Annotated in this window: 92 protein-coding genes, 2 tRNA genes, 1 other RNA gene and 2 pseudogenes (2 of these 97 only partly in view); 17 read left to right on the top strand and 80 right to left on the bottom strand. The window is 56.2% G+C overall.

Annotated elements, in window-relative coordinates:
• The 39 genes from IPJ12_04850 to IPJ12_05040 all read right to left on the bottom strand — a co-directional run.
• Positions 1-128 carry the 5' portion of a tetratricopeptide repeat protein gene (locus tag IPJ12_04850; protein ID MBK7646497.1) on the bottom strand. It extends 955 nt beyond the left edge of the window, so 128 of the gene's 1,083 nt are visible here — the first part of the coding sequence; it begins with the start codon at positions 126-128; the stop codon falls past the left edge of the window.
• 1 nt (position 129) lies between these two features.
• Positions 130-957: an AAA family ATPase gene (locus IPJ12_04855; GenBank protein ID MBK7646498.1), complete on the bottom strand. Its 828-nt coding sequence runs from the start codon at positions 955-957 to the stop codon at positions 130-132.
• Between the two features lie 22 nt (positions 958-979).
• Positions 980-2,710: a pilus (MSHA type) biogenesis protein MshL gene (gene mshL / locus IPJ12_04860; protein ID MBK7646499.1), complete on the bottom strand. Its 1,731-nt coding sequence runs from the start codon at positions 2,708-2,710 to the stop codon at positions 980-982.
• The gene (locus tag IPJ12_04865; protein ID MBK7646500.1) at positions 2,707-3,102 is read right to left on the bottom strand and encodes an MSHA biogenesis protein MshK; all 396 of its coding nucleotides are present in this window, start codon (positions 3,100-3,102) and stop codon (positions 2,707-2,709) included. Before IPJ12_04865 ends, mshL begins: the two co-directional genes overlap by 4 nt.
• Positions 3,087-3,767, bottom strand: coding sequence for a hypothetical protein (locus IPJ12_04870; protein MBK7646501.1), 681 nt, complete (start codon positions 3,765-3,767; stop codon positions 3,087-3,089). Before IPJ12_04870 ends, IPJ12_04865 begins: the two co-directional genes overlap by 16 nt.
• Entirely contained in the window at positions 3,764-4,423 is a 660-nt protein-coding gene (locus IPJ12_04875) for a PilN domain-containing protein (GenBank protein MBK7646502.1), read from the bottom strand. Before IPJ12_04875 ends, IPJ12_04870 begins: the two co-directional genes overlap by 4 nt.
• Positions 4,420-5,307 carry an agglutinin biogenesis protein MshI gene (locus IPJ12_04880; GenBank protein ID MBK7646503.1) on the bottom strand — a complete coding sequence of 296 codons (888 nt, stop codon included), beginning with the start codon at positions 5,305-5,307 and terminating at the stop codon, positions 4,420-4,422. The genes IPJ12_04875 and IPJ12_04880 overlap by 4 nt, the downstream gene beginning before the upstream one ends.
• Before the next feature lie 109 nt (positions 5,308-5,416).
• Positions 5,417-8,347 (bottom strand): hypothetical protein, encoded by a 2,931-nt coding sequence (locus tag IPJ12_04885; GenBank protein MBK7646504.1) that lies wholly within the window; start codon positions 8,345-8,347, stop codon positions 5,417-5,419.
• Positions 8,348-8,410: 63 nt separating this feature from the next.
• On the bottom strand, positions 8,411-8,899 hold the full coding sequence (locus tag IPJ12_04890; protein ID MBK7646505.1) for a hypothetical protein: 489 nt from the start codon (positions 8,897-8,899) through the stop codon (positions 8,411-8,413).
• A complete protein-coding gene (locus tag IPJ12_04895) occupies positions 8,896-9,717 on the bottom strand; it encodes a type II secretion system protein (GenBank protein MBK7646506.1) in 822 nt (273 codons plus the stop codon). Before IPJ12_04895 ends, IPJ12_04890 begins: the two co-directional genes overlap by 4 nt.
• Complete coding sequence (locus IPJ12_04900; GenBank protein MBK7646507.1) at positions 9,701-10,285, bottom strand: type II secretion system protein; 585 nt, start codon at positions 10,283-10,285, stop codon at positions 9,701-9,703. Before IPJ12_04900 ends, IPJ12_04895 begins: the two co-directional genes overlap by 17 nt.
• The gene (locus tag IPJ12_04905; protein MBK7646508.1) at positions 10,275-10,712 is read right to left on the bottom strand and encodes a type II secretion system protein; all 438 of its coding nucleotides are present in this window, start codon (positions 10,710-10,712) and stop codon (positions 10,275-10,277) included. Before IPJ12_04905 ends, IPJ12_04900 begins: the two co-directional genes overlap by 11 nt.
• Positions 10,713-10,878: 166 nt before the next feature.
• Positions 10,879-11,337, bottom strand: coding sequence for a type II secretion system protein (locus IPJ12_04910; GenBank protein MBK7646509.1), 459 nt, complete (start codon positions 11,335-11,337; stop codon positions 10,879-10,881).
• Between the two features lie 23 nt (positions 11,338-11,360).
• Entirely contained in the window at positions 11,361-11,966 is a 606-nt protein-coding gene (locus tag IPJ12_04915; GenBank protein MBK7646510.1) for a prepilin-type N-terminal cleavage/methylation domain-containing protein, read from the bottom strand.
• 24 nt (positions 11,967-11,990) lie between these two features.
• Positions 11,991-12,416: a hypothetical protein gene (locus IPJ12_04920; protein MBK7646511.1), complete on the bottom strand. Its 426-nt coding sequence runs from the start codon at positions 12,414-12,416 to the stop codon at positions 11,991-11,993.
• Positions 12,417-12,423: 7 nt separating this feature from the next.
• Positions 12,424-13,650, bottom strand: coding sequence for a type II secretion system F family protein (locus IPJ12_04925; protein MBK7646512.1), 1,227 nt, complete (start codon positions 13,648-13,650; stop codon positions 12,424-12,426).
• A gap of 6 nt (positions 13,651-13,656) precedes the next feature.
• Positions 13,657-15,366: a Flp pilus assembly complex ATPase component TadA gene (tadA, locus tag IPJ12_04930; GenBank protein MBK7646513.1), complete on the bottom strand. Its 1,710-nt coding sequence runs from the start codon at positions 15,364-15,366 to the stop codon at positions 13,657-13,659.
• 128 nt (positions 15,367-15,494) lie between these two features.
• On the bottom strand, positions 15,495-16,766 hold the full coding sequence (locus tag IPJ12_04935; protein MBK7646514.1) for a DEAD/DEAH box helicase: 1,272 nt from the start codon (positions 16,764-16,766) through the stop codon (positions 15,495-15,497).
• 165 nt (positions 16,767-16,931) lie between these two features.
• A complete protein-coding gene (locus IPJ12_04940; protein MBK7646515.1) occupies positions 16,932-18,113 on the bottom strand; it encodes an O-succinylhomoserine sulfhydrylase in 1,182 nt (393 codons plus the stop codon).
• Positions 18,113-19,651: an amidophosphoribosyltransferase gene (gene purF, locus IPJ12_04945; GenBank protein MBK7646516.1), complete on the bottom strand. Its 1,539-nt coding sequence runs from the start codon at positions 19,649-19,651 to the stop codon at positions 18,113-18,115. The genes IPJ12_04940 and purF overlap by 1 nt, the downstream gene beginning before the upstream one ends.
• A gap of 14 nt (positions 19,652-19,665) precedes the next feature.
• Complete coding sequence (locus tag IPJ12_04950) at positions 19,666-20,157, bottom strand: CvpA family protein (GenBank protein MBK7646517.1); 492 nt, start codon at positions 20,155-20,157, stop codon at positions 19,666-19,668.
• Positions 20,154-20,927 carry an SPOR domain-containing protein gene (locus IPJ12_04955; GenBank protein MBK7646518.1) on the bottom strand — a complete coding sequence of 258 codons (774 nt, stop codon included), beginning with the start codon at positions 20,925-20,927 and terminating at the stop codon, positions 20,154-20,156. The genes IPJ12_04950 and IPJ12_04955 overlap by 4 nt, the downstream gene beginning before the upstream one ends.
• 2 nt (positions 20,928-20,929) lie before the next feature.
• The gene (gene folC / locus IPJ12_04960) at positions 20,930-22,240 is read right to left on the bottom strand and encodes a bifunctional tetrahydrofolate synthase/dihydrofolate synthase (protein MBK7646519.1); all 1,311 of its coding nucleotides are present in this window, start codon (positions 22,238-22,240) and stop codon (positions 20,930-20,932) included.
• Positions 22,237-23,106: an acetyl-CoA carboxylase carboxyltransferase subunit beta gene (locus IPJ12_04965; GenBank protein MBK7646520.1), complete on the bottom strand. Its 870-nt coding sequence runs from the start codon at positions 23,104-23,106 to the stop codon at positions 22,237-22,239. Before IPJ12_04965 ends, folC begins: the two co-directional genes overlap by 4 nt.
• Positions 23,103-23,909: a tryptophan synthase subunit alpha gene (locus IPJ12_04970; protein ID MBK7646521.1), complete on the bottom strand. Its 807-nt coding sequence runs from the start codon at positions 23,907-23,909 to the stop codon at positions 23,103-23,105. Before IPJ12_04970 ends, IPJ12_04965 begins: the two co-directional genes overlap by 4 nt.
• Complete coding sequence (gene trpB, locus IPJ12_04975; protein MBK7646522.1) at positions 23,909-25,108, bottom strand: tryptophan synthase subunit beta; 1,200 nt, start codon at positions 25,106-25,108, stop codon at positions 23,909-23,911. Before trpB ends, IPJ12_04970 begins: the two co-directional genes overlap by 1 nt.
• Positions 25,095-25,721: a phosphoribosylanthranilate isomerase gene (locus tag IPJ12_04980; protein ID MBK7646523.1), complete on the bottom strand. Its 627-nt coding sequence runs from the start codon at positions 25,719-25,721 to the stop codon at positions 25,095-25,097. Before IPJ12_04980 ends, trpB begins: the two co-directional genes overlap by 14 nt.
• 82 nt (positions 25,722-25,803) lie before the next feature.
• Positions 25,804-26,592 carry a tRNA pseudouridine(38-40) synthase TruA gene (truA, locus tag IPJ12_04985; GenBank protein MBK7646524.1) on the bottom strand — a complete coding sequence of 263 codons (789 nt, stop codon included), beginning with the start codon at positions 26,590-26,592 and terminating at the stop codon, positions 25,804-25,806.
• A complete protein-coding gene (locus tag IPJ12_04990; GenBank protein MBK7646525.1) occupies positions 26,589-27,182 on the bottom strand; it encodes a hypothetical protein in 594 nt (197 codons plus the stop codon). Before IPJ12_04990 ends, truA begins: the two co-directional genes overlap by 4 nt.
• A 62-nt stretch (positions 27,183-27,244) precedes the next feature.
• The gene (locus IPJ12_04995; GenBank protein MBK7646526.1) at positions 27,245-29,626 is read right to left on the bottom strand and encodes a hypothetical protein; all 2,382 of its coding nucleotides are present in this window, start codon (positions 29,624-29,626) and stop codon (positions 27,245-27,247) included.
• A gap of 905 nt (positions 29,627-30,531) precedes the next feature.
• Positions 30,532-31,665, bottom strand: a complete 1,134-nt coding sequence (gene asd, locus IPJ12_05000) for an aspartate-semialdehyde dehydrogenase (protein MBK7646527.1) — start codon at positions 31,663-31,665, stop codon at positions 30,532-30,534.
• 33 nt (positions 31,666-31,698) lie between these two features.
• On the bottom strand, positions 31,699-32,751 hold the full coding sequence (gene leuB, locus IPJ12_05005; protein ID MBK7646528.1) for a 3-isopropylmalate dehydrogenase: 1,053 nt from the start codon (positions 32,749-32,751) through the stop codon (positions 31,699-31,701).
• 12 nt (positions 32,752-32,763) lie between these two features.
• A complete protein-coding gene (gene leuD / locus IPJ12_05010) occupies positions 32,764-33,402 on the bottom strand; it encodes a 3-isopropylmalate dehydratase small subunit (GenBank protein ID MBK7646529.1) in 639 nt (212 codons plus the stop codon).
• Positions 33,403-33,618: an entericidin EcnAB gene (locus tag IPJ12_05015; protein ID MBK7646530.1), complete on the bottom strand. Its 216-nt coding sequence runs from the start codon at positions 33,616-33,618 to the stop codon at positions 33,403-33,405. It abuts the gene before it with no gap.
• 15 nt (positions 33,619-33,633) lie between these two features.
• Positions 33,634-35,040 (bottom strand): 3-isopropylmalate dehydratase large subunit, encoded by a 1,407-nt coding sequence (gene leuC / locus IPJ12_05020; GenBank protein MBK7646531.1) that lies wholly within the window; start codon positions 35,038-35,040, stop codon positions 33,634-33,636.
• 63 nt (positions 35,041-35,103) lie between these two features.
• Positions 35,104-36,258 carry an MFS transporter gene (locus IPJ12_05025; GenBank protein MBK7646532.1) on the bottom strand — a complete coding sequence of 385 codons (1,155 nt, stop codon included), beginning with the start codon at positions 36,256-36,258 and terminating at the stop codon, positions 35,104-35,106.
• A gap of 41 nt (positions 36,259-36,299) precedes the next feature.
• Complete coding sequence (locus IPJ12_05030; protein ID MBK7646533.1) at positions 36,300-36,566, bottom strand: YdcH family protein; 267 nt, start codon at positions 36,564-36,566, stop codon at positions 36,300-36,302.
• A gap of 54 nt (positions 36,567-36,620) precedes the next feature.
• Positions 36,621-37,721, bottom strand: coding sequence for a chorismate synthase (gene aroC, locus IPJ12_05035; GenBank protein MBK7646534.1), 1,101 nt, complete (start codon positions 37,719-37,721; stop codon positions 36,621-36,623).
• Between the two features lie 190 nt (positions 37,722-37,911).
• Positions 37,912-38,364, bottom strand: a complete 453-nt coding sequence (locus tag IPJ12_05040) for a CBS domain-containing protein (protein ID MBK7646535.1) — start codon at positions 38,362-38,364, stop codon at positions 37,912-37,914.
• A 267-nt stretch (positions 38,365-38,631) separates the two neighbouring features.
• On the opposite strand from IPJ12_05040, the gene IPJ12_05045 reads away from it, so the two are divergent.
• Positions 38,632-38,937 carry a transcriptional regulator gene (locus IPJ12_05045; GenBank protein ID MBK7646536.1) on the top strand — a complete coding sequence of 102 codons (306 nt, stop codon included), beginning with the start codon at positions 38,632-38,634 and terminating at the stop codon, positions 38,935-38,937.
• 38 nt (positions 38,938-38,975) lie between these two features.
• Here IPJ12_05045 and IPJ12_05050 read toward each other — a convergent pair whose 3' ends face one another.
• The gene (locus tag IPJ12_05050; GenBank protein MBK7646537.1) at positions 38,976-39,812 is read right to left on the bottom strand and encodes a radical SAM protein; all 837 of its coding nucleotides are present in this window, start codon (positions 39,810-39,812) and stop codon (positions 38,976-38,978) included.
• Positions 39,813-39,856: 44 nt separating this feature from the next.
• On the opposite strand from IPJ12_05050, the gene queD reads away from it, so the two are divergent.
• From queD to IPJ12_05065, 3 genes are all read left to right on the top strand, one after another.
• Complete coding sequence (queD, locus tag IPJ12_05055) at positions 39,857-40,309, top strand: 6-carboxytetrahydropterin synthase QueD (GenBank protein MBK7646538.1); 453 nt, start codon at positions 39,857-39,859, stop codon at positions 40,307-40,309.
• 135 nt (positions 40,310-40,444) lie between these two features.
• Complete coding sequence (locus IPJ12_05060) at positions 40,445-41,593, top strand: patatin-like phospholipase family protein (GenBank protein ID MBK7646539.1); 1,149 nt, start codon at positions 40,445-40,447, stop codon at positions 41,591-41,593.
• A 310-nt stretch (positions 41,594-41,903) separates the two neighbouring features.
• Positions 41,904-43,049 (top strand): tyrosine-type recombinase/integrase, encoded by a 1,146-nt coding sequence (locus IPJ12_05065; protein MBK7646540.1) that lies wholly within the window; start codon positions 41,904-41,906, stop codon positions 43,047-43,049.
• A 115-nt stretch (positions 43,050-43,164) separates the two neighbouring features.
• Here the strand turns inward: IPJ12_05065 and tnpB are convergent, their stop codons facing one another.
• Positions 43,165-44,130, bottom strand: a complete 966-nt coding sequence (gene tnpB, locus IPJ12_05070; GenBank protein MBK7646541.1) for an IS66 family insertion sequence element accessory protein TnpB — start codon at positions 44,128-44,130, stop codon at positions 43,165-43,167.
• Here tnpB and IPJ12_05075 point away from each other — a divergent pair.
• The 4 genes and pseudogenes from IPJ12_05075 (at position 44,117) to IPJ12_05090 (ending at position 46,955) form a co-directional block, all read left to right on the top strand.
• The gene (locus tag IPJ12_05075) at positions 44,117-44,389 is read left to right on the top strand and encodes a hypothetical protein (protein ID MBK7646542.1); all 273 of its coding nucleotides are present in this window, start codon (positions 44,117-44,119) and stop codon (positions 44,387-44,389) included. The genes tnpB and IPJ12_05075 overlap by 14 nt on opposite strands.
• A gap of 413 nt (positions 44,390-44,802) precedes the next feature.
• On the top strand, positions 44,803-45,846 hold the full coding sequence (locus tag IPJ12_05080) for an RES family NAD+ phosphorylase (GenBank protein ID MBK7646543.1): 1,044 nt from the start codon (positions 44,803-44,805) through the stop codon (positions 45,844-45,846).
• Between the two features lie 191 nt (positions 45,847-46,037).
• Positions 46,038-46,352 carry a DUF805 domain-containing protein gene (locus IPJ12_05085; protein MBK7646544.1) on the top strand — a complete coding sequence of 105 codons (315 nt, stop codon included), beginning with the start codon at positions 46,038-46,040 and terminating at the stop codon, positions 46,350-46,352.
• A pseudogene (locus IPJ12_05090) lies at positions 46,349-46,955 on the top strand (thermonuclease family protein). Before IPJ12_05085 ends, IPJ12_05090 begins: the two are co-directional and overlap by 4 nt.
• Before the next feature lie 267 nt (positions 46,956-47,222).
• Here IPJ12_05090 and IPJ12_05095 read toward each other — a convergent pair.
• A tRNA-Ser gene (locus IPJ12_05095) sits at positions 47,223-47,310 on the bottom strand.
• A 127-nt stretch (positions 47,311-47,437) separates the two neighbouring features.
• Between IPJ12_05095 and IPJ12_05100 the strand changes: the two genes are divergently transcribed.
• Positions 47,438-48,130, top strand: coding sequence for a Bax inhibitor-1/YccA family protein (locus tag IPJ12_05100; protein ID MBK7646545.1), 693 nt, complete (start codon positions 47,438-47,440; stop codon positions 48,128-48,130).
• Positions 48,131-48,198: 68 nt separating this feature from the next.
• Here IPJ12_05100 and rlmD read toward each other — a convergent pair whose 3' ends face one another.
• On the bottom strand, positions 48,199-49,497 hold the full coding sequence (rlmD, locus tag IPJ12_05105) for a 23S rRNA (uracil(1939)-C(5))-methyltransferase RlmD (protein MBK7646546.1): 1,299 nt from the start codon (positions 49,495-49,497) through the stop codon (positions 48,199-48,201).
• Positions 49,498-49,547: 50 nt separating this feature from the next.
• Here rlmD and IPJ12_05110 point away from each other — a divergent pair, with 50 nt between their 5' ends.
• Together IPJ12_05110 and IPJ12_05115 are read left to right on the top strand one after the other, a co-directional pair.
• Positions 49,548-50,024 (top strand): hypothetical protein, encoded by a 477-nt coding sequence (locus IPJ12_05110; GenBank protein MBK7646547.1) that lies wholly within the window; start codon positions 49,548-49,550, stop codon positions 50,022-50,024.
• Between the two features lie 134 nt (positions 50,025-50,158).
• Positions 50,159-50,494, top strand: coding sequence for a hypothetical protein (locus tag IPJ12_05115; protein ID MBK7646548.1), 336 nt, complete (start codon positions 50,159-50,161; stop codon positions 50,492-50,494).
• A 74-nt stretch (positions 50,495-50,568) separates the two neighbouring features.
• Here IPJ12_05115 and IPJ12_05120 read toward each other — a convergent pair whose 3' ends face one another.
• The 6 genes from IPJ12_05120 to IPJ12_05145 form a co-directional block, all read right to left on the bottom strand.
• A complete protein-coding gene (locus tag IPJ12_05120; GenBank protein MBK7646549.1) occupies positions 50,569-51,333 on the bottom strand; it encodes an MBL fold metallo-hydrolase in 765 nt (254 codons plus the stop codon).
• A complete protein-coding gene (gene bamC / locus IPJ12_05125) occupies positions 51,333-52,460 on the bottom strand; it encodes an outer membrane protein assembly factor BamC (GenBank protein MBK7646550.1) in 1,128 nt (375 codons plus the stop codon). Before bamC ends, IPJ12_05120 begins: the two co-directional genes overlap by 1 nt.
• A 15-nt stretch (positions 52,461-52,475) precedes the next feature.
• The gene (locus IPJ12_05130; protein ID MBK7646551.1) at positions 52,476-53,354 is read right to left on the bottom strand and encodes a 4-hydroxy-tetrahydrodipicolinate synthase; all 879 of its coding nucleotides are present in this window, start codon (positions 53,352-53,354) and stop codon (positions 52,476-52,478) included.
• Positions 53,355-53,438: 84 nt separating this feature from the next.
• Complete coding sequence (gene tilS / locus IPJ12_05135; protein ID MBK7646552.1) at positions 53,439-54,404, bottom strand: tRNA lysidine(34) synthetase TilS; 966 nt, start codon at positions 54,402-54,404, stop codon at positions 53,439-53,441.
• Positions 54,373-55,341, bottom strand: coding sequence for an acetyl-CoA carboxylase carboxyltransferase subunit alpha (locus IPJ12_05140; protein MBK7646553.1), 969 nt, complete (start codon positions 55,339-55,341; stop codon positions 54,373-54,375). Before IPJ12_05140 ends, tilS begins: the two co-directional genes overlap by 32 nt.
• Positions 55,342-55,399: 58 nt before the next feature.
• Positions 55,400-56,017 carry a DNA-3-methyladenine glycosylase 2 family protein gene (locus IPJ12_05145; protein ID MBK7646554.1) on the bottom strand — a complete coding sequence of 206 codons (618 nt, stop codon included), beginning with the start codon at positions 56,015-56,017 and terminating at the stop codon, positions 55,400-55,402.
• Between the two features lie 125 nt (positions 56,018-56,142).
• Between IPJ12_05145 and IPJ12_05150 the strand changes: the two genes are divergently transcribed.
• Positions 56,143-57,321, top strand: a complete 1,179-nt coding sequence (locus tag IPJ12_05150; protein ID MBK7646555.1) for an HDOD domain-containing protein — start codon at positions 56,143-56,145, stop codon at positions 57,319-57,321.
• Here IPJ12_05150 and IPJ12_05155 read toward each other — a convergent pair.
• Entirely contained in the window at positions 57,318-57,962 is a 645-nt protein-coding gene (locus tag IPJ12_05155; protein ID MBK7646556.1) for an MBL fold metallo-hydrolase, read from the bottom strand. The genes IPJ12_05150 and IPJ12_05155 overlap by 4 nt on opposite strands.
• Before the next feature lie 118 nt (positions 57,963-58,080).
• On the opposite strand from IPJ12_05155, the gene IPJ12_05160 reads away from it, so the two are divergent.
• Positions 58,081-58,938 (top strand): HDOD domain-containing protein, encoded by an 858-nt coding sequence (locus IPJ12_05160; GenBank protein MBK7646557.1) that lies wholly within the window; start codon positions 58,081-58,083, stop codon positions 58,936-58,938.
• 198 nt (positions 58,939-59,136) lie between these two features.
• On the opposite strand, the gene IPJ12_05165 is transcribed toward IPJ12_05160, so the two are convergent.
• Both IPJ12_05165 and IPJ12_05170 read right to left on the bottom strand, forming a co-directional pair.
• Complete coding sequence (locus tag IPJ12_05165; protein ID MBK7646558.1) at positions 59,137-61,077, bottom strand: ATP-binding cassette domain-containing protein; 1,941 nt, start codon at positions 61,075-61,077, stop codon at positions 59,137-59,139.
• Between the two features lie 73 nt (positions 61,078-61,150).
• On the bottom strand, positions 61,151-63,193 hold the full coding sequence (locus tag IPJ12_05170; protein MBK7646559.1) for a methyl-accepting chemotaxis protein: 2,043 nt from the start codon (positions 63,191-63,193) through the stop codon (positions 61,151-61,153).
• 83 nt (positions 63,194-63,276) lie between these two features.
• On the opposite strand from IPJ12_05170, the gene IPJ12_05175 reads away from it, so the two are divergent.
• From IPJ12_05175 to IPJ12_05185, 3 genes are all read left to right on the top strand, one after another.
• Positions 63,277-63,351, top strand: a tRNA-Arg gene (locus IPJ12_05175).
• A 23-nt stretch (positions 63,352-63,374) separates the two neighbouring features.
• Complete coding sequence (locus IPJ12_05180; GenBank protein MBK7646560.1) at positions 63,375-64,151, top strand: spermidine synthase; 777 nt, start codon at positions 63,375-63,377, stop codon at positions 64,149-64,151.
• A gap of 138 nt (positions 64,152-64,289) precedes the next feature.
• Positions 64,290-64,559: a hypothetical protein gene (locus IPJ12_05185; protein ID MBK7646561.1), complete on the top strand. Its 270-nt coding sequence runs from the start codon at positions 64,290-64,292 to the stop codon at positions 64,557-64,559.
• Positions 64,560-64,679: 120 nt separating this feature from the next.
• Here IPJ12_05185 and IPJ12_05190 read toward each other — a convergent pair whose 3' ends face one another.
• The 27 genes and pseudogenes from IPJ12_05190 to IPJ12_05320 all read right to left on the bottom strand — a co-directional run bounded on the left by IPJ12_05190 (position 64,680) and on the right by IPJ12_05320 (position 96,136).
• Entirely contained in the window at positions 64,680-65,345 is a 666-nt protein-coding gene (locus tag IPJ12_05190; protein ID MBK7646562.1) for a response regulator transcription factor, read from the bottom strand.
• Positions 65,346-65,358: 13 nt separating this feature from the next.
• Positions 65,359-67,287 carry a type IV pili methyl-accepting chemotaxis transducer N-terminal domain-containing protein gene (locus IPJ12_05195; GenBank protein MBK7646563.1) on the bottom strand — a complete coding sequence of 643 codons (1,929 nt, stop codon included), beginning with the start codon at positions 67,285-67,287 and terminating at the stop codon, positions 65,359-65,361.
• A gap of 286 nt (positions 67,288-67,573) precedes the next feature.
• Positions 67,574-69,313 carry an ABC transporter ATP-binding protein gene (locus IPJ12_05200; GenBank protein MBK7646564.1) on the bottom strand — a complete coding sequence of 580 codons (1,740 nt, stop codon included), beginning with the start codon at positions 69,311-69,313 and terminating at the stop codon, positions 67,574-67,576.
• A 15-nt stretch (positions 69,314-69,328) separates the two neighbouring features.
• Complete coding sequence (locus IPJ12_05205) at positions 69,329-70,342, bottom strand: ABC transporter permease (protein MBK7646565.1); 1,014 nt, start codon at positions 70,340-70,342, stop codon at positions 69,329-69,331.
• Between the two features lie 105 nt (positions 70,343-70,447).
• Entirely contained in the window at positions 70,448-71,839 is a 1,392-nt protein-coding gene (locus tag IPJ12_05210) for an ABC transporter substrate-binding protein (protein ID MBK7646566.1), read from the bottom strand.
• A gap of 44 nt (positions 71,840-71,883) precedes the next feature.
• Positions 71,884-73,110 carry an ABC transporter substrate-binding protein gene (locus tag IPJ12_05215; protein MBK7646567.1) on the bottom strand — a complete coding sequence of 409 codons (1,227 nt, stop codon included), beginning with the start codon at positions 73,108-73,110 and terminating at the stop codon, positions 71,884-71,886.
• 321 nt (positions 73,111-73,431) lie between these two features.
• The gene (locus IPJ12_05220) at positions 73,432-74,007 is read right to left on the bottom strand and encodes an ANTAR domain-containing protein (protein ID MBK7646568.1); all 576 of its coding nucleotides are present in this window, start codon (positions 74,005-74,007) and stop codon (positions 73,432-73,434) included.
• Between the two features lie 17 nt (positions 74,008-74,024).
• Positions 74,025-74,396 (bottom strand): CbiX/SirB N-terminal domain-containing protein, encoded by a 372-nt coding sequence (locus IPJ12_05225; protein ID MBK7646569.1) that lies wholly within the window; start codon positions 74,394-74,396, stop codon positions 74,025-74,027.
• 59 nt (positions 74,397-74,455) lie between these two features.
• On the bottom strand, positions 74,456-75,610 hold the full coding sequence (locus IPJ12_05230; protein ID MBK7646570.1) for an MFS transporter: 1,155 nt from the start codon (positions 75,608-75,610) through the stop codon (positions 74,456-74,458).
• A 100-nt stretch (positions 75,611-75,710) separates the two neighbouring features.
• Positions 75,711-77,399, bottom strand: a complete 1,689-nt coding sequence (locus IPJ12_05235; protein ID MBK7646571.1) for a bifunctional protein-serine/threonine kinase/phosphatase — start codon at positions 77,397-77,399, stop codon at positions 75,711-75,713.
• Positions 77,400-77,470: 71 nt separating this feature from the next.
• The gene (locus tag IPJ12_05240) at positions 77,471-78,685 is read right to left on the bottom strand and encodes a NarK/NasA family nitrate transporter (protein MBK7646572.1); all 1,215 of its coding nucleotides are present in this window, start codon (positions 78,683-78,685) and stop codon (positions 77,471-77,473) included.
• A gap of 403 nt (positions 78,686-79,088) precedes the next feature.
• On the bottom strand, positions 79,089-80,819 hold the full coding sequence (locus IPJ12_05245; protein MBK7646573.1) for a bifunctional protein-serine/threonine kinase/phosphatase: 1,731 nt from the start codon (positions 80,817-80,819) through the stop codon (positions 79,089-79,091).
• Between the two features lie 73 nt (positions 80,820-80,892).
• On the bottom strand, positions 80,893-81,705 hold the full coding sequence (locus tag IPJ12_05250; GenBank protein MBK7646574.1) for a formate/nitrite transporter family protein: 813 nt from the start codon (positions 81,703-81,705) through the stop codon (positions 80,893-80,895).
• 41 nt (positions 81,706-81,746) lie between these two features.
• On the bottom strand, positions 81,747-82,058 hold the full coding sequence (gene nirD / locus IPJ12_05255; protein ID MBK7646575.1) for a nitrite reductase small subunit NirD: 312 nt from the start codon (positions 82,056-82,058) through the stop codon (positions 81,747-81,749).
• Positions 82,059-82,081: 23 nt separating this feature from the next.
• Positions 82,082-84,526: an NAD(P)/FAD-dependent oxidoreductase gene (locus IPJ12_05260; GenBank protein ID MBK7646576.1), complete on the bottom strand. Its 2,445-nt coding sequence runs from the start codon at positions 84,524-84,526 to the stop codon at positions 82,082-82,084.
• A gap of 226 nt (positions 84,527-84,752) precedes the next feature.
• Positions 84,753-85,742 carry a DNA-binding protein YbiB gene (gene ybiB / locus IPJ12_05265; protein ID MBK7646577.1) on the bottom strand — a complete coding sequence of 330 codons (990 nt, stop codon included), beginning with the start codon at positions 85,740-85,742 and terminating at the stop codon, positions 84,753-84,755.
• Positions 85,743-85,762: 20 nt separating this feature from the next.
• The gene (locus IPJ12_05270; protein MBK7646578.1) at positions 85,763-88,486 is read right to left on the bottom strand and encodes a molybdopterin-dependent oxidoreductase; all 2,724 of its coding nucleotides are present in this window, start codon (positions 88,484-88,486) and stop codon (positions 85,763-85,765) included.
• Between the two features lie 127 nt (positions 88,487-88,613).
• Entirely contained in the window at positions 88,614-89,048 is a 435-nt protein-coding gene (locus IPJ12_05275; GenBank protein MBK7646579.1) for a ClpXP protease specificity-enhancing factor, read from the bottom strand.
• Positions 89,049-89,050: 2 nt separating this feature from the next.
• The gene (locus IPJ12_05280) at positions 89,051-89,647 is read right to left on the bottom strand and encodes a glutathione S-transferase N-terminal domain-containing protein (protein MBK7646580.1); all 597 of its coding nucleotides are present in this window, start codon (positions 89,645-89,647) and stop codon (positions 89,051-89,053) included.
• An 83-nt stretch (positions 89,648-89,730) separates the two neighbouring features.
• Positions 89,731-90,450 (bottom strand): cytochrome c1, encoded by a 720-nt coding sequence (locus IPJ12_05285; GenBank protein ID MBK7646581.1) that lies wholly within the window; start codon positions 90,448-90,450, stop codon positions 89,731-89,733.
• A gap of 13 nt (positions 90,451-90,463) precedes the next feature.
• Positions 90,464-91,765 (bottom strand): cytochrome bc complex cytochrome b subunit, encoded by a 1,302-nt coding sequence (locus tag IPJ12_05290; GenBank protein ID MBK7646582.1) that lies wholly within the window; start codon positions 91,763-91,765, stop codon positions 90,464-90,466.
• A 3-nt stretch (positions 91,766-91,768) separates the two neighbouring features.
• Positions 91,769-92,368, bottom strand: coding sequence for a ubiquinol-cytochrome c reductase iron-sulfur subunit (gene petA, locus IPJ12_05295; GenBank protein ID MBK7646583.1), 600 nt, complete (start codon positions 92,366-92,368; stop codon positions 91,769-91,771).
• Between the two features lie 83 nt (positions 92,369-92,451).
• Positions 92,452-93,051, bottom strand: a complete 600-nt coding sequence (recR, locus tag IPJ12_05300; protein MBK7646584.1) for a recombination protein RecR — start codon at positions 93,049-93,051, stop codon at positions 92,452-92,454.
• 3 nt (positions 93,052-93,054) lie between these two features.
• Positions 93,055-93,378 (bottom strand): YbaB/EbfC family nucleoid-associated protein, encoded by a 324-nt coding sequence (locus IPJ12_05305; protein MBK7646585.1) that lies wholly within the window; start codon positions 93,376-93,378, stop codon positions 93,055-93,057.
• Positions 93,379-93,391: 13 nt separating this feature from the next.
• Positions 93,392-94,996, bottom strand: a complete 1,605-nt coding sequence (gene dnaX, locus IPJ12_05310; GenBank protein ID MBK7646586.1) for a DNA polymerase III subunit gamma/tau — start codon at positions 94,994-94,996, stop codon at positions 93,392-93,394.
• A gap of 27 nt (positions 94,997-95,023) precedes the next feature.
• An RNA gene (gene ffs, locus IPJ12_05315) (signal recognition particle sRNA small type) lies at positions 95,024-95,122 on the bottom strand.
• 102 nt (positions 95,123-95,224) lie between these two features.
• A pseudogene (locus IPJ12_05320) lies at positions 95,225-96,136 on the bottom strand (IS66 family transposase).
• A gap of 151 nt (positions 96,137-96,287) precedes the next feature.
• On the opposite strand from IPJ12_05320, the gene IPJ12_05325 reads away from it, so the two are divergent.
• Positions 96,288-96,662, top strand: coding sequence for a transposase (locus tag IPJ12_05325; protein ID MBK7646587.1), 375 nt, complete (start codon positions 96,288-96,290; stop codon positions 96,660-96,662).
• A gap of 23 nt (positions 96,663-96,685) precedes the next feature.
• Here the strand turns inward: IPJ12_05325 and IPJ12_05330 are convergent, their stop codons facing one another.
• A protein-coding gene (locus tag IPJ12_05330) for an IS66 family transposase (protein MBK7646588.1) crosses the window boundary here: on the bottom strand, positions 96,686-97,925 show its 3' portion. It continues 29 nt past the right edge of the window; the window shows 1,240 of its 1,269 coding nt (coding positions 30-1,269); its start codon lies off the right edge, out of view; its stop codon occupies positions 96,686-96,688.

Here is a 97,925-nt window from a genome sequence, read left to right on the forward strand (position 1 = left end):
TTGCGCGGCCAGCCAGCGCCCGACGATACCGATGGCAATGAACGGATTTCCCGCTGCAGATTCTGCCGCGCCGGATCGTCCGGGCGCTTGGCCTCGATGTTGCGCAGCATGTCGTTGATCAGACTCATTTCACCACCATCCGGCCGCAGCCGCGCCTTCGGTATCGGCCGCCGCCTGGCGTACATTGGCCGGACGCACCGAGTGCTTGCCCTCGCCATAAACGGCGAGCAGCGATTTATGGGCCAGGATATTCAATAGACGCGGCGTGCCGCGACTGGCACGGTGCAGGCAACGCACCGCGCGCGGACCAAAAACCACTTCGCCGCGATAGCCTGCCACCCGCAAGCGGTGCGCCAGGTAATTGGCGATCTCTTCCCGGGCCAAGCCGGCGAGCCGGTAGTGAAATGCGATACGCTGCAGCAACTGGCGAACGGAGGGATCGGCCAGCTTGCGATCGAGTTCGGGCTGACCGAAAAGCACAATCTGCAGCAGCTTGCGTTTTTCAGTTTCCAGATTGGACAGGAGACGCAAGGACTCCAGCGTTTCCAGCGGCATGGCCTGCGCCTCGTCGATGCAGACAACCACCTGCCGGTCCGCCGCAGCATGCGCCAGCAGCGCCCGATTGACGCTTTGCAACAAGTGATAGTCATCGCTGTCGCTACTGACCTCGACCCCCAGCTCTTCTGCCAGCGCCAGCAGCAAGGTACGTGGCGCCAGATAAGGATTGGGCAGGTAAGCGGAAATACTGCCGTCGGGCAGCGCCTGCAGTAGTCGGCGGCAAAGCAGCGTTTTGCCGGTGCCTACTTCGCCGGTAATCTTGATGAAACCCTCGCCGCTGTTGAGAGCGACCAGCAGGGTGTTAAGCGCCTCCTGATGGCTACGCGTGATGACCGTGTAACTGGTATCTGGCGTAATGCCAAAGGGTAGTTCGGTCAAACCGAAGTGATCTAGATACAACGCTACCAGCCCCTACTAACGTTCATTGCCATTCGAGATGGCGTTCCTGTCGCGGGTCGAGCGACTGGAGACGTTCCTGGACTTGCGGGGATGCGTCACGCCATGAATTTTCATCGCGGATGACTGTTGAACGCATCAAGATGACCAGTTCGCGTTTCTTGTTGGATACGCTCTTCTGGCCAAACAGCGCACCGAGTCCAGGCACGCCGCTGATTCCCGGCAAGCCGTAACGGCTAGTGTTCTGCTCCTGGCTCATCAGGCCGCCGATGGCGACAATGCTGCCATCCTGAACGCGGACGATGCTGTCGGTTTCGTTGATGCTGCTTGATGCAAGCGGCAGCGTGAATGTGCCGAGATCGCCAAGATTGACGTTCTTGGTTTTTTCCTCAACCACGCTGACCGAGGGATGCACATGCAGGATGATGTTTCCGTCTTCATCGATCTGCGGGGTGACATCGAGCGCGATACCCGAGAAAAAGGGCTGCAAGGTGATATTCGGCGTCACCACATTGCCGCTGGCGCTGGTCGTCGTATTGGTGCTGATGCCAGTTACAAAGAAATCGTCGGTGCCGACCTTGAGTACCGCCTTCTGATTGTTGGTTGTCGCGATGCGCGGGCTGGACAGCACCTGCACGTCGCCCTGTCCCTCAAGGAAGGACAATAGCGCAGCGAAGTTCTGGGACTGGAAGGCCAGGCCAAAAAAGCCGCGGCCGGCCGTGGAGGTTCCGAGACTGCCATTCGCCCCCGGGTTGGCGGTCACCGACGTCCCCGCAGATATCCCGGTTGCAGCACCGGCCAGTGTCGCCGAGCCGCTCAAGGCGGCCCCTGGCGCCAGCATACCCAGCGCAAACTTGCCATTGAGCAAGCCACCAAATTTGCTCCAGTTGATACCCGTCTGGTAAGAGTCGTTGAGCGACACCTCGATGATCTTTGCTTCGAGCATGACCTGGCGTTCCACCACCAGTTGCGTTGCCTTCAGATATTCACTGACCGCCCGCAACTCGACGGGCGATGCCTTGACCAGCACCACCCCGGAGCCGGCATTGACGATGACGTTGCGGCCCTCAAGATTGCCCACAATCGAGTTCAGCGCCGACGTCAGATCTTTCCAGAAATCGTAATCCGAAGTGGTCTGCACGCGTGCGCTGTCATTGCCTCGCTGCGGCTGCCCGCTCGTCGTTCCGCCTGACGTGCCGGTTTGCGTCGTCGTGGTACCCGTGGCTGGTGTTGAAACGCTCGGCGAACTGCCGGTCACCCGCATTTCGCTCATCCCCTGCCGGCGATTGGCCAGATAATTGATCTTGAAAATTCGCGTCTGAATGGTATTCGGCTGGACGTAAATCCGGGTACCCTGCATCCGGTACTCATAACCATAGACTTCGCGCAGCGTATCCAAAGCCTCGCGCACTGTTGTGTTCTTCAGATTCAGGCTCACCGTGCCGGCCAGCTCCTGTGGAAACAGCATGCTGTAAGGCGTACCGGAAACCAGCGCATTCAACACCTGAGTCACCGGCGCATTGTTCACAGCCAGGTTGAAACGTGGCTCCGGCTTTGCAGCTACGGGCTGATCTAGTTGCAAAGGTGGCACCATCGCCTGCCCAATCACATCGCCAGCTGGCCGGTTCGCCTTGCTGGCTGCTGCATCACCCAGTTCCTTGCCGGCCTGATCGAAAGCATCCCCACGACGCGCATGCTGATTGCTGCAAGCGGTGAGCACCAGTGCCGACAGTGCGATCATCAATATCTTGCTCATGGCAGACCCTTCACTTGCCCGGACTTCCTCGTCTTTCGAGGTTTGGGCGTATCAATCATTTGTTTTTCAACATCGGGTGTCAGGTAGAGATGCGTCACCCCATCAGTTCCCTGCAAAACGGCTTCGCGTTCATTCAGGCGCACCAGTGTCGCCCCGTCAACATGGCCGCCCAAAGCGACTGTCTTGCCACCGATCACCGCCACCGGCCGCCCTCCCTGACGCATCAGCACCGACTGCAAACGTAAAGGCCCAGCGCCCTCGCTCCCCGGGCGAGCATCCGCTACCGGTGACAGCCAGGCTGCTGGCGGGCGTGTCGGATCTGCCGTCTGGGCTTGCGCCGCAGCAGCGATGAAAAGCATGGCAAGCATGATCAGCCTCATAAGGTCAGCCATGACTTGTCCGGACTCAAGGTATAGACGGTCAGCGTCATTTCAGCCCGTGGGTAATCAATCACGCGATAGTTCAAAGGGCCCCACAGTAATCGTTGCGGCAACTTTTCCAGTTGGTTCAGATAGGCCTGCAGCTGACCATAGTTGCCCTCCAGGCGGATTTCAACACCATGCCGATAGAGGTCAAAGCTGCGCTCAAGCGGCTTGCTGTCGCCCTCCTTGGCCGCCTCCTTTTCACGCAAGACACTTTGCGGCGGCATCGTCTTCAGGCTCACCAGGCGCAAGCCGGTTTGCCGAGCTAGCAGTCGCTCCAGCAAGCCGTTCATATCCTCTGGCCGCACCAGTGCACTACCAAACTGCCTAAGCTGCTCATCCAGCTTGTTACGTTCACCACTCAGCGCTTCCAGCTCGGACTTCTTGCCGGCATCCGGATCAATTCTCAATTGCTGCTGGAGATTTTCGACCTGCCCCTGCAAGCCGGCCAGCGACGCACTCTCCGTTGAAATCGTGTTCCGTAGCCCCTTTGCCAAGGTCCATTGGGGATCGACAAACAGGGCATTCCCGATCAGTAATGGGCCAAGGACCAAGCCCAAAGCCACCAGCACGCGCTCGCGCTGCGTCAGTGCCGCATAGCGGTTGGCCAGTTGTGCCCATGACAGGGAGCTCATCGTGGCTTCTCCTGTGTGGAAAGTAATTCGGTACGCAGCGCAAATTCAGTGTAGCGTCCCGGCGCCCTGGGAGTAGCCACTGCGGCAGCCTCCGGACGCCGCTCGTCGCCTGGCTCTACGCCGGTCATGTCGAGTGCCGCAAAGCGGCGACCGGCAAAAGCCGGTTCGTCATTGAGCTTGTTGATATATGCGGGCAATATCGACGGATCAGTCAAGCGACCATGTATCTCGATGTTTTTCTCGGCAAAACGAAATCCAGTCAGCCAGACACCGTCAACCACCTGTCGGGAAAATCCCTGCAACAATCCGGAATAAGCATTGCCGTGCGCCACATCACCCTGGGCGATCAGACTCAGCACTTCCTGGCGCTGCGTGACCGCCTGGCGGGCTGATGCTATCTGGTTGTCCAGTGCTGGATCTCCCTGACGCGCCCCGAGTGTCTGCCCCAACGACTGGATCTGTTGCTGCGCAGCCAAAACCTGGCTCTTGATGTCAGCTTCACTGACCTTGAGACTGCTGGCCTGCATGGACCCAAATATCGCCATGATACCGAGCAGCAAAAGCCCTGCCGCTGCAGCACCGAGCACAATCGGCAAAGCCAGCCAATCGAATCGTGGCCGCAAGGCTGGCAAAATCAGGTTGATCTGCTGGCTCATGCGTCCAACCTCAACGCTGCGCCGATCGCCAGCAGACTCTGCGCCTGCCGTTCAGCCGAGCGCAATTCGGGCAAGGCAGCAAAATCGAGCACCGTGGCCAGATCGGCTGCCTGTACCGGCAAATAGAGGTTCTGGGCGAGCGCGGCAGCCGTTCCGGTGCAATCAAATTCAGATGCTATCAACAGGCGCGACACTGAAATGAAACCGTACTGACGATCAAAGTTATCCAGCGTACGCTGAAGCTCCAGCGCCAAGCGCTCCAGCATTTGCCCGCGCCGCTCGTCGTCCGCTTGCGCCAGTGCACCTGAGGCAATTTCAATTCGGCGCGATAAATAAAGTTCGCCGCGATACGTGATGGTCAACAACCCATCACCCTGGGTCAAGGCAAGAAAGGCAAGACCACGATTGGCTTCCTCAAAAAGCGCGGCGACATTGCGCACAGCCATTTCGGGAATATCAATCGCTTCCAGCGGCACTTTCTTTTCGTGAAAGAGCGCCATGCGCTCGCCGATCACCGTCGCCGGCGCGACCACAGCAAAGACATTGGCCTGTCGGGCGCCTTCAGTCGGAATATCGGCAATGGCTATTGCCGCACCATCCACCGGAAAATCCACGACGTCCTTCAGGCGCCAGCGCAAAGCCTGCACGCGCTCATCAGGCGGCACGGCAGGCGCCTCAAGCTGAACCAGCCGGTATTCGCTCTCATCGAGCAGGGCCGCGCAGCGGTAGCGCTTCAGACCTCGGCTCTGACCGAGACGGGAGAGTGCATCGGCTTCATTTTTCTCGACGCGAAAGGAGTCGCAAAGGCGAATTTCAGGGCGCTTGCCTTCAGCATGGATGACATGAGCAAGATCGATGCGGTCGCCATGCCTGACGATAGCCATCCACCCTGCCTCAAACTTCACCCCAAAATTCGGCCACATTGTCCCTACACCTTAAGCTTTTTCAGAAGGATAGCCAGCAACGCATTATTTTTCAATGGTTTTTTCAAATTCAATAGTTTTCACGAAAATAGATTACTGGCGATCGTGGACCGCAGGAACCGAAGCAGGCACGAGCCGTCGGGGCCGACAAGGTCAGCCAGGTGTTTGCGCCGCGCAGGATGCTTCCCGTCACATCAACCAGACCGGCATTGCCAGCGCCCGGTGCAGAAAGGCTCAGGCGCGGCAAGCCGGCCACGATAGGCGACGCCAGCGTGGCCGTGGTCTTGGTCTTGAGTGCGTTGGTCAGGCCGCCATTGGCATTGGTCGGGATGGTCAGGGCCGTACAGCTATCGGCGGTGTTGGTCGTCCAGCCATTCGCGCTCCAGTATTGGGTCTTTGCGGGCACAGAAAGTGGCAAAAATTCACTGCCGTAGGCGTTGCTCAACCAGAGGCGGCCACTGCGCAGGGTGGTCGTTCCCTCCACCGTTGCCGCAGGGGCTGTGCGCAAAGAGGTGACATTGTCAGCGTCGTTTGCCCGAACCCGAACGACCGTTGGCACGGTACCAGCCGAAGTAAAGGCATAAGCCGGTGTGGTTGATGCGGCAACCCCGCGCAGATAAGCCGAGGCTGGAATGACATTCGTAGTCACAACGAATGCCCCCGGGCCGGGATTGGCGATGGTATCGCCGGAGTCTCGCGCGGTCAGGGTTGTTGCCTTGGCAAAGATACTACCCGAGCCATGGTAATTTTGCGTCGTCACTCCGCTTGCATTGCGCGCACTCACGATGACACTGAACGGTTGGCCGGAATAGGTAAATGCACCGGTCGCACAAGCCTGGGTTACAGCCACATCAAAGTGATCCGGCACAAATCGACCGAAATAATTGCTCGCCGCCGTATTGCCGAACTTGCACCCCACCTTGCCGGCGCCATCGGCGCTATTGGAAAAATCATTGGGTGGCGTGTTGACGCAGACCGTATCAGAACCATCCTGATAGGCACTGGTGTAATTTGAGTCGAATACCCCTTGGGCCTTGAAACGAAAATAGCCAACCTCACTATAGGTAAAGGCCGCGCCGCTGGCGCCGTTGCCTGTGGCAGCACTGGCCGCTGTCGAAAAGGCTCCCGCCAGGCTACCGATCTGAACCGGCATGCCGATCCACTCAATCAGTGTTGGCGCCACTCCCGGGGTGCCGTCATAACCCGGCGTAGCTGTATCCGCCGTAATCGAAAAATTGCCCCCCGCCTTGATCAACGGAGTGGCAGAAATACTGACACCGGTGGCGTCCGCATTGGCATCGGGAGACGAGATCGTGCTAAAAGCGGCCGGGCGTATGGCAAAGCGGTCATTCGAGCAAAGCGCCCCATTGCTCTGGTTAAATCGGACCCACACATTTTGGTAGGCTTTGGTGTTCTGCCCCGCTGGCACCGTATAACTGGTGGCCGTCGCCGGGCGCCCGGCGGTGAAAGTCACGGTTTGTGCCGTAACGCCGCTGACTGCAACAGGCGAGCTTGTCGGGCAGCGATCGGCCCCTACCGCCGTGGCACTGCTGCTCACCAGATCAACACTCACCGGATTACCCACGCCACTATTGAAGGCTGTATCAACGGTCTTCGGTGATCCTTTTAGCGCCACCAGATCAAAACTCATCGCTTGGCCGGCCACCTTGGTGTAGAGACGATTGCTGGTTGCCCCGCAGCGCGCAGGAGCGCCTGTCAGGTTACTGCAGGCATCGAGATCCGACGCGAAGCAACCCGCGTTTGGCAACGTAAAAGTACAGTTTGCGCTGCTGCCATTCCAGCATTTGACGCCTTTCAGCGGTATGGCGCTCAGATTGGTGGCGTCGAGTGTGATCGTTCCGCCTGGAGCCAGAGGCTGTGCCGTCAGGGTTGCCTGCGGCGTTCCCGAAGCAATCGAAAAATCGGCGGATGGCGTCCACGTTGCCCCCCCACCGCCGCTGGTTATCAGTGTGCCGGAAAAGGAGGCATTCAACTCACTACCCGCCGGGCAAGGAATTTTGTTCGATGTACAACCCAGCACCTTGACGTCCATCGGACACAAATTGGCACCGGCCGTGTATTGCAACTCAAGGTGGTCGTAGGCCGGGACAGCCGTCGATCCGATCACAAAATCATAGGCGAAGGTATAGGTCCCCGTAGCGGTGAACTGGTATTCGATGGCGACACCAGTGTCCCGATAGGTATTGGTGACCGTGTTCGCCAAGCTATTCGCATTTGAGATGGAGCACGGATAGGCAGACGGGGGTTGCCAGAAATCGCTCCAGTCGTCCGTACAGTAATTTGAAAAGCCTGTACCAGTACGTTCACGGAAAGACTCAACGACCGAGACCCCGGCCGGCACACTCGTGGTGGACGGGCACGTCGTACCCACTGGTGGCGGATAGGTGCCCACCATACGGTGACCATTGGAGTCGACGAAAGTAACGCCACACCCTTGGTCACTCCCTCCCAAATAAGTATCCACAACGTGGTAGAAGCGTACCGGATTGGCTGAACTGACCGGATAGCCAGCAGGGATGGTCAAAGTAACCGTCATCGTCACAAAGTCGTAAGGACGAAGATAGCTGTACACCACTGACACCTGCGGCCCACCTGTAATGCCATAGGAACCGACTGTCGTTTGAGTATCACCATCGGACATATTGCCCGCAGGTGTCGGTGCAGAAATACTGCCTGTGCTGTAAGCAGTGGTCGATGTAAAGTACTGGCTGGAGGGTCCGTAGATCTTGTTATTTGCCCGCAAAAAAATTCCGTTATCGAGGTCGACATTGGGTGGAGTAACCCCGGGGTTATAAACCTGCCCGGCCGTAGTCCCGTTGGCATTCCGACGAATCACCTGCATCTTCGACGTATCGTCGATGTAAATTTTCAGGCCATTCGTGGTTGACGAGCCACCGCTCGGATTAAGAATTACCGTTACAGCAAATGTCGGCGTGCTTGCAAACAGGGCGAAAAATCCCATCCACAACGTTACAGCCATCCAATACTCAGGAAAACGCCTCATATTCAATCGTCCCCACTTAATCGCTCACAAACGACAGACTCAACAATCATAGGGCGCACTTGTTATCGCGCTGTCTCGACACTTTTCAACGGTCACAGCCACCTCGCGCTCTATTCCTGGTGCTTTGACCTCTGTGGCAATGGCCTTCGACATAATCCGGTAGATGCGAATCTGCCGGGTAGCTTCGGTGTAATCGGAACTGCTGCACGTCACCGTGACCGTATGACCGGGAAGCGCAGGCGTACCGCTCACGCAGTTCGGTAGCGAAGACACCGAAGCATTTGGATCGAGCTGGAACATGCCCCATTCCGCTCCGGCGCGTGCTGCCTGATAAGCCCGGGCGCCGCCGATGTCAGCGGCCAGATTAACGTGCGATGTCGAGACAACACTGGCAATCACGGCGGCCAGCACGGCCATCAACAGCAACAGGAAGACGCCGGTAATGATCGAAACACCACGCTGCCGGAATCCAGGATGATTGCGCGAATGCTGCGGTCTACCGGAAAAAACGGGCGAATTTGAAATCATGGTGTATTCAGTATGGCGACCTGATGAAGCAACTCGACCGTCTCGCCATTCTTGCTGAGTGACAGGCGCAAGACGGCCAGCCCGTTACGCTGCAAAACTGCGGGCGTGTAGGAAAACGAGCAGTTGCTGACATTCTCGGCCAGTACGGAAACGCTGCCGCCAAGTGCCGCGAAGTTTTGCGGCTGGATCGGCTTGAATCCATATCCGGTGCGTCGAAGCAATTGCGTCCCCGAGCATTCGTAGGTCACCGGCGCACCCACTATCTGGAAGCGATTGTTCGGCGAGGCGAGCGGAAACTGCGTACCCGTCGACGTGAAACTCAACGTACTCAAACCAACGCCTGCGGTTGCCGCACGGCTGCTAGTCCCGTCATAAACATCAGAGCCGGACTGCCCAAGGTTGAATATAACCAGTTGATCACCGGCCAGTACCGTCACGGCAGGGCCGAGCACATCAAAGCTGTTGTCCCCGCTGCTACTGAAATCCAGCACGTTGCCGGTACCGGTGGCGCTGAGTTCCGCGCGGTAACGGCCGGCATCGTGAATGGGCACGAATTCGAGCAAACCTGCGGATGCATTTCGGACACTGTTGGGCAAAGCCGACTGCAGATCGCGGGCGATCCGGCGCAAGGCCGTGTCGGCAGCATCAGACAACTCGGCACGGTTGCCGACATCAATGTAGGCGTTGATCTGATTGCGCCCGAAGATAGCCACCATCGATACAACAATCCCGGTGATCACAATCGAAATGATCATCTCGACCAGCGTGAATCCACGGTCAACCGGAAAAATCGCGGAAAAATCAATATCGCGGCGCATAGCGGAAACGGTATCCCGTCAAAGCAAATGAATCACGGCCGGCACAAAATGCCGTAGGCGTAACGGACCGGCAAACAGTCACGGTAATAGCCAGAACGGCATCGCTGGTCAAACCAAAACTTGCGCCCGTCTCGACAATTGCAACTTCGGCTCGATAACCGGCAATGGCACCACCGCCGGCAGGATCGGAAACATTTTCGGAAACGAAGCCGCCATAATCCCGAACATTGTCATAAAACTCGCCCGTCCCCCCGCTACCGTTTCTAGTCTCGGTATTCGGCGTTGGGGCGCTGCTGTTTTGCGGATTGCTGGCACAGCCGGCGTAGGACAGCGCCGTCGAGGCATTGGCGTCGTCAAGGTCACACCAGGTAAAAGGCTGGTGCTCAATTTCATTGAGCAAAGACTCGGCAATCGCCACGAACTGCTTGGTGACCATCGGATCAGCACTGGCCCTGATTGCCGGGTTCATCACCGAAACCAGACCGATCACACCAACGCTGACGATAACGATGAACATGATCTGTTCAATCAGCGTAATGCCACGCTGGTAGAGCGAACTAATGAACATAGCCTGTTTCCGCTTCGACCGTGATTGCCAACGAAGCAGGAAGGCCTGAAACGTTGATCGTCGAACCACTCCCCGGACGTCCGGCTGCATCGAAAATAATGCCCGTCGGCAAGGTGGCGAAGGTCGCATTACCTGTTGCCGCAACTACCAAGGCGTCGGTATCTGGCCCTGCCAGCACATTGCCGGTGGTGCAATCCGCGGCGCCATTGACGTCCGAGATTCGAAAAGAGACCCGCGCAGGAGGCATCGAAAAATAGGCGCAAACCGTACGCCGACTGGCGACGGCAGACTTTTGTGCGTAGCGTAATCCAGCCACAACGCTGTCACGAAAACCACGGTCATCGAAGCCGGAGTTTCCGCTCCACCGAGGAAGGATATTTACGGCCAAAATTCCGATAATCACAATCGTCACCACCAGCTCGATCATTGTGAAACCGCGCGAATTCCCCCGTAATGGCAAGAACCCGCCTCGTGGCGGGTTCTTGATCTGGCTTAGGGTAGCGCAGGAATATTTCGCCTTACTCACGTATTCGAAATCACCAAGCTAACTACAACCAATTCCCCCCAACCAAACAGGAGGAGATATTTCATTCTTAACCGCCGCAATTGGCAGCAATAACTGCCGCTGTGCTTACGACACCTGTGGCACCGGTATAAGTCACTGCGCAAGCTGCGGGGCTACCCGTTTGCGTGACGGTACATACGCCAGCATTACATGCAAATGCGAAACCGTCTATGGACTGCATGGCTACCTGAATGCCGGTAGCGGTTGCCGCTGGGATGCCTGTTCCAGCTGCAACATCAACTGCCTGAACTGCTCCAGTCAGACCCATATTCACGGTTGTAGCGGTCGTACTACCGGTGGCGACATACCTTGACTGCGCCAACACAACAGCAGAACGCAAACCACCAGCCATACCGTTCATGGCGGCCATACGCGCATCAGTCGCCACGTTGATGAAACGCGGCAAAGCCGTCGCCGCCAAAATACCGAGAATCACGATAACGACGATCAGTTCGATCAGCGTAAAACCTTTTTGCATAGCCTTCATAGCCAACTCCTTAAATTAAAAAATCAACATCCATCTGTGGATAACCCGCTGATCGTTGCTGCCTGATTGGCCGCCGGCGGGGGGGTATAGGTAAAGAAACAGGTTGCAGGCGTTGTCGCACCAATCACACCAAACTTGGCCACGCCGGCGTTCACCGTGTAGGTATAACCTTCAGCCTGCAAATCAGCAGCCGTCGGGTTGAAGACACCGGTCAGACCGGCCATTGAAAGAATCCCGGCCGTTCCTACGCCCGTCACCGCGGGATAGGCATAAACCATATTGACCAGCCCGCTCTCAGTACAGACCGTACCGGCCGGCCCGGTAATGTTGTCAGCAGTGCCGCCACCGGCACAAACTGCCGTATCGGCGATACCGGCACGGGAAAAAGCCGTGGCATGAACCAGTGCGGATGCCGCGGAAACGCTGCCCCGTGCCGCCTGCAACTTGGCAATGCGCGCGTCGCGCTGCAAATTGACAAAACGCGGCAAGGCGACAGCAGCCAGAATCCCGAGAATGATGATGACCACGATCAGCTCAATCAATGTAAAGCCGAGCTGCCCTCGTCTGTCGAAAATGGATTTTTTGTTCATATCTTCAATATCGGCTGAGAATTTTAATACTTTAGACATATTAAGCCTCCATCTCAAGTTTTATTATTGCTGGTCCTCAAGACGCAGCAGGCCAACGCCCGCCACGACCGCTTTCTGGCTATCCACATTGACGTCGCGACTCAGCCTGAATCTTGCCCGATGCCCGTCCCGAAACCGGTAAACCAGTTCCTTGGCGCCGCGTTCAAAATACCAGACCGACTTCTCAGCGGGCACACCGTCCACTTCGCCCAGATAGTTTGCCGGGCGATTTGCCACCCAGTCGATCGGATTTTCACTCCTGGGCAACTCGCCGCCAAACGTCTCGCGATGCGCCACGACCTCAATCAAACCCATGCGAATCGCCGCCACATCGGCCTGCAACCCAGCCTCATCCAGTTCGCTCCGCGCCCCGTCCAATGCCCGTAACAGCACCAGCGCCAGAATGCTGATCAGAATGACAACAACAGCAAATTCGTAGTAGCGCCGCATGGCCGCATCATCGCTTGATGGCGACCTTGCCAAGATCCCACATGGGCAGGAAGATACCCAAGGCCAGTATCAGCACCAGCACGCCTAGGCAGACGATCAGGATGGGTTCGATTTGCTGACCCAGCGTCTTCAATTCGTACTCCACTTCGCGTTGATACATCTGGCCGACCTCTTCCAGCATGTCGTCCAACGCGCCTGATTCCTCGCCCACCGAAATCATCTGCAGCACGACCGGCGAGAAAAATCCGGAAGCAATGGCGGAGCGCACCACGCTTTCACCACGCTCGACGGTATCGCGCATACCCTCGATCTTGGCGGCGATATAGCTGTTATCGACGGTTTGTGACGAGTTGGTCAGCGCCTGCATGACCGGCACGCCGCTGCGCATACCCAGCGCAAAGCTGCGGGCAAAGCGGGCCATGGCGGCCTTGCGAACGATTTTTCCGGCAATCGGAAAACGCAGCAACATGGACTCCCATTGCATGCGCCCGGCCGCCGTGCCCACCCAGGCACGGAATGCAAAGACCGCTACGACAATACCAACCAGCATGGCCGGCCACCACGCCACCATGAAATTCGAGAAGCCGAGCAGAATTCTCGTCATCAGCGGCAACTCTGCGCCAAAGCCTTGAAACACCTTGGCAAAGGCCGGAATGACGAACAGGTTAACCACCACGATGGCCGCCCCCATGGCCATCACCACGAACGACGGGTAGCGCAAGGCTGACTTGACCTGCTCCCGCATGAAGCGCTCGAATTCAAGGTGATCGAACAGACGCAGGAATATCTCGTCAAGCAGGCCGGTGGCTTCGCCAACCCGGACCATGGAAATGTAGAAGGGATTGAAAATTTTGGGATGTCGCGCCAGCGAAACCGACAACTCGCGCCCCGCCTCCAGGCTCTCGCGAACGTCGCGGATCACCTCTTTCATCGCCGGATTGGTGGCCGACTCTTGCAGGCCACTCAGGGCACGCATGATCGGCACGCCAGCCTTGAGCAAGGTATGAATCTGCCGTGAAAAGAGCAGGATATCAACGTGTTCGACCTTCGGTTTGAAGAAACTCAGGCCGCCATCGTCGCCGGACTTTGGCCGTGCTGACGTCTCGGTGATCGAAATGGGCGTAATGCCACGGCCGAACAGCACATCGGCGACGCCGCCTGACGATGCGCCTTCTAGCACGCCCTCGATCAGCTTGCCGCCACCATCACGTCCCTTGTAAGCAAAGTTGGCCACGCCCGCTTATTCCTCGAACTGGTTGCTGACCCGCATGGCCTCGCTCACCGTCGTTTTGCCGGACAAGACAAGTCGCACCGCATCGCGCCGCAAGGTTTCACCGGCCATCTGCTGGCGGGCGGTACGCATGAACTCACCGGGGTCGTCATGGTTGATCGCCTCGACCACCGAATCGCTCATTTCGAGGAATTCGTAAACCCCGGTTCGCCCTTGATAACCGGTATTGGCGCAATGGGCGCAACCACGACCATGGTGGAAGGCGTGCTTGTCGACCTGGTCACCCAGTTCGTAACGTAGCCATTCGTGCTCGTTGGGCGTCAGCGTGTAGGCATCGCGGCAATTGCCACAGATCACCCGAACCAGACGCTGGGCAATGACCATATGAACAGACAATGCAACCATGTAGCGCGGTACGCCCATGTCGAGAAGGCGGATTGGCGTCGAGACAGCATCGTTGGTATGCAGCGTCGATAGCACCAGGTGGCCGGTCATGGCGGCGCGCATGCCGATCTCTGCGGTTTCCTGGTCGCGCATTTCACCGATCAGCACGATGTCCGGATCCTGACGCAGCACCGTACGAAGGACGCGTGAAAAAGAGAGGTCGATCTTTTCGTGAACCTGCACCTGATTCAGACCACCGAGCCGGTATTCAACCGGATCTTCGACGGTAATGACCTTCTTTTCGGGACTGTTCAGTTCGTTCAGCGCGGCGTAGAGCGTGGTCGTCTTGCCGGAGCCGGTCGGGCCGGTCACCAGCACCATGCCGCTCGGCCGCTTGAGGGCGTGGCGGAAGCGTTCGAGGACGCGTTCGGGCATGCCGATCCGGTCCAGTTCGAGCAAGCCGGTATTCTGGTTCAACAGACGCATGACCACGGATTCGCCAAACTGCGTCGGCAACGTGGATATACGAACGTCCACCGGGTTGCCACGCACCTTGATGTTGAAACGACCATCCTGCGGCAGGCGCTTTTCGGAAATGTCGAGGCCGGACATCAACTTGAGGCGCAGGGCCACGGCCGACGAAATCTTGGCGTCGGCCTCGGTCTGGATGTGCAGCACGCCGTCAATCCGGAAGCGAATGCGCAGGGCTTTTTCCTGCGGTTCGAAATGGATGTCGGACGCACGCAAACGCATTGCTTCCTCAAACACCGTCTGCAGTAACTTGACGACCGGTGCATCCTCGGCGCCGGGGTTCAGTCCGAGCAAGTCACCAAACTCGATCGGCGTATCGCCGAGTTCGGCCGTCAACTCCTTGGCCAGGCCCGTAATCTGTTCGCCACGGTGATAAACACGATCGACGGTGGCCAGCAACTGGCTTTCGGTCACCACGGCAAGATCGATTTCGCGGCGAACCAGACGGGTAATTTCGTCGTAAGCCTGCAAGTCGGTTGGATCAGCCATACCGATTTGCAAGCGACCATCCGGCAACTGATCAAGCACCAGTGCGCGGAAACGACGTGCCGGAGACTCGGGCAGCAGTTTGATCAGATCGGGCTTGGGGGTGAAACTATTGAGGTCAACAAAGGGAATCCGCAACTGCCGAGCCAAGGCCTGTGAGATACCCGCCTCGGTAACGTAGCCGCTCTCGACAAAAACCCGCCCGAGTTTGCGTCCGGTACGTTTTTGCTCATCGAGGGCAATTTTCAGTTGTTCCTCGGTTAGCAGACCCTGCTGGATCAGCAGGTCGCCGAGGCGGACTTTTTGCGGGGGGGGCATCCCGACCTCCAAAACACCTTAAGAAACTGCGTTAACAATATGAAGTAACGGCTTAAGTTTCCACAGTAGACGTTTTTTGATGCCCCGACAAGCCGCGACACCGCGGCCCATCGGTAAACTGCCGAAAATCAGCGGTGGCGACTACCCGTACGGTGTTGCTGCGGTCCACCCGGTTTTTGGCCGGCTTTGGGCGTTTGCGGACGCCCTTGCTGCGGCTTGCGCGGGCCACGCGGCGGTTGAACCGGGCGCGGCGCCGCATGGGCAGATTGCTCGAAACCGGGGATGACGATCCGGTCCAGGGTGCGCTTGATCAGCTTTTCGATATCTTTCAGTTCGCCCCGTTCGTCGTGGCAAACCAGCGAAATTGCCTCGCCTTCCATGCCGGCGCGACCCGTACGGCCGATTCGGTGAACGTAATCTTCGGCAATATTGGGCAGTTCGTAGTTGATGACGTAGGGCAGCGCATCGATATCAATGCCGCGCGCCGCGATATCGGTGGCCACCAGCGCAACCAGTTTGCCCTCCTTGAAGTCTGTCAAAGCACGCGTCCGGGCGCCCTGCGACTTGTCGCCGTGAATGGCGGCAGACTTGATGCCAGCCTTGTCCAGCGTCTTGGCCAGCGCATCGGCACCATGCTTGGTCCGGGCAAAAACCAGCACCTGATGCCAGCCACGCGTTTGGAACAGGTGGCAAAGCAGTTCCTTTTTCTTTTCGCGGTCGGTTTCGATGATGCGCTGAGTCACCGTCTCGGCGGCGGTGTTGCGTGCCGCGACGTCGACCGAGGCCGGATTGTTCAGCAAGCCAGCGGCCAGTTCACGGATATCCGGCGAGAAGGTGGCTGAGAACATCAGGTTCTGGCGCTGCTTGGGCAGCAAGGCAATGATCTTGCGAATGTCGCGGATGAAACCCATGTCCAGCATCCGGTCAGCTTCATCGAGGACGAAAATCTCGACTTTGGACAGGTCGACCGTGCGTTGCTGCACGTGATCGAGCAGGCGACCCGGCGTCGCCACCAGAACATCGACGCCACGGCGCAGATTGGCGATCTGCGGGTTGATGCCGACACCGCCAAAAACCGCCAGCGAGGTGACCGGCAGGTGCTTGCCGTAAGTGCGGACGCTTTCCTCGACCTGGATGGCCAGTTCACGGGTCGGCGTCAGAACCAGCACGCGCGGCGTTTTGGAGACGCGCGCCAGGCGTTCGCCGCTGAACAGGCGATGCAGGATGGGCAACGTAAAACCAGCGGTCTTGCCGGTGCCGGTCTGGGCCGTAGCCATCAGGTCACGGCCAGTCATCACAGCCGGAATGGCTTGTTGCTGGATGGGGGTCGGCGTGTCGTAGCCTTGATCGGCAACGGCGCGCAGGAGTTCGGCCTTGAGGCCGAGATCGGAAAAATGCATGGAAATCCTTGAATAAAGCCTGACCAGAGCGGCCAGGGAGCGACGAGACAGCGAGGGTCAGGAGAAACCGGATTTCGATTTCGGGCATTTTTTCCGGTTGACCGTGGAAATGCCCTGATCCGGCAGTTGCGCCCCCTCGCTGGCGGCGCGTGAAAATTCAGACGATCAGATCTGGCTCAGACCCCGTTCGAGGTCGGCCTGAAGATCCTCTACTGCTTCAAGGCCGACAGCGATGCGCAGCAGCCCTTCGTTAATGCCGGCCGCAGCCCGGGCTTCCGGGGAAATGCGGCCATGCGTGGTGGAGGCAGGATGGGTGATGGTGGTCTTCGTGTCGCCAAGATTGGCGGTAATGGACAGCAAGTGGCAATTATCGACCACCTGCCAGGCTTGCTCGCGCCCGCCCTTGACTTCAAAGGCAACGATGGCACCGCCGGATTTCTGCTGGGTCTTGGCCAACTCATGTTGCGGGTGTGACGGCAGGCCCGGATAGAAAACACGCGCCACTTTCGGGTGTGCCTCCAACCATGCTGCCAATCGAGCCGCCCCCGCTGATTGAGCGTCGACACGCAACTTCAACGTTTCCAGCCCCTTGAGCAATACCCAGGCATTGAAGGCAGACAGGGTAGGACCGGCGGTACGCAAATACTTGAAAACCTCTTCAGTCAGCGCCTTGGCGCCGCAAACCGCTCCGCCCAGCACGCGGCCTTGTCCATCGAGAAACTTGGTCGCGGAATGAATCACCAGATCAGCCCCCATTTCCAGCGGGCGCTGCAGGATGGGCGAACAAAAGCAGTTATCGACGGCGACCAGAATACCGTTGGCCTGGGCAATGGCGACAAGGGCCCGAATATCGGCAATTTCCGTTAACGGATTAGACGGTGTTTCCAGGAAGAACATCTTCGTTTCCGGCCGAATGGCAGCTTCCCACGCAGCAGGATCGGTATGCGACACAAAGGTGGTGGTAATGCCGGTGCGCGACAGAATATTGGAAAACAAATTGACCGTGGCACCGAACAGGCTGTTCGAAGCCACAATATGATCGCCCTGCTTCAGGTGAGCCAATATCGCGGCCATGATCGCCGACATGCCGCTGGCTGTGGCAACGCAGTCCTCGGCGCCTTCCAGCGCGGCGAGGCGTTCCTCGAACATGGTCACGGTCGGGTTTGAAAAACGGGCGTAAACGTTCCCTTCTTCTTCACCGGAGAAGCGCCTCGCTGCCTGCGCTGCACTCTTGAAGACGAAGCTGGAGGTGAGGTACAGCGCTTCGGAATGCTCGCCAAACTGACTGCGTTCCTGGCCGGCCCGCACCGCCAGGGTTTCCGGACGATATTTTTGCGACTCAGCCATCAGTCTTGCCCATCCGTAGCCAGTTGCAAAACAAGCTGCTGAGAAGCCTTGCCGTCACCATCATCATCACTCTTGGACGCTTTACCAGAGCGCTTGCCCTCAACGGCATCAAGATAATAGTCATCAATGTCGCCAGTGATATAGCAGCCGTCAAAGCAAGATGCGTCAAACAGCGTCAAATCCTCGCGCAGCGAAGTGACCGATTCCTTCAACGCCTCAATATCCTGATAAACCAGTGCATCAGCGCCAATTTCGGCAGCAATCTCGTCACCGGTGCGGCCGGTGGCGATCAGTTCGGCCCGGGTCGGCATGTCGATGCCGTAGACATTGGGAAAACGCACCGGCGGCGCGGCAGAAGCGAAATAGACCTTGACCGCCCCGGCGGCGCGGGCCATATCGACAATCTCGCGACTCGTGGTACCTCGGACGATGGAATCATCGACCAGCAGCACACGTTTGCCCTTGAATTCCTGGCCGACGGTATTGAGTTTCTGGCGCACCGACTTCCGGCGCATGGCCTGGCCGGGCATGATGAAAGTCCGGCCGACATAGCGGTTTTTGACGAAGCCTTCGCGGAACGGGATACCCAAAACCTGCGCCAGTTGCATGGCCGACGGGCGACTGGAGTCCGGGATGGGAATGACGACGTCAATCTCTTCCACCGGGATGAACTTCTTGACCTTCTCGGCCAGCTTTTCACCCATGGCCAGACGGGACTCATAGACGGATACGCCGTCAATCACCGAGTCCGGACGAGCCAGATAGACATATTCAAAAATGCAAGGCGCGAACATTGGTTGCTGTGCGCACTGGCGGCTATGGAACTGGTAGTTGAAATCGATGAAAACAGCTTCGCCGGGCTCGATATCACGAACCATCTTGAAGCCCAGCGTATCGAGGGCGACGGATTCGGAGGAAACCAGATACTCCATGCCTTCCGGCGTTTCGTTCTGGCCATAGACCAGCGGACGAATGCCGTGCGGATCGCGAAAAGCAAGCAGGCCATAGCCGGCGATCAATACCACGACGGCGTAGGCACCGCGACAGCGACGATGCACACCACCAACTGCCTGGAAAATGGCATCGACATCGAGTTCGTAGCCATGCGCGGCTGATTGCAGTTCGTGTGCCAAGACATTCAGCAGCACTTCCGAATCAGAGTTGGTATTGATATGCCGACGGTCAAGACGGAACATCTCGCCCTTCAACTGCTCGGCATTGGTCAGATTCCCGTTGTGGCCAAGGACGAGACCAAACGGCGAATTGACGTAAAACGGCTGCGCCTCGGCAAAATTGTAGGCGGACCCGGCAGTCGGGTAGCGCACATGACCGATCCCGCAGTTACCGGGCAAGGCGCGCATGTTGCGGGTGCGAAAGACGTCACGCACCAGTCCCGGCCCCTTGTGCAGATGGAAGGTATTACCCTCGGCCGTTGCAATACCTGCCGCATCCTGGCCACGGTGCTGGAGCACCATCAGACCATCGTAAAGCAGCTGATTGACTGGTGTTGTCGCCATTACACCCAAAATCCCGCACATAACTTTTTTCCCGCCTAACTAAATCGAATTCGTTTTGCCAAATCGTCCGGCAACCATGACTTGGTGGCGAGAACGATTGTTTCAAGGGGAGCTGCCAACGTGGCGTTCCGCCACCATGGCTGCGTCGGCGCAGAAGTCATGCCGCCCAGACCGACCAGGACCATACACACCAGCACACCGCGAACCAGCCCGAAAATCATGCCAAGAATGCGATCCGATATGGACAAGCCCAAGGCCTTGACCATGCTGCGCACAACCATACTCAACAAAGACATCGTAATCAGCACACCGACAAAAATCGCCACACACCCTGCCAACGTACGCAAAGCCGGATCAGACAATCCAGTAAATACCGCCCGCCCGACCGGCGTACCGAACTCCACAGCAGCGAAGATCGCTGCTATCCAGGCCAGCAATGCGATGACTTCGCCAACCACGCCGCGCCAAAGTCCCAACAATAGCGAGATGCCGACAATACCGATAACAGCGTAGTCAAAACCGGTCATGGTTTGGCCGATACCACCCCGGAAACACCAACCCGCTTCATCTTCTCAAGCGCCTTGTCGGCAGCTTCACGATTGGCGAAAGGTCCGGCTCGAACGCGCGTCTTCTTGCCCTGCGGTGTATTCAGCGGTTCAGTGAAGGTCTTGATACCCTGCTCGCTGAGTTTGGCCTTCAGTGTCTTGACGTTCGCCTCATTGGAGAAGGCGCCAATCAAAATCAGATATTCCCCGCCCTTTGCGGCCGGCTTTGCCTCAGCAGCTTGCCCTGCCAGAATAGCTGCAGCACGCTTTGCATCATCAGCACTGGGCTTTTCAGCAGCCTTTTCCGAAGGTTTCACGACAGGTTTTGCAACCGGATTTTCAGGCGCTTTTTCCTGAGTCTTTTCGGGCTTGGTTACTGATTTTTGGTCGACTTTTTCGGCATGCTTGTCGTCAGCGCTTCCGTCCTTGACTGCCCCCAGAATCCTGGCTGTCGGTTTGACAAGCGGCTCTGCAAGCGGTTTGGCCGCAGCTTCGGCTGGCAATTTATTCTGCAGCAAAGCCTCTGCCGGCTTTTCAGCGCTCCGCTCTACTGGCGCTCCAGCAAATTTTGGGGCAAAGGGCTTTTCGTCCTGGCCGGGAATACGAATTTCAACATCCTGCACCGTCTGGCGTGGCTCGTGATCCATCACCATGGGCAGTACTACTGCGACCACGGAAACAAAGAAAACGGCCCCCACCAGGCGGCGGCGGGCACGTTTTTTTAGGGGCAACTGGGCGTCGTTGTCGTCCATGACTAGGGCTTTTTCCGAAGCGCTTCAAGCGCACCGGCTACCGTATAGAAGGAACCAAAGGCCAAGATTCTATCACTTTCAGCCGCCCGTCCCTTGGCTGCTTGCATTGCCTCGGCAGGAGAAGCGTGTTTGACGATCTCGCCCCCCAGCCCTGAATCGCGAATGATTCCGGCCAGATCTTCGGCCGAAGTGCCACGAATTCCAGCAAGCGTCGCCACATGCCAATAGTCGACTTTGTCTTTCAGCGGCGCCAGCGCACCAACAATATCCTTGTCGTTCAACATGCCGACGACAGCAAAAGTCCTGTCGAAAAAGCCCATGCTCGACAGATTATCGGCCAGCACCCGAATCGCTTGCGGATTGTGACCAACATCAAGAACGATAGCCGGCTTGCCCGGCACCACCTGGAAACGTCCTGGCAACTCCGTTTCTATCATCCCGGGGCGTATCGCCTGCATGGTCACCGGCAACTTGTTTCCCAGTACTTCGAGAGCTGCCAGCGCGACGGCGGCATTGTAAAGTTGGGTCGGGCCACGCAGTCCTGGATACGCCAAGGCGCGCTTGATTACCTGCGGGCCGGAGCGACACCACCAGCGCCATTGCAGGCGGTTTTCATTGGTTTCAGCACTCGGCCGCTCGAAACCAAAATCGCGACCGATCAGGCGCAGGTCGGCCCCGATTGCCGCGGCGTGATCGAGCAGCGTTTGCGGTGGATTCGGGTCAGCGCACAGCGCCGGCTTGTCAGCGCGGAAAATACCCGCTTTCTCGAAACCAATACTGTCGCGATCCGGACCAAGCCAGTCAGTGTGATCGAGCGCCACCGTGGTCACAATGGAGACATCGGGTTCGTAGGCATTGACTGCATCCAGCCGCCCGCCCAGGCCCACCTCAAGAATCGCGGCCTCGACACCGGCTTCAGCAAAAACCTCCCATGCCGCCAGCGTGCCGAACTCAAAATAGGTGAGCGCAATGTCGCCAGCTTTTTGCCGCGCCGCTTCGACCCGGGCAAAAGCGGCACACAAGACCTCATCGCCTGCAGATACGCCGTTCAAGCGAACGCGTTCGTTATATGCCATGAGATGCGGCGAGGTGTAGCAGCCAACCTTGTAGCCGGCCCGGTCGATGATATTTTCCAGATAGGCACAGGTCGAACCTTTGCCATTGGTGCCACCGACAATAACAACTGGGCAATGTTGAGTCTGCCCGAGCACGTTCTTAACCAGGCGAATCCGGTCAAGGCCCAGCTCGATACCGGCTTGCCCTTTAGGGTGTAAGCCTTCGAGATGAGCCAGCCAATCTTCCAGCGTCTTCAAGCGATTGCCGGCAATTTTTGCAACAGAGCGAGAACCCGTGCTACCTGGTCGCGCAGTTCGCGACGATCGACGATCATGTCGATCGCCCCTTTTTCCATGATGAACTCGGAACGCTGGAAGCCTTCCGGCAAGGTTTCACGAACGGTTTGTTCGATTACGCGCGGACCGGCAAAGCCAATCAAGGCCTTGGGCTCGGCAATCACCACATCCCCGACGAAAGCAAATGAAGCCGAAACGCCTCCCATCGTCGGGTCGGTCAGAATGGAAATGAAAGGCTGGCCAGCTGCCGAGAGCTTGGTCAAGGCCGCCGTTGTCTTGGCCATCTGCATCAGCGAAAAAAGGCCTTCCTGCATGCGAGCGCCACCAGAGGCGGTGATACAGATAAAAGGCATTTTGTGCTCAACAGCGGTCTGTACGCCGCGCACAAAGCGTTCGCCCAGTACCGAACCCATCGAGCCGCCCATGAATTCAAACTCAAAAGCAGCTGCAACGACCGGCATGTTCTTGATGGCGCCCTGCAGCACGACCAGTGAATCGGTTTCGCCAGTCGCCTCGTTGGCTTCCATCAGGCGATCCGGGTAGCGCTTGGAGTCCTTGAACTTGAGGCTGTCGACCGGAACGACTTCAGAACCGATCTCGAAACGCCCCTCTGCGTCGAGCAGCAGATCAAGGCGCTGTCGGGAGTTCAGACGATTATGGTGCCCACACTTGGGACAAACCTGCAGGTTGTTTTCAAGGTCAGTCGCATAAAGCACCGCCTCGCAGGACGGGCATTTGCTCCACAATCCCTCAGGCAGGCTTCCACGGCGCTGAGGGCCTTGTTCGCGCTTGATCTTGGGGGGCAGCAGTTTGGTCAACCAGCTCATTTTTTCACCTCATCCACGCCACGACGAATATCTGCCACCAAGGCTTTCACATTGGCACAGGCGGATTCCGCCGTCGATTTTTCAATTTCTTCGATAATCCGGCTGCCAACGACAACCGCGTCGGCAATACCAGCAATGCGTGCCGCAGTCGACGCGTCACGGATACCAAACCCCACCCCGACCGGCAAGCCGGTCTTTTCGCGAATCTGCGGCAGGCGCTCGGCCACTGCATCAACATTGAGCGCGCCGGAGCCGGTGACACCGGCGAGTGACACGTAATAGACGTAGCCGCTGGCAATTTCTGCAACCTGAGCGATACGCGCCGCGGTTGATGTTGGCGCCAGCAGGAAAATGGGATCCATACCATTGGCCTTCATGGCGGCGCCAAAACTGGCTGCCTCTTCCGGCGGGTAATCGACTACCAGCACGCCATCAACGCCTGCCTGAGCGGCAGCCATGGCGAATTTCTCCAGCCCCATCGCCTCAATCGGATTGGCGTAGCCCATGAGAACGACCGGCGTCCTGAGATCGGTTTTACGGAATTCAATAACCAGCTGGAGCACCTTGCGCAACGTCATGCCTTTGGCCAGGGCACGTTCGGAGGCACGCTGAATGGTCGGGCCATCGGCCATCGGGTCGGAAAACGGTACGCCCAGTTCGATGACATCGGCGCCTGCATCGACCAACGTATGCATTAGCGGCAGGGTCAACGCGGCATCGGGATCACCTGCCGTAATGAAGGGGATCAGCGCCTTGCGGCCTTCGCCATTGAGGCGGTCAAAAGCAGACTTGATGCGCGACATCAGAAGACAATCCCGGATTTTTCGGCCACGGTATGCATGTCCTTGTCACCACGACCAGAGAGGTTGACCAGCAAAATCTTGTCCTTGGCCAGCGTTGGCGCCAGCTTGGCCGCATAGGCAAGCGCGTGGCTGGACTCCAGCGCCGGAATGATGCCCTCAATGCGACACAAGGTATGAAAGGCGGCCAGCGCTTCGCTGTCGGTCACCGGCTGATATTCCGCACGCCCCAAATCCTTCAGCCAGGCGTGCTCCGGACCGACGCCCGGGTAGTCAAGGCCGGCCGACACCGAATGCGTCTCGATGATCTGGCCGTCTTCATCCTGCAGCAGATAGGTGCGGTTGCCGTGCAGCACACCGGGGACCCCAGCGGTCAGAGAAGCTGAGTGGCGACCGGTTTCCATGCCGTCACCCGCAGCTTCGACGCCGATCAGGCGGACGCCCTCAACATTGATGTACGGGTAAAAAATACCCATGGCATTGGAACCACCGCCAACGCAGGCAATGACTGCATCCGGCTGGCGGCCGGTCATTTCCGGCATCTGGACCAAACATTCCTCGCCGATAATCTTCTGGAAGTCACGAACCAGCATCGGATACGGGTGCGGGCCGGCGACCGTGCCAATGATGTAGAACGTATTGTGGATGTTGGTGACCCAGTCACGCATCGCTTCGTTGAGCGCATCCTTCAGCGTCTTGGAACCTGACTCCACCGGCACGACAGTGGCGCCCAGCAACTTCATGCGATAGACATTTGCCGCCTGGCGCCTGACGTCCTCGCTACCCATGTAAACCACACACTCCATCCCATAGCGGGCGGCAACGGTGGCGGTAGCGACACCGTGCTGGCCAGCGCCGGTTTCGGCGATCACGCGCGGCTTGCCCATGCGCTTGGCAAGCATGGCCTGACCAATACAGTTATTCACTTTGTGGGCACCGGTATGGTTCAGGTCTTCACGCTTCAGGTAGATCTGCGCACCACCCAGCATTTCGGACCAGCGCTTGGCGTGGTAGACCGGCGACGGGCGACCGACGAAATGCTTCAATTCGTATTCATATTCGGCACGGAATGCGGGATCAACCTGCGCTGCAGCGTAGGCTTCCTTCAGTTCATCGAGCGCGCCAAACAGCGTCTCGGCCACGAAGACACCACCGTAGGGACCAAAATGGCCCTTGGCATCGGGGAAGTTATATTGACTCATCAGCTTTCCGTACAGCCGCCACAAAGGCAGCGATTTTTTGGTGATCCTTGATACCCTTGCCCATTTCCACCCCCGAAGAGACATCAACAGCAACCGGCCGCACACGTTCAATGGCGTTACCCACATTGTCCGCCGTCAAGCCACCTGACAGCACCAGAAATCCTGGCAGGTTTGGCGGAATCAGCGTCCAGTCGAAAACATGGCCACCCCCGCCATAGCCCTCCACGAAGGCATCCAGCAACAAACCCCGGGCACCGAGAAACGAGCCAGCGAATTCTACCAGATCAAGACCGGGCCTCACCCGTGCTGCCCGCAGATAAGGCCTTGAAAACTGGCGGCAATAAGCCTCGTCTTCGTCACCATGGAATTGCAGGACATTGATCGGCACCGCATCACATGCTGCCCGGACAAGCGCCGGAGACTCATTAACGAACAGCCCGACCACATCAACGAAGGGTGGAATTCGTCTGGCCAGCACTGCCGCACGCTGCGGCGCAACATAACGCGGGCTAGGCGGATAGAAAACAAAGCCAATCGCGTCGGCACCAGCGGCTACAGCAGCATCGACATCCGCTTCGCGGGTCAGCCCGCAAATCTTGATTCGGGTTTTCATAAATTCAAATGTTCTGCGGTCAACCGGAAAAAACAGCCAAAAACAAAATTTTCATACGATGCAGGATATCGTCCAGATCTCGTCATTTCATCAATCCATCGAGAAAGTCATCTTCGGGATCCGGCAAACCCCAGTGATTTTCGTACACCGGCCCGCAAAAATACAAACCGTCAGGAGAAAATGTGGGTGCCGCCTCCTTGCGGTCCTTCGCTTGCAACAGTTCATCCACCCATGTCGCGGCATGACTGCCTTTTCCAATGGCGACCAGTGTCCCCACCAAATTGCGCACCATGTGATGCAAGAAGGCGCTGGCCTCAAAATCAAAGATAAACATATTCCCGCACTGCCGCACTGATGCGGAAGACATGGTCTTGATCGGCGACTTGGCCTGACATTGGGCCGCGCGAAAAGCCGAGAAATCATGCTCTCCATGCAGGCGACTGCAGGCATCCTGCATGGCCGCCAAATCGAGCGGCCAATGAAACCAACCAACGCGACCATGCCAAAGTCCCGGGCGCTGCGGACGATTCAACAGCAAGTATCGATACCGCCGCCCACGCGCGCTAAACCGGGCATGGAACTCATCATCAACCGGTTGCGCCCAGCGCACGGCAACGCCTTCCGGCAAATGGGAATTGACACCGCGAACCCAGGCCGTCAGCGGGCGATCGATCGACACATCGAAATGCGCCACCTGATGCGTCGCATGCACGCCCGCATCGGTCCGCCCAGCGCACAGCACACCGACCGGGGAACCTGCAATTTCCCTCAGCGCAGACTCCAGCGCATCCTGCACAGTGCCGCCGCCCGCCTGACTTTGCCAACCACGAAAGGCCGTGCCGCAATACTCGATCCCCAATGCAATCCTCACAACAGCACGACTCCCATTAATCCGGCACAAGCGACGACAACCCGCAGTGTGTCCCGGCTAGTCCACGGCATCAAACTCAAATGCAGGCATTCTCGCCCGTCAGCAACCGGAGGCTCTGCGGCCAACATTTTTCTCCACTCGCCCCTGGCCGGTGAAGTCTGCAGATTTTCCAGCACCAGCGACAGCCGTACAACCACCCGTTCTACATCCAGCCCCGCCATGCGCAACGGTTGCAAAAGCCCCCACAACCCGGCAACCATCCCATCATGCCCGAGGCGAACGAAAACCCATGCCAGGCATGCAAGAATTGCCAGCAAGCGAACCGCCTGCAGATTGGCCTCGGCAATCCCTTCGTAGGTGGGTGCCCAAGCAGCATCAAGAAACGCCTCTCCTGGCGTGTTAAAGGCAAGAATCAACCACAAGGTCAGTAACAGCCAGCGGGCACGCCGAGTGTAGGCCAGCCATCGCTTCGCCGCTGCAGGAGTCTGCAATAGCACGCCGACGCATAGCAAAGCCATCCCCGCATAGCCAACAAACTGAATGCCGAGAACAGCAGCGAGCCAGATAATCAATGCGCTAGAAGGATGCAAACCGAGGCCCCAAAATGCACACAGCCCCTTGCGGGGCCATGTGCCGATCACGATTCGTGATTCTACTCGCCTATGCGACCAAGAATCGTGCGTGCCTGCTCAACCAGATCCACCGGGCCTTCGCCAACCACTTCCTGAAGCAGTTCGCGTGCGCCCTCCAAGTCACCCATTTCTTCATAGGCCTTGGCCAGATCCAGTTTGGTATTGACCTCTTCCCATTGCTCATTGCGAACCGGCGCTTCAGTTGCCACCTCAGGTGGCGCTTCAGTTGGCAAAGACGCCATCAACGGCTCATCCAGTGCAGGGACCTCAGCATGAACGAGGGTCTGCTCGCCGAAGGAACCAGCTGCCGAGGGTGGCTCCGACAAATCGAGATTGATTGATCCGATATCGAATTCCGGCGTCCCCATTGGCTGACCGAGAAACATCGAATCAGTCAATTTGACATCAAATTCGAGCGAATCTGTATCAACGACGCCGGCATTGACCACCGTATCGGCCAGTTTCGAGTCATCGGCATCATCGCCAAAATTCAGAACATTAGTGCTGACCAGCGTATCGGTTCCGGCCAACTCATTGACCACAGTGCTCGTCAATGGCGAGTCATGATCAAAGACCGGCTCAGGCTCAGGCGAAGCAGCATGCTCATCGATCACTCCCTCCAAGCCGCCTTCACCGCCCACCCATGTACTCAGACCAACATCTACCCCTTCCTCGTCATGCTCTCCCGATGATGGCAAAACAAGCGTTCCGGCCGGAGAAAAATCTGGAGATGGTGCTGTTGATTCTTCAAGCAGCGGACTATCGGCAACCGCCAGATCAAAATCAAGGCCATCCCTCGGCATACTTTCTGCAACCAAGGGCTCTGCAACAACCGGGGCTGCATCACTACCAAAATCGAAGTCCAGTGCATTGGTTTCATCTGGCGTAACAACGGTATCAATGTAGGCATCTTTTTCGACAACAACTGCTTCAGGCTCATCGACAAGATCAGGGGCGATGGTTTCAGCACCCAGATCAAAATCAAGCGTCATTGCATCCGAAGCCAGATCAAGCCCCTGCGGTGCAGTTGCCTCAATTGCCTGCTCAACAGGAGGCTCCGCTTTTGTCGGAAGAATGATCGTATCCCGCTCGAATTCTTTGGAGAGCCCGGAGATCGACGACGCTTCATCAGAAACCGATGAAGGAGCCGGAGCCTCCGCGACCATACCTGGCGCATCATCTGTCGCACTTTCCACCACATCAGCAGGCGCACCCTGACCCTGTGACGCGGAATACAGCGGATTTTTCGGATCGAGGGTCAAACCCAGCGCTACCGCCTTTTCCCAATCCGGACCAACACCTGCTGTCTGAGCATACAATTCGCCAGCCAGTGTTTCGAACTGTTTCACACTGCGGCGATTGGCATAAATTTCAAGCAACTTGGCATGGATGGCGGTGCGCTGCGGATCCTTCTGCAACGCCTCAAGAAGAATTTCTTCCGCTTGGGTATCGCGACCATAAGCCATATAGACATCTGCCTCGGCAACCGGGTCAACTTCATCGGTATCGATCGTTCCCGGCCCGGTCTGACTGAATTCACCCGTCATTGGTGCGATATTGCCTGTATCGATACTCTGGCCACCCGTCATGCGGAATACCGAATTCGGCCCCAGACTGGACGGTACCGGCAGTGCTGTCGTTTCGACCGACGCGTTCTGGCTTCGACGGCGCTTGATCAGAAAATAACCAGCCAACAAGGCGAGAATACCTGCACCGCCAGCGACAGGCAGCGGGTCCTGCAGCAGTGAATCCACGACACCTGGCTCCTCGAGCGGCGGTGGTGGTGGTGGTGCCACCACTTTCGGGCTTTCGGGCTTCGGCGCATCAGGCGCCTTGACCTCTGCGGGCTTTGGCGCGACAACCGGCGCTTCTGGGGCTTTCGGGGGCTCAACAACAGTTGGCTCCGCGGGCTTGACCGCGTCAACGGGCTTTGGTGGCTCGACCGGCTTCACCGCCTCCGCTATCTTGGGCTCTTCCTTCTTGGCGGGCGGCTGCTGAAGTTCAGCGAGTTTCTGATTTTTCAACTCAAGGAGCTTCTGAAGCTCATTGACGTTCTTTTCCAAGGTTAACAGGCGATCCTGTGCGTCCTTGAGCGCCTTGTCCTTGGCTACCTGGTCGGCAATCTCAGACGCCCTGCCCGCAGCACCACCCTTGGCGCCAGCATCAGCCCGCGCAACCTTGACCTGATCCTTGCCCTGCTCAGCTGGCGCGACCTTTTCTTCAACCTTGGCCGTGATCTTACCCGCAGCAGACTGTGCGGAACCCGCGTCGTCCTTTACTGGCGCCTTGGCAGTAGCGGCAGCCAGCTTTTGCCGATAAGCCTTCCAGTCGCTGGACTGCGTCACATAAACTTTTCTTGCCTCAGCCGGCGAGATCGCCTCGACCGTTGATTTTTCCGGCATATTAAGAATGGCACCAGCCTTCAGGCGATTTACATTCTTTGCAATAAAAGCATCCGGATTATTCTGGAACAAACCCACCAACATTTGCTCTAGCGAAACACCATCGTATTGATTTTCTGCAGCAATTTTGCGCAGAGTCTCGCCTTGTCTGACGAGACGACCGGCGGAGATATCCGGTTTCGGTTTTGGCTCTGCCGTAGCTTTTGGCACAGGAACCGAGCGAGGCGTTGCCTTGACCGGAGCAGGCGTATACTCGCCACCGCTGCCTCCACCACGCACGGTATCGACAATACGCGCTTCGGCAACAGGCCGGGATGACTGGGTAGCGGCTATTTCTGGCGGATCCAGCAGGAATGTATATTCGCGAACCAGGCGACCGGCCGGCCAATTCAGCTCCACCAGAAAATCAAGGAATGGCTCGTTGATTGGCTTGGCAGAGGTAACTTTGACTACCGACTGGCCATTCGGACGCTTTTCGACAGCGAAGCGAAGATCCAGCAGGACAGAGGCAAAATCAACTCCCGCCTGTTTGAACACATCCTGCGGTGCGAGACGGGCTGTCATTCCCGCAACCTCGTCCTTGGCTGCGCCAATATCGAGCTCCGCTCGCAAAGGCTGCCCAAGGCCGGACAAGACGGTGAGTTTCCCCAGGCCAGCTGCATCGGCAACCCAAGGAGCGAGAGATAAACAAGAAGCGACCGCAAGCGTTGCAGCACGTTTCTTGAACTTGGAATTTTTAGTTTCGTTCACGGCGAAACCCTGAGCGTCAATTTTGGGAGTTTCAAATTAACATCATGAACTTAGCAATGCAAGCTAAACCCTCTTCTCACACCCAGGATTTTGCAAATCTCCAACAAATAAAAAAACCGGGGGTTTTCCCCGGTTTTTTGCGAAAAACAGCTTAATCACGCATCGAGCAGAATACGCAACATACGGCGTAGCGGCTCGGCGGCCCCCCATAGCAATTGGTCGCCACAGGTGAAGGCCGCAAGGTATTCCGGCCCCATCGCCATCTTGTGCAGGCGACCGACTGGTACGGTCAGCGTTCCGGTTACGGCAGCAGGGGTCAGTTCACGCTCCGAAATTTCACGCTCGTTCGGCACCACCTTAGCCCACGGGTTGGCCTTGGCGAGCATGTCGCTGATTTCATCTAGCGGGACATCCTTTTTCAATTTGATGGTCAGCGCCTGACTGTGACAGCGCATGGCGCCGATACGCACGCACAAACCGTCAATAGGAATTGATCCAGCCGAACGGAATGCGGGGCGACCAAGAATCTTGTTGCACTCGGCCCCGCCCTTCCATTCTTCCTTGGACTGACCGCCTTCAACCGGCACATCGATCCACGGAATCAAAGAACCGGCGAGCGGTGTGTTGCGGAAATTCTTTTTCGGGAACGCGTCCGAACGGATCGTTTCGGCAACCTTCCGATCGATGTCAAGAATGGCGGATGCAGGATCGGCCAGGAGGTCAGCCACGGAAGAATGAATAGCGCCCATCTGGGAGATCAATTCACGCATGTTCTGCGCGCCGGCACCGGATGCCGCCTGATAGGTCATCGAAGTGGCCCATTCGATCAAGTCGTTCTGGAACAAGCCGCCAAGACCCATGAGCATCAACGAAACCGTACAGTTTCCGCCGATCCAGTTCTTGCCACCCTTGGCCAAAGAGTCCTTGATGACGTTCATATTGACCGGATCGAGAACGATCACCGCATCGTCGGCCATGCGCAGTGCCGAGGCGGCATCGATCCAGTGACCATTCCAGCCTGCAGTTCGCAGCTTGGGAAAGACTTCCTTGGTGTAGTCGCCGCCTTGGCAGGTAATGATGATTTCACAAGCTTTCAGTGCGTCGATATTGGATGCATCCTGCAACGGCAGAGAAGCCTCCTTCCCGCCGAGAACCGGTGCTTTGCCACCAGCAGCCGATGTGGAGAAATACACTGGATCAATGTGGGCAAAATCGCCCTCTTCCACCATGCGTTGCATGAGGACCGAACCGACCATACCGCGCCAACCAACCAGACCAACTTTCTTCATGTCATCACTCTCCGTGAAAAGTCTCTTTATTTTTTATAGGGCTGCCAGCACGGCGTCGCCCATTTCCTTGGTACCAACCTTATTCGTCCCGCGCTCATAAATGTCACCGGTCCGATAACCTTGAGCCAGTACTTTTTTGACCGCAGTTTCGACACGTAGTGCCTGCTCTTCAAGGCCAAAAGTGTAGCGCAGCATCATCGCTGCCGACAGAATCGTTGCCAGCGGATTGGCAATGCCCTTGCCGGCGATATCCGGCGCCGAACCATGCGATGGCTCATAGAGACCCTTGCTCTTTTCGTCGAGAGAGGCAGACGGCAACATGCCGATCGACCCCGTCAACATTGAGGCCTCGTCAGACAGAATGTCGCCAAACATGTTGCCGGTCACCATGACGTCAAATTGCTTCGGTGCCTTGACCAGCTGCATGGCGGCGTTATCAACCAGCATGTGGCTGAGTTCAACGTCCGGGTAATCCTTGCTGATCTCAATCATCACGTCGCGCCAAAGCTGGGTACATTCCAGCACATTCATCTTGTCGACCGAACACAAGCGCTTGTCGCGCTTTTGGGCTGCCTGGAAGGCAACGTGACCGATGCGGCGGATTTCCGACTCGCTATAAACCATGGTGTTAAAGCCGACACGCTCGCCATTTTCCTCACGAATACCGCGCGGCTGGCCGAAATAGATGTCACCCGTCAATTCGCGAATAATCAGGATGTCCAGACCGGCAACCACTTCCGGCTTCAGCGTCGACGCATTGGCCAGCTCAGGGTAGAGAATGGCCGGACGCAGATTGGCAAACAGATTCAGATCCTTGCGAATGCCAAGCAGCCCGCGCTCCGGACGTTTCTCACGCGGCAACATGTCCCATTGCGGACCGCCGACGGCCCCCAGCAGGATCGCATCAGCGGCACGAGCCAGCTTCTGCGTCGCTTCGGGATATGGATTATCAGTGGCGTCGACTGCACAGCCTCCCAGCAACCCCTCTTCCATCTCGAATTTGAGATCGAGCGCCTTCAGCACGCGAACCGCTTCTGCGGTAATTTCCGGACCAATGCCGTCACCCGGCAGAACACAAATTTTCATATGCTTTCCTTGTTACGCAAACAGCCAAGGCTGATTGATACGACGTTTCTCTTCAAACTCACGAATTTTCTCGGCATGACGCAAAGTCAGGCCAATATCGTCCCAGCCATTGATCAGGCACTCCTTGCGAAAGGCATCAATCTCGAAAGGGATGCCATATCCGTCAGGACGAATCACCGCTTGCGCCGGCAGGTCGACCACCAGCGTGTAGCCAGGCGTCGCTTCGACTTGCTTGAACAAGGCTTCAACTTCGGCGGCCGGCAACACAATGGGAACAATGCCGTTCTTGTAGCAGTTGTTGAAGAAAATATCGGCAAACGACTCGGCAATAATCGCCTTGAACCCGAAGTCGAGCAGCGCCCAAGGCGCGTGCTCTCGCGAGCTGCCGCAACCAAAATTAGCGCGCGTCAACAGAACCTGTGCCCCTTGATAGCGCGGCTGGTTCAGCACGAAATTCGGATTTTTCGGACGACCAGTAGCATCCTGCCCAGGCTGGCCGATATCCATGTAGCGCCATTCATCAAAGGCATTGGGGCCAAAGCCGGAACGCTTGATGGATTTTAGAAACTGCTTCGGGATGATTGCATCGGTATCGACGTTATTACGGTCGAGGGGTGCCACCACCCCTTCGAGACGAACGAATTTTTCCATTTACTCCACCGCCTTCTGGACGGCTTCACCGCTCTTTTTGAGCGCACCGCCAACTGCTTCACCACCCTTGTGCAATGCACCACCGACCGCTTCGCCACCCTTCTGGAGTGCCTCACCAGTCTTTTCTGCACCGATGGCAACATCCTTCTTGACGCCTTCAGCGGTATTGCATGCAGCCAAGCCAAATACCACGGCTACGATAAACAAGCTTTTCATGATGACAATCCTCGCTTACAGAACGTCGCGCACATCGGCAAAGCGGCCGGCAATCGCCGCGGCCGCCGCCATGGCAGGACTTACCAGATGAGTCCGCCCGCCAGGTCCCTGGCGACCTTCAAAATTGCGATTGGAGGTCGAAGCGCAGCGCTCGCCCGGCTCCAGGCGATCGGCGTTCATGGCCAAGCACATTGAACAGCCCGGCTCACGCCACTCGAAACCGGCGGCGATGAAGACCTTGTCCAGACCTTCGGCCTCTGCCTGACGCTTGACCAGACCGGACCCCGGTACGGCCAACGCCAGCTTGACAGTGGCAGCGACATGGCGCCCCTTGAGCACCGAGGCAGCTTCGCGCAAATCCTCGATGCGCGAATTGGTGCATGAACCGATAAACACCTTGTCGATAGTAATCTGGTTGATCGGCGTATTCGGATTCAGCCCCATGTATTGCAGTGCACGCTCCATGCCCTCGCGCTTGACTGGATCGGTCTGCTTGGCCGGATCGGGAACAATGGCATCGATGGCGACAACCATTTCCGGCGACGTCCCCCAAGTCACTTGCGGCCGGATATCTTCCGCCTTCAGCGTCACGACACGATCAAACTGCGCGCCAGCATCGGAATGCAACGTGCGCCAGTAGGCGACAGCGTTTTCCCAAATCTCACCCTTCGGCGAGAAGGGACGACCTTTCAAATAATCGATGGTTTTGTCGTCGACCGCGACGAAGCCCATGCGCGCACCGCCTTCGATGGCCATGTTGCACAGGGTCATGCGACCTTCCATGCTCAGGCCACGAATGGCGCTGCCGCCGAACTCGATGGCATAACCATTGCCGCCCGCCGTACCGATGGTGCCGATAATGGCCAGCGCTACATCCTTGGCAGTTACACCTTTGCCGAGTTTGCCGTCAACGGCAATCAGCATGGTCTTGGACTTCTTTTGCAGCAGGCACTGGGTCGCCAGCACGTGTTCAACTTCCGAGGTGCCGATGCCGTGCGCCAGGCAGGCGAACGCACCGTGCGTCGAGGTATGCGAATCGCCGCAGACGACGGTCATACCGGGAAGCGTTGCGCCGTTTTCCGGACCGACGACATGGACAATGCCTTGCCTTGCATCCTTGAAAGGAAAGTAGGCCAGCGCGCCGACTTCGCGGATGTTGTCATCCAGCGTTTGAACCTGCTGACGAGACACGGGATCCTTGATCCCTTCGTCCCAGTGATCGGTCGGCGTATTGTGATCCGCCGTTGCAACGATGGACGAAATGCGCCAAGGCTTGCGGCCAGCCAGCTTCAGGCCTTCAAAAGCCTGAGGACTGGTGACTTCATGAACAAGGTGGCGATCAATGTAGAGAAGGGCCGTTCCATCAGCTTCCTGATGAACGACGTGGTTCTCCCAAAGCTTGTCGTAAAGGGTCTTCGACATAGTGCGTAATGTGGGCCGTAAAGCGATGAATTATTGCACAGGATCTTTGGTTTTTGCCCGGTTTTACCGGTCGACCGTAGCATTTGCATTTACCCAGCCCCAGACCAATAAAAAGCCAGCCAGTGCGAACACAGAACTCAAGGTAAACGTCCAGCCGGCCCCCAGCCACTCCCAAGTCCGGCCACTGATCAGCGCACCGAGCAAGCCACCTGCCCCAAACGACAAACTGGAATACAAGGCCTGCCCTCGCCCCTGCGCTCGACCAGGAAACCATTGATTGACCGCTGCGATGGACGCTGCGTGGTAGGCACCAAAAGTCAGACCGTGCAGCACCTGAACAACAATCATGATGGCCGCTGACTCGACCCCCCAGCCCATCATCAAAAACCGGACAACCGCCGCCGCGAAACTGACAAGCAGGATCGTGCGCAGCGAAAATCGCCGCGACAGTTTCGCCATGAACATGAAAACCACGATTTCAGCGACCACACCAAGCGACCAGAGCAATCCGACCTCGGTCTTCGAGTATCCATGCGCATTGAGATGAATCGAATAAAACACATAGAACGCACCATGCGCTGCAGACATGGCAAAACAGGCCGCCATAAGCGCAATGACCTTCGGCTGGCGCAGAATCTCGCCGATTGAATCACCGTCGGTCGCATGCTTGACGGGCGGCGCTTCAGGCAGGGTCAGCGCATACAGCAGAATGCCGGCCAGGATCGTCCAGCAAACCCAGAGCACGCCAACCGGCGGCGCAATATCCAGCAAGGCACCGGTGGCCATGACGGCGACGATGAACCCTATCGATCCCCACAAGCGAATGCGGCTGTAGCGCCCACGCTCTTCGCGCAGATGATCGAAAGTCAGCGTCTCTACCAGAGGCAAAGCTGCGCTCCAGAAGAAGGCGAGCACCGCCATCGCAATCAACATGGCGGGTAACTTATCGAGCCAGAAAAAGGCGGTAAACCCAGCCAGGCCAATCGCGGCTGCCAGCCGAATGATCGCCAGACGACGACCAAATCGATCAGCCAGCCATCCCCAGAGATTGGGGCCAAAAAGGCGCATCAACTGCATCTGCGACATCAGCAAACCGATGTCCCAGGCAGAAAAATTCAGGGATTGGAGATAGAGCCCAAAATAGGGCGAGAAGGCGCCAATAAAGGCGAAATAGAAAAAGTAATAGCCCGAGAGGCGCCAATAAGGCAAAGCATGCATCCGGCAATTCTACCGGATGCATCGCACGGGCGAGGGCCTGATCAGGCCCGGGCAGCTTCCTGGCCCGCGCGGAAGGCCAGCAACATGTGATACAGCTCGTCTTTCAATTTGACCCGCTGCTTCTTCATGTCTTCGATGGTAAAATCCCCCACCGGCATATCGTTCTCTTCCAGATCTTCAACCTTGCCGGTCAGACGGTGATAACTGGCAAACAGCTTGGCAAAATGTGCATTGCCCGTTTTCAGCGCGTGAATCGCGTCATTGAATTCCGGAAATTCGTGATGGAGATCGTGATGATCGACTTGCATACTTCCCCCTTTGACAACAACGCCGCTCTGCGAGCGGTAAAAAAGCTAAAGATTTTACGCGATTTTTCCTGGAATACGTGGTGTATGGCATACGACATCACCACACTGCGCACGGTGGCGCAAGGCGTGATCGATCAACACCAAGGCCAGCATTGCCTCGGCAATTGGCGTCGCCCGAATCCCGACGCAGGGATCATGGCGTCCTTCAGTGGCCACCTCAATGGCATTTCCGTAACGATCGATTGAACGACGCGGCTGGGCAATTGACGAGGTTGGCTTGATCGCCATGTTCACAATAATATCCTGCCCGGTCGAAATGCCGCCCAGCACGCCACCCGCATGATTGGTGGCAAAACCCTGCGGCGTCATTTCATCACCGTGCTCGCTGCCACGCTGCGCCACGGAATCGAAACCCGCGCCAATTTCGACGCCCTTGACGGCATTGATGCCCATCATGGCATAGGCAATTTCGGCATCAAGGCGGTCGTAAACAGGCTCTCCCCACCCCGGAGGCACGCCGCTGGCGGTCACGGTAATTTTGGCCCCTACCGAATCCAGCGACTTGCGCAGACTGTCCATGTAGGCTTCCAACTCAGGAACAAGGGCCGCATTTGGCGCGAAAAACGCGTTCTCGCGGATGTCGTCAGCCGAAACAAATGGAATATCAATTGGCCCAAGAGCGCTCATCCAGCCGCAAATCGTGATGCCGTAGCGCTCGTTCAGCCACTTGCGGGCAATCGCACCAGCCGCCACCCGAACCGCCGTTTCGCGAGCCGATGAGCGGCCACCGCCGCGGTAATCGCGGAAACCGTATTTCTGGGTATAAGTGTAGTCGGCGTGACCGGGTCGGAAAGTGTCAGCAATATTGCCGTAGTCCTTGCTGCGCTGATCCTGATTGCGAATCAACAAGCCAATCGGGGTACCGGTCGTCTTGCCTTCGAAAACACCGGAAAGAATCTCAACGGTATCCGGTTCACGACGCTGGGTCACATGGCGCGAGGTGCCCGGCTTACGGCGATCCAGCTCCGCCTGGATATCCGCTTCGCAAAGACTCAAGCCTGGTGGGCACCCATCGACTACGCAGCCGATGGCCGGGCCATGAGATTCACCAAAGGAAGTAACAGTAAACAAGGTGCCAAAAGTATTGCCGGACATGGAAGCAGTGATCGAATAGGGAACGGGAGAGTTTACCACGCCAAGCAAAAGCCCCGTCCGCTACCGTCAACAAGCACAAATACACACCCTGCCACCAACCCGGAAGCATTAGCGAAGAAGCAAGCGCTGTGATCACGGAAAGCGCTGACACCGGACAACAAAAAGGCAGCCAAAGCTGCCTTTTTGTTGATCAGACACCAGCCTGCGGTTCGCCCGGCCAGTTCTTGATGTAACTCTTCAGCATCTTGTTCTCGAACCCTTGTTCTTCAAGGACTGCCTTGGCGACATCGAGAAAGGAAATGACGCCCATCAGGGTATCGTTTTCGAGCACGGGGAGGTAACGCGAGCGCTTTTCGATCATCAAGCGGCGTAACTCGTTCGCCTCCATATCCGGAAACGCGGTCACCGGATTGGTGAGCATGACATCGCCCACCTTCAGACCATCCCCAGCCACCGCCTTGCCCTTGAGCGCCTGCAGCACTTCGCGGAAAGTCAGCATGCCAACCATCTTGCCACCGTCCATCACCACCAATGAACCGACATCGAGATCTGCCATGGTGTCGATCGCCAAGGCCAGTGACTGTTGCGGTGTAGCAGTGAACAGCGTCCCGCCTTTGACCCGAAGAATTTCCCGCACCTGCATTACAAACTCCCCACATTGATTTTGGTTGATCTCGACGATCTTAGAACATCCTCTGAAATTCCGAAAGAACAAAGGCACCTCTCGCCGCGCGCAGGGTCTAATAACGTAGCCAGAGAAAATACAAAAAATTACTCGTATTTGATAAATTTAACGTCATTGACACTTGCGCAATGTCATAACAGCCTATACACTTCGATATATAACCTAAGGCATACATCGCTAGGATGCTTGGGTAATCCTATTACACTAGCGTATGGAGATTGGATCATGACTACTGTTAAAACCATCGAGAAGATCGACGCCCGCGAGATTCGTCGCAAGCTCGGCCTTAACCAGCAACAATTCTGGTCCACCCTGGGCGTCACCCAGAGCGGCGGCTCACGCTACGAAAGCGGTCGCAACATGCCCAAGCCTGTCCGCGAACTGCTGCGTCTGGTGCACGTCGAGCAAGTCGATATCAAGAACATCAAGCGTGAGGACATGGACGTCATCGACTACCTCAAGGCTCAGGAACCAGAACTGTACAAGTCACTGAAGAAATCGGCGCGTAGCCACGCAAAAAAGGCAGCTTGATCGTTCCCCGACAGGGGCGCCGACGGCAACAACGGGCATTACGGGGAGACAACGACCCGAATGCCCGTTTCTTTTTTGATCTGCTCGGCGAAATCGGCCAGAGATTGAGCAGATAGCGCGCTCAGCCTGATTGCTGCGGGCTGCATTGAAGGTCGAGCCAACCCATATAAATGCACACCGGCAAGCTCGCCGGCCAGCGGACGAAGCAGATTGCAATACGCCGATCTGGACGTCGCCGATGGCGCTACACCATCCAGTGCAAACCAGCAGGTTTGCACCCAGGTTGGCGCCAAGGTGGCACAAATTTTTAGATTTTTGGCCATTTTTTCCGGTTGACCGGGGACACCGTTAATCTCGACCACTTCAGCAGCCTCAGCCCGATCAATCTTGAACCAAACCTCGCCACCGAGTTCTGCCAAGCGCTCGATACCCAACTGAACTTCTGGCCGATGCATCAAGCTGCCATTGGTAATCAGGCGTACCATCAGCTTGCCTTTTTGATTGAAGCGCTCCAGCACCGCCGCCAAACAAGCAACTGCGTCAGCAAATTCCGGCGCACTGGTCGGCTCACCGTTGCCGGAAAAAGCCACATCCATCAATCGCCGCGCCTCCGGCGGCACATCACGGCGCATGAAATCGCCGTGCAACGCCTCTTCTAGAAAGCCCGCCAGCTCCCTTTCCAGCGTATCAAGACTAATCGGTGGCGGCCCGCCACGCGTCAGGTTTTCGACCTGGCAATAAACGCACGCCCAGTTGCATGCATTGTTTGGATTGAGATTGATACCGATGGACACGCCACCGGCGCGTCGCGATATCACCGGGTAAACGTAGACTAGACCGGCACTATCCCGGCGGTGATCATCAGTTGTAAGCATGGCGCATTGTATAATCCGCGACCATCTTGTCGAGCAAAACACTCATGTTGATCACCCGCCGTCTCGAATTCGATGCCGGGCACCGCATCCCCGACCATAAAAGCCAGTGCCGCCACATGCACGGGCACCGCTATGCCATCGAAATCACGCTGTCGGGCAACGTCATCGACAAAGCCGGCGATGCGGCCAACGGCATGGTCATGGATTTTTCACAGGTCAAGGAACTCGCCAACGCCCACCTCGTTGATGCATGGGACCACGCCTTTCTAGCCTATGCCGGCGATACGGCCATCGTCGACTTTCTGAAAACACTTCCCGACCACAAGACGGTGCTCCTCAATTGCGTACCAACCGCAGAAAATCTGGCGCGTATCGCATTTGAACGTCTCGATGCAGTGTATCGCGACACTTACGGCAACCATCTGCAACTTGAGCAGGTCCGTCTGTACGAAACGCCCAACTGCTGGGCAGATGCAAGACGCACCAAGCCCGATTGAGCGGAAAAACTTCTCCCCCTATACTGCAGACCATACAGTGGTCGCATAAAAAAGACAGATCATGGAGGGGGAGATGAAAATCAGGAAAATCTGCACGTCCACGGCCACGCGCCAGCAAACGGCCGTTGCCCTGGCATGAGCCAGCAGCCGACAAATCGGCCAAAAACCGCACTGGTACTCACCGGAGGCGGCGCACGCGCCGCTTATCAAGTGGGCGTTTTGCTCGCCGTTTCAAAACTATCGACAAACCACCGGAAAAATCCTTTTCCTATTCTCTGCGGCACCTCGGCTGGTGCCATCAACGCAGCCAGCATCGCCTGCCTGGCCGACAATTTTGGCAAGGCAGTCGCTGTACTCGCCAATTTCTGGCGAAACATGCATGCCGGCCAAATCTACCGAGCCGATCCGTTGGGCATCGCTCAGTCCGGGGCACACTGGATGTCAATGCTGACGCTGGGTTGGTTGATTCGAAGCCGGCCACGTTCGCTACTCGACAATTCCCCGTTACGCGATGTACTGCAAAAACATTTCGACTTCAGCGGCATAGAACGCTCCATTACCAGCGGCGCCCTGCATGCCTTGAGCATCTCGGCCTCCGGCTACGAATCCGGTGACAACATCAATTTTTTTCAGGGCCACGCGACCGCGCAACCCTGGCGCCGAGTCCAGCGTATCGGCATTCGCTCGCCGATAGGCGTCGACCACCTGCTCGCCTCCAGCGCCATACCCTTCATCTTTCCCGCCACAAAAATTCACCGCGAGTTCTTCGGCGATGGCTCAATGCGTCAATTGGCCCCAATATCCCCGGCAATTCACCTTGGCGCAGAACGGGTACTGATCGTCGGCGCCGGGCGCAAGAATGAACATCAGGAACGGCGCCGAGTAGACACCCATCCGTCGCTGGCACAAATCGCCGGCCACGCCCTGTCCAGCATCTTTCTCGACAGCCTGGCGGTCGATATTGAGCGGATGCAACGTATCAACCGAACGCTCGCCGCCATCCCGCCCGAACTTCGCAACCACAGCGACATTCCCTTGCGGCCGATCCAGTCCTTGATCATTTCCCCCTCGGAGCGCCTGGAGCGCATCGCGGCCGAAAACGCCAACGCCCTACCCTGGGCAATGCGGACGATGCTCGGCGGGATCGGTGGCATGAACCGCCGAAATGGGACGCTGACCAGCTACCTGCTCTTCGAAAAACCCTACACAAATGCATTGATTGATCTCGGCTACGCCGACACCATGGCGCGCTCGACTGAAGTAGGCGATTTCCTCGGCCTGTGATCACTTTCAGCAATCAAATGATTCGGCCAGCACAGTCTTTTCGAAGAATCATCAGGAAGCGAGCCATGTTTCCCGACCTTCCACGGTCAACCGGAAAAATTGGCCAAAAAGCAAAAACGGCCCCAATGGGGCCGCATGCAATTCTGGCGGGTCCGGTGTCCGCTTATAGCATGTCCTATGCTGTCCGAAGACGTCCAATTAAAGCCGTTATAACAATCAGTTAGCTTAACAGCTTGTCCTAACAACCACTATCCAATCCGATCAAATCCGACTACAATTTGATAGTCATTTTGATAGTTAGATAAAACGTATGGCACGGCAGATTGGAAAACTAACCGCACTTCAGGTCACAAAGCTGAGCAAGCCGGGATTGTACGGTGATGGTGGCGGCTTGACACTCCAGATCACCAAGACCGGTGCCAAGAGCTGGCTCTTTCGATTCATGCGTGAGGGCAAGCCCTATGGAATGGGCTTAGGCCCCACACACACCATCAGTTTAATGGAAGCTCGCCAGAAGGCTCTGGAAGCCAGGAAGCTTCTGGTTGATGGGATCAATCCACTGACGGCCAAGAAGCAGAGTCGCATTGCCGCTGCCTTAGAAAACGCCAAGATGATGACGTTCGACCAATGCGCTGAAGCCTATATTGCCGCGCATCGAGCCAGCTGGAAAAATGCAAAGCACGTGGATCAATGGACAAACACATTGGCCACTTATGCAAGCCCTGTCTTTGGTCACTTGCCAGTCGCGACGATCGATACCGGACTGGTCGTCAGATGCCTTGCACCAATTTGGGAAAACAAAACCGAAACCGCATCAAGATTGCGTGGTCGCATCGAATCGGTCTTGGGATGGGCCACAACCAGCGGATATCGTACTGGTGAAAATCCAGCTCGCTGGAAAGGCCATCTGGATAACCTACTCGCTACGATTAGCAAATCCAGCAGGACTAAGCACCACCCATCGCTCCCATGGCAGAACATTGGCAAATTCATGGTTGCACTCAGAGCCCGAGAAGGTAGCGCTGCAAAAGCCGTCGAGTTCGCAGTATTAACCGCGTGCCGATCAGGCGAAGTACGTGGCGCACAATGGTCTGAATTTGATTTGGCCGAACGTATCTGGACTATTCCTGCTGCACGTATGAAGGCACGTCGAGAGCATCAGGTTCCCTTGTCAGACGCAGCATTAAAATTACTGGAATTAATCCCAAAAGAAAATGATCTCGTTTTCGCTGGCAGAAAAAAACAGGTACTTTCAGATATGTCACTGACAGCGGTAATTCGACGGATGAACGGCGAAGTCAAGCCGATCTGGGTAGCAGCAACAGGCGAAGGCATTACCGTACATGGATTCCGATCCACTTTCCGGATGTGGGTTGCTGAAACAACAGCTTTCCCAAGAGAAGTCGCGGAACACGCTCTGGCTCATCAATTGCCGGATCTTGTAGAGCGAGCCTAAGCACTGCCCTATTGATAGGTAACGAGATACGATCAAAACTGATAGCCAATGCCTTTCGATTATTCTAATGTCTTGTCGATTGACGATGTTGATATTTTTCGTGAATAAACAGTTTTTAGGCTGGCTGACTAAGTACAATTTCAGACAACTTACCCTTACTTTGCTTGCCTTCAAGCTTTTCTATCAAAGAGTTTCCTACATCGCATTTGCTTGTATTTGTTACAATTGTTGATTTATGACTATCCCGCTCTTCCTTGATAGCAACAGGGAAAAACTCCTCAATGACATCGCCTGACTCATCCTCGCTGTCCTCAAAGGCACCATTGTTCAGACCTTGGCGCGCAGCCACTTCTAGCGCCACCTGGTCAAAACCAGCAGCCTGACGTGCTCCATCAATCCGCTTAGCCTCGAGTAAGGCATCCTCAAGAGTTACACCGCTTCGAACCGTCAGATCTACGTAATAGATCGGTGTCCCATGACTCTGCCGTGTCGACTTGCCGCGCAGTCGCAATTCCAACGGCAAACAGGAGAGACGATTCCCGGAGATGGCCTGGAAGTACTGCAGTCGTGCCGCCAAGGTACGGATACTGTTGAAGCCTGTAGTGCGGAAGACAAAGCTACCGAGTGGATCATCATCGCCAATGCTGACGTTGAGCCGGCCATACGGTTTGCAATTTCCGCCCTTAGCCAGTGGACAGCCATCCGGTGACGGACAAACGATCCGGATTACACCGCCGTCTGCCAGGCGCTCCCAGGGCAGACCGAGGACGAGTGCATCAAACTGCGACCGGGACAGTTCAACACTCGTATTGCCATGTCGCCAGCAGAATCGCCCCTGATTGAGCCGACGGTTCGCTAGCCAGATGCCGTAGCCATCATGGACCAGCACCTTGAGCCGGTTAGCTCGGCGATTGGCAAACAGATAGGCGTGGTGCGGCCGGGCTTCGCCAAACATCGAGACGACCCTGGCCAGGATCGTCTCGGTCCCTGCCCGCATGTCGAGCGGTGTGGTCGATAGCCCTGCTCGACTACGGCTAGCTAACATCCATAGAGCAATTGCGAAGAATGTGTATTTATCCAAGGAATACTACGGGCTGGAAATCTATGCGCTAGCTTTGCTCACGCGAGCATATTTGGAGGCAGAGAATCTAGATTTAGCCGGTCGCTCGGATATTCGTGTTGCCGCATTGCGAGAAGCACTCTCTTCGGATATCGAAGCCACAAAATCGATGGTGAGCCAAGACTGGCTAAATCGGCCGCAAAGCGGTTGGTTTGCCACGATAGATGATTACCAGCAGAAGCGAGGGAAATTAATTGCCCAACCCGCAAACTCCAAGTGACATGTCGCATGCGGTTCGCCTCTGAGCTAGTGCGTCGAGGTGTTGAAATGTCCGATTGGCCCCAACATCAGGTTGAAGACGTAAAGTTTAAAGCTCAGAGTTAAGCCTCCCACTAGTCTCAGATAAATGGATAGGACGCCGCAATTAATTGTGGTCATTCGAAAAATTTTCGAGACCCGCTGCTCGAAAAATGGCATTTGAATAACGAGCATCTGTACAATTGAATGTTTCCCAGTATCTTATGAAGTGGCTATCGAAATATCGGCCAGTTTCTTTGTCTATTACGAGTTCTCCATCCAAACGCCATGCACGCACTCTGCATTCAATGCGCCAAAGCATTACTACTAAAGAGCCTCATCGCAGAATCTTCCATTTATGCTCCATGCAATGTTTGCGGGACGCCTGGACTACAAGTGATCGATACCAGCGATCTAAAATTCATTCGTGCAATCAAGGCGTTGATTCGTTATCACTACTCAGAGTGGGAGTACCACGGCAGACTCGGCGGCGAGAGTTTTCAACATCTTCTCTCAATTGAAAACCCCATCATTCGCCTGAATCCTAAACTCGATGAGATTGAGTACGAAGAGTTTTTGCTTTCTTTTTTACAGGCGCTCAACTCCGACGATCAAATTTCTCTCTTCACTGCGTATGGTCGTGACATCTACAACCACACACCTTTTCAAGCTGTTTCACGGGGCGAGTCGACTTCGCTTGCCAATATCGAGAGCAAGCTGAGGACAAATAACTACTTTGTTGTAGAGGCAGAACACAAGAACGACTTCGAGGCTCTTCGCTCCTACGTAACTCGTACGATAACTGCCGGTACGACTCTGTATAGAGCGCGAATAGGTGCGGAAAAGCGTGCCGTAAATTTCTCGAATTTCCCCTCAGACCCTACATATTTCTATACACCGCACGAGGGTTCTGCAATTGGTGCGCCTCCTATCCAGTTTGCAACAGCAGGGCGGGCAAATCGACCTGGTGTTTCGTTCCTATACTTGGCGACCGATCCCGATACAGCCATGGCTGAAGTTCGCCCTCATCCAGGCGATCTTGTCTCAGTTGGCGGCTTTACACTAACTGACAATCAAGTAATAGCTGATCTATCTAGCCACAACCTTGAGCTATTCTACGAATCGGATCATGGGTTGGATCTACTTGAACTCGCTATCGCTGCAGAGAACTCTTTGGCCATGAAAGCACCTCCAAGCAATAGGCATATTTATAGCCTAACCCAGTTCCTATCAGAGATCTTTCGAGCAATCGGCTTCGATGGGATTGGCTTCAGAAGTACCGTTGGCACCGGTACAAACATAGTCCTCTTTAAATCAGACTCCGCCTATTGGGTTGAGGACTCCAGCCAAGTCTTTTACGTCGACCAAGTTATCTATCGAAACTCACCACAAAAGCTATTTGACCCAGAGACCGAATATGATTCGGTCGCAAATGGCTGAGAGACCCATCTACTGAATATATTCAGTAGACTCCCTTCCAATTTGAGCGCTCCTGACTTCACAATTTGCATAACCCGTTTGCTGAAGCCTTGTCCTAACGAATGCTTGGAGTGTTCTCCTGCAAAATCTGTTTTATGCAGAACGAATGTCAACAGGTAAAATATCGCTAGAAAACCACTAGGGCCATAAAAATGACATTCGGTGAATCGATTCAAACATGCTTCTCCAAGTATGCCGATTTCACAGGACGCGCTTCACGTTCGGAATACTGGTGGTGGTTCCTGTTTGAGTTATTGGCAACAATGGCCACAAGTGTCGTTAACGATAAGGTTTCTGCACTTTTCTCCATTGCGGTGGTGTTACCTAGTTTGGCTGTGGGTGCTCGGCGGCTACATGACATCGATAAAAGTGGGTGGTTTCAACTGCTGTTTTTTATCCCTGTCATCGGCTGGATCATTTTGATTTACTGGGCAGCTCAAGAAGGCAAGGAGCCAAATCGATTTTGATCCGATTTATTGCCATTTGCCTTGTCGCATTCTCGGTGCATGCCGAGACTCTCAACGGCTACGTGATCGAGATCACTGACGGCGACACCATTGTTGCCCTCGACGCCAACCACAAGCAGCGCAAGATACGCCTTGCTGGAATTGATGCGCCTGAGAAGGCTAATTCAGAAAAAGCTCCTGAGACAGCACAGCCATTTGGTGAGCGATCTAAGCAAAACCTGGCTTCGATCGTTCAACAAGAATGTTGTTGTCGAATGGAGCAAGCTGGACCGCTACGGCAGAACCGTTGGCAAAGTGATGGTCAATGGCATCGATGCCAACTTGGCCCAGATCAAGGCAGGCATGGCTTGGTGGTACGAGAAATATCGCAAGGAGCAATCACCTGCAGACCAACGAACGTATGCACAAGCTGAGCAACAAGCACGATTGCAACAAGTTGGTCTATGGAGAGTTAAGAATCCGATTCCACCGTGGGAATTCAGGCACGCCAAGGATGGCGTTCAGCAAGAACAGTCTTGTCCATGCTCAATCAGCGTAAATTGCACTGGCCCGAAAGGCGGTCAATATTGCCCAACCGAAGGCGGTTCGAAAAAATACCGATAGGAAAGACGCTGCTGACCACTAGGTCAAAACACCTTAGGGGTGTTTGTTTCTCATGAAGCCTGAGCAAGAAGGCAACCATTGCGTATTTCACCCCTTTGAATCAGGGCAAAGCAGGAATCTGGGTGCTAGCCCGAATCACCAACTTAGTAAACTCAACCCGTAAGCAGTTGGCGCTCCAACCCGCTTACGAATTGATAGTCAATTTGATAGTATGACAAAGCAATATTTGAAACAACCCATAACTATCAATGACTTAACAGAATAACTTGGCGGGTCCGGTGAGATTCGAACTCACGATGGATTTCTCCACGCCGGTTTTCAAGACCGGTGCATTCAACCGCTCTGCCACAGACCCAATGGGCGCGCATAATATCACAAACGCACTCGGTGCTATCGTCCCGAATTGCTGACGAATAATTGAAACTTCGCTCGCCCTCCGTTAGTCTTAGCCTTTGTCGAAACAACACAAGGGACATTCCCGCATGAACACTAATTTCGAGATCGCCAATCAGGGCTCATCCGGACTCGCACTTCAACAAAATCGCGTCCTTCGTAATACTTACATGCTGCTCGCACTTTCCATGGTGCCGACAGTCATGGGCGCTCTACTCGGCATTCAGATGGAATTCAGTTTCATGGCCGGTAGTCCGCTAATGTCCTTCCTGCTCTTCATGGGTGTTGCCATGGGCTTCATGTGGGGCATTGAGAAGAACAAGGACAGCGGTTTGGGCGTGGCACTCTTGCTCGGCTTTACCTTCTTCATGGGCCTGATGCTGTCGCGCATCCTGCAGGTCGCACTGGGTTTCTCCAATGGCGGCTCAATGATCGCCATGGCCGCAGGCGGTACTGGTGCTGTCTTCTTTGTGATGTCCACCGTTGCCGCTGTCAGCAAGCGTGATTTCACCGGGATGGGCAAGTTCCTGTTCATCGGTATGATCGTCGTGCTGCTGGCCGGCGTCGCCAATATCTTCTTCCAGATTCCTGCACTGTCACTGACCGTTGCCGTCGCTGTCGTCGGCATCTTTTCGGCCTATATCCTGTATGACATCAGCCGCATCGTTCAAGGAGGCGAAACCAATTACGTCAGCGCAACCCTTGCGGTCTATCTCGACGTTTACAACGTATTCGTCAGCTTGCTGCAACTGATCATGGCCTTTACCGGCGAACGCGACTAAGCGCCTTTCCGATATAAAAAATGGCGGCCACGGCCGCCATTTTTACGTCTTGAGCCAATGCAAGTTGCTCATGGCCGTTCAAACAGAGCAATCGACTCCACGTGCGCGGTGTGCGGGAACATATTGACGGCTCCTGCTGATACAAAGCGATACCCTTTCTCGGCAACCAATACTGCCGCATCGCGAGCCAGCGTTCCAGGATTGCACGACACATAGACAATACGGCTTGGCGCATCGCTACCGAGCGCACTGACCAACTCAATTGCCCCCTCACGCGGCGGGTCGATCAGCATCTTGTCGAAGCGACCAAGGCGGGCAAGCGACTGCTCGGTACATTCGAACAAATTGGCAACGCCGAATTCAACCCGGTCCTGCAGCCCGTTTGCCAATGCACTTTCATATCCGCGCTTGACCAAGCCAGCGCTACCTTCCAAACCAATCACCGTTGCCCCGGATCTGGCGATGGGCAACGTGAAATTTCCCAGCCCGCAAAACATGTCGGCAACCCGCTCACCCGGCTGAGGATCGAGAAGACGCAAGGCTCGACGAACTAGCACACGATTCACCGAATGATTAACTTGCGTGAAATCGGTGGGCTTGAAATCCAGCTCGAGACCAAACTCCGGCAGCGTATACGACAAACGCGGACCAGGCTGTGGATGGAAGCGATAAACGGTATCCGGCCCTTTAGGTTGAAGGTAAAAAATAATGTCGTGACGTTCAGCAAAATCGCGGAGTAATCGCTCATCGGCCTTGGTCAGCGGCGCAAGAATGCGCAAAAGTAGTGCTGAGCAACGCTCACCTACAGCAACTTCAACGTCTCGAATATGCTCGGCTATCGATAAAGCCTCAAAAAGTTCACGCATCGGCAACAACAACGCCGAGACATGAGACGGCAAAATGACACAACTCCGAATATCCGCGATGTAGCTGCTGCGCCACTCATGAAAGCCAATCAGCATGCCCCCGCTTTTAGCGACACGGCGAACGGCAAGGCGTGCTCGGTGGCGATACCCCCAAGCCTCCCCCTGAATCGGCGGCAAGATCGTTTCCGGACGAAGGCGGCCAATGTGCCAAAGACTATCCTCAAGCACGCGTTGCTTGGCAGCAACCTGCGCCGACGGGTCCATGTGTTGCATAGCGCAGCCACCACATACGCCAAAATGCGGGCAACGAGGTTCGATACGAGCATTCGATGATTTGATTACCCTCACCAAATGCGCCAGTTCAAACTTCGACTTTCTCCGAAAACTAGCGTACTCGACGGTTTCACCAGGCAAGGCACCATCAACAAAAATGGCCTTACCATCCAGACGGGTAATTCCCCGCGCCTCATGGTCCAACGATTCTATGATCCCGACGGGCACGGTCAACTCCGAAAAAGCACGAATTTTATCAATCGGTTACACTAAGCGCCATGGCTCGCGAACTGATTACATCCTGGACAGATTTTCAGACGGCAATCGACCGCCTATTGGCGATCGCCAGCCATAAGATACTTATCTACGATGAAGACTTGAGTACGCTGAAACTCGAATCCACTTCCCGCAGAGAACAAATCAAGCGCGTCTTGCAGGCCGGAGACGGTGACGTCCTGCAAATTGCCGTTCGTAACGCCACGCCAATTCGCCAACAGCTTCCTCTATTCCAAAATCTGCTATCCACCTATGGCCACCATGCCAAAGCGCAGGAAACCCCACCTCATCTCGCCCATTTACGCGACAGCATGATCCTTGTCGACGACAAATACGCCCTGATTCGCTTTGAGCGGGATCTACCGCGAAGTAAATTGCTCATTGATGAGCCCGATGAAGTTCGCCCCTATTTGAGCCGTTTCAAGGAAATCTGGTTAGAGGGCGGCGACTGCATATCAAGCGTCACGCTTGGACTGTGATATCCGCGACCATTGCGCAGTGCACCAAGATTCTCCAACATAAATAAATTATTGTTATAATTGGAGTCTGATTAGGTAGCTCCTGATCTCCGATAAATTAAGATTTTGTTGGTTCTTGTCGATAAGGAAATCTCATGAATAAGTCTATCCTCGTTGCTGCCCTGCTTGCAGTTGCCCTGACCGCCTGCGGTAAGAAACCTGAAGCCCCGGCTGCTGCACCGGCTCCTGCTGTTGAAGCCGCCAAGCCGGCTGAAGCCGCTGCTCCGGCTGCTGCTGAAGCTGCCAAGGCAGCAGAAGCCGCTGCTCCGGCAGCTGCCGCTCCGGCTGCTGCTGCTGAAGCCGCCAAGCCTGCTGAAGCCGCTGCTGCCGATGCCGCCAAGTCCGCCATGGATGCAGGCAAGGCTGCTGTTGAAGCCGGCAAGGGCGCAATGGACGCTGGCAAGGCTGCTGTTGAAGCGGCCAAGAAGTAATACTTCTCGCTTCAACAAAAACGGGGCTTCGGCCCCGTTTTTTATTGCCCAGAATACTTGTCGCTTGGCCTTTCTTAGGCTACCCAGCGCCAATCAAAGCCAATATCCGGGGAAGCAACACCAACCCAGTCATCGGGACACCCCAACGCCCTCGCCACTGCAGCTATGGCTAATTCCGGCAGGTTATTGCGCGCGCTCAAATGGGCGGCAACCAGATGTTGCAGGGAAGAACAATCAATTCGGCCAAGCAAAGCGGCTGCGGCGGAATTTTCCAAGTGGCCATATCGCCCCGAAACACGCCGCTTAAGCGATAACGGATAAGACGACCGTTCCAGCATACCTGCATCATGATTGAATTCCAGAACCAATCCAGCACAGCCGGATAGCATCTCGCAGACATGCAAAGTTGGTTCGCCAATGTCGGTTAACACGCCGAGGCGGGTTTTCCCAATGGAGAAAACAAACTGAACGGGCTCACGCGCATCGTGAGGCACCGGAAACGGCTGAATTTCAAGCTGGCCAATGGAAAACGAACGGTGGCTATCGATGATTCGCAAATCAAGTTCGGTATCAACTTCCCTGCATGCAGTCCACGTGCCATGTGTCATCCAGACCGGCAAACCGAACTTTCGCGCCAAGCGGAAAACACCATTTACGTGGTCGCCATGCTCATGCGTGACCAGAATGCCGGCAAGATCGGATGGTGCGCGTCCAAGGCGCAACAAGCGGGTTACGGTATCACGTAACCCGAAGCCACAATCCAGCATCAGGCAGGTTGCCTCGTGCTCGACGAGCAGTGCGTTACCCGCACTGCCGCTACCGAGCGAGGCAAAACGAATCACTGCAACTGCTGAAGGAGCAATCCAAGAATCCTCTTGGCGGTTTCAGACTTGTCGGTACCGCCTTCGTTGGAAAGGACCTGCACAACGCTCTGCTCACCCGCATCACTGACATGGATACGGTACTGGGTCTTTGAACTGGCAGGTGGCTCAGCACTCTTCCAGAATGCCAGCTTGGACAGCAAGCCCTCGTCCTTCTTGCGATTATCCACCTCAGGATCGACATACCGAACGAAGTACAAACCGCGCGAACGATCACGATCCTCGACCGTGAAACCAACACGGTCCAAGGCCAAACCAACGCGACGCCATGCTCGGTCGAAACGCTCCAGAACCTCCAGCGTTCCCGTACCATCATCCGCCTTGGCCAACTTGGCACGCGGATCTGCTTTGGCAGACGCAACGGAAGCCTCTGCCCGCTTCTCGTCAGAACCAAGCCTTACCATCAGGCGACGCAGCATCTCTGCTTCCAGTTCCGGGTCGGCAGCACGCGGCTGCCAGCGAGTATCATCCTTGGCTGAGGAGGTATAAACCTCCTCCATCGCCCGATGGCTGATAAAAATATCAGTCGTTCCCGGAGTTACTCCCTGCTCGAAACGCGTACGGAATTTGTCGCGCTCGCCCGTTGAGTACAAGGAATCAAGGAATTTACCGAGCGTATTCCGGATAATATCGTCACCGATCTTGGCGCGATTTTCGGCCCAATCGGTTTCCATTACACCAGCCTCGGGACGCTCAAGCGAGATGATAAAACCCGTTTCCTGCCAGAAATCCTTGACGGTATCCCACAACTTGTCGGGAGGCGCGGCGACCACCAACCAACGCTGATTACCCGAACGCTCAACCCTTACCTTGTCCACCTGCGGCAAAACCACGGAGTTTTGCGCCTGTGCTTGCGGCGTCCGATCGGCGCTATAAGCGGAGAATGTCGCGCTGCCCTTGCCTGCAGCGTCAGGAACCACGTAACGATCATCGCGGGTAATTTGCGACAGGTCGGGCGGGATATCGAGCGAAGGCACCTTGCCTGCAGACTTGTATTCAATCTTGCGGGAGTCAGGAAGAACGCTGCAGCCAGCCAAAGCAATGGCGAGCAAGGATATAGCTAGGCCGGAAAGCCGAGAGTTCATGTTTTTTTACTCCGTTCAGGCAATAACGCCAGCCTGGTGCATAGCGGCCAGAACGCGGGTCTGGTTACCCTCGGACAAGGTGGTGAGCGGAAGGCGGATGCCATTGGGCATCAGGCCCATCTTGTGAACCGCCCACTTCACTGGAATCGGATTGGCTTCGCAGAACAAATCGCGATGCAAACCCAACAACCTGAAGTGAATTTCGCGAGCCCTGGCAATATTGCCGGCGGAGGCTGCAACGCACATCTCATGCATCAGGCGCGGCGCAACGTTGGCGGTCACTGAAATATCACCGTGAAATCCAAGGCTGATCGAAGCAACAGCAGTCATGTCATCGCCGGTGTACAACGCAAACCCATTCGGGGCACGCGCAATAAGGTCGCAGGCTCGATCAAGGTTGCCGGTCGCATCCTTGACCCCCACGATACCCGGCACTTCGGCCAGGCGCAGAATGGTGTCGTTCGACATGTCTGCCACGGTGCGGCCCGGTACGTTATAGAGCAGTACCGGCAATTCGACCGCCTCAGCGATCGTCTTGAAATGACGATAAAGACCTTCCTGAGTCGGCTTGTTGTAATAGGGCACAACGGAAAGCGCCATATCAGCACCCGCCTTCCGGGCAAACTCGGTCAACTCAATGGCTTCTGTCGTCGAGTTGGCACCGGTGCCAGCGATGATCGGAATACGGCCGGCAGCATGGGTGACAGTCGTCTTGATCAACTCACAATGCTCTTCGACGTTAACCGTCGGTGATTCGCCTGTTGTACCCACGACAACGATGGCGTCAGTTCCTTCGCGGACATGAAAATCAACCAGATTGCGCAGGGAGTTCAAATCGAGGCTGCCATCTTCATGCATGGGCGTAACGATGGCGACAATGGATCCAGTAATCATGGCCTGTTTGTTAAAAAAATAATCCGTTGATTGTAACTGAAGGCCAATCGCCGCGGAAAGGCGCTTGGTAACAGTTTGTTATTTTTACGACAACCAATGCAGCAAGCCGCGCGCTGCACGCAGCTTCCCATCCGGCAAGACAAGCTCCGGATGGCGATCAGGGCCGGCCGACTGCAATTGACGGACGAACTCGTCGAGACGAGTCGCCACCGGCACTTGCCATCCGAGAATACGCAATCGATAGCGCAGCAAGTTCTTCGTGCGTGGCAACGACAACTCTCGTAGACCAGCCAAGCGCGCTGCACTACCTTCAGCGACTTGACTCCAGTCAAACGCGGCAAGCTCATCGAGCAAACCAGAGGCTTCCGAAAAGTTGACGGTCGCCTGAGCCAGCGCGGCCTCTGCTGCCGGGAACCTCCTGGTCATTGCCGGCAAAACCTCATGACGTAGATAGTTTCGGGTCAGAGAGATATCTGCATTGCTCTCGTCGTCTACCCAGTCCAAGCCATTCTCGAGTGCGTAGGCTTCAATTTCAACTCGTGAAACATCTAACAGTGGCCGTAACAAGCGAAGTTTGCCAAGCTTGCGCTCTGCCGGCATGGCGGCAGCACCTGTCACCCCCGCCCCCCGAAGCAGGTTGAGCAACAGTGTTTCGGCTTGGTCACCCCGGTGCTGAGCCAGCAACAGGGAGTCCCCAGGACATTCGGCAAATGCTGCATAACGCGCCTTGCGGGCGGCCGCTTCAAGCCCTTGCCCGGCCGCGAGCATTACCTTTACATAGCTTATAACCAGAGGAATGCCAAGCCTTTTGCAATAGGCCAAGCAAAACTCTCCCCATGCATCGGCATTGGGCGAGAGGTCATGATGAACATGCATGGCACTGGCACGATCGCCAAGACCGAGCGTGCTCAACGCATGGAGCAGAACAACCGAGTCACATCCGCCAGACAAGCCAACCCAAAGGCGCTCGCCGGGAAGCAGACGGGTAGCGAGAAAATCGCCGACCCGATCCGGCAGATTAGCTGACAGGCTGTTCCTTGTAACGGCCATAGCTCATCAGCCGTTCATAGCGGGTCGCCAAAAGATCGGCAGTCGACTGACCAGAAAGCTGCTTCAGCGCATCCTGCAAGACCTTTTTGAGATTTTGTGCCATGGCGGCATGGTCTCGATGCGCACCACCCAAGGGTTCGCTGACAATCTTGTCAATCAAGCCGAGTGTCTTAAGCCGTTGCGCTGTAATACCCATGGTTTCCGCGGCCTCCGGCGCCTTGTCAGCACTCTTCCAGAGAATTGAAGCACACCCCTCGGGAGAAATAACGGAATAGGTTGAGTACTGCAGCATTTGCACCGTATCGCCGACAGCAATGGCCAGCGCGCCGCCAGAGCCACCTTCACCGATGATGGTAACGATCACCGGGACTTTCAGCTCTGCCATCACATACAGGTTGCGGCCGATAGCCTCGGACTGCCCCCGCTCCTCGGCATCGATGCCGGGATAGGCACCAGGGGTATCAACGAAAGTCATCACAGGGATGTCGAATTTTTCGGCCAGCTTCATAAGTCGCAAAGCCTTGCGGTAGCCTTCAGGGCGAGGCATGCCGAAATTTCGGTAGATCTTTTCCTTGGTATCGCGACCTTTCTGATGGCCAATCACCATGACCGATTGACCATTGAACCGTGCCAGACCGCCGACAATGGCATGATCATCGGCAAAAGCACGATCACCATGCAATTCCTCAAAATCAGTGAAGATCAGCGACAGATAGTCCAGCGTATAGGGACGCTGCGGGTGGCGCGCCACCTGCGATATTTGCCAGGGGGTCAGTTTGGCGTAGATGTCCTTGGTCAGCTGGCCACTCTTCTTCTCCAGCCGCTCGATCTCTTCCGAGATATCTACTGCAGAATCATCCTGCACAAAACGCAGTTCTTCGATCTTGGCTTCAAGGTCGGCGATGGATTGTTCGAAGTCGAGGAAACTTGTTTTCATGGATCGCTCATTTTCTAAGTTGGCGGCATTTTACCTCAAAGGTTAAAAGGCTAGCGCCTCAGTACTCAACCGGTAACGGATCAAGGCTGCGCCATAGATACCAGGTCGCGACAGAACGCCATGGTCGCCAGCGTTCGCCAAATTCGGCCAGCGCGCGACGCGACTGCTTTTCTCCGGAAAAATATCGCTCGCAGACAGCACGCTGCAATCCAATATCGTCAAGAGGAAAGATGTCTGGCCGCATCTGGTGAAAAATCAGGAACATTTCAGCCGTCCATCGGCCGATTCCCCGCACTGCGGTCAACTCCATAATAATCGACTCGTCGTCCAAACCCGCCCAAGCGGAAGGATCGAGGCGCCCACTGAAAAAATGCTCAGCCAAATCACTGAGGTATTCAATTTTTCGCCGAGAAAGTCCGCAACCGCCGAATCCACTCGTACCAAGTTCGACAACACGATCGGGGGTCAGCGTCCCGACCTGTGCAGCGAAACGCCCCCACACCGCATCCGCCGCCTTGACCGAAATCTGTTGGCCGACAATCGATCTTGCCAGCGTTCCAAAGGCATCGCCCCGCGAAACAAGCGACAACCCGGCGTACCGTTCGGCAAGCTCGGCCATCACGTGATCATGGTTGGCCAGTTCGGCAGTGGCCTGGTTCCAATAGCTGGGAGTCATGGTCAAATTATACGGGGATGCTTGAGGCTGCGAAGCACAGCGAGGCGGCAATGGCATCAGGCGCAGACGCCTCTCATTCAATTTGATAACATTGTCAAAATTCACCAAGGGCCCACCAGATGCCAATGCCGGACCATGCGTTTATTCACCCACTCCTCGGCACCACTGGTGCCTGGTCCGGTTATCTGGTCGAGTTTGCCCCCGGGGCTCCCCATCACGACATATTGGTGAATCTGGATAACTCGCCCCTGCTCGATGCATTTGATCATCGCGCCCTCTGGTTCTTCCCGGCCGAAATCAACGGGCGCGAGGTCAGCCGACTGGGTGCGCGTGCGATTCCGTTTTTTTCGGACAGTCCTGCGGCCGAGGATATCGATGCCCTGAAGCAGCTTGAAGCCGGATTTCGCAAGGCCGCGCGCAAGGTCAGCCTGCTCGCATCACCTGACCACAAGCTGCCTGGCGCCGGTAGTTGGGACTACTTGCTGATAACCGCCAACCACGCTCGCAGTCTGCCGCCTTTTACACTAATTGGCCTGGCAAGCCGCACGAACCTTATATCCATCGATGTGCAGACCCACAATGACAGGGAATGGGCGCTCAACAACGCCTGTGGGTTGTCTACCAGTGAGTTTTTGCAGATTCGATCGCCAGCCCAAACCAAGGCAGACATTACCCGGCTCAAACTACTCAAACTATTGGCCCTGATCGTCGAAGATGCGGATACCGCTGCACTCGATGCGATTTTCCGCGAAGAGCAAAAGCTCTCTTACAGCCTGCTTCGTCTCGTCAATTCAGCCGCACTTTCTCCTCGCACCCCCATAGCCAGCTTCAGTCAGGCAATTAATCTGCTGGGGCGGCGTCAGTTACAACGGTGGCTTCAACTGCTTGTTTACTCCGACCCGAACAATGGTCAACTCCCCAATCCGCTGCTGCAGAAAGCTGCGGCACGCGGACGGCTGCTGGAGTTGCTGGCACCGCATCTGGATGGCACCGCGGATGGCGAGGTCGCTAGCGGGGACCTCGCTTTCATGATCGGCACCTTCTCGTTACTCGATGTGCTGCTCAGCATTCCCATGCCGGAAATTCTCAAACAATTGCCATTGCCGGAAATTGTGCACAAAGCACTGGCGGATCACGGTGGCGAGTTGGGAAAGCTGCTTGCCGCCATCGCAACCGCCGAGCGCCGGGAACTGAGCGCGGCATCGCAGCGATTCAACGCGCTCGGCATTGATGCCGTAGTCTATCTCGACGCCCAACTGGAAGCCTTCAACTGGGCCGCCAAGATTCATGCACAGACTGATTAGCCGAATCTTCCGCTCAGGAAAGGATTGTATTTGCGCTCCTCGCCAAAGGTCGACATCGTGCCATGGCCGGGGATGAATTCGACCTCGTCGCCGAGCGGAAAGAGCTTTTCCTTGATTGAGCGAACCAGGGTTTCGTGGTCGCCGCGCGGGAAATCAGTCCGTCCAATCGAGCCCTGGAACAAGACGTCACCGACCTGCGCCAGATGGCTGGGCGCATGGTAAAAAATGACGTGTCCCGGCGTGTGGCCTGGACAGTGCAAGACGGCTAATTCGACATCTCCGAAACTCACGGTGTCACCGCCTTCAAGCCAGCGCGTTGGCTCGAAACTGCGCACGTTGGGGAATCCGAACATCTTGCTCTGTTGCTGCATACCGTCGATCCAGAAGCGATCTTCTTCGTGCGGGCCTTCAATGGTGGTGACACCGCTCGATTCGACCAACGCCGCCACGCCACCGGCGTGATCGATGTGGCCATGGGTAACCAGTATTTTGGCCAGCGTCAGGTTTTCATCGCGCAATGCCTGTTGTATGCGATCGACATCGCCGCCGGGATCAATGACCACTGCCTGACGGGTCTTTTCGCACCAGAAAATCGTGCAGTTCTGTTCAAAAGGGGTAACCGGGATAACGATATAGCGCATGGCATGAAAGCAATGATGGAGTGGATTTCATTATCGCACGGCCTCGCCCTTGCCCAGCGCAGTGCGCCCCCTTAAACTGAGCCGAATAATCGGATCCATTTTTGAAAGCCTGAACCCCATGCTCGACCATGCGCTGCCAGATATTGATTCGTGGGCCTTGTTTTTCAGCAACAACAGCTTGCCGGTCCTTCGCATCACCAAGCGCCGGATCGAAGAAATGCGCACCAACCTTGATCGCGTTGACGCACGCGAACTGGCCCACCTGATCCTGCAGGACCCGATCATGACCGTCCGCGTACTGGCCTTCACCCAGCCGATACGCGGCCGATCCCTGCAACACGACATCACGACCATTGCCAGCGCGGTCATGATGGCCGGTATCGAGCCTTTTTTCCGTCACTTTGCTGAACTCTTCACCATTGAAGACCAATTGAAGGACGCCGGTGCACCGGCCCTGCTCGGCGTATTGCAAATCATTCGCCGCGCCCAGCGGGCCGCCGACTACGCGCAGGACTGGGCGATCTGGCGGCACGACATCAACATGGAAGAAGTTCGCATCGCAGCGCTGCTGCACGACCTGGCTGAAATTCTTGTCTGGTGCTCCGCCCCCCGGCTCGGGCTGGCGATTCATGAGCAGCAAAGATCCGATCCGACACTACGCAGCGCAGACGTCCAGAAAAAACACCTGGGCTTCACGTTTCAGGAGATTCAGCTCGAACTGTGCCGAGTCTGGCATCTGCCCGAGCTGCTGCAAACGCTGATCGACGACCACAACGCCGAACAGCCACGGGTCAGGAATGTCGCCCTCGCCGTACAACTGGCCAGGCACTCATCGCACGGCTGGCATGACGCAGCGCTACCGGATGACTACACGGCGATCAGTGAGTTTCTCCACATCACACCGGAAACCGTACGCCAGCGCCTTGGACTGGAAGCGGTGCCGGCCCGCGAGGCCGATGGGCATGACGTCAGCTAGCTGGCATAGCAGTCACGCCCGCCTGGACCAGGCTCGGACAGCACGCATTTGCGTCTGAAACGGAATACTTGTCCGTAGTAGCGGGGCCCGTTCGGCAAAAACCCGATTGCTGCGGTCAACCGGAAAATGAAGCCGAAAATGAAATTTTTTTCGGGCATGCGCAGAGCGCACCGCAAGCCCGAAACCGAAGCGCCAGCCTCAGGCCGAATTCCCGGCGCGTGCTTCGAGCCCTTCCCAGCGCTCCAGCAAGAGCATCAATTCGTCGTCGATAACAGCCAGACGATCCGACGCCTGTTGGGCCGCCGCAGGATCAGTCTGGTAGAGGGATGCGTCGGCCAGGCGCTTGCTTAGCTCTGCTTGCTCGGCTTCCAGCCCGGCAATTTTCCCGGGTAGCGACTCCAGTTCACGCTGGTCTTTCCACGACAATTTTTCGCCTTTGGGCTTCACCGGCTCAGCGACCTTGGCCGGCTCAGCGATCTTGTTTGCTGGCTTTGCTTCAGCCTTGATTTTCGGTGCATCCTTGGCCACGCTGGCCTTGTAGGTCGCCCAGTCGGTATAGCCGCCGGCGTATTCCTGCCAGGTGCCGTCGCCTTCGGCGGCGATGGTCTGGGTTACCACATTGTCGAGGAAGGTTCGGTCGTGACTGACCAGGAACAGCGTGCCTTTATAGGTCTGCAAAAGTTCTTCGAGCAGTTCCAGCGTTTCGATATCGAGGTCGTTGGTCGGCTCGTCGAGAACCAGCACGTTGGCCGGCTTGGCGAACAGGCGGGCCAACAGCAGGCGGTTGCGCTCGCCGCCAGAGAGCGAACTGACAGGCGAACGGGCGCGCTCGGGTGCGAACAGGAAATCTTCGAGATAGCCGATGACGTGCTTGCGCGCGCCACCAATATCAACCCAGTCCGAGCCCGGTGAAATCACGTCAGACAGCGTCGAATTCGGGTCGAGCTGGGTGCGGAACTGGTCGAAATAGGCGATATCCATTTTCGTCCCCTGGCGGACGATGCCCGAATCCGGCTGGATTTCGTCAAGGATCAGCCGGAGCAGCGTCGTTTTGCCAGCGCCGTTCGGGCCGATCAGGCCGATCTTGTCGCCGCGCTGAATGCGGGTTGAGAAATCGCGCACAATCTCCCGTTGACCGAAGGATTTGAACACATGCTCTAGTTCGGCCACCAATTTTCCGCTCTTGTCGCCGGCATCGACTTGCAGATTGACCTTGCCCATCCGCTCGCGCCGCGCCTGACGCTCGGCACGCAGTTGATCGAGGCGCTGGACGCGGAAAACCGCACGCGTCCGCCGCGCTTCGACACCTTTGCGGATCCAGATTTCTTCTTCCTTGAGCAACTTGTCGGCCCGCGCATTGGCCAGACCTTCCTCGTGCAACATGGCCTCCTTGCGCAACTGGTAATCTTTGAAGCTACCGGGAAAGCTGACCAGCTTGCCACGATCCAGCTCGACGATGCGCGTACAGACGCGGTCAAGGAAGGAACGATCGTGAGTGATGAAAAACAGGGTGACGCCGGATTCGATCAGCAGATTTTCCAGCCATTCAATGGCTGCGATATCAAGGTGGTTGGTCGGCTCGTCGAGGAGCAGCACCTCTGGTGCAACGGCCAGGGCCTGGGCCAGGGCGAGGCGCTTTTTCTGGCCACCGGACAAACTCCCCACCTTCGCATCCGGGTCCAACCCGAAACGTTCGATGACCCGCTCGGCCTGTGCCTCGTAAGCCCAAGCGCCGCGGGTCTCCAGTTCATGCTGCAGTTCCGACATACGGTCGAGGAGCACTTCATGATCGGCATCGATTTCGCCCATCTTGTGCGACACCTCATGGTACTCGGCGAGCAGCTTGGCGTTTTCTCCCATACCGGAAATCACCGCCTCAAACACCGATGCCTCCGAATCAAACGGTGGCTCCTGCGGCACATAGCCGACACGAATACCCGGCTGCACCCACACCTCGCCATCATCCAGACGCCCTCGCCCGCTACCGGCTGCCATCGCAGCCAGCAGTGACGACTTGCCGGTGCCATTGCGGCCGATCAGGGCAACCCTTTCGCCCGGATCGAGCAGAAAGTCGGCGTGATCGAGAAGCGGCACGTGGCCGTAGGCAAGGCAAGCATCGGAGAGTTTTAGGTAGGGCATTGGTCGCAATAAAAACGGCGCCCCACAGGGCGCCGCGTTGGGAAGAAACGAATTTTATCCGCTTGCGGGCCGATCAGGTGGTAAAGCGAGCCAACTGGCCGTGCAGATCGGCAGCGAGTCCCTGCAAATTTTGCGCCCGTTCGCTATTGTGGACTGCCCGGCTGTTGCTGCCTTCGGCCGCCTGAGCGATGTTTTCTACCAGGCGCGCAATCTCTTGGCTGGCTGTGCTCTGCTCACGCGTGCTGTCTGCAATGCCATGGACGACGTCTACCGTTTCTTGCGCCCTTTCATCAATGACTTGCAGCGAGTCGCCGGCCTGTCGGGCCATCTCGACGCTACCGCTCATGTTGGCGCTAACGCTCTGCATCCGCTGAACGGCGCGCCCGGTTTCCTCCAGAATGGCGGTAACCGTGGTAGCAATTTCCTGCGTCGACACAGAAGTCCGCTCAGCCAGCTTACGCACCTCGTCGGCAACGACCGCGAAGCCGCGGCCCTGCTCCCCGGCCCGTGCCGCCTCGATAGCGGCGTTGAGCGCCAGCAGATTGGTCTGATCAGCGATCTCGCGAATCACGCCAACCACACTCGAAATCTGCTTCGAGCGCTCACCAAGCGATTCAATCAACACTGCCGATTCGTTGATATCCACAGCTACCCGCTCAAGCTCGTTCATGGCCCGCGAAACCACGTCGCGCCCCCTGGTGGTCACCCCCTTGGCATCCTCGGATATCTGTGCGGCGTGATTGGCATTTTCCGCCACGTGCGTGATGCTGACCGACAATTGCTCAACCGATGCAGCAATGCCGGAAGCCGCAATCGACGCCTGCTCTGATGCGCCAAGCGCCGAGTTGGCAGCATCCTGCAATTCACTGGCAGCAGTACCAACCCGCGACGACGAACTGGCAACGCCACGAACCAGAGTCCGCATGTTTTCCGCCATCAAGTTGATTGCAGAACCAATGACATGCACTTCATTCCGGCTACCGGGCTCGACATCTTGAAGCACTGCCCGCAAGTCGCCATTGCTGATCCGCGTGACCTCCTTGACCATCACGCCCAAGCCGCGCAAGCGGAAACTGATCAGCAAGTAGACCACAAGCGCCAGCAAGACCGCAGCGCCAACACTGACAGCGATCACCAGATTTCGCAGGGCGTGGCTCTCTTCCAGATACTCGCTCGACCAGCTACCGGTTGCAACCGTCCAGCCCCAAGCCGCCGAGGTGGCGCCAAAAACGATTTTTTCCCGCTCTGCGCCGGAAGCGTCCTGCATCAAATAGCGAACCGCACCATGCTTGCGTGTCAACAGCTCGACAATCGCTGCCTTGGCTGTCGCAGGCACGTCGGTTTCTCCCACCAGCAAACCTTGAAGTTTGGGATGTAATACGAATTCGCCAATGCCCTTCTCATCGGTCGGGCGAACGATGAAGACATAACCGGTTTTTCCGGCAACCAGGCTGCCAAACTGATCGCGAATGCGCTTCATGTCGTTGTCGAGCGAAATTCGGACGGAGTAGGCGCCCCAAGGCTTTCCATCGCTCCCTTTGAGTACCTTGACGGTACTGAAGTTGTATTTCCCGCCACGAATGGCCAGCCCCTGATAGTTCTCCCCGGTCAATACGGCCTTGGCAACCGGGTCGCTATCCGCGATATGGGTTCCGACGGTGCTCTTGCCATCCTTGTCTTTCAACAGGGTCGCCAGGCGATACAACTTGTTGTCACGAATAACGAGAAAAGCGGTATCGTCACCGGTCAGTTCGCGAAAAGCCTTGAGCAGGCGCTCATTGCCATTGATAACTTCGCCGCCAAGCTTGACGACGGGTAGATCAACATCGCCGGTCTTGATGGTGCCGCCGCCCAACTCGGGTTGACTGCCAATAAACTTGGCAAAAAATTGCGACTCCTCTTCACCCCGGATCTTCACCGCTTCGAAAATTGAATCGAGCATACCAGCCATCAATTTTGCTTCATGCTCAAGATTGCGCTCAGTGACTGCAATTGCAGCACTATCCGCCCTGTTTTGAACGACGAAGGCCATCAGCGAGAAAACCACGAATAGCGCAGCAATCGTAGCCAAAATCAACTGTTGGGCGATAGGCCTTCTTGAAAAATTGGCAAACATAGCACTCCTCCCATTTTCGTTATATTGGCTTTTCCAAATCTATCACAACGGCACCGCCACCGGTACAATTCGCCCTCCAGCGCGTCTCCATAGTTAAATGGATATAACGGCTCCCTCCTAAGGAGCAGTTCCTGGTTCGATTCCGGGTGGGGACGCCACCCATTTTTTTGGGCGCTTGGGCATGAGACCGGTTAGAAAAACTACGCAACACTCGGTCGATATCAGTGAAGAAGGCGGCGTGCGCAACCTTCACTTCGGTTCTGACTGGATCCAGGGTGCCATGCGGATTGCCCGACCATGGTCACTGGAACTGGCTTACACCCGCGAAATGATGGCTGGCCTGCTCATGCGGCAAACGGGGCGCTGGCCTCGTCACGCCCTGCTGATCGGCCTCGGCGCGGGTTCGCTGGCCAAATTCATTTATCGTTATCTGCCCGACTGCCGTATCACGGTGGTCGAGATCAATCCGCAAGTGGCGTTCGTTGCCCAGCAGTACTTCAAATTGCCGGACGACCCGCGCCGTCTGGATGTGGTCATCGACTGCGGCGCCGACTACATGCTAAGTGGCGACCGTCGCTTCGACATGATGTTGATTGATGGTTACGATCCTGAGGCGAAGGCGGGTGTTCTGGATACCGTGCCGTTCTATCAGGCCTGCCGCGCCCGTCTTTCCGATCATGGACTGTGCGGGATCAATCTACTGGGCCGGAATATGGGTTTTTCCGGCAGCGTTGAACGTATTCGCACGGCTTTTGATGGCCGCGTCGCCGTTTTCCCATCCTGTGACAGCGGCAATACCATCGCTTTTGCCACCGGTGGAGAGCCCGTGGATATATCGCTGGACGACATGCGAACCCGTGCCACACAACTGAAAAAAGACACACGGCTCGACCTGTTGCCAACCCTCACTCGCCTGCAACTCAGCTACCCGCTACCGGATGGTCGCCTGCGCATTTGAGTCCGGCTCTCTTGATTTTCGAGAAATTTCAGCTAGAAATAAAGTAATCCTCCACCCATAAAAACGACAAGGCGGACAGAAAAACAACGATCGGGGATCAGTGCCCTGACTTTTTCTTTCCAATCCAAGGAGGATCTGATGCTTTCAATTCAGGATGTTTTAGATTATTGCGACCTTGATCGCGGCGAAATTGAGGCAATTGCCGAGCACGAACATATTCCGCTCACCATTGCTGCTGAAATGAGTGAGACATTGCTGTGCACGCCGGATGGTGTTTGCCGTCTGCACTCGATGATTGTCGAAAACATGCAACAAGCGCTTGAGTCCGGTCAGTTTCAACATGTGCAGGAGTTGGCCAATATCTATCAGCACCTGCAACGGACTCACCCTATTCCGTCGCAAACCTGAACGGGTTTACCTGTCACCGGCCTTGCTGTAAAAAATCGCCCCCGAAGAAAAATGGGGGTGGGTTTTTCAAAAAATGGCAAAATTTCCGGTTGACCGTGGGAACAGCATAAGGCCGGTGGTCTAAGCGTGGCGGCTTTGCCCATAGCCATGCTCAACGGCATAGAGGGCGACTTGAACGCGGCTGCTCATGTTCAGTTTCTTGAAAATGTTCTGCACGTGAATCTTGACCGTACTTTCTGCCAAATCCAGTTTGCGGGCGATTTCCTTGTTGCTTTCGCCGTGAGCCAGTGAGATCAGGATATCCCGCTCACGCGGCGAAAAGCGATCGCGTTCATTGACACTGGACTCGGCGCGCGGAGGGTTGCGCACGCCCTCAATCAGTTTGGCGGTCATTTGTTGCGAAACTACGGACTCCCCTTGGGCGGCACGACGAATGGCGTCGACCAGCGCTTCGGTATCAATATTTTTCAGCAAATAGCCACTGGCACCGGCGCGTAACGCATCCACCAGATCCTGCGCATCTTCCGACACGGTCAGCATCAGAACACTGACCTCCGGCATTTCCTCGGCAATCACCTTGACCGCCTCCAGCCCGGAAACGCCCGGCATATGAAGGTCAAGCAAGGTGACATCCGGCTTCAGCGAACGAGCGCGCTTGATTCCTTCCAGCCCGTCACCTGCCTCGCCGACCACTTCGAACTCATCGTTGCGCTGCAACAGGGACTTGATGCCACTACGAAAAAGGGTGTGGTCATCGACCAGCAGGACACGGATTTTTTCGCTCATTTCAAGCAACCTTTCAATTTTCTCGTGGCAGAGTCAAGGTCACGCGGGAGCCTTGGCCGGGCATCGATTTTATACGGCATTCCCCGCCAATGCGGTGGGCACGTTCGCGCATGATTTTGAGTCCGACATGCCGATCCGACAGGCAATTCGGGTCATTTTCCGGGTCGAATCCGACACCATTATCGAGAACGGTAATCTCGATGTGATCAATCTCCCGCCGGACCATCACCCGCACATGCGTGGCTCTGGCATGTTTGCGGATATTGGATAACGACTCCTGGACAATATGCATGATCTGGATTTCGTCGGCGGGGAGCAGTTGCGCGCCCGCACCGACATGCTCGACCTCAGTACTGATCCCGGTTTGCCCTTCGAATTTTTGCAGCGCCGAATGGATGGCCGAATCGAGATCGGATTGATGCACACGCGTCCGAAAATGCACCAGCAATTCGCGAACATCGTCATAACTTTCCTGCACGCCTTCGCGCAACTGGCCGGCGGTTTGCATGGCCTCCTCGGCCTTCCCCTTGCGCAATGAGTCTTGTAGCAATTGAACCTGAATATTGAGGAAGGCGAGCCCCTGAGCGATCGAATCATGCAGTTCCTGAGCGAGCAAATTGCGCTCTTCGGAAACAGCCAGATCCTTCTCTCGCGATTTCAGTCGCTGGGTCTCAATCGCCACACCCAAGTGATGCCCCAAGGTTTCGAGCAAATGAATTTCCTGCTCGGACAATGCCTGTGAGCGCCGAAAATATAGGTTGTAAACGCCTACCGGTTGCTTGTCATAGAGAATACTGAAGGCCGTTGCTGTAGCAAATCCTTCGCGCACACAGGTACTCAGCTTCATCCCCGCTGGCGGGTGTCCGGTATCAAAAGCAGCCGGCAGACCGCTTTGCAGCACTTCGCCGCACAGACAGTCTCCACAGTTCATTTCAGTTTCCTGGGCGATGAACGCTTCAGACAGGCCGTGGCAACTCATCAGATACAGTTTCTCGGACGGCGGCTCATACAGCCTGACCGCCCCCGCATCCGCCCCTAGTGCGGACATGATGCGCTCCAAAAAGCCGTCGCAGAGTGCTTCCAATGGCGCCGGTTCGCTCAGGAAAGCGGTCGCCGAATAGAGGATGCTCAATTCGTGGTTACGCTGTGCCAGGCGATGGGTCTCCGCCTCAACCCGCTGCTCCAGCGTCGCATAAACACGTTGCAGATGTTCGGCCATCTCATTGAAGCCTTGTGCCAGCCCGCCCAACTCATCATTACTGGAAACCGGCAAGCGCACGGCGAGATCAGTGCCAATCATGCGCTGCATCCCATCATGCAGAATACGCACCGGGCGTATGACCAGCCGCCCGAAATAGCTGATCAGAATGGCCGTCCCAAGAATGGCGAGCAAAACCAGCGCCGCCTGCACCGTGCGCAGCAGATTGGTGTCGTAGGCGTAGCTATGCTCCATGGCCAATACCAGTTCATTGATTGAGCTGACAAAAGGCGCAAGCTCGCTGTCAAAACGCGCGACAACCACCTCACGATCAGCCTGCCCCCCCGCCAAATAGGCCGCGACCAAGGGCCGAACGATTTCCTGCCATACCTTGCTGACCACGCTCAAGCGTTCCTGTACATCGGCATTACGCGGCGGTGACAACGGGCGTACCGGATCGCCTTGCTGCAAATCACGCAGCACCTTGTCAAAACGATCAATTTCCTCGTTCAACAAGGTAACCAGATGCGCCTCAAGGCCCCTCACCTCAAGGCCTCGTGCCATCAGATAACCCATGCGATAGCTGCGCATGCGCTGGCTGCCGGCATCATTGATCGCCGCCGCTACCCCTTCCAGCTGCCACGAGATGGACAATGTCAGTCCGATGGCCGACGTGGCCACCAGAAAAAACACCATCAGCATGCCGATGATCTTGCGCGACAGCTTGCCTTGATTGGCTAGCATCCAGAACTATCCATCTTTAAATGGGCGAACCTTAGCGCCAAAGCACATTTAAGGATAGGCGTCGCATCAAACAATTGATCGCTGCATATAGCCATGCACTCAGCTCGGCACTCGTCAGAAAAAGCCGCCAAGCAGTCAAAAAGGTAAATGGATCTCCCGAATAAAAAAGCCCGCTGGTGTTAGCCAGCGGGCAATCGTCGCTATGTTGAGAGCATTGACGACGGGACAAGAGACTTGTTGTGCTGATCCATGAAAGATAAGGATCAGCGGGTTTCAACATCACCGATCAAGCATGGTCGCAATCGGCCAGGAAGCTCAACAACTCCTCGCGCAAACGGTAGTAATCCGGATGTTCGAGCAGCATTTTGCGCGAGCGCGGGCGCGGCAGATCGACTTCAAGTATCTTGCCCACCTTCGCGCGCGGACCATTGGTCATCATGATCACGCGATCGGCGAGCAGAATGGCTTCATCGACGTCGTGAGTGATGACCATGGCAGTCAGTTGTTCGCGACTCCATACATCCATCAACACTTCCTGCAGATCCCAGCGAGTCAGCGAGTCCAACATGCCGAACGGCTCGTCGAGCAACAGCAGCTTTGGCGACAGGGCGAAAGCCCGGGCAATACCGACACGCTGCTTCATGCCATTCGACAACTCACCGGCTTTCTTGTCCATCGAATCAGCCAGACCAACGCGGCTCAGGAAATGGGTGGCGATGTCACGACGCTCTGCCTTCGAGGCGTGCGGATAGACTTGTTCAACTCCGAGGCTGACATTCTCATAAGCACTCAACCAGGGAATCAAGCTGGGCGCCTGGAAAACGATACCGCGATCCGGACCGGCGGAATCGATTTCACGGTTGTCGAGCAGGACAACCCCTTCGCTGATGTCATTCAGTCCGGCCACCATCGACAACACCGTCGACTTGCCGCAACCGGAATGCCCGATGACCGAGACGAACTCGCCCTTTTTCATGCGCAGATCGAATTTCTCGACCACCGTCAGCGGACCCTTCTTGGTCGGATAAATCTTCGACACTTGCGAAAATTCGACATAACGGTCGTAATGCGGCAGCACCTTGGCCTCGCCCGCCTTCGCAGCTCCCGGACGCAAATGCTTTAGACTTTCTTCATACTCGGTACTGGTGTTCGGCAACACATTGGGCAATGCCACGACATTGCTCATATCGCCCGCCTGGTCAGCGCCCACCTTCATCAGGTATTCAGTGACCTCCTTGCGCAGACGCTTGAACTCCGGGTCGTGGTTCATCGCCGTACGATCACGCGGCCTGGCCAGATTGATTTCGAACTCTGGTCCAAAGGTAGCGCCCGGCCCGGGATTCAACGGGATGATGCGGTCGGCCATCAACAGGCCTTCATCCACATCATTGGTGATCAGGATGACGGTCTTCTTCTCCTGCTCCCATATACGCAGAATTTCGTCCTGCAGATTGCCCCGGGTCAATGCGTCAAGGGCTGACAGCGGCTCATCCAGCAAGAGGATTTCCGGGCTGGCCGACAAGGCACGTGCCACGTTAACACGCTGCCGCATACCGCCGGACAACTCGGCCGGACGCCGGTCAATCGCGTGTGACAGGCCGACCATCTCGATGTATTTCTCGGCCTTGGCTTTCCGCGCTTCAGCCGAAAGATCAGGAAATATCTGGTCGACCGCCAACGCCACATTCTGGCGTACGGTCATCCACGGCATCAGCGAGTAGTTCTGGAAAACCACGCCGCGATCGGGGCCAGGCCCCGAAACTTGCTTGCCTTTGAGGCGAATATTGCCTTGATCGGCCGAGATCAGGCCAGCGATCAAAGAGATCAGGGTGGTCTTGCCGCTGCCGGAGAAGCCCACGATAGCCACAAACTCGCCTTCCCGGATGCTCAGATTGATGTCCTTGAGCACCGACGTGGTGTGCTTGCCGCTACCGTACGATTTTGACAGCCCGGAGATTTCGAGGAAGGCATCGCCAGTTACCAATTCGGGCACTGGCAACGCCTCCTTCATGACAGGTAGTCCCATGTTTATCTCCTCGGGTTAGTTGGCTTCGCCGAAGCTGACCAGTTGCTGCAAGGTGGCCATCATGCGGTCGAGCATGAACCCGACAAATCCGATGGTGAAAACGGCAACCATGATGCGGCCCAGCGAGTGCGAACTGCCATTCTGGAATTCATCCCAGACAAACTTGCCCAGACCGGGGTTCTGCGCCAGCATTTCGGCGGCAATCAACACCATCCAGCCCACACCGAGTGCAAGACGCAAGCCGGTAAATATCAGCTTGAGGGATGACGGCAGGACGATCTTGGTCACCTTGGTCCATGCAGACAAACGCAGTACTTTGGAGACATTCATCAGATCCTTGTCGATCGATGCCACGCCCACAGCGGTATTAATCAGCGTCGGCCACAGTGAACACAAGGTCACGGTAATGGCGGAAACAATGAATGATTTCTCGAACATCGGATCCTGGCTGGTGTAGATCGCGCTGATCACAATGGTGACGATAGGCAACCAGGCCAATGGCGAAACCGGTCGAAAAATCTGGATCAGCGGATTGATGGCGATCTGGAAGGTACGCGACAAGCCACACAGGATGCCAAGCGGAATAGCCACCAGCGTGCCGATGGCAAAGCCGGTGAATACCGTATAGAGGCTGGTCACGATCTGGTCCAGATAAGTCCGCTTGCCCGTCCAGGTCCGCATCGTGATATCTGCCTTGGGATCTTCGGCCACGGCTTCGGCAACGCGCTTTTTCTGACGCTCGTAGAAGGCAGCTTCCTTTTCGCGCTCGGCGTAGTGATCTGCTACCAGCCCTTTGGCTTCCTCATACACCTGCGCCGGACCGGGAATTTCGCCCAGGCTGGTCTGCACACCGGAAGCCAGCACGCTCCAGATAGTCAGAAAAATGGCGAAGGCCAGAATGGGCACGCCAATCTGAAGGAGTATCTCGCGCATCTGTTCGCGCGGATCTTCCCCTGCGGCAAGCCGCACAAATGGCACAAACCATGTGAGACCTGTCTTGGTAAAAAAATTTGCAAGTTGAATTAGCATTTTGGTCACCCCATTCGCAATATTCGCGAACTGTTCTCTTGTTCAATATTTTCCCGTAGCTGGCGACTGGCCGGCAAAAGCCAGCCGCCAGCCACGGAGCTACACTTACTTGACCTTGTCTTTGCCTTTCAAACCGATTTTCAGGCTGTCGATATACGCATTGGGCTTGGAACCGTCGTAGGCGACGCCATCGATGAAGTCTTTCTGCACCGGCTTGAAGCCAGACTCCTTGTCGAGATCAGGAAAATCGGAGGCCTTCATCTTGCCTTCGGCAATCAGCTCCTTGGCTGCTACCGCGTATATGTCCGGGCGATAAACCTTCTTGGCGATATCCTTGTACCAAGAGTCCGGCTTGAATTCCGGAATCTGACCCCAGCGGCGCATCTGGGTCAGGTACCAGATAGCATCGGAGTAATACGGATAGGTCGCGTTGTAACGGAAGAACACGTTGAAGTCAGGCACCTTGCGGACATCGCCCTTTTCGTATTCAAAAGTCCCAGTCATGCTGTTGGCAATAACCTTGTAATCCGCGCCCACATAGTTGGACTTGGAGATCATCTTGGCCGCTTCCTGGCGATTCTTGTCGTTCTCGGCATCCAGCCAGTAAGCAGCGCGGATCATTGCCTTGACAACTGCCTTGTGGGTGATCGGGTACTTGTCATTCCATTGCTTGGTAACGCCGAAAACTTTTTCCGGATTATTTCGTTCAATCTCGATGTCGGTAATGACCGGGGCGCCGATACCCTTGAACACAGCCTGCTGGTTCCAAGGTTCGCCGACGCAGTAACCATCGATGGTGCCAGCTTCCATGGTCGCCGGCATCTGCGGCGGCGGGGTTACGGACAGCAGGACATCGGCACCAATATTGCCGGCGGTATCGCCTTTGAGCGGTGCGTAGTACCCCGGGTTCATCCCGCCGGAAGCCAGCCAGTAGCGCAGTTCATAGTTATGGGTCGAGACCGGGAAGACCATGCCCATTTTGAACGGCTTGCCATCCTTCTTGTAATCATCAACCACGGCCTTCAGATAATCGGCCTTGATCGGGTGAACCGGCTTGCCGTCGGGCTGCTTCGGCAGCTTGGCCTTGAGTTTTTCCATGACCGCATTGGATACGGTAATGGCGTTGCCATTCAGGTCCATGCTGAAGGCAGTAATGATGTCGGCCTTGGTGCCGTAACCGATGGTGGCACCGATCGGCTGGCCAGCCAGCATGTGCGCACCGTCCAGTTCGCCGGAAATAACGCGGTCGAGCAAAACCTTCCAGTTAGCCTGGGCTTCGAGAGTAACGAACAATCCTTCGTCCTCGAAATAGCCTTTTTCATAAGCCACAGCCAGCGGAACCATATCGGTCAGCTTGATAAATCCAAATTTGAGGTCCGGCTTTTCGACCTTGGCCTTGGCTGCAATAGCTGGCGAGCTGGCTGCAAAAGCGGCAACAACTGCGGTGGTCAGTACTGCGCGAGTGAAGCGTGCAGCGTATGACGCTGGCGCTTTCATCTGTGGTTGCTGTTTCATTGACCTACTCCTTTTTTATAAAACGATTAAACGAATAATTTTTCAGCGCGAACTGAAAACGAATCTGCATATCCTTGCGGGTCCGAGCCATCCCAGCAGACGCCGTCGATAAGGCGACTGCTCCGCATGAGGCTGGATGGCACGTTGACGCCGGCCTGCTCCGCCCCCTGGCGATAGATATCGATGCGATTGACGGCGCTGGCCACTGACAGGTAATCGGGATGGTCATCCAGCAGTCCCCAGCGTTTGTGCTGAGTCATGAACCACATACCGTCAGAGAGATAGGGGAAATTCACGGCGCCACCATCAAAGAACTTCATGCGGTGCTTGTCATCCCAGCTCTTGCCCAGACCATCCTGATAACGCCCCTGCATCCGCGAGGCGATGACTTCGGCATCGGTATCAATGTAGGCCGGGTGAGCAATCACCTCTGCGGCTTTCTGTTTGTTGTCCATCGAAGCGTCAATCCAGCGGCTTGACTCAAGGAGTGCGGCGACCAGGGCACGGGCACTATTCGGATAGCGCGTCACCCACGTATCGGTCGTGCCGAGTACCTTTTCAGGGTGGTCGGGCCAGATATCCTGAGAGGTCGTCGCCGAGAATCCAACGTTATCGATGATGGCCTTGTTATTCCACGGCTCGCCAACACAGCATCCATCCATGTTGCCAGCGCGCATCCGGCTCACCATTTTGGGCGGCGGCACCGTAATCGTCCGGACATCCGATACCGGATTGATGCCATAGCTGGCAAGCCAGTAATACAGCCACATGGCGTGCGTTCCGGTCGGAAAGGTCTGGGCGAAGGTATAGGTCCGCTCCCGACGCGCCACCGCGTTGGCGAGCGAAGGACCATCGATGATCCCGGCTTCGCGCAACTGCCGTGAAAGCGTGATGCCCTGTCCATTCTGGTTCAGCGACATCAGTATTGCCATATCCCGCTTTGGACCGCCAATACCCAACTGCACACCATAGACCATGCCGTACAATGCATGTGCCGCATCCAGTTCGCCGCTCAGCAGCTTGTCACGGACAGAAGCCCACGACGACTCTCTGGTTGGAATGATCTTTATGCCGTGCTTTTCGTCGAAACCTTTTACCGCCGCCATGACGACAGAAGCGCAATCGGTGAGGGGCATGAAGCCGACCTTGAGCGTCCTCTTCTCCGGCGCATCCGGGCCAGGGACGTAGTGTTCGCAAGTTGTGTCCGCAATGATGGGCATCAGCGCTTCTCCCGTGGCGACAATGTGATCCATGTCGAAGCAAGCAAACCGGGCATTTATTCCGGCAAAAAGCCGGATCCCCGATTCATTGGCATCGCCATCAATCATCCAAAAAAAAAGGCGTCACACCCTGGCTGCCAAACGGCAACGTGGATGGACACCCTTGTCCTCAACCTGCCTGCATTGGCTCGGTCTACAACTGGACTATCGCAATGGCCGTGCCAGGTACTAGTTATTTGGAACTAGTTATTAATAACTAGTTATTTTTCAATAAGTTGGGGGGCAAGAGAGGCAGCGAGGCGACACAAACAAAATGCACTATTGCAGTGCAACAATCGCATGGCTTGCACGCCTTTAGAGCAGCACCTTCGCCATGTCGATGATGTCGCGCGCGATTCTCGCCATTGGCTGACCGCGCTCCATGGCCAGCTTGCGGATAGCGTGATAAGCCGCATCCTCATCCAGACCGCGCGCCTGCATCAGCACGCCCTTGGCCTTATCCACCAATTTTCGATCAGAAAGCTTCTGCGAAACTTCGTCGAGTTCGCGCCGCAGCGCCTGCGTCTCTTCAAAGCGGGCGCGCGCCACTTCAACAATCGGCTTGATTCGCTTTGGATCCAAACCGTCGACGATATAGGCCGACACACCCGCCTTTACGGCATCGCGAATGGCATCCTGCCCATCCTCATGCGTAAAAATGACCACTGGGCGCGGCATATCCTTGTTCATTACCGCCAGATTTTCAAGCGTATCGCGGCTGGGCGACTCGGTATCAATCAGGATGACGTCCGGTTGCAGCTTCTCGACTTCCGATGTGAGATTGTCGGCATCGGCCAGAATGGCAGCGACCCGATAGCCGGCTAGCGCCAGCCCCGCGCAGATTTCACCAGCGCGAGAGCGAGATTCATCGATCACAAGTACGTTAAGCATGGTGCCTAACTAGCAAGCTACAGGCCAGCCACCTCCAGGGCGGCACTCGCCATGGCCTGAACCACCAGTTCATGTTCACCAATGGCATTACCAAGTGAAAACTCGACCTCAGGGTAGGTCGACCGCAGCATGTCCAGCATCTCCGGGGTCTCTTTCTTCAAATGCCCGCCGCGCGCAATGAACATCGGCAGCACGACAATTTTGTCCGCTCCTTGGGCAATCAATTCGGCCGCCCGCTCAGGCAGCGTTGGCGCCATGAATTCGAGAAAAGCGAGTTCAACCGGAACGGCACTCATGCGTTGGCGGACAACCGCCTGCACGCGGCGCATCGGATTGGCCCATTCCGGGTCGCGTGCGCCGTGGGCGAAAAGAATCAGGGCTGTAGTCATGGTTCGATACTCGTTGTGAATGTTTGAATTATCTGGTCTCTATGCGGCTCAACGGCGCCTTAGACCGGCCTTTTCTGTGATGCCATTAAAACCAGCGTCAACAGGCAGAAGGCAGCGCCCGCGTAAAAGGTAGAAGAGGCGCCGTAGACATCCCACATAAAGCCGGCACAGACACTGGCCAGCAACATGGCGAGCCCGCTGATCAGATTGAAAAACCCGTAGGCAGTTCCACGCAAATCGGCCGGTGCAGTATCGGCAACCATTGTGGCCAGCAAACCCTGTGTCATGCCGAGATGTATGCCCCACAGGACCACGCCGGCAAGAACCGTACGCCAGTGGGCGCTACTTGCCAGCACGAGGTCGGCAGCGATCAGCACAAACAGGCCGATGACCAGCAACCGCGTGTGGCTGACGCGATCTGACAGCTTGCCGAAGGGATAGGCTGACAGCGAATAGACAACGTTCATGGCAACCATGACCAGAGGAATCAGCGCCAGTGCCATGCCCCCCTGCTGCGCCCGCAAGACGAGAAAGGCTTCACTGAAACGAGCCAGGGTGAATAATCCACCAACCGCTACCACCCACCAATAGGGTGCAGAAAGCCGCGACAGATTGGCCCGGCTGATCGGATTACGGCGAGTGCCCGGCACAGCATGATCCGGCTCACGAACACCAAATACTAGTAGTGCAACGGCTAGCAGACCCGGAATCACCGCCACCCAGAAGACTGCCCGAAAATCGTCCTGCCACAGCAACATCAGACCTACCGCCAACAGCGGACCGGCAAATGCGCCCACGGTGTCGAGCGACTGGCGCAAGCCAAAGGCCGCGCCACGCAGTTCTGGCGGCGCTATGTCGGCCACCAGCGCGTCGCGCGGCGCACCGCGGATGCCTTTCCCTACGCGGTCGGTCAGACGGGCGGCGAGAATCAGTCCGGCACTCGAGGCCAGCGCAAAGAATGGCTTGGTCAAGGCGCCAAGCGCATAACCAAACACCGCCAAACCTTTGCGCTTGCCAAGGTAATCACTGAGCGTCCCGGAAAAAATCTTGACGATCAGCGCCGTCGCCTCGGCGAGGCCTTCGATAACACCCACCATCAGGGCGCTGATGCCAAGGCTACCCACCATGAACAACGGCAACAGGCTGTGAATCATCTCGGACGAGATATCCATGAGCAGGCTGACGAAGCCGAGCATCCAGATGCCGCGTGGCATTTTGGCCGGCATCGGCGTGGCGTCCTTTGATTCAGTCATTGAGGTCAGCTAGTCTGCATGAAGGAGGAGCGCAGCTTAATCGATTCCCCCTTCCCCGCAACTATCGCAAGAGTTTCAGCAATAAAATCAGGTTGACCGCGATGGATACTGCAGCAACGCCTTTCCAGAATTGAAGCGGATTGCGCTGGATCAATGGCTGCCGACTGGGCGCCGCAATTGGCCGAGTGGCGCCACGCTCCAGCGCCAGCACAAATTCCTCGGCAGTCTCGAAACAATCCTTGGCCTCGCGGGCCACTGCCTTGAGAAGAATATTCTCCAGCCAGCCGGGAATTTCGGGCCGCCAGCGCGTCGGGCGAGCCGGCTCTCCAAACCTCGGGGTCTGGAAGGGTTCGATCTCACCGTAGGGATACTTGCGGGTCAGCAGATGATAGAGCGTCACACCGGCAGCGTACAGATCGTAACCCTGCTGCGGCTCGGGATTGTCAAACAACTCGGGTGCCATATAGGAGGGCGTACCCGCCTGACCGATCGGATCATCCGGCTTGCGTTCGGCCAGACTGATCGCAACCCCCAGATCAAGGACGCGCAGCACCCCATCGTTGCCGAGGTGGATATTGTCGGTCTTGATGTCGCGATGCACGATATCCAGTCGATGCAGTGCGGCAATCGCCTTGAGCAAGGCAATACCCAGCCGCACGACTTCGCCCACCGGAAAATGCTGGTCTGCATCCAGTCGCGCTTGCAGTGTCGCACCGGCATGCCAGGTCATCAGGTAATACAAACAACTGCGCTGCTCGCTGGGGACCACCTGCGGGAAAAATGGCGAAACAACACGCCTGGCCCGCCACTCCTCCATCAGCAGCGCAGCAATGGCACTCGGGTCGCTCTCCATGGCCGGCTGCAGGGTTTTCAATACCAGTTGCTGGTTGTTGCGCGGATTTCGCACGCGATAGAGCAGCGTTTCGCGCGCATCATGCAGCACTTCTTCGACAATCATCTCGTCAAGCTCATGGCCGACTTTAAGACGATGCGGCAGGGGCAGATTGGCCGCCACCTCGAGACTGTCACGCAGGTTCGCCGATGGCAGCGCAAGGATATCGACGACCACGGCCGTTGCATTGTCATGACCACCGTGAGCCAGTGCCAGACTGGTCAACGCGGCCGCAGCGCCCTGCGGCTCCGGATGATCCAGCAATATCTCGGTCATCAGCACATCTGGCAGAACACCCCACACCCCATCCGAAACAAGCAGAAAGCGATCATTGAGCGCCAGCTCGCCATCGGAAAAGTCGAGCAGCACGCGCGGATCAAGGCCGATCGCGCGCGACAGCACGTTATTCAGTTCCGGATGCTCCCAGATATGATCGACCGTCATTTGCTGCAACGTGCCACCTTGCAGGCGATAAATGCGGCTATCGCCAATATGCGCCGTATAGAAGCGGCGACCGCGCAAGACCAGCACCGATAGCGTGGTCGCCATGCCGGCCAGTTCGCTGTTGCGGCTGCCTTCGGCAATCACCCAGCGATTGAGTGCCGTTGTCACTGTCTCGATCGCGCGTGGCACACCCCAGGTGTCCGGCGTAGCGAAATAATCCGAGAGGAGCCCACGCACCGTATATTCGGAAGCCTCCCGACCGCCCTTGTGGCCGCCGATGCCGTCGGCCACCGCGGCGATCACCCCCTTGTTTTCGAGGTCCTGGCCATCGGGCGTGGCAACACCGCAATAATCTTCATTACGCTCGCGCGGCCCGGTCAGCGACGCGTAGCCGAGATCAATATTCAGGGGCATGGCAATTCCAAATGAAAAAGGCGGGTTAGCCTGCAAGGCCACCCGCCTGAACTGACTGGATTAACTGTACGTCAGATCTTGGCAGCCGTCAGGTGGCTGGCACCCCACGTCGTACGCCAGCGAGTCTTGACACCAGTCAGGCCAACCAGTGCCAACACGGCAAGGGCGGCAAAGATCAGGAAGCCGGACTGGTAGGTTCCGGTCAATTGCTTGGAGTAACCCAGGCTGGAAGCCAGGTAGAAGCCGCCGACACCACCGGCCATGCCGACCAAGCCAGTCATGACGCCAATTTCCTTCTTGAAGCGCTGCGGTACCAACTGGAAGACAGCACCGTTACCCATCCCCAAGGCCAGCATGGCGCCAACAAAGGCAGCCAGGGCCATCCAGGCTTCCGGCAGACCGAAGCTGACCATCGCAAGGAAGAATGCAGCGAAGACATACATCACGGACAGCGACTTGACACCGCCGATACGGTCAGCAACGTTGCCGCCGATCGGGCGAACCAGCGAACCGGCAAATACACAGCCTGCGGTGAAGAAACCTGCCATCTTCGGATCAAGGCCATACTGGGTGTTGAAATAGATCACCAGTGAAGAAGCCAGGCCAACAAAACCACCGAAGGTCACCGAGTAGAAGAACATGAACCACCAGGCATCACGATCCTTGAGCACTTTCATGTATTCGGCAAAAGTCTTCGGCGGCGGCGCATCCGGCGCATCCTTGGCCATGAAGATGAAGGCAATCAGGACAATGATCAGCGGAATCAGCACGATACCGAACACATTGACCCAGCCGAAAGCGGCAGCCAGACCCGGCGCAAACAAGGCGGCGAGCGCTGTGCCCGAGTTTCCGGCACCGGCAATACCCATCGCTGTGCCCTGATGCTCGGCCGGATACCAGCGTGAGGCCAACGGCAGCGCGGCAGCAAAGGAAGCGCCTGCAACACCGAGGAAGAGGCCGAGGATCAGCACTTCAGCGTAGGAATGCACACCGACCTGCCAGGCGTAAGTCATGGCAGCGATGACAACGACCTGACCGATGATTGCCGCTTTTTTCGGCGATAGGCGATCAACCAGGATGCCCATGACAATGCGCAGCAGCGCACCAGCCAGCACCGGCGTGGCGACCATCATGCCCTTTTCGGCATGAGACAGCCCCAGTTCCTTGGCAATGCTGATGCCCAGGGGGCCGAGCAGAACCCAGACCATGAAGGCGAGATCGAAGTAGAGAAAAGCCGCGAGCAGCGTTGGCGTATGACCCGCCTGCAAAAATGATTTCTTGTCCATTTTTAGTTTCTTTCCGGTAAACCGTGGGAACGGTCGTTTAAGAGGATTGCTAACTTCAGCGCATGGCGTCGTCGCCATCTGCCCACCCTCATTGGCGGAAAATCGCTGTGATGACCTTACATAGCAAGCTATGCGCCAGAAACACAACCGATTGATTTATAAGCACTATCAATTAAGCAAGCACAAAGCGTTGCACCAAAAAAGGGCGCTAGCTATATTGCGGCGCAGCATTTTGGGATGCGCTTGGTGAAATTGGCTGAACAACAGATACGTCTTCCCAATAAATCAGGCGGCACGCATGAGTGGCCAATACTCAGAAGGCGCATGATTTTTCATTTTTCGCCATTTTTTCCGGTTGACCGCAGCAATCAACTTTTGCCCCGGAGAAAGCCTCTCCGGCACCTCATCGGAAGCGCGCGACGCTCAACGCAATCACCACCAACATCAATACAAACGAAACGCTCTTCCAGAAGATCACCGGGTTGCGCTCAATGAGCGGTGGGCGGGTTTTGTTCAAAAACTCGTTGTTCGGGTGATGGAGGTCATAGACGAACTCCGATAATTCTTCGTAACGTTCGAAAGGATTCGGTTCGACGGCTTTTCGGATGGCATCGTCGACCCAGGCCGGAATCTCGCGCTCTTCGTTCAGCACCGTTTTGTAGGTGAGTTTTTTCTGAGCCGCCTTGGTGCGCGCCCGGGCGACCTCGGCGCCATAGGGCAATTTGCCCGAGAGCATCTGGTAGGCGATGACGCCGAGCGAGAAAATATCGGAACGTGACGAGCCGTTTTCGCCGAGAAAGTATTCCGGCGCAGCATAGGCGGCCGAGCCGAGCAGGTTGATCTGCTCGATGGGCGTGGCGATTTCCATGATGCCGGCGACGCGGGTGGCGCCGAAATCGAGAATCTTCACGGTGCCGGTACCGTCGATCATGATGTTGTCCGGTTTTAAGTCCTGATGCACCATTTCGAGGCGGTGAAAAGCCTGCAGGCCCTTGGCGATCTGTTCGATGATGCCGCGTACGGCAGGCAGGTCGGGCTTCGGGTTATCAATCATCCATTGAGCCAGCGTCTGGCCCTCGATGTATTCGGTCACCACGTAAATGAAATTTCGCTTGCGCGTTTGCGAGCACGGCTTGAGGACATGCGGGCTATTGATGCGCTTGGCGATCCACTCCTCCATCAGGAAGCGTTCAAGAAAGGCGGTGTTGTCGGCCTGATCCACCGATGGTGTTTTGATGACGACACGCTCACCACTGTCGCCATCCACGGCGAGATAAATATGGCTGCGTGCACTACCCTTTATTTCGCGCACGATCTGATAGCCGTCGAAGGTCATCCGGGCATCGAGCGGCGGCGGAAAAGGCAGCTCCGAGAGCTGCCGGTACATTTCGTTGGACTCCGGGCTGGGCAGTTCGTCGATACGGATGATCTGTGCCGTCAGGTTGTCGCCACTGCCCCGACGATAAGCTTCGTCAACGATCTCCCGAGCCGCCTGGTCGAGCTGGTCAGTGCAGCGATTGACGGCTTCTGAAACGAAGGCCCCGTCTGTAAATTCGTAGACACCGTCGGTCGCCAGCAGAAAGACGTCGCCAATGGTGAGCGGAATGGGCAGATAGTCCACTTCAAGCTTGCGGTCCATGCCCATGGCGCGCGCCAGATAGCTCTGTACCGAAGAAACCCGAACCCGGTGGTCCTCCGTGAGCTGTTCGAGCGCCCCGCCCTTCAGGCGATAGATGCGGGCATCGCCGACATGGAAGAGATGCGCGGTGGTCGATTTGATGACCATCCCGCTAAAGGTACACACATAACCACGCTCGCGATCATAGCGATGCTGGCTTTGCTGGGTCTGCGAATGCAGCCATGAATTGGTGGCGACGAGCACATGCTCGGCCGATGTTTTAACGGACCAAGCATCGGATGTGCAATAGTAATCCTCAAGCAGAGCCAGCACGGCAGCCTGGGCTGCCTCCTGGCTGACCGCGCTGCTGCTGATGCCATCGGCCAGCGCAATGGCGATGCCCTTGCCGCTGAGTTGCGGCTCTCTGGGAATGCAGATGCCGTGAAAGTCTTGATTGGCTTCCTTGCGGCCTTTGTCCGAATATTGCCCGGCGGAAACTCTGAGTTGTTGCGTCATTGCAGATCAGCACCATCCAATGAAAAAAGCCCCTGCCATCAAGGCCAGAGGCTTTCAATTTACACCGTAGAGATCAAGCGGCGACGCGCTTCGGTGCGGTGCGAACGTGGGTGGAGTACAGGGTCAGACCAACGAAGGCCAAACCACCGACCAGATTGCCAAGCACTGTCGGAATCTCGTTCCAGATCAGGTAGTCGTAGATCGAGAAGTTGCCACCCAGCATCAGGCCCGATGGGAAGAGGAACATGTTCACGATGGAGTGCTCGAAGCCCATGTAGAAGAAGAGCATGATCGGCATCCACATCGCGACCACTTTTCCGGTCACGCTGGTGGAGACCATGGCACCGACAACACCAGTGGACACCATCCAGTTGCAGAGCACACCGCGAATGAACAGGGTCAGCATGCCGGCAGCACCGTGGGCAGCGTAACCCACTGTACGACCTTCACCAATGTGGCCAATGGCCTCGCCAACCTTGTTGGGCGGGGTATCAAAACCGAAGGTGAAGATGACAGCCATCATCACCGCTACCGTGAATGCACCGGCAAAATTGCCGACGAAAACCAGCCCCCAGTTGCGCAGCACACCACCGAGTGTGACACCCGGACGCTTGTCGATCAGAGCCAGCGGCGCCAGTGTAAAAACACCGGTCAGCAAGTCGAATCCAAGCAGATACAGCATGCAGAAACCCACCGGAAAAAGGACAGCACCGGCCAGCGGCTGGCCGGTCTGCACATTGATGGTGACGGCGAATGCTGCAGCCAGTGCCAGGATGGCACCTGCCATGTAGGCGCGGATCAGTGTGTCACGGTTGGACATGAAGACTTTTGATTCGCCTGCATCAATCATCTTCGTTACAAACTCAGCTGGAGCTAGGTAGGCCATGCTATTTCCCCTTAATTAAAAATTTGTATGGGTCGTTTTTTTTAAACGGCGAGAAAAACACTGCCGTCTTCGACCTTCACTTCGAATTTGGTGCAGGAGCCAACATCCGGCGCCACCACATGACCATCCTCCAGGCCAATGTTCCAGCCATGCAACGGACAGGTCACGCGCTTGCCATGGACGATGCCTTGTGACAACGGCCCGTTTTTGTGCGGGCACTTGTCGTGAATGGCAAATACTTCGTCATCCGAGGTGCGAAAGATGGCGATATCGCCGCCATTAGCTGGTTTGACCACTCGAGAGCCCAGTTGCGGAATGTCGTTCAACGGGCAAATCAGTTTCCAGTTACTCATTTTTTGTCCTTTTTTCTGAATGCTCAGGCTTCGACCATGATGGGGATGAACTGCTTGATGGCCTCCGGCTCACGCGAGGTCGCCCACGGATCCTTGGCGTCCTTCAGCGAGTCAAGCAACGCGGCGTAGAGCGCCTTGCGACCTTCTTCATCCTCAAGAATCTTGCCCTTGATGTAGTCCATGCCGACGCGTTCGAGGTAGTGGCAGGTACGCTCCAGATACCAGCCTTCAAGGCGATACAACTGCAGGAAGGCGCCGGAATACTCCATGACATCTTCGTCTGAGGTCACTTTGCACAGGAACTGCGCGACTTCGGTCTTGATGCCACCGTTGCCGGCGATATAGATCTCGTAGCCGGAATCGACACCGATGATGCCGACGTCCTTGATGCCGGCTTCGGCACAGTTGCGCGGGCAGCCGGAAACAGCGAGCTTGACCTTGTGCGGGGCATACATGTCGAACAGCATCTTTTCCAGCTTGACACCCATGGACATGGCCAGCTGCGTACCAAAGCGGCAATGCTCGGCACCGACGCAGGTCTTAACAGTACGAATCGACTTGCCGTAGGCGTGGCCGGAAACCATGCCTGCGGCGTTGAGGTCGGCCCACATCGCCGGGAGATCTTCTTTCTTGACGCCGAGCAGGTCGATACGCTGACCGCCAGTCACCTTGACGGTCGGCACGTTGTACTTCTCGGCGGCATCAGCAATGGCGCGCAATTCGTTCGGCGTGGTCAGACCACCCCACATGCGCGGCACGACGGAGTAAGTGCCATCTTTCTGGATGTTGGCGTGTGAACGCTCGTTGATGAAGCGCGATTGCGGATCATCTTTGGCTTCATGCGGCCAGGTCGAAATCAGGTAGTAGTTCACCGCCGGGCGACACTTGTCGCAACCGTTCGGCGTTTTCCACTCAAGGGCTTTGAAGACGGCTTCCTTGTTGGTCAGGTGCTGATTCAGGATGGCGTCACGGACCGCCTTGTGCGACTGCTCGGTGCAGCCGCAGACCGGCTTCTTGTCTGACGCTGCCGGGGTGTAGGCGCCGCCAATGGTCGAGGCGAGAATCTGCTCAACGAGGCCGGCACAGGAACCACAGGACGATGCTGCCTTGGTGTGCTTCTTGACCTCGTCCAACGTGAAGAGACCCTTGGCCTTGATAGCCTGGACGATGACACCCTTGGTGATGCCGTTACAGCCGCAGACCTCGGCGCTGTCGGCCATTGATGCAGCCTTGTTGTTACCGGCATGGCCAACGTCACCAACCAGTGACTGACCAAAGATCAATTGATCGCGGATGTCATGAATGTCGCGGCCATCCTTGAGCAGCTGGAAGTACCAAGGGCCATCGGCCGTGTCGCCGTACATGACACCGCCAACCAGCTTGTTGTCCTTGATGACCAGCTTCTTGTACACGCCACCGTAGGGATCGTTGAGGATGATTTCTTCAGTATCTTCACCGCCCATGTAATTGCCGGCAGAGAACAGATCAATGCCAGTGACTTTCAGCTTGGTGGATGTTACGGAACCGGTATAGCGACCAATGCCGTAACCGGCCAGATGGTTGGCAGCAACCTTGGCCTGCTCGAACAGCGGCGCAACCAGACCGTAGACCGTACCACGATGGGTGACGCATTCGCCGACAGCGTAAACCTTCGGGTCGTAGGTCTGCATGGTGTCATTGACCACGACACCGCGATTGCAATAGATGCCTGACGCTTCAGCCAGCGCGTAGTTCGGGCGGATACCGGCGGCCATGACAACGAGGTCCGCCGGAATTTGCATGCCGTCCTTGAAGCGAATCGCGGCAACGCGGCCGGATTCGCCTTGAATCAATGCCTCGGTCTGCTTCTGCAACAGGAACTTGAGGCCTTTGTCTTCCAGTGACTTCTGCAGCATTCGAGCAGCAACTTCATCGAGCTGACGCTCGAGCAGCCACGGACCGATATGCACCACAGTGACATCCATGCCCCGCAGCTTGAGGCCGTTGGCCGCTTCCAGACCGAGCAGGCCGCCGCCGATGACCACCGCATGCTTGTGCAGGCGGGCGGCCTCGATCATCTCGTCGGTATCCTTGATATCGCGATAACCGATGACGCCAGGCAGATCATTGCCGGGGATCGGCAGCATGAACGGGGTTGAGCCGGTAGCAATGAGCAAGCGGTCGTATTCTTCCTCCGTGCCATCTTCCGCGATGACCTTCCGATTGGTACGGTCGATCTTGGCAATTTGCTTGCCGGTATGCAGCTTGATGCCTTTTTCCTTGTACCAGTCCAGCTCGTTCAGGACGATTTCCTGAATGGTCATTTCGCCGGCAAGCACCGGAGAAAGCAGAATACGGTTGTAGTTCGGGTGCGGTTCGGCACCGAAAATCGTAATGTCGTAATGATCAGGCTTGATCTTCAACAACTCTTCGACGGTGCGGACACCGGCCATGCCATTGCCGATCAGGACGAGACGGGGTTTGCTCATTTGGGGCTCCAACGTTGCGCGCACCTTGAGGTGCAAAAGTGTGTCAGCGCATGACATCATTGCCATCGAGCTGCCGTCGTTGGCTGCTGATTCGCTGCTTCAGTGAATCTCTTGCAATCAGCGTGCCAGGTCGGCAAACATCTGATTTTTTGCGGTTTTTCCCGGTTGACCGTAGCAACGGCGCACCAACTCAGTGCTCTAAAAGCCAGTGCGGTGCAGATTCAGATCAATTGCCGCCCATCAGCAAACCTGTCGCTTCGACAGCGACAATGGCCTTTGCCTGGTTAAAGTCTTCGGCATAGCCACTTGCAAAAAGAAGGCAGGCCAACTGATTGGCCAAGGGCTTGGGCAAGGGAACCTGCTTGTCGAGAATGCGCCGGATCCATTTGGCGGTGCTGACGGCATCACTGGCTTCGGGCAGGTTTGGCAGGGCACGCAGACTTTCATGCTCGGCTTCGAACAGAACATCCGAGGCACCATCATGGATGAATTCAAGTCGTGGACGACGCTTTGGGTTGGCGAATGGTTCGCCTTCCGTGCCGCGCAATAGCAACGCACGCTGACCGTTGGCCATCAGCGTCTCACGCATCAGTTCGATAAAGTCCGGGTGAGTCGCGGGTGCAACCACAACCGAATCCCCCCGAAACGGATTGATCATCTTGACCAAACTATGGGCGCTGTTGCGAACGCCCATCCGGCTGCGCAGTGCCAGCAGGTTATGGATGCCAGGGCAAAGGGCGCTAAGCGGCAAAAATGCCAGCCCTTTTTCATCAATCGCGATCTGTCCTTGCGTCATGGAAGCCGTCGGCATGATCCCGAGCTCACGGAAAATATGGGCTGTCGTCACCCGCCCGAATCCTTCAATCAGGCCATGAACAACGACCGGCACGCCAAACCGCTGCAGGAGCAAGGCCAGCAATGGGGTCAGGTTGGGTTCCTTGCGTGAGCCATTGTAGGTCGGCAAAACGACCGGGCGGACGCGCCCGTGCGGCATTTCTAATTTGTGCGTCCGCTCGTCAGCGGCCTCCAGAAAGCCCAGCATTTCATCCAGTGACTCACCCTTGACGCGCAAGCCAAGAATGATGGCACCCATTTCCAGATCGGGCACACCGCCGTCCAGCATTGCAGCATAGAGCTGCTTTGCGTCATCACCGCTCAGGTCACGCGACCCCTCGGCCCCTCGGCCGATCTCTTTGATGTATTGCGCATAACTCATGTGGTCTCCTCCGGTCGCAATCAGACTGCTGCTGCGATTTTCTTTTCATGTTCTGCGACCATGCGCTTGATATCCGGAACGCATGAGCCGCAGAAGGTGCCGCACTTTAATTTATCCTGTAGTTTAGGCAAGTCTGCCCCACTCTCCAGCTCATGGCCAATCTGCACGTCGCTAATATCGGCGCATTTGCAGATGATGTTGCGAGCGATCATGGTCACCGGCGGCTTGGCAGAAGGCGCCAAAGCGAAGCGAATCAGACTGGCATCGAGTTCATCCTCGGCCATTGCCTGCTTCAACCACGCCTGCGCCAAGGTTTCACCGGCAAGGCGCACTCCAAGGAGCCGCCCTTCCTGAGCAATGGCTTTTTTGCTCACTTTTCGAGTGGCATCCACGTAAACAATCGCACCATCAGTGGTATCCAGGCCGAAGAGACGGTCGATTTCTGCGATTTCGCTCTCGGCAATTGCCGATTCGCTTGCCGCCCGAAAAACAACCAATGGCGTCTTCCGACCGTACAGACCCACCGTGGCATAGGGAAATGCCTTGAGGGAAGCTCGCGCACGCTGCATAAGCTCCAGCGCCTCCGACTGATCCGCACAGCGTCTGAGCACGGCCAGCGGATACGTCAGATTGGCTTTAGTGATCTGTACTGCGGCATGTTTCAATTCGGGCTGCTTTGAATACGGATCAGTGGCATCACATGCCAGCGCGTTGGCCCCTGGCGTGTTCATGAACTGACTTCCCCAGTGCATGGGCATCCAGGCGCGCCCTTTGACCAGACCGGGCCGCTCAATGATTCGCGTCACCATCTCACCGCGGCCATTGGTCACTTTGACGAGATCACCTGACTCCAGCTCACGATGTCTCATGTCACATGGATGCATCGCGAGCAAAGGCTCATCTTCCAGATTGAACAAGCGAGGTACGGTACCGGTGCGGCTCATCCCATGCCAGTGATCACGCATGCGGCCTGACAAGAGACTAATGGGCAACTCGGGTGTAGTGGCATCCGCCAATGCCTGGTGCTGGATGGCGACGAAACGCGCCTTGCCATCCGGCGTTGGGAAGCGTCCATCTTCGTAGAGACGAACCTTTCCGGCGCTAGCGCCTTCCGGATAGGGCCACTGCTGCGGACCTTGTGCCTCAAGCAGGGCATAAGACAAGCCGGTGATATCGAGATCGCGGCCACGCGTGGTTTCGCGATGCTCGTTGAATATCTCTTCGGCATTCGCATAAGGGAAAAGCTTTTCAGCTGACGCGTGTCCCAGTTCTTTGCCTAGACGTCGGGCAAAATCGACCACAATTTCCCAGTCGTGACGCGCCTCTCCTGGCGCCTGAACAGCTGGCATCACCCGCGAAATGCAACGCTCGGAATTAGTGACTGTGCCGTATTTCTCCCCCCATCCACTGGCAGGCAAAAGCAAGTCGGCATAATCGGCCGTATCAGTGTTGCCATAAGTTTCCTGCAACACAACGTACTCGGCCGCCTGCAACGCTTCGCGCACAGCAGCTTGATTGGGGAGGGATTGGGCCGGATTGGTACAAGCAATCCAAACCGCCTTGATTTCTCCGGTCTTCAGTGCCTTAAAGAGGTCAACTGCAGATTTACCGGGTGTCGCGGGTACAAAAGGGACTCCCCAGAAACGCGCAATTTCGGCACGGTGCTCGGGATTCGCCATATCGCGGTGGGCCGACAAGAGATTCGACAGCCCTCCCACTTCACGTCCGCCCATGGCGTTCGGCTGACCGGTCAGCGAAAATGGTCCGGCCCCTGGCTTGCCAATCTGCCCGGTAGCGAGATGTAAATGAATTACTCCCGCATTGTTGTGAGTGCCATGAGCTGACTGATTCAACCCTTGGCAGTAGAGCGACAATGAGGCGTCGCTGGCACCAAACCAGCGAGCAGCTTGGATAATGTCTTCGGCAGGAACACCGCAGAGCATGGACACCTTGTCTGGCGAGTATTCTTTGACAATATCTGCCAAGGCATCAAAACCCGTGGTGTGTGCCGCGACATAGGCCTGATCCACAAAGCCTTCGCTGATCAATACATGCAGCATTCCGTTAAACAACGCGATGTCGGTGCCTGGCTTGATCGGTAGATGCAGATCTGCAATCTCCGCACTCTCCGAGCGACGGGGGTCTGCAACAATGATCTTTAGATTCGGATTTGCCGCCTTGGCATCTTCTATATAGCGAAAAATAATCGGATGAGCGACTGCGGGGTTGGCTCCAGTAATAAACATTACCTTTGCCTGAAGAATATCGGCGTAACTACATGGTGGCGCATCCGCGCCGAGGGTTTGCTTATAGCCTGCAACCGCTGAAGACATACAAAGGCGGGAATTAGTATCTACATTATTTGTGCCGATCAGGCCTTTAGCCAGTTTATTGAAGACGTAATAGTCTTCAGTCATTAACTGTCCTGAAATATAGAAGGCAACGGAATCCGGCCCGTATTGACGAATGGTATTTGCAAAGCGCTGCGCAGCTTCGTCAAGCGCCGCCCCCCAGCTCTGTCGCTGTCCAGACAGGCCACGTACCGTGCGTCTTTCTGGAAATTGCAATCGGTAAGTAGGGTTTGCAGTCTGATTCAGCGTGGCCCCCTTGGTGCAGAGGCGCCCTCGATTAGCAGGGTGTTCTGGGTCACCACGCAATCCTGTGACCACACCACTTTCCGACTCGATGAGCAAGCCACAGCCAACGCCGCAGTAGCAACAGGTAGATTTAACTTCAGTTTTCATGATTTTCCTTCCGAAATGCCATCAGCAACAGCTGTGCCACCTATTAAAATCATGGACTTGCAAATAAAAAGGGAAAACCCGGTAACGGATTTTCCCTTTTTTGGTGCAACAGACGAAGCAACCGTCCCTATTTGATGCGTTGCAGCTTGGGACGCCCTCCTTCTGGGCGTGGTGGCTCGGGTTGAGGTTCTTCCGAAGGAGATTCGACCTCGCAAGCATCGACAAAATTGACCCCACCTCCGTCATCCTCAGCATCAATTTCGAACGCCATTCCAGCGCCATTTTCGCGTGCATATATCGCCGAAATCCGTCCGACAGGTACGGACAAATCCCTGGCAACGCCACTGAATCGAGCCTGAAAATCGATAAAATCGTTACCTATCTGAAGCTTGCTGGTAGCCGTTGGGCCAAGATTTAAAACAATCTGGCCATCACGGACAAACTCACGAGGCACGCGAGTCCGTTCATCGACTTCAACGGCGATGTGCGGCGTAAAACCATTATCGCAACACCACTCCCAGATGGCGCGAAGCAGGTAAGGCTTCGTAGACGGTAGCTGCATGCTTACTTGCGCATCGCCTTTTCAGATGGCGTGAGCGCATCTATAAAGCCTTGACGGCTGAATATTCTCTCTGCATATTTCATCAAAGGGGCGGCAGCCTTACCCAGATCAATACCGTAGTGATCTAAGCGCCAAAGAAGTGGCGCAATAGCGACATCGAGCATGGAAAATTCATCACCGAGCATGAATTTTTGCTTATTGAAGATAGGGACAATTTCCGTAAGACGGGCGCGGATTTCCTGACGAGCTTTATCAGCCGTCTTTCCATTCTTTTCAATCACTTCCATGAACGAAAAAATCTCTCGTTCCATGCCCACCAACAATTGGCGAGCACGAGCACGCATGATCGGATCGGCTGGCATCAATTGAGGATGCGGAAAACGCTCATCAATGTACTCATTGATAATGTTAGGCTCGAACAAGACCAGATCTCGCTCGACTAACACCGGCACGCGATTATGCGGATTGATCGCAGCCATTTCTTCAGGCTTGTTGAACATGTCCACGTCAATAACCTGAAAATCCATGCCCTTTTCGAACAGGACAATACGGCAGCGATGACTAAAGGGGCAAGTAGTACCCGAGTAGAGGTTCATCATTTGTGACAACCTTCAAAATGAGATTCGGCATCGGGGGCAGGCCAAAGCCAAACCCGCGATGCCGTTATCGGATCCAAAAAGGATCAGTGAATGTCTTTCCAGTATTCCTTCTTGAGCGCATAAGCGACCGCAAAGAGAACAGCCAGGAAGGCAAGGACAAACCAGCCCAGAGTCCGGCGGAACTCCTGTTGCGGCTCAGCCATCCAGACCATGAAGCCAACGAGGTCAGAGACCGACTTGTCGAATTCAGCTGGAGGCATGGTGCCCGGAACAGCCAGTTCCAGCTTGTGCGTTTCGTGATTCAGCACTTGCTGGCCTTGCAGACCGTACAGGACGTGCGGCATGCCGACGTTTTCAAACACCAGATTGTTCCAGCCAGTTGGACGGTTCGCGTCACGGTAGAAAGAACGCAGGTAGGTGTAAATCCAGTCGGCACCGCCTCCGGCATTACCAGCTTCGCCACGGGCACGAGCAACAATGGTCAGATCCGGTGGCGTTGCACCAAACCACAGTTTTTGCTCATCGGAGCGTGCCGCAACCCGCATCAACTCGCCGATTTTGTCGGAAGTGAACATCAGGTTTTCCTTGACCTGCTGTTCGGTCAGACCGAGATCCAGCAGGTTCTTGTAGCGCAGGTAGGAAGCGCCGTGGCAGTTCATGCAGTAATTGACGAACAGCTTTGCACCATTCTGCAATGCAGCTTTATCGCTGACAGAACCCGGCCACTTGTCGATATGAGCGGAACCGCTGTTGGCAAATGCCATGATCGGCGCGAAGAGCAAGGCGATAAGGAATTTTTTCATTTTAGGCATCCTCTCACTTGAACGTCACACGGTCGGGAACCGGGCTGAACTTGTCCATCCGTGACCACCAAGGCATGCCGAGGAAGAATCCGAAGTAGAACACCGAACAAATCTGCGATACCAGTTCGCCCATAGGAGATGGGGACAGCGTACCCAAGTAACCGAGAACGAAGAACACAATCACAAAAATGGTCAGCAGCGTTTTGTAAATCGGGCCGCGGTAGCGGATCGATTTGACGGGGCTACGATCCAGCCACGGCAGGAAGGCGAAGATCACGACCGAAGCACCCATCGCAACCACACCCCAGAACTTGGCATCGAGGCCAAACAGCGGATAGGTCACAGCGCGCAGAATCGAGTAGAACGGCGTGAAGTACCAGACCGGCGAAATGTGCGGCGGGGTCTTCAGGGGGTCAGCCGGATAGAAGTTCGGCGTTTCGAGGAAGTAACCGCCACCCTCCGGCGCCCAGAACATCACAGCCGAGAAAACCATCAGGAAGACCACGACACCGACGATGTCCTTGACCGTGTAGTACGGGTGGAACGGGATGCCATCAACCGGATGCCCGTTGGCACCCAAGTTGGCTTTGATCTCAACACCGTCCGGGTTATTCGAACCGGTTTCGTGCAGAGCCAATACGTGAGCGGCAACCAGACCGATGAGTACGAGCGGGAAGGCAATAACGTGGAAGGAGAAGAAGCGGTTAAGCGTCGCATCACCAACCACGAAATCGCCGCGGATGATCAACGAAAGATCCGGCCCGATCACTGGAATCGCCGAGAAGAGGTTAACAATCACCTGAGCTCCCCAGTACGACATCTGCCCCCATGGCAAAAGGTAACCGAAGAAAGCTTCGCCCATCAGGCACAGGAAAATACCGACGCCAAACAGCCAGGTTAACTCACGCGGCTTGCGATACGAACCGTAGAGCAGTCCACGGAACATGTGCATATAAACCACGATAAAGAAGGCTGAAGCGCCGGTGGAGTGCATGTAGCGAATCAGCCAGCCACCAGAGACGTCTCGCATGATGTATTCGACCGAAGCAAATGCAATCGGCACGCCATTGGCGTTGAGCGCAGCATCGGGCTTGTAATGCATTACCAAAAATATACCGGTAACGATCTGGATGACCAGCACCAGTAGCGCCAGAGAACCAAAGAAGTACCAGAAATTGAAGTTTTTCGGGGCATAGTACTCGGAAAGGTGCCCCTTCCACATCGAAGTCGCCGGGAAACGTGCGTCAACCCATTCCAGAGCGTTACCGGCCAGCGAGCCGTCAGATTTGTATTTCTCGAAATTGCCAGCAGCCATTTCTTATGCTCCCTTCTTGTCTTCGCCGATCAGGATACGGGTATCTGCGAGATACACGTGCGGCGGCACTTCGAGGTTGGTCGGGGCAGGCTTCGACTTGAAAACGCGACCGGCGAAGTCGAAGGTCGACCCGTGACATGGGCACAGGAAGCCCCCCAACCAACCAGCAGGCATCCCCTCTTCGGTGCCGGCCTTGAATTTCTGACCAGGAGAACACCCAAGGTGTGTACAAATACCCACAACAACCATGATTGCCGGCTTGATCGAGCGAGTGTCATTCTGAGCATAAGTTGGTTGCTGGCTAGCCTTCTCGGACTTCGGATCAGCTACCGCATCAGCCAACTTGGGCAGGGTATCCAGCATCTCCTTGGTACGGTTGATGATCCAAACCGGCTTGCCGCGCCACTCGACGGTCATCATCTGACCCGGTTCGAGCTTGCTGAAATCCACTTCGACCGGAGCGCCTGCAGCTTTGGCGCGTTCGGATGGAAGCAAGCTGGAGACGAACGGCACGAGAGCGGCAACCGCGCCCGCCCCGCCCACGGCTGCGGTAGCAACGACCAGACGCCGCCGTCCGCAGTCCATTTTTCCTTGATTGCTCATTACGCTGACCCCTAACGGAATTAGATGGGATAAAAATTAAACGCTAAATTATACGATATTGGGCGCCTCGATAAAAGCCGTTATCAGTCACCACAAAGCCTACGTTCGCGTAACGCCTGGGCCAGAGTGCCACTATCTACATATTCGAGTTCGCCACCGACCGGCACACCGCGGGAGATTCTTGTAACGCTAACCCCTTTGGATCGAAGCATAGCCGCAATATAGTGCGCCGTCGCCTCACCCTCGTTTGTGTAATTGGTGGCAAGAATAACCTCTTTAACAACGCCATCGACCGCTCGAGCCATCAATCTATCCAGACTAAGCTCTTTAGGCCCAACACCATCCAGTGGAGATATCTTGCCCATCAGAACGTAATAGAGTCCACGAAAACTAAGCGTCTGCTCCATCATATTCAGATCCACAGGGGTCTCGACTACACAAAGAAGAGTCTGGTCTCGACGCGCAGAACTGCAAAGCTCACATACATCCAACTCGGAAAACGTGTTGCAGTGCTGGCAATGCCGAATAACCTCCAAGGAATGCACGATTGCCTCACCCAAACGCTTCGCCCCAATCCGGTCGCGCTGCAACAGGTGGTAAGCCATGCGCTGCGCTGATTTCGGCCCAATACCAGGCAGGCAACGCAATGCCTCGATTAGCGATTCAAGCCCTGATGGCGTCACAAATCAAAAGGGAAGCTTAAAACCTGGAGGCAGGTTAAGGCCGGATGTAAATCCAGACATTTTCTCTTGGCTCAACACCTGGCCTCGCCGAACCGCGTCATTCAGTGCCGCGGCAATAAGATCCTCAAGCATTTCCCGGTCATCCATAACTGACGGATCAATGCTGACCCTGCGCACTTCGTGCGCACAATTCATAACTACCTTTACCATTCCCGCGCCAGCCAGACCCTCAACCTCAATTTGGGCCAACTGGTCCTGAGCCTTTTTCATATTTTCCTGCATCGCCTGCGCCTGCTTCATCAGGCCAGCCAAGCCACCCTTCATCATATTCGTATCTCCATTAGACAATAGGTTTAATTGACGACTGTACTACCGAAGCATTTAGGGACTCAATTGCATCGCGCACAAATTCATCTTGCGCAATCGAGGCCGTCGCTTTTTCCTGCCTCTCCTGACGTTGACGCCCTATGCTCTCCGCTGGCGTGTGAGACTCGTTAAGTGCAAGTTCGATTCGCACCAACAATGGCCGGCAAAAATGTTCGCTCAAAGCATGCTGCAACCGATCTGGCCCAGGCTTCATTTGCAAATGTGCAAGAGCCGGGGGCAGCCGAAGCAAGCAAATTTGCTCATCCAACTGCCGGAGTTCGCAATTCTGTGCAAGCTCCTTCGCCATCCCAGACAAAGGCAGCGAAGTAACAATTTTATGCCAGTCTGACTCAGAAGACGTAGATGCAGCCCCTGATATTTGCACCACTCCAACAGATGGAGATATTTCAGGTAACGGTGCTGCAGCTATCGGAGCCGCCCGCTGGCGAACAGTCGATTTGCTGCGAACAACTGCCGTTTCGAGCAAATCAGAAACTTTACTAGGAGCAAAAGTATGCAGCCGCAGCAAGGTCATAACAAAGCCTGAATACTCATCCGGTGCGACAGATAATTCAGCGCGGCCATTATTCACGATTTGGTAGGCTAACTGGACAAACTCTTGTGAAAACTCTGCTGCAAGCCCCAGCAATCGATCCCTGTCTGACTCCTCATCGTCAATAGAAGGCACACATTGTGCGACCTGCAACCTAACCAACAAAGCCCCAAGTTCCTGCAATGCAGCAGAAAACGACAGACTACGCATACCTATATCCGCAGCCACTTGCAGCAATGGCGATGCGTCGCGGTCCTTCAGCGCATCAAGAATTGCAAAAATATAATCATGATCCACTGTCCCCAGCATGCTTCTAACCAAGGACTCTTCAACCCGCCCTGCGCCATGGGCGATAGCCTGATCAAGCAACGAGAGGGCATCACGCATACTCCCAGAAGCCGAACGCGCAACAAGCCCAAGCGCTGGCATATCGAACGGAATACCTTCCGCCTGCAAAATATGGCCGAGATGCCCTGTAATCGCCAATGCGGGCATCTGTTTCAAATTAAATTGCAAACACCTGGACAGAACCGTTACCGGAATTTTCTGAGGGTCAGTTGTTGCAAGTATAAATTTGACATGCTCCGGAGGCTCCTCAAGCGTCTTAAGCATAGCGTTGAATGCTGAATTGGAAAGCATGTGGACTTCATCGATCACGTAGACCTTGAAGCGCCCACGTGTTGGTGCATACACTGCATTTTCGAGCAATTGACGCATCTCGTCGACACGCGTGTTGGTTGCCGCATCTACCTCGAGCAAATCCACAAAACGACCACTATCAATCTCGTGGCAGGCAGCACATACCCCACAAGGGTTTGCGGTAATACCCACTTCACAATTCAACGATTTTGCGAGAATTCGAGCGATTGTCGTTTTGCCAACGCCTCGAGTACCAGTGAACAGATAGGCGTGGTGCAAACGCTGCTCAGAAAGCGCGTGCGTCAAAGCACGAACCACATGCTCCTGCCCAACCAGCGTAGAAAAATTGCGCGGCCGCCACTTGCGCGCAAGAACCTGATAACTCATGCGCTACGCACCAATCGAAAAAATGAAAGTGGCGAGCCTAACCCCCGGCACTTGCAGCAAATAGCTGTGGCTGCTTCCTTCCGGACCTGACCAAGTTCACCACCCTGCAATGCGGGGAGACCCGCCGAGAAGGATTCTAACACAAGCCTCAACATGGCATATCATGACAAGGATGCTATTTCCGTTGATAAACCATATGCACCCGGCGAATCTAGGCTGATTTTTAAGTCAGTCGGTGACTTGAGGCTGCCAGCGATGCGGCAGCAGTTCGCTGACGCGGCTTGCCGGTCGAGTCGGCTGGCGAGTCAGGAAATCCTTCAGGTAAGGCATCGGCTCATGGCCATTGAACTTGGCGGACTGAATCAGACTCATGATAGCGGCGGCGCGTTTGCCGGCGCGCAAGCTGCCGGCAAATATCCAATTCTTGCGGCCGATCACGATAGCCCGGATCTGATTCTCGATCCTGTTATTGTCGATCGGCACTTAGCCATCGGACAGGTAATGGAGGTAATGGGTCAGCGCCACCCAGCGTCTCAGGCGCTGCTTTTGGCTGTGCAGATAAAAGAACTTGCGTCGGGCGTGCGCCATGCAGCCAGCTTCTGTTAGGCCATTGGCCAGCAGTGTCTTGTAGCCAGAGCAATCATTGCGAATCAGTGTGCCACGCCAGTCACCCAGAAATTCCTGGGCATGCCTGCAGGCACGACTTTCAGCAAAGCCATAGATGACTGCTTTAGTTGGCTCAAAGGCACCGATGCTGTATGACCAGAGATAGGCACGATGTGTCTTGTCGGCCCCCGGATCAAGCATGAAGACCGGTGTTTCATCGGCGTGGAGCACCCGATGCACGAGCATCTCATCCTTCAGCGCATCGACTAGGGGCTGGAGTGCCACACCGCATTTCCCCACCCATTGCGCCAGAGTGGATTGCGGGATCGCCAGACCGGCCCGACCGAAGATGGTTTCCTGCCAATAGAGCGGCAGATGATCCTGATATTTGGCAATCAGGAGTTGAGCGAGCAAACCGGTTATCGGGATGCCTTTGTCGTTGACGTGCGCCGTTACCGGCACCTAGATTAGCTTTTCGAATTGTCCGCAAATCCATTTTCCACGTATGTGGCGCTCGAGACCGAAGACGCCGGGCGTGCACGGTGCCCATCATGTACCAGCACTTTCATCCGATTGGCTCGTCGGTTGGCAAATAAATAGTAAGCGCCCGGCGAACTCATATATAAATTGATGCGTTAGACCGCGAAGATCCTGTCCCCGTTAGAAACGATGGTGGACACTTTCGATGGAAATCCAGAAACCAAGTCGGCGCCGTCGGTATCACCCGGAGGAATTCAAGCTGGCGGTGATTGCGGCATGTGTTGAGCCGGGAGCATCGGTTGCTGGCATTGCGATGGCCAATGGCGTTAACGCTAATCAGGTCCACCGTTGGATACGTGAGCGCGGCATCGAAGTGCCGAATCGGCGCTTGTTAGTGCCTGCGGCCCAGCCCATTCCGGTGACAGCCCCGGAGTTTGTGCAACTGCCGCTTGCCCCTGCTGTACCTGTATTGGGTAATATCCGGATCGAAGTCCGCCGGGGCAACACCGCGATCAAAGTGGACTGGCCGGTCCAGGCATCCGGAGATTGCGCCACCTGGTTACGCGACTGGCTGCGATAATCCGGGTGGATGCCTTGTGGCTCTCAACAAGACCACTGGACATGCGGGCGGGAATGGGCGAACGCCGTCCAGCGTTTGAGTCTGTAATCAATCGCTTTGGCCGTTGAGGATCCATTCGGCACCTGCAATCGGTGCCGAGTCAGCCAGTCATGGAGTTCATCCAGAATCGGCTTGGCCTGCTCCTGGCGTATTCGTCGCCGTTCGTCCGGGCTCAGCTCGGCGACTTCCCGCTCGACCTGGTAGAGCTTCTGAATGGTGGCCAGCGCCTGTTGGGCAATCTGGCTCTGGTTGTTGGCATGCAGGTCGAAGAATTTCCGGCGCGCATGTGCCATGCAACCGGCTTCGGTGACGCCGTCGGCGATCAGGGCCTTGTAGCCCGAGTAATCGTCGCAGACGAGCGTGCCGCGCCAGTCGCCGAGGAATTCCCGGGCATGTTTGCCCGCCCGGCTGTCGGCAAAGTCATAGATCACCGCCTTGATCGGCTCGAAGGCCCCAATGCTGTACGACCACAGGTAGGCCCGATGGGTCTTGCCGGCGCCGGGGTCAAGCATCGCCACCTGCGTTTCGTCAGCATGCAGTACCGGGTAGGTGAGCATCTCGACTTTCAGGGCATCGACCAGCGGTTGCAGGGTAACGCCCATCTGGCCCACCCTCTCGGCCAGCGTCGATTGGGGAATCGGCCAGCCGGCCCGGCCAAAGATGCCTTCCTGACGATACAGCGGCAGATGATCCAGATATTTGGCGATCAACACATGGGCGAGCAGGCCGGTGGTCGGAATGCCTTTGTCGATCACATGGGCCGGCACCGGCGCATGTACCAGGGTTTCGCATTGGGCACAGGCCCATTTGCCGCGGATGTGGCGTTCGACCGTAAAGGTGCCCGGCGTGTAGTCCAGTTTCTCGGCGACGTCTTCGCCGATGCGCTTCATCTGGCAACCACAGGCGCAAGTGGTCGATTCCGGCTCGTGGTGAATCTCGGTACGCGGCAGTTCCGCCGGCAGCGGCTTGCGTTTGGCCTGGCCCTTGGGTTTCGTTTCCGAAAGCTGCGCCAGCTCTTCGGTGATCGCCGCCATGTCCGCCGCCAGGGTTTCCTCGAACAGTTGTCCCTGTTCAACCGGCAGGCGTTCCGCGTTGACGCCGAAGTAATGGCGCTTACGGTACGCCACTTCATGCGTCAGTTTGTCGATCTTTACCTTACGCCAGTTGAGCTCACGGTCTTGCTCGACGAGCAGACGGCGCAATTCGTCGGCGCTGAGTTGATCA

The sequence above is a fragment of the Betaproteobacteria bacterium genome (genome assembly GCA_016709965.1).
Lineage (GTDB): Bacteria > Pseudomonadota > Gammaproteobacteria > Burkholderiales > Rhodocyclaceae > Azonexus > Azonexus amarohabitans.

Excerpts from the sequence above, each read along its gene's own strand:
- mshL (MBK7646499.1), bottom strand. The coding sequence starts at position 2,710 with ATGAGCAAGATATTGATGATCGCACTGTCGGCACTGGTGCTCACCGCT.
- IPJ12_04865 (MBK7646500.1), bottom strand. The coding sequence starts at position 3,102 with ATGGCTGACCTTATGAGGCTGATCATGCTTGCCATGCTTTTCATCGCT.
- IPJ12_04870 (MBK7646501.1), bottom strand. The coding sequence starts at position 3,767 with ATGAGCTCCCTGTCATGGGCACAACTGGCCAACCGCTATGCGGCACTG.
- IPJ12_04875 (MBK7646502.1), bottom strand. The coding sequence starts at position 4,423 with ATGAGCCAGCAGATCAACCTGATTTTGCCAGCCTTGCGGCCACGATTC.
- IPJ12_04880 (MBK7646503.1), bottom strand. The coding sequence starts at position 5,307 with ATGGCTATCGTCAGGCATGGCGACCGCATCGATCTTGCTCATGTCATC.
- IPJ12_04885 (MBK7646504.1), bottom strand. The coding sequence starts at position 8,347 with ATGGCTGTAACGTTGTGGATGGGATTTTTCGCCCTGTTTGCAAGCACG.
- IPJ12_04890 (MBK7646505.1), bottom strand. The coding sequence starts at position 8,899 with ATGATTTCAAATTCGCCCGTTTTTTCCGGTAGACCGCAGCATTCGCGC.
- IPJ12_04895 (MBK7646506.1), bottom strand. The coding sequence starts at position 9,717 with ATGCGCCGCGATATTGATTTTTCCGCGATTTTTCCGGTTGACCGTGGA.
- IPJ12_04900 (MBK7646507.1), bottom strand. The coding sequence starts at position 10,285 with ATGTTCATTAGTTCGCTCTACCAGCGTGGCATTACGCTGATTGAACAG.
- IPJ12_04905 (MBK7646508.1), bottom strand. The coding sequence starts at position 10,712 with ATGATCGAGCTGGTGGTGACGATTGTGATTATCGGAATTTTGGCCGTA.
- IPJ12_04910 (MBK7646509.1), bottom strand. The coding sequence starts at position 11,337 with ATGAAGGCTATGCAAAAAGGTTTTACGCTGATCGAACTGATCGTCGTT.
- IPJ12_04915 (MBK7646510.1), bottom strand. The coding sequence starts at position 11,966 with ATGTCTAAAGTATTAAAATTCTCAGCCGATATTGAAGATATGAACAAA.
- IPJ12_04920 (MBK7646511.1), bottom strand. The coding sequence starts at position 12,416 with ATGCGGCGCTACTACGAATTTGCTGTTGTTGTCATTCTGATCAGCATT.
- tadA (MBK7646513.1), bottom strand. The coding sequence starts at position 15,366 with ATGCCCCCCCCGCAAAAAGTCCGCCTCGGCGACCTGCTGATCCAGCAG.
- IPJ12_04935 (MBK7646514.1), bottom strand. The coding sequence starts at position 16,766 with ATGCATTTTTCCGATCTCGGCCTCAAGGCCGAACTCCTGCGCGCCGTT.
- IPJ12_04940 (MBK7646515.1), bottom strand. The coding sequence starts at position 18,113 with ATGGCTGAGTCGCAAAAATATCGTCCGGAAACCCTGGCGGTGCGGGCC.
- purF (MBK7646516.1), bottom strand. The coding sequence starts at position 19,651 with ATGTGCGGGATTTTGGGTGTAATGGCGACAACACCAGTCAATCAGCTG.
- IPJ12_04950 (MBK7646517.1), bottom strand. The coding sequence starts at position 20,157 with ATGACCGGTTTTGACTACGCTGTTATCGGTATTGTCGGCATCTCGCTA.
- IPJ12_04955 (MBK7646518.1), bottom strand. The coding sequence starts at position 20,927 with ATGGACGACAACGACGCCCAGTTGCCCCTAAAAAAACGTGCCCGCCGC.
- IPJ12_04965 (MBK7646520.1), bottom strand. The coding sequence starts at position 23,106 with ATGAGCTGGTTGACCAAACTGCTGCCCCCCAAGATCAAGCGCGAACAA.
- IPJ12_04970 (MBK7646521.1), bottom strand. The coding sequence starts at position 23,909 with ATGTCGCGCATCAAGTCTGCTTTTGACCGCCTCAATGGCGAAGGCCGC.
- trpB (MBK7646522.1), bottom strand. The coding sequence starts at position 25,108 with ATGAGTCAATATAACTTCCCCGATGCCAAGGGCCATTTTGGTCCCTAC.
- IPJ12_04980 (MBK7646523.1), bottom strand. The coding sequence starts at position 25,721 with ATGAAAACCCGAATCAAGATTTGCGGGCTGACCCGCGAAGCGGATGTC.
- IPJ12_04995 (MBK7646526.1), bottom strand. The coding sequence starts at position 29,626 with ATGCCGGAAAAATCAACGGTCGAGGCGATCTCGCCGGCTGAGGCAAGA.
- asd (MBK7646527.1), bottom strand. The coding sequence starts at position 31,665 with ATGAAGAAAGTTGGTCTGGTTGGTTGGCGCGGTATGGTCGGTTCGGTC.
- leuB (MBK7646528.1), bottom strand. The coding sequence starts at position 32,751 with ATGAAAATTTGTGTTCTGCCGGGTGACGGCATTGGTCCGGAAATTACC.
- leuD (MBK7646529.1), bottom strand. The coding sequence starts at position 33,402 with ATGGAAAAATTCGTTCGTCTCGAAGGGGTGGTGGCACCCCTCGACCGT.
- IPJ12_05015 (MBK7646530.1), bottom strand. The coding sequence starts at position 33,618 with ATGAAAAGCTTGTTTATCGTAGCCGTGGTATTTGGCTTGGCTGCATGC.
- leuC (MBK7646531.1), bottom strand. The coding sequence starts at position 35,040 with ATGTCGAAGACCCTTTACGACAAGCTTTGGGAGAACCACGTCGTTCAT.
- IPJ12_05025 (MBK7646532.1), bottom strand. The coding sequence starts at position 36,258 with ATGCATGCTTTGCCTTATTGGCGCCTCTCGGGCTATTACTTTTTCTAT.
- IPJ12_05030 (MBK7646533.1), bottom strand. The coding sequence starts at position 36,566 with ATGCAAGTCGATCATCACGATCTCCATCACGAATTTCCGGAATTCAAT.
- aroC (MBK7646534.1), bottom strand. The coding sequence starts at position 37,721 with ATGTCCGGCAATACTTTTGGCACCTTGTTTACTGTTACTTCCTTTGGT.
- IPJ12_05040 (MBK7646535.1), bottom strand. The coding sequence starts at position 38,364 with ATGCAGGTGCGGGAAATTCTTCGGGTCAAAGGCGGGACGCTGTTCACT.
- IPJ12_05045 (MBK7646536.1), top strand. The coding sequence starts at position 38,632 with ATGACTACTGTTAAAACCATCGAGAAGATCGACGCCCGCGAGATTCGT.
- IPJ12_05050 (MBK7646537.1), bottom strand. The coding sequence starts at position 39,812 with ATGCTTACAACTGATGATCACCGCCGGGATAGTGCCGGTCTAGTCTAC.
- queD (MBK7646538.1), top strand. The coding sequence starts at position 39,857 with ATGTTGATCACCCGCCGTCTCGAATTCGATGCCGGGCACCGCATCCCC.
- IPJ12_05060 (MBK7646539.1), top strand. The coding sequence starts at position 40,445 with ATGAGCCAGCAGCCGACAAATCGGCCAAAAACCGCACTGGTACTCACC.
- IPJ12_05065 (MBK7646540.1), top strand. The coding sequence starts at position 41,904 with ATGGCACGGCAGATTGGAAAACTAACCGCACTTCAGGTCACAAAGCTG.
- IPJ12_05085 (MBK7646544.1), top strand. The coding sequence starts at position 46,038 with ATGACATTCGGTGAATCGATTCAAACATGCTTCTCCAAGTATGCCGAT.
- IPJ12_05100 (MBK7646545.1), top strand. The coding sequence starts at position 47,438 with ATGAACACTAATTTCGAGATCGCCAATCAGGGCTCATCCGGACTCGCA.
- IPJ12_05110 (MBK7646547.1), top strand. The coding sequence starts at position 49,548 with ATGGCTCGCGAACTGATTACATCCTGGACAGATTTTCAGACGGCAATC.
- IPJ12_05115 (MBK7646548.1), top strand. The coding sequence starts at position 50,159 with ATGAATAAGTCTATCCTCGTTGCTGCCCTGCTTGCAGTTGCCCTGACC.
- bamC (MBK7646550.1), bottom strand. The coding sequence starts at position 52,460 with ATGAACTCTCGGCTTTCCGGCCTAGCTATATCCTTGCTCGCCATTGCT.
- IPJ12_05130 (MBK7646551.1), bottom strand. The coding sequence starts at position 53,354 with ATGATTACTGGATCCATTGTCGCCATCGTTACGCCCATGCATGAAGAT.
- tilS (MBK7646552.1), bottom strand. The coding sequence starts at position 54,404 with ATGGCCGTTACAAGGAACAGCCTGTCAGCTAATCTGCCGGATCGGGTC.
- IPJ12_05140 (MBK7646553.1), bottom strand. The coding sequence starts at position 55,341 with ATGAAAACAAGTTTCCTCGACTTCGAACAATCCATCGCCGACCTTGAA.
- IPJ12_05145 (MBK7646554.1), bottom strand. The coding sequence starts at position 56,017 with ATGACTCCCAGCTATTGGAACCAGGCCACTGCCGAACTGGCCAACCAT.
- IPJ12_05150 (MBK7646555.1), top strand. The coding sequence starts at position 56,143 with ATGCCGGACCATGCGTTTATTCACCCACTCCTCGGCACCACTGGTGCC.
- IPJ12_05155 (MBK7646556.1), bottom strand. The coding sequence starts at position 57,962 with ATGCGCTATATCGTTATCCCGGTTACCCCTTTTGAACAGAACTGCACG.
- IPJ12_05160 (MBK7646557.1), top strand. The coding sequence starts at position 58,081 with ATGCTCGACCATGCGCTGCCAGATATTGATTCGTGGGCCTTGTTTTTC.
- IPJ12_05165 (MBK7646558.1), bottom strand. The coding sequence starts at position 61,077 with ATGCCCTACCTAAAACTCTCCGATGCTTGCCTTGCCTACGGCCACGTG.
- IPJ12_05170 (MBK7646559.1), bottom strand. The coding sequence starts at position 63,193 with ATGTTTGCCAATTTTTCAAGAAGGCCTATCGCCCAACAGTTGATTTTG.
- IPJ12_05180 (MBK7646560.1), top strand. The coding sequence starts at position 63,375 with ATGAGACCGGTTAGAAAAACTACGCAACACTCGGTCGATATCAGTGAA.
- IPJ12_05185 (MBK7646561.1), top strand. The coding sequence starts at position 64,290 with ATGCTTTCAATTCAGGATGTTTTAGATTATTGCGACCTTGATCGCGGC.
- IPJ12_05190 (MBK7646562.1), bottom strand. The coding sequence starts at position 65,345 with ATGAGCGAAAAAATCCGTGTCCTGCTGGTCGATGACCACACCCTTTTT.
- IPJ12_05195 (MBK7646563.1), bottom strand. The coding sequence starts at position 67,287 with ATGCTAGCCAATCAAGGCAAGCTGTCGCGCAAGATCATCGGCATGCTG.
- IPJ12_05200 (MBK7646564.1), bottom strand. The coding sequence starts at position 69,313 with ATGGGACTACCTGTCATGAAGGAGGCGTTGCCAGTGCCCGAATTGGTA.
- IPJ12_05205 (MBK7646565.1), bottom strand. The coding sequence starts at position 70,342 with ATGCTAATTCAACTTGCAAATTTTTTTACCAAGACAGGTCTCACATGG.
- IPJ12_05210 (MBK7646566.1), bottom strand. The coding sequence starts at position 71,839 with ATGAAAGCGCCAGCGTCATACGCTGCACGCTTCACTCGCGCAGTACTG.
- IPJ12_05215 (MBK7646567.1), bottom strand. The coding sequence starts at position 73,110 with ATGGATCACATTGTCGCCACGGGAGAAGCGCTGATGCCCATCATTGCG.
- IPJ12_05220 (MBK7646568.1), bottom strand. The coding sequence starts at position 74,007 with ATGCTTAACGTACTTGTGATCGATGAATCTCGCTCTCGCGCTGGTGAA.
- IPJ12_05225 (MBK7646569.1), bottom strand. The coding sequence starts at position 74,396 with ATGACTACAGCCCTGATTCTTTTCGCCCACGGCGCACGCGACCCGGAA.
- IPJ12_05230 (MBK7646570.1), bottom strand. The coding sequence starts at position 75,610 with ATGCCACGCGGCATCTGGATGCTCGGCTTCGTCAGCCTGCTCATGGAT.
- IPJ12_05235 (MBK7646571.1), bottom strand. The coding sequence starts at position 77,399 with ATGCCCCTGAATATTGATCTCGGCTACGCGTCGCTGACCGGGCCGCGC.
- IPJ12_05240 (MBK7646572.1), bottom strand. The coding sequence starts at position 78,685 with ATGGACAAGAAATCATTTTTGCAGGCGGGTCATACGCCAACGCTGCTC.
- IPJ12_05245 (MBK7646573.1), bottom strand. The coding sequence starts at position 80,819 with ATGACGCAACAACTCAGAGTTTCCGCCGGGCAATATTCGGACAAAGGC.
- IPJ12_05250 (MBK7646574.1), bottom strand. The coding sequence starts at position 81,705 with ATGGCCTACCTAGCTCCAGCTGAGTTTGTAACGAAGATGATTGATGCA.
- nirD (MBK7646575.1), bottom strand. The coding sequence starts at position 82,058 with ATGAGTAACTGGAAACTGATTTGCCCGTTGAACGACATTCCGCAACTG.
- IPJ12_05260 (MBK7646576.1), bottom strand. The coding sequence starts at position 84,526 with ATGAGCAAACCCCGTCTCGTCCTGATCGGCAATGGCATGGCCGGTGTC.
- ybiB (MBK7646577.1), bottom strand. The coding sequence starts at position 85,742 with ATGAGTTATGCGCAATACATCAAAGAGATCGGCCGAGGGGCCGAGGGG.
- IPJ12_05270 (MBK7646578.1), bottom strand. The coding sequence starts at position 88,486 with ATGAAAACTGAAGTTAAATCTACCTGTTGCTACTGCGGCGTTGGCTGT.
- IPJ12_05275 (MBK7646579.1), bottom strand. The coding sequence starts at position 89,048 with ATGCAGCTACCGTCTACGAAGCCTTACCTGCTTCGCGCCATCTGGGAG.
- IPJ12_05280 (MBK7646580.1), bottom strand. The coding sequence starts at position 89,647 with ATGATGAACCTCTACTCGGGTACTACTTGCCCCTTTAGTCATCGCTGC.
- IPJ12_05285 (MBK7646581.1), bottom strand. The coding sequence starts at position 90,450 with ATGAAAAAATTCCTTATCGCCTTGCTCTTCGCGCCGATCATGGCATTT.
- IPJ12_05290 (MBK7646582.1), bottom strand. The coding sequence starts at position 91,765 with ATGGCTGCTGGCAATTTCGAGAAATACAAATCTGACGGCTCGCTGGCC.
- petA (MBK7646583.1), bottom strand. The coding sequence starts at position 92,368 with ATGAGCAATCAAGGAAAAATGGACTGCGGACGGCGGCGTCTGGTCGTT.
- IPJ12_05305 (MBK7646585.1), bottom strand. The coding sequence starts at position 93,378 with ATGATGAAGGGTGGCTTGGCTGGCCTGATGAAGCAGGCGCAGGCGATG.
- dnaX (MBK7646586.1), bottom strand. The coding sequence starts at position 94,996 with ATGAGTTATCAGGTTCTTGCGCGCAAGTGGCGGCCGCGCAATTTTTCT.
- IPJ12_05325 (MBK7646587.1), top strand. The coding sequence starts at position 96,288 with ATGGAAATCCAGAAACCAAGTCGGCGCCGTCGGTATCACCCGGAGGAA.